The organism is Enterococcus sp. M190262, from assembly GCF_005843965.1.
Taxonomy (GTDB): domain Bacteria; phylum Bacillota; class Bacilli; order Lactobacillales; family Enterococcaceae; genus Enterococcus_D; species Enterococcus_D gallinarum.
The window spans coordinates 1,851,029-1,966,371 of the sequence record NZ_CP040461.1 but is presented as its reverse complement, the minus strand read 5'-3'; the positions used below and the strand labels follow the sequence as shown (position 1 = coordinate 1,966,371).

At 36.6% G+C, this 115,343-nt stretch carries 100 protein-coding genes and 1 pseudogene (2 of these 101 running past the window's edge); 13 read left to right on the top strand and 88 right to left on the bottom strand.

The window, feature by feature from the left end; genetic code table 11:
* On the bottom strand, positions 1-112 hold the 5' portion of the coding sequence (locus FE005_RS09170) for a choloylglycine hydrolase family protein (RefSeq protein ID WP_138371682.1). 866 nt of this gene lie to the left of the window's left edge; the window shows 112 of its 978 coding nt (coding positions 1-112); its start codon is at positions 110-112; the stop codon falls past the left edge of the window.
* A gap of 254 nt (positions 113-366) precedes the next feature.
* On the opposite strand from FE005_RS09170, the gene FE005_RS09165 reads away from it, so the two are divergent.
* Entirely contained in the window at positions 367-1,467 is a 1,101-nt protein-coding gene (locus FE005_RS09165; protein WP_138371681.1) for a mandelate racemase/muconate lactonizing enzyme family protein, read from the top strand.
* Positions 1,468-1,532: 65 nt separating this feature from the next.
* Here the strand turns inward: FE005_RS09165 and FE005_RS09160 are convergent, their stop codons facing one another.
* Both FE005_RS09160 and FE005_RS09155 read right to left on the bottom strand, forming a co-directional pair.
* Complete coding sequence (locus FE005_RS09160) at positions 1,533-2,951, bottom strand: glycoside hydrolase family 1 protein (RefSeq protein ID WP_138371680.1); 1,419 nt, start codon at positions 2,949-2,951, stop codon at positions 1,533-1,535.
* 13 nt (positions 2,952-2,964) lie between these two features.
* Positions 2,965-4,269 carry a PTS sugar transporter subunit IIC gene (locus FE005_RS09155; protein ID WP_003127739.1) on the bottom strand — a complete coding sequence of 435 codons (1,305 nt, stop codon included), beginning with the start codon at positions 4,267-4,269 and terminating at the stop codon, positions 2,965-2,967.
* 187 nt (positions 4,270-4,456) lie between these two features.
* On the opposite strand from FE005_RS09155, the gene FE005_RS09150 reads away from it, so the two are divergent.
* The gene (locus FE005_RS09150; RefSeq protein ID WP_005471968.1) at positions 4,457-5,158 is read left to right on the top strand and encodes a GntR family transcriptional regulator; all 702 of its coding nucleotides are present in this window, start codon (positions 4,457-4,459) and stop codon (positions 5,156-5,158) included.
* A gap of 138 nt (positions 5,159-5,296) precedes the next feature.
* Here FE005_RS09150 and FE005_RS09145 read toward each other — a convergent pair whose 3' ends face one another.
* Together FE005_RS09145 and FE005_RS09140 are read right to left on the bottom strand one after the other, a co-directional pair.
* Entirely contained in the window at positions 5,297-6,181 is an 885-nt protein-coding gene (locus tag FE005_RS09145) for a C40 family peptidase (protein ID WP_138371679.1), read from the bottom strand.
* 93 nt (positions 6,182-6,274) lie between these two features.
* On the bottom strand, positions 6,275-7,930 hold the full coding sequence (locus FE005_RS09140; protein ID WP_138371678.1) for a peptide ABC transporter substrate-binding protein: 1,656 nt from the start codon (positions 7,928-7,930) through the stop codon (positions 6,275-6,277).
* A gap of 310 nt (positions 7,931-8,240) precedes the next feature.
* Between FE005_RS09140 and FE005_RS09135 the strand changes: the two genes are divergently transcribed.
* A complete protein-coding gene (locus tag FE005_RS09135) occupies positions 8,241-8,585 on the top strand; it encodes an antibiotic biosynthesis monooxygenase (RefSeq protein WP_081131300.1) in 345 nt (114 codons plus the stop codon).
* A gap of 114 nt (positions 8,586-8,699) precedes the next feature.
* Here the strand turns inward: FE005_RS09135 and FE005_RS09130 are convergent, their stop codons facing one another.
* The 21 genes from FE005_RS09130 to FE005_RS09030 form a co-directional block, all read right to left on the bottom strand.
* On the bottom strand, positions 8,700-9,464 hold the full coding sequence (locus FE005_RS09130) for a hypothetical protein (RefSeq protein ID WP_138371677.1): 765 nt from the start codon (positions 9,462-9,464) through the stop codon (positions 8,700-8,702).
* A gap of 296 nt (positions 9,465-9,760) precedes the next feature.
* Entirely contained in the window at positions 9,761-9,988 is a 228-nt protein-coding gene (locus FE005_RS09125; protein WP_021149510.1) for a hypothetical protein, read from the bottom strand.
* A 245-nt stretch (positions 9,989-10,233) separates the two neighbouring features.
* Positions 10,234-10,692 (bottom strand): GAF domain-containing protein, encoded by a 459-nt coding sequence (locus FE005_RS09120; RefSeq protein ID WP_175413542.1) that lies wholly within the window; start codon positions 10,690-10,692, stop codon positions 10,234-10,236.
* A gap of 184 nt (positions 10,693-10,876) precedes the next feature.
* Entirely contained in the window at positions 10,877-11,515 is a 639-nt protein-coding gene (locus tag FE005_RS09115) for an NAD(P)H-binding protein (protein ID WP_003127726.1), read from the bottom strand.
* A 130-nt stretch (positions 11,516-11,645) separates the two neighbouring features.
* Complete coding sequence (locus FE005_RS09110) at positions 11,646-12,071, bottom strand: Rrf2 family transcriptional regulator (protein ID WP_138371676.1); 426 nt, start codon at positions 12,069-12,071, stop codon at positions 11,646-11,648.
* A gap of 182 nt (positions 12,072-12,253) precedes the next feature.
* On the bottom strand, positions 12,254-12,658 hold the full coding sequence (locus FE005_RS09105) for a PTS sugar transporter subunit IIA (protein ID WP_003127723.1): 405 nt from the start codon (positions 12,656-12,658) through the stop codon (positions 12,254-12,256).
* A gap of 22 nt (positions 12,659-12,680) precedes the next feature.
* Positions 12,681-13,487, bottom strand: coding sequence for a PTS system mannose/fructose/sorbose family transporter subunit IID (locus FE005_RS09100; protein ID WP_138371675.1), 807 nt, complete (start codon positions 13,485-13,487; stop codon positions 12,681-12,683).
* The gene (locus tag FE005_RS09095; RefSeq protein WP_138371674.1) at positions 13,477-14,364 is read right to left on the bottom strand and encodes a PTS sugar transporter subunit IIC; all 888 of its coding nucleotides are present in this window, start codon (positions 14,362-14,364) and stop codon (positions 13,477-13,479) included. The genes FE005_RS09100 and FE005_RS09095 overlap by 11 nt, the downstream gene beginning before the upstream one ends.
* Before the next feature lie 10 nt (positions 14,365-14,374).
* Complete coding sequence (locus FE005_RS09090) at positions 14,375-14,854, bottom strand: PTS sugar transporter subunit IIB (protein WP_138371673.1); 480 nt, start codon at positions 14,852-14,854, stop codon at positions 14,375-14,377.
* Positions 14,851-16,632, bottom strand: a complete 1,782-nt coding sequence (locus tag FE005_RS09085; protein WP_138371672.1) for a beta-galactosidase family protein — start codon at positions 16,630-16,632, stop codon at positions 14,851-14,853. The genes FE005_RS09090 and FE005_RS09085 overlap by 4 nt, the downstream gene beginning before the upstream one ends.
* A gap of 46 nt (positions 16,633-16,678) precedes the next feature.
* On the bottom strand, positions 16,679-17,674 hold the full coding sequence (lacD, locus tag FE005_RS09080) for a tagatose-bisphosphate aldolase (RefSeq protein WP_005471951.1): 996 nt from the start codon (positions 17,672-17,674) through the stop codon (positions 16,679-16,681).
* A gap of 15 nt (positions 17,675-17,689) precedes the next feature.
* Complete coding sequence (locus FE005_RS09075; protein WP_138371671.1) at positions 17,690-18,859, bottom strand: SIS domain-containing protein; 1,170 nt, start codon at positions 18,857-18,859, stop codon at positions 17,690-17,692.
* 15 nt (positions 18,860-18,874) lie between these two features.
* The gene (locus FE005_RS09070) at positions 18,875-19,609 is read right to left on the bottom strand and encodes a GntR family transcriptional regulator (protein ID WP_060814969.1); all 735 of its coding nucleotides are present in this window, start codon (positions 19,607-19,609) and stop codon (positions 18,875-18,877) included.
* 651 nt (positions 19,610-20,260) lie between these two features.
* Positions 20,261-20,962: a hypothetical protein gene (locus tag FE005_RS09065; protein ID WP_081131259.1), complete on the bottom strand. Its 702-nt coding sequence runs from the start codon at positions 20,960-20,962 to the stop codon at positions 20,261-20,263.
* Between the two features lie 157 nt (positions 20,963-21,119).
* Positions 21,120-21,959, bottom strand: a complete 840-nt coding sequence (locus FE005_RS09060) for an MBL fold metallo-hydrolase (protein WP_138371670.1) — start codon at positions 21,957-21,959, stop codon at positions 21,120-21,122.
* 425 nt (positions 21,960-22,384) lie between these two features.
* Positions 22,385-23,563: a tyrosine-type recombinase/integrase gene (locus tag FE005_RS09055; protein ID WP_103301290.1), complete on the bottom strand. Its 1,179-nt coding sequence runs from the start codon at positions 23,561-23,563 to the stop codon at positions 22,385-22,387.
* Between the two features lie 102 nt (positions 23,564-23,665).
* Positions 23,666-23,977, bottom strand: coding sequence for an AlpA family transcriptional regulator (locus FE005_RS09050; RefSeq protein ID WP_099098440.1), 312 nt, complete (start codon positions 23,975-23,977; stop codon positions 23,666-23,668).
* Between the two features lie 348 nt (positions 23,978-24,325).
* Positions 24,326-24,571 carry a helix-turn-helix domain-containing protein gene (locus tag FE005_RS09045; protein WP_002360096.1) on the bottom strand — a complete coding sequence of 82 codons (246 nt, stop codon included), beginning with the start codon at positions 24,569-24,571 and terminating at the stop codon, positions 24,326-24,328.
* Entirely contained in the window at positions 24,565-24,966 is a 402-nt protein-coding gene (locus tag FE005_RS09040) for an RNA polymerase sigma factor (protein ID WP_099098469.1), read from the bottom strand. The genes FE005_RS09045 and FE005_RS09040 overlap by 7 nt, the downstream gene beginning before the upstream one ends.
* A gap of 709 nt (positions 24,967-25,675) precedes the next feature.
* Positions 25,676-27,511, bottom strand: coding sequence for a beta-galactosidase family protein (locus tag FE005_RS09035; protein WP_138371669.1), 1,836 nt, complete (start codon positions 27,509-27,511; stop codon positions 25,676-25,678).
* Between the two features lie 77 nt (positions 27,512-27,588).
* Positions 27,589-28,944: a PTS sugar transporter subunit IIC gene (locus FE005_RS09030; RefSeq protein ID WP_103301360.1), complete on the bottom strand. Its 1,356-nt coding sequence runs from the start codon at positions 28,942-28,944 to the stop codon at positions 27,589-27,591.
* Positions 28,945-29,086: 142 nt separating this feature from the next.
* Here FE005_RS09030 and FE005_RS09025 point away from each other — a divergent pair, with 142 nt between their 5' ends.
* Complete coding sequence (locus tag FE005_RS09025; RefSeq protein WP_103021693.1) at positions 29,087-29,944, top strand: AraC family transcriptional regulator; 858 nt, start codon at positions 29,087-29,089, stop codon at positions 29,942-29,944.
* A 139-nt stretch (positions 29,945-30,083) separates the two neighbouring features.
* Here the strand turns inward: FE005_RS09025 and FE005_RS09020 are convergent, their stop codons facing one another.
* From FE005_RS09020 to celB, 3 genes are all read right to left on the bottom strand, one after another.
* The gene (locus FE005_RS09020) at positions 30,084-30,512 is read right to left on the bottom strand and encodes a GNAT family N-acetyltransferase (RefSeq protein WP_086338632.1); all 429 of its coding nucleotides are present in this window, start codon (positions 30,510-30,512) and stop codon (positions 30,084-30,086) included.
* An 843-nt stretch (positions 30,513-31,355) separates the two neighbouring features.
* Positions 31,356-33,245 carry a DUF4838 domain-containing protein gene (locus FE005_RS09015; protein ID WP_138371668.1) on the bottom strand — a complete coding sequence of 630 codons (1,890 nt, stop codon included), beginning with the start codon at positions 33,243-33,245 and terminating at the stop codon, positions 31,356-31,358.
* Positions 33,246-33,254: 9 nt separating this feature from the next.
* Entirely contained in the window at positions 33,255-34,529 is a 1,275-nt protein-coding gene (gene celB / locus FE005_RS09010) for a PTS cellobiose transporter subunit IIC (protein ID WP_103301362.1), read from the bottom strand.
* A gap of 134 nt (positions 34,530-34,663) precedes the next feature.
* Between celB and FE005_RS09005 the strand changes: the two genes are divergently transcribed.
* Positions 34,664-35,872, top strand: a complete 1,209-nt coding sequence (locus FE005_RS09005; protein ID WP_103301363.1) for an ROK family transcriptional regulator — start codon at positions 34,664-34,666, stop codon at positions 35,870-35,872.
* Between the two features lie 816 nt (positions 35,873-36,688).
* Here the strand turns inward: FE005_RS09005 and FE005_RS17200 are convergent.
* The 10 genes and pseudogenes from FE005_RS17200 to FE005_RS08960 all read right to left on the bottom strand — a co-directional run bounded on the left by FE005_RS17200 (position 36,689) and on the right by FE005_RS08960 (position 56,991).
* Positions 36,689-37,222: a transposase gene (locus FE005_RS17200; protein ID WP_255200738.1), complete on the bottom strand. Its 534-nt coding sequence runs from the start codon at positions 37,220-37,222 to the stop codon at positions 36,689-36,691.
* A 232-nt stretch (positions 37,223-37,454) separates the two neighbouring features.
* Complete coding sequence (locus tag FE005_RS17195; protein ID WP_255200737.1) at positions 37,455-37,847, bottom strand: transposase; 393 nt, start codon at positions 37,845-37,847, stop codon at positions 37,455-37,457.
* Between the two features lie 252 nt (positions 37,848-38,099).
* A complete protein-coding gene (locus tag FE005_RS08995; RefSeq protein ID WP_138371667.1) occupies positions 38,100-40,535 on the bottom strand; it encodes a thioester-forming surface-anchored protein in 2,436 nt (811 codons plus the stop codon).
* 334 nt (positions 40,536-40,869) lie between these two features.
* Positions 40,870-41,270 (bottom strand): annotated as a pseudogene (tnpA, locus tag FE005_RS08990) (IS200/IS605 family transposase).
* Positions 41,271-41,831: 561 nt separating this feature from the next.
* The gene (locus tag FE005_RS08985) at positions 41,832-49,136 is read right to left on the bottom strand and encodes a GDSL-type esterase/lipase family protein (protein WP_138371666.1); all 7,305 of its coding nucleotides are present in this window, start codon (positions 49,134-49,136) and stop codon (positions 41,832-41,834) included.
* Positions 49,137-49,329: 193 nt separating this feature from the next.
* On the bottom strand, positions 49,330-53,919 hold the full coding sequence (locus FE005_RS08980) for a family 16 glycosylhydrolase (RefSeq protein WP_138371665.1): 4,590 nt from the start codon (positions 53,917-53,919) through the stop codon (positions 49,330-49,332).
* Between the two features lie 203 nt (positions 53,920-54,122).
* Entirely contained in the window at positions 54,123-55,439 is a 1,317-nt protein-coding gene (locus FE005_RS08975) for a PTS sugar transporter subunit IIC (RefSeq protein WP_103301389.1), read from the bottom strand.
* A 43-nt stretch (positions 55,440-55,482) separates the two neighbouring features.
* Entirely contained in the window at positions 55,483-55,800 is a 318-nt protein-coding gene (locus FE005_RS08970; RefSeq protein ID WP_103301390.1) for a PTS lactose/cellobiose transporter subunit IIA, read from the bottom strand.
* An 11-nt stretch (positions 55,801-55,811) separates the two neighbouring features.
* Positions 55,812-56,129: a PTS sugar transporter subunit IIB gene (locus FE005_RS08965; RefSeq protein WP_103301391.1), complete on the bottom strand. Its 318-nt coding sequence runs from the start codon at positions 56,127-56,129 to the stop codon at positions 55,812-55,814.
* A 7-nt stretch (positions 56,130-56,136) separates the two neighbouring features.
* Positions 56,137-56,991 (bottom strand): haloacid dehalogenase-like hydrolase, encoded by an 855-nt coding sequence (locus FE005_RS08960; protein WP_175413572.1) that lies wholly within the window; start codon positions 56,989-56,991, stop codon positions 56,137-56,139.
* Between the two features lie 497 nt (positions 56,992-57,488).
* Here FE005_RS08960 and FE005_RS08955 point away from each other — a divergent pair, with 497 nt between their 5' ends.
* Positions 57,489-58,685 carry an ROK family transcriptional regulator gene (locus FE005_RS08955; protein ID WP_209308831.1) on the top strand — a complete coding sequence of 399 codons (1,197 nt, stop codon included), beginning with the start codon at positions 57,489-57,491 and terminating at the stop codon, positions 58,683-58,685.
* A 371-nt stretch (positions 58,686-59,056) separates the two neighbouring features.
* On the opposite strand, the gene FE005_RS08950 is transcribed toward FE005_RS08955, so the two are convergent.
* The 35 genes from FE005_RS08950 to rpsP all read right to left on the bottom strand — a co-directional run bounded on the left by FE005_RS08950 (position 59,057) and on the right by rpsP (position 95,059).
* Complete coding sequence (locus tag FE005_RS08950; RefSeq protein ID WP_103301393.1) at positions 59,057-59,590, bottom strand: ParB/RepB/Spo0J family partition protein; 534 nt, start codon at positions 59,588-59,590, stop codon at positions 59,057-59,059.
* Between the two features lie 61 nt (positions 59,591-59,651).
* Entirely contained in the window at positions 59,652-60,971 is a 1,320-nt protein-coding gene (locus tag FE005_RS08945; RefSeq protein WP_103301394.1) for a DUF3440 domain-containing protein, read from the bottom strand.
* A 114-nt stretch (positions 60,972-61,085) separates the two neighbouring features.
* On the bottom strand, positions 61,086-62,273 hold the full coding sequence (locus FE005_RS08940) for a YSIRK-targeted surface antigen transcriptional regulator (RefSeq protein ID WP_103301395.1): 1,188 nt from the start codon (positions 62,271-62,273) through the stop codon (positions 61,086-61,088).
* Positions 62,274-62,331: 58 nt separating this feature from the next.
* Positions 62,332-62,793: a hypothetical protein gene (locus tag FE005_RS08935; RefSeq protein WP_103301396.1), complete on the bottom strand. Its 462-nt coding sequence runs from the start codon at positions 62,791-62,793 to the stop codon at positions 62,332-62,334.
* Between the two features lie 18 nt (positions 62,794-62,811).
* The gene (locus FE005_RS08930) at positions 62,812-64,143 is read right to left on the bottom strand and encodes an FAD/NAD(P)-binding oxidoreductase (RefSeq protein ID WP_103301397.1); all 1,332 of its coding nucleotides are present in this window, start codon (positions 64,141-64,143) and stop codon (positions 62,812-62,814) included.
* Positions 64,115-64,540, bottom strand: a complete 426-nt coding sequence (locus FE005_RS08925) for a hypothetical protein (protein WP_103301398.1) — start codon at positions 64,538-64,540, stop codon at positions 64,115-64,117. Before FE005_RS08925 ends, FE005_RS08930 begins: the two co-directional genes overlap by 29 nt.
* A gap of 76 nt (positions 64,541-64,616) precedes the next feature.
* Complete coding sequence (locus FE005_RS08920; RefSeq protein WP_138371664.1) at positions 64,617-68,282, bottom strand: Rib/alpha-like domain-containing protein; 3,666 nt, start codon at positions 68,280-68,282, stop codon at positions 64,617-64,619.
* An 831-nt stretch (positions 68,283-69,113) separates the two neighbouring features.
* The gene (gene bsh / locus FE005_RS08915) at positions 69,114-70,091 is read right to left on the bottom strand and encodes a choloylglycine hydrolase (RefSeq protein WP_138371663.1); all 978 of its coding nucleotides are present in this window, start codon (positions 70,089-70,091) and stop codon (positions 69,114-69,116) included.
* Between the two features lie 420 nt (positions 70,092-70,511).
* Positions 70,512-71,423: a conjugal transfer protein gene (locus FE005_RS08910; RefSeq protein ID WP_103300898.1), complete on the bottom strand. Its 912-nt coding sequence runs from the start codon at positions 71,421-71,423 to the stop codon at positions 70,512-70,514.
* A gap of 18 nt (positions 71,424-71,441) precedes the next feature.
* On the bottom strand, positions 71,442-72,446 hold the full coding sequence (locus tag FE005_RS08905) for a lysozyme family protein (RefSeq protein ID WP_138371662.1): 1,005 nt from the start codon (positions 72,444-72,446) through the stop codon (positions 71,442-71,444).
* Positions 72,443-74,566 (bottom strand): CD3337/EF1877 family mobilome membrane protein, encoded by a 2,124-nt coding sequence (locus tag FE005_RS08900; RefSeq protein ID WP_103300900.1) that lies wholly within the window; start codon positions 74,564-74,566, stop codon positions 72,443-72,445. Before FE005_RS08900 ends, FE005_RS08905 begins: the two co-directional genes overlap by 4 nt.
* Before the next feature lie 4 nt (positions 74,567-74,570).
* Entirely contained in the window at positions 74,571-77,018 is a 2,448-nt protein-coding gene (locus tag FE005_RS08895; RefSeq protein ID WP_138371661.1) for an ATP-binding protein, read from the bottom strand.
* A complete protein-coding gene (locus FE005_RS08890; RefSeq protein ID WP_103300902.1) occupies positions 77,005-77,394 on the bottom strand; it encodes a conjugal transfer protein in 390 nt (129 codons plus the stop codon). Before FE005_RS08890 ends, FE005_RS08895 begins: the two co-directional genes overlap by 14 nt.
* Positions 77,395-77,453: 59 nt before the next feature.
* Positions 77,454-78,935, bottom strand: a complete 1,482-nt coding sequence (locus FE005_RS08885; protein WP_103300903.1) for a hypothetical protein — start codon at positions 78,933-78,935, stop codon at positions 77,454-77,456.
* A gap of 18 nt (positions 78,936-78,953) precedes the next feature.
* Positions 78,954-80,018, bottom strand: coding sequence for a nucleoid-associated protein (locus tag FE005_RS08880; RefSeq protein ID WP_103300904.1), 1,065 nt, complete (start codon positions 80,016-80,018; stop codon positions 78,954-78,956).
* A gap of 100 nt (positions 80,019-80,118) precedes the next feature.
* Positions 80,119-80,622, bottom strand: coding sequence for an antirestriction protein ArdA (locus FE005_RS08875; RefSeq protein WP_103300905.1), 504 nt, complete (start codon positions 80,620-80,622; stop codon positions 80,119-80,121).
* Between the two features lie 12 nt (positions 80,623-80,634).
* Positions 80,635-80,856: a hypothetical protein gene (locus tag FE005_RS08870; protein WP_002298822.1), complete on the bottom strand. Its 222-nt coding sequence runs from the start codon at positions 80,854-80,856 to the stop codon at positions 80,635-80,637.
* Positions 80,857-80,860: 4 nt separating this feature from the next.
* Positions 80,861-80,998: a DUF3789 domain-containing protein gene (locus FE005_RS08865; RefSeq protein ID WP_103300906.1), complete on the bottom strand. Its 138-nt coding sequence runs from the start codon at positions 80,996-80,998 to the stop codon at positions 80,861-80,863.
* Entirely contained in the window at positions 80,995-82,179 is a 1,185-nt protein-coding gene (mobT, locus tag FE005_RS08860; protein WP_103300907.1) for a MobT family relaxase, read from the bottom strand. Before mobT ends, FE005_RS08865 begins: the two co-directional genes overlap by 4 nt.
* A gap of 256 nt (positions 82,180-82,435) precedes the next feature.
* On the bottom strand, positions 82,436-82,690 hold the full coding sequence (locus tag FE005_RS08855) for a hypothetical protein (protein ID WP_103300908.1): 255 nt from the start codon (positions 82,688-82,690) through the stop codon (positions 82,436-82,438).
* Between the two features lie 25 nt (positions 82,691-82,715).
* Positions 82,716-83,858, bottom strand: a complete 1,143-nt coding sequence (locus FE005_RS08850) for a DNA cytosine methyltransferase (protein ID WP_138371660.1) — start codon at positions 83,856-83,858, stop codon at positions 82,716-82,718.
* A 45-nt stretch (positions 83,859-83,903) separates the two neighbouring features.
* A complete protein-coding gene (locus FE005_RS08845) occupies positions 83,904-85,271 on the bottom strand; it encodes an FtsK/SpoIIIE domain-containing protein (RefSeq protein WP_103300909.1) in 1,368 nt (455 codons plus the stop codon).
* Between the two features lie 68 nt (positions 85,272-85,339).
* A complete protein-coding gene (locus FE005_RS08840) occupies positions 85,340-85,684 on the bottom strand; it encodes a damage-inducible protein J (RefSeq protein ID WP_167757165.1) in 345 nt (114 codons plus the stop codon).
* Between the two features lie 9 nt (positions 85,685-85,693).
* Positions 85,694-86,068, bottom strand: coding sequence for a YdcP family protein (locus tag FE005_RS08835; RefSeq protein WP_029487158.1), 375 nt, complete (start codon positions 86,066-86,068; stop codon positions 85,694-85,696).
* Between the two features lie 12 nt (positions 86,069-86,080).
* Positions 86,081-86,395 (bottom strand): YdcP family protein, encoded by a 315-nt coding sequence (locus FE005_RS08830; RefSeq protein ID WP_103300911.1) that lies wholly within the window; start codon positions 86,393-86,395, stop codon positions 86,081-86,083.
* Positions 86,396-86,507: 112 nt separating this feature from the next.
* Positions 86,508-89,735 carry a fibrinogen-binding MSCRAMM adhesin Fss3 gene (gene fss3 / locus FE005_RS08825; protein ID WP_138371659.1) on the bottom strand — a complete coding sequence of 1,076 codons (3,228 nt, stop codon included), beginning with the start codon at positions 89,733-89,735 and terminating at the stop codon, positions 86,508-86,510.
* 80 nt (positions 89,736-89,815) lie between these two features.
* Positions 89,816-90,478, bottom strand: coding sequence for a hypothetical protein (locus tag FE005_RS08820; RefSeq protein WP_103300913.1), 663 nt, complete (start codon positions 90,476-90,478; stop codon positions 89,816-89,818).
* 369 nt (positions 90,479-90,847) lie between these two features.
* A complete protein-coding gene (rplS, locus tag FE005_RS08815) occupies positions 90,848-91,195 on the bottom strand; it encodes a 50S ribosomal protein L19 (RefSeq protein WP_002357176.1) in 348 nt (115 codons plus the stop codon).
* 257 nt (positions 91,196-91,452) lie between these two features.
* Positions 91,453-92,208 carry a tRNA (guanosine(37)-N1)-methyltransferase TrmD gene (gene trmD / locus FE005_RS08810; protein ID WP_138372202.1) on the bottom strand — a complete coding sequence of 252 codons (756 nt, stop codon included), beginning with the start codon at positions 92,206-92,208 and terminating at the stop codon, positions 91,453-91,455.
* Positions 92,198-92,722, bottom strand: a complete 525-nt coding sequence (gene rimM, locus FE005_RS08805) for a ribosome maturation factor RimM (protein ID WP_003127690.1) — start codon at positions 92,720-92,722, stop codon at positions 92,198-92,200. The genes trmD and rimM overlap by 11 nt, the downstream gene beginning before the upstream one ends.
* A gap of 48 nt (positions 92,723-92,770) precedes the next feature.
* Positions 92,771-93,247 (bottom strand): N-acetyltransferase, encoded by a 477-nt coding sequence (locus FE005_RS08800; RefSeq protein WP_081131251.1) that lies wholly within the window; start codon positions 93,245-93,247, stop codon positions 92,771-92,773.
* A gap of 30 nt (positions 93,248-93,277) precedes the next feature.
* Positions 93,278-94,078 carry a hypothetical protein gene (locus FE005_RS08795; protein WP_138371658.1) on the bottom strand — a complete coding sequence of 267 codons (801 nt, stop codon included), beginning with the start codon at positions 94,076-94,078 and terminating at the stop codon, positions 93,278-93,280.
* Between the two features lie 74 nt (positions 94,079-94,152).
* Positions 94,153-94,416, bottom strand: a complete 264-nt coding sequence (locus FE005_RS08790; protein WP_081131250.1) for a hypothetical protein — start codon at positions 94,414-94,416, stop codon at positions 94,153-94,155.
* A 110-nt stretch (positions 94,417-94,526) separates the two neighbouring features.
* Positions 94,527-94,772, bottom strand: a complete 246-nt coding sequence (locus FE005_RS08785; RefSeq protein WP_003127686.1) for a KH domain-containing protein — start codon at positions 94,770-94,772, stop codon at positions 94,527-94,529.
* Positions 94,773-94,783: 11 nt separating this feature from the next.
* Positions 94,784-95,059 carry a 30S ribosomal protein S16 gene (rpsP, locus tag FE005_RS08780; protein WP_003127685.1) on the bottom strand — a complete coding sequence of 92 codons (276 nt, stop codon included), beginning with the start codon at positions 95,057-95,059 and terminating at the stop codon, positions 94,784-94,786.
* A 278-nt stretch (positions 95,060-95,337) separates the two neighbouring features.
* Between rpsP and FE005_RS08770 the strand changes: the two genes are divergently transcribed.
* A complete protein-coding gene (locus FE005_RS08770; RefSeq protein WP_138371656.1) occupies positions 95,338-95,889 on the top strand; it encodes an NADPH-dependent FMN reductase in 552 nt (183 codons plus the stop codon).
* A gap of 173 nt (positions 95,890-96,062) precedes the next feature.
* Here the strand turns inward: FE005_RS08770 and FE005_RS08765 are convergent, their stop codons facing one another.
* Both FE005_RS08765 and FE005_RS08760 read right to left on the bottom strand, forming a co-directional pair.
* Positions 96,063-96,578: a dihydrofolate reductase family protein gene (locus tag FE005_RS08765; protein ID WP_138371655.1), complete on the bottom strand. Its 516-nt coding sequence runs from the start codon at positions 96,576-96,578 to the stop codon at positions 96,063-96,065.
* 34 nt (positions 96,579-96,612) lie between these two features.
* Positions 96,613-97,170 carry a DNA-3-methyladenine glycosylase I gene (locus FE005_RS08760; RefSeq protein WP_005471934.1) on the bottom strand — a complete coding sequence of 186 codons (558 nt, stop codon included), beginning with the start codon at positions 97,168-97,170 and terminating at the stop codon, positions 96,613-96,615.
* 96 nt (positions 97,171-97,266) lie between these two features.
* Here FE005_RS08760 and FE005_RS08755 point away from each other — a divergent pair, with 96 nt between their 5' ends.
* Genes FE005_RS08755 through FE005_RS08745 form a run of 3 tightly spaced genes read left to right on the top strand, consistent with a single transcriptional unit; the run spans position 97,267 to position 99,701 of the window.
* A complete protein-coding gene (locus FE005_RS08755) occupies positions 97,267-97,653 on the top strand; it encodes a GntR family transcriptional regulator (protein WP_003127681.1) in 387 nt (128 codons plus the stop codon).
* Positions 97,650-98,531 (top strand): ATP-binding cassette domain-containing protein, encoded by an 882-nt coding sequence (locus tag FE005_RS08750; protein ID WP_005471930.1) that lies wholly within the window; start codon positions 97,650-97,652, stop codon positions 98,529-98,531. Before FE005_RS08755 ends, FE005_RS08750 begins: the two co-directional genes overlap by 4 nt.
* A 12-nt stretch (positions 98,532-98,543) precedes the next feature.
* Positions 98,544-99,701: an ABC-2 transporter permease gene (locus FE005_RS08745; protein WP_138371654.1), complete on the top strand. Its 1,158-nt coding sequence runs from the start codon at positions 98,544-98,546 to the stop codon at positions 99,699-99,701.
* Between the two features lie 76 nt (positions 99,702-99,777).
* On the opposite strand, the gene FE005_RS08740 is transcribed toward FE005_RS08745, so the two are convergent.
* The 4 genes from FE005_RS08740 to FE005_RS08725 all read right to left on the bottom strand — a co-directional run bounded on the left by FE005_RS08740 (position 99,778) and on the right by FE005_RS08725 (position 102,571).
* Complete coding sequence (locus tag FE005_RS08740) at positions 99,778-99,981, bottom strand: CsbD family protein (RefSeq protein ID WP_138371653.1); 204 nt, start codon at positions 99,979-99,981, stop codon at positions 99,778-99,780.
* A gap of 355 nt (positions 99,982-100,336) precedes the next feature.
* The gene (gene ffh, locus FE005_RS08735; RefSeq protein WP_003127677.1) at positions 100,337-101,755 is read right to left on the bottom strand and encodes a signal recognition particle protein; all 1,419 of its coding nucleotides are present in this window, start codon (positions 101,753-101,755) and stop codon (positions 100,337-100,339) included.
* Positions 101,756-101,769: 14 nt separating this feature from the next.
* Complete coding sequence (locus tag FE005_RS08730; protein WP_003127676.1) at positions 101,770-102,108, bottom strand: putative DNA-binding protein; 339 nt, start codon at positions 102,106-102,108, stop codon at positions 101,770-101,772.
* Complete coding sequence (locus FE005_RS08725) at positions 102,098-102,571, bottom strand: DUF523 domain-containing protein (RefSeq protein WP_081131248.1); 474 nt, start codon at positions 102,569-102,571, stop codon at positions 102,098-102,100. Before FE005_RS08725 ends, FE005_RS08730 begins: the two co-directional genes overlap by 11 nt.
* A gap of 143 nt (positions 102,572-102,714) precedes the next feature.
* On the opposite strand from FE005_RS08725, the gene FE005_RS08720 reads away from it, so the two are divergent.
* Both FE005_RS08720 and pnpS read left to right on the top strand, forming a co-directional pair.
* Positions 102,715-103,422 carry a response regulator transcription factor gene (locus FE005_RS08720; protein WP_003127674.1) on the top strand — a complete coding sequence of 236 codons (708 nt, stop codon included), beginning with the start codon at positions 102,715-102,717 and terminating at the stop codon, positions 103,420-103,422.
* Positions 103,419-105,161, top strand: coding sequence for a two-component system histidine kinase PnpS (gene pnpS / locus FE005_RS08715; RefSeq protein ID WP_003127673.1), 1,743 nt, complete (start codon positions 103,419-103,421; stop codon positions 105,159-105,161). The genes FE005_RS08720 and pnpS overlap by 4 nt, the downstream gene beginning before the upstream one ends.
* 197 nt (positions 105,162-105,358) lie before the next feature.
* Here pnpS and FE005_RS08710 read toward each other — a convergent pair whose 3' ends face one another.
* The 3 genes from FE005_RS08710 to FE005_RS08700 all read right to left on the bottom strand — a co-directional run bounded on the left by FE005_RS08710 (position 105,359) and on the right by FE005_RS08700 (position 110,381).
* Positions 105,359-107,809, bottom strand: coding sequence for a GH25 family lysozyme (locus tag FE005_RS08710; RefSeq protein WP_230321093.1), 2,451 nt, complete (start codon positions 107,807-107,809; stop codon positions 105,359-105,361).
* A 120-nt stretch (positions 107,810-107,929) separates the two neighbouring features.
* The gene (locus FE005_RS08705; protein WP_005471921.1) at positions 107,930-108,841 is read right to left on the bottom strand and encodes a phosphate ABC transporter substrate-binding protein PstS family protein; all 912 of its coding nucleotides are present in this window, start codon (positions 108,839-108,841) and stop codon (positions 107,930-107,932) included.
* A gap of 361 nt (positions 108,842-109,202) precedes the next feature.
* Positions 109,203-110,381, bottom strand: a complete 1,179-nt coding sequence (locus tag FE005_RS08700; protein WP_029487166.1) for a pyridoxal phosphate-dependent aminotransferase — start codon at positions 110,379-110,381, stop codon at positions 109,203-109,205.
* A 176-nt stretch (positions 110,382-110,557) separates the two neighbouring features.
* Here FE005_RS08700 and FE005_RS08695 point away from each other — a divergent pair, with 176 nt between their 5' ends.
* A complete protein-coding gene (locus FE005_RS08695) occupies positions 110,558-111,283 on the top strand; it encodes a DUF2087 domain-containing protein (RefSeq protein WP_231293198.1) in 726 nt (241 codons plus the stop codon).
* A gap of 168 nt (positions 111,284-111,451) precedes the next feature.
* On the opposite strand, the gene FE005_RS08690 is transcribed toward FE005_RS08695, so the two are convergent.
* The 5 genes from FE005_RS08690 to FE005_RS08670 all read right to left on the bottom strand — a co-directional run.
* A complete protein-coding gene (locus tag FE005_RS08690) occupies positions 111,452-111,970 on the bottom strand; it encodes a prevent-host-death protein (protein ID WP_029487167.1) in 519 nt (172 codons plus the stop codon).
* Between the two features lie 196 nt (positions 111,971-112,166).
* Positions 112,167-114,323: a heavy metal translocating P-type ATPase gene (locus tag FE005_RS08685; RefSeq protein ID WP_138371652.1), complete on the bottom strand. Its 2,157-nt coding sequence runs from the start codon at positions 114,321-114,323 to the stop codon at positions 112,167-112,169.
* Between the two features lie 141 nt (positions 114,324-114,464).
* The gene (gene copZ, locus FE005_RS08680) at positions 114,465-114,674 is read right to left on the bottom strand and encodes a copper chaperone CopZ (protein WP_003127666.1); all 210 of its coding nucleotides are present in this window, start codon (positions 114,672-114,674) and stop codon (positions 114,465-114,467) included.
* Between the two features lie 3 nt (positions 114,675-114,677).
* Positions 114,678-115,124 (bottom strand): CopY/TcrY family copper transport repressor, encoded by a 447-nt coding sequence (locus FE005_RS08675; RefSeq protein ID WP_003127665.1) that lies wholly within the window; start codon positions 115,122-115,124, stop codon positions 114,678-114,680.
* Between the two features lie 114 nt (positions 115,125-115,238).
* Positions 115,239-115,343, bottom strand: partial view of an aldose epimerase family protein gene (locus FE005_RS08670; RefSeq protein WP_005471910.1) — the 3' end only. The gene runs 882 nt beyond the window's last position; the window shows 105 of its 987 coding nt (coding positions 883-987); its start codon lies beyond the right edge, outside the window; its stop codon occupies positions 115,239-115,241.

Sequence of the window (115,343 nt, the reverse complement as noted above, 5' to 3'; positions counted from 1 at the left end):
ATTGATACCCCCGTGGCATGACGATTGGTTCGCCGTCTAGCAAAAATGCAAAGTCCATCGTCCGAGCAAAAAAAGTCTGTCCATGAGCAGTCAGCGTGAAACTTGTACACATATGTGTGATCTCCTTTTTGTTCATCATAGCTTGGGTTGCGCAGAAGTTCAACTATTTCAGCGTGTTCCCACCAAGAAATTTGACTCCTTTTCAGATCGGAATCACTTGGTTAAAGGTCGCTGGAAAAACAGGATTATTACAATAATAGAAAGAGATTGACAACTCAAACTACAAATGAAACCGCTTGAATTCTTACCACGTGGATGTTAAGATAATAATGCACACGTTAACATTATTGGAAAAGGAGGAATTTTATGTCCACGATCACAGAAATCCAAACTTCCTACTATCGGATTCCCTTACCAGAATTAATGGAAGATGCCAAACACGGATTACACACTCACTTTGAGGTGCCAATCGTCAAAGTGCGCACGGATGATGGTAGAGAAGGTATCGGTTATACGTATACGGGTGGTTTCGGAGGAGAGTCGATCGCTAAATTGATCGACAAAGAACTGAAACATATCCTGCTAGGAAAAGATCCTGCTTGTTTGGAAGCTCTTTGGGAACAGATGAATTGGGGCATCCATTACATTGCCCGAGGTGGTCTAGCAAGCTTTGCCATTGCCGCCTGTGATATTGCCCTTTGGGATCTGCGCGCAAAAAAAGCACGAGAACCATTATATAAACTTTTGGGAGGACACAGCAATAAAGTAAACTGCTATGGCGGTGCCATTGACTTGAATTTTCCGTTAGAAAAATTATTAGCCAACAATCAAAAATATTTGGATATGGGATTACGGGCTGTCAAAATCAAGTTAGGGCAAGCAACACTGGCGGAAGATATCGCCCGCATCAAAGCCGTTCGTAAATTGATCGGTCCCGATATTACCTTTATGGTGGATGCCAATATGAGCTGGTCCGTTGAACAAGCCGTCAAAGCCGCTAAATTGATGGCGCCTTTTGATATTCTCTTTTTGGAAGAGCCAACGATTCCCGAAGACTACGAAGGATATGCTCGAATCGCTAAAGAAGGACAAATAGCAGTTGCTGGCGGAGAAAATTTACGAACACCAATTGAATTTGCTCATATGCTATCTTATGGTCAAATCGATTTTCCTCAACCGGATGCCTCGAATTGTGGAGGGATCACTGGCTGGCTGAAAATTGCGGCATTGACACAGTTGCATAATGTCAGTATCTCGACTCACGGCATGCAAGAGCTTCATGTCAGTCTGCTGGCTGCCATGCCTAATGCCGGATACCTAGAGATGCATAGTTTCCCGATCGATCAATACACCACTCGCCCTCTGATGATTGATCCAGAGGATGGAATGGCTATCGCGCCAGAAGAACCGGGAATTGGTGTGACCTTTGACTGGGACAAATTAGCCCCTCATCAATTGGATTTTTAAGCAATATACACAAAGAGCTGTGACAAAAGATTTGTCACAGCTTCTCTAATCTTAATGTACTTAGTTTAAAGAATAAGCGGCAATTCCTCATAGGACAAGCGACGTTCATCAATTAATTCTCGATACCAATAGGCTGATTTTTTCAAAGAACGGGTACGGGCAGCATTTCTTTCGATCCGCACCAGCCCATAACGGTTTTTAAAGGCATTCATCGGTGAGATACAGTCGGTAAAAGCCCAGAGCATATAACCCTCGCAATTCGCCCCTTCTTCCACTGCTTTTAAAAGCCAATAAAGATGTTGGGAAATGAATTGGATCCGATAGTCATCTACTACCTGACCATTCTCATCCATGAACGTCTCTTCATTCTCCCGACCCATGCCATTTTCTGTGATCAGCCAAGGAATGTTGCCGTAATTTTCTTTGAGGTAGTTTGCCATGTCATACATGACTTTCGGATAGATTTCCCACCCTCTAGAACGATTCATTTGTTTGCCGGGAAGATCAAAGTTCTCATAGAATCGCTCCGGATGAAACGGTGTTTCAGCATTCCACTGATAATAAGGTGCCCGCACACGCTTTGGATAGTATTGATTGATTCCTAAAAAATCAACCGTATGTTGTTGGATCACTTCTAAGTCTTCTTTTGCAGGATCAAAATAAATATCATGCTCTTTACATAATGCAATCAGTTCTTCGGGATAAATGCCTTTAATCATCGGATCAAAAAAGACTCGGTTGAAGAAAAGATCGTACATTTTTTTCGCTTGCTGATCTTCTTTCGAAGAAGAACGAGCATACACCATTTCAGGATTCAATACGCAGCCGATTCTGCCTTGATAGCCTTTTTCATGATATGTTTTTATCGCTAATGCAGAAGCTAATGTTTTATGATAATTCCATTGCATCCATTTCTTCGTATTTTGTTCATGGGGCCAGCGAATCGCATCAAGATAGCAACGGGTCTGGATCACGATAGGTTCATTGAAAGTGAACCAGTGCTTGACCCGATCACCATAACGTTCAAAGGCGATTGCTGCATACTTGCTATACAATTCGACAACATACCGAGAACTCCAGCCATCATACGTGTCTAATAAGTAAGCAGGCAATTCATAGTGTTCCAGACACAACATGGGTTCTACTCCTGCAGCAATCAATGCATTGATCACCGCATCGATATGGGCTGCATATTCTTCATCGACGATCAACTTCTCATAGTCGGTAAAAAAGCGTGCCCAATTGATGGATGTGCGATAATGTGTCAAATGTATCTCTTTCATCAGCTCAATGTCTTCACCATACTGTTCCATGAAGTTCGTTGCAACGGCCGGTCCATAGCCTTCATGCCAGACAAAACGCTCTTGTTGATACCATTGATCCAAGAAAGAATCCTGACCCGCTTTTTTTCCTTGCCAGCCTTCTGTCTGCCAAGCAGAAGAAGCGGCCCCTAAGATAAATGTTTCTGGTATTTCAATTAACATAAGCCTCTCCTTTTTATGCCACTTCGTTCGTTGAACGATTCATTACGATAACGAATGGCAAATAAATAATGATCGATAATAAAATACAGATGATTTGTGTGACCACTGCACCGATGTCTCCTGCTGTAGCTAAGTAGGCATTGACGATTGGCGGCATTGGCCACGGTACCATCACAACCGCTTTTGCTGCAAAACCGATGGATGTAGCAATATAACCCACCGTGCCGGTAATAATCGGGGTCAGAATAAATGGAATCGCCAAGATCGGGTTCAGCATGATCGGCATACCGAAAATAACAGGTTCATTGATATTGAAAATGCCTGGTGCTAAGGACAGCTTCGTGATTTGACGCATATCTTCACGCTTGCCTGCAATCAAGATAGCAATCAGCAAGCCAATGGTGACACCTGATCCTCCCATACTCATATACATATCCCAGAATGGCATCGTAATGATGTTAGGCACTTCTTTTCCTGCCTCAAAGGCTTCTGTATTCACGGCGATAGCCGCTAGCAGTAATGGTTCACGAATTGGTTTGACCATCTGATTGCCGTGGATACCAATGACCCAGAAAACTTGTGCAATAAACATCAACAACAAGATACCAGGCAGACCTTGTACTATCCCTTCTAATGGTTTTTGCACAATATTATAAATGATATCGTAAGCATACATTCCTGTGATGGCTTTGATAGCAAAGCCAACTGTCGCGATGATCGTTACTGTTAATATTGTAGGGAAAAGCGCCGAGAAACTTGCTGAGACATTGGCAGGAACACTTTCCGGCATCTTGATTTGCAATCTTTTTTGGCGGCAAAGCCAGGCATAAAGTTCAATTGATAGGATTGCCACGAACATGCCCAAGAATAAACCTTTCGTATCTGTATATTGTTTCGCTAAAACATTCTCGGCAATAACAGTAGCATCTTCATGTAAGAATTCAAAAACCATCGGATTGACCGATAAGTAAGACATCACTGCAATGATCCCAGGGAAAACACCATCGATTTTGTTCAGTTTTGCCAGTTCGATCCCAATTAAAAAAACAGCATAAATCGTTAGAAAACTAAGTGTTACATAACTGACTGCCGAAGAGATCGGCTTTAGATTTTCTAAAAAGCTGAGCGCATCAATTTTTGCTAAGCCGTTCTCCGAATCAAAAACCATTGCTGAAAATAAGGTCCCAAAGGCACCTGTGATAATGACTGGTATCAAAGCGGCAAAAGCGTTCTTAATTACCATGATGTACCGCCAACTATTGATTCTCGTAGCAACTTTACCTAAGCCATTTGCCAATCGATCCATAAACCCTTCCATTTTTACTCCTCCTAACTCCTCTTTGATTAACCAAAATAAACAAACCAAATGCAACCGATTACAATCTCAATTTACTGGATTTTTTTCATTCTGTAAATCGTCGAAAGAAGCAAAAAGCTGAGTATGTAAACGTCGAGGTTTACATACTCAGCAAAATCGATTATGCTTCAAAAAAGGAGGAAATGATTTGGCTTACTATCATGATATTGCAGCAGATATTCGTACACAAATCAGTCATGGAAAGTATGAGAAGAATCAGAAGCTGCCTAAACAAACTGAATTAGCCATTACGTATAAAACTAGCCGAGTAACCATTCAAAAGGCGTTGAATTTGTTGCAAGTAGAGGGAATCATCTATGCCAAAAAAGGCACTGGCACTTTTGTCAGTGAAGCCTATTCTACCTTCGATTATAACGCCCGAGTGAACCGCGGATTAACCAAGCGCTTAGGAAAGACTGGCAAACTCACAAGCAGAATCATTTCCTTTGATACGCTTTTGGCTGATGAGCAAGAACAATCAAAATTGAGACTTGGTAAAGAAGATCGAATTTATGATATTGTTCGTTTGCGATTATTGGATGACGTCCCGGTCGCACTGGAATATACCATTATGCCAGTCGCAGTGATTCCCGGCATCACCGAAGAGGTTCTCAAAGCTTCCGTTTATGAATATATTTCCAATACACTGCACTTACCGATTGGCACATCGATTCGAAGGATCAAAGCCGACCGTCCAGATATCTATGACCAGCAGCATTTGATTTGTTCCCCCAATGACCCCATTTTAGAAGTCGAGCAAACGGTTTACTTAGAAAATGGGATACCTTTTGAATTTTCACAATCCCGGCATCGATACGATATGGGTGACTTTATTGTCGCTAATAACTGATCTCTTTTTTTGATCGGTCAAAAAGCCCGCCATTTCTTGCTGCATTCTGCAAAAATGGTGGGCTTTCCTCGGTTACTGCTATTTTTTTGTTTCTATCACTTGCGATTTCTACCTGATTCTTTCTTATTGCGGCTGTTTCTAGTCGATATACCGAGTGACAACTGCCAATTCCGGCTCATAAGCAGAACCAGTGATCTTTGTTTTCATGACTTTGGAGCCTGGGGTCTGTGAGTGGATCATCTCGTCTGCACCTAAATAAAGACCGACGTGATGGACTTTTCCTTTTCCCTCTTCATATGCGAACAACAATAGATCACCTGGCTGCGCCTGTTCATAGGATCGCTGCACACCCGCTTGCGCTTGTTCAATGGTATCCCGAGGAATCAAAATACCATTGACCCGATGCAAACTATACATAAACCCTGAGCAGTCAAAGCCACTGCTGCTGATCCCTGCCCATACATAAGGCAAATCCAGAAATTGTTCTGCCATCTCGATCAATTGTCGGGGAGTTGTTGAGTTTCCTTGATCGATTCGTTGGGCTTGTGTTTTAGAAATTTCAGCTGGTCCTTCAGGTGTCATCACATGATACCACTCAGCGTCCTCAAAAAGCCAATCCAGCAGTGTTCCGAAAGAAAGGATTTTTTGATGATCTTTGAATTGCAGGACAGCAGTTGGTTTGATTACTGCTACCTTCTGATTTTTCCCCAATCCATATTTCTCGTCTATGACAGTCAATACGTTGCTAGGAACATACCCTGGGTAGCCTCGGGGATTTTTATTACTTGCTTGGTCTAAGACAATGATTTCTGCCCATTCTTCTTTTTCTTGAACGACTTCGACAACGGTCCCATAAAGAATCTCTGAATCAACCAAGTCCTCTTCATAGAGAGTCATTGCATCTGCTGCTGATAAAAACGAATGGACTGCTTCTAAAGGTTGCGCATTGATTTTTGTTAAAACTGCATTTTGCTGCGGCTGTTTCCATAAAAAAGTCATAGCTGCTTGGACTGCTTTTTTCACTAGGTTCTCCTTTGCTGATTTATTGATCATTTTTGCTTGTGCAATCTGGGGAAAGATGAAAGATCCATCTCTTCTAACTTACTGCTTGTTTCTTTACTCTAGGGAAACATTCTTGTAGTCATAGGCTGCACCGACACTATGGACCACTAAGCCTTTGATTTTTGGGGAACGTAAATGAGCCTCTGCGCTTTGAAATAATGGAATCACGCCCAATTTTTCATTCAAAATCTGCTCAGCTTCCACCATATTTTGCCAACGTGCTTGAGGATCGTTGGCATATGCATCGGATGCTTCTGAAATCAAGTTATCATAGGTATCATCCAGCCATTTTCCGCGATTGTATGAACTATCTTTTTTGAAAAGTTCCAAGAAATTGATCGGATCTGCATAATCACCGATCCAATTGTTCATGACCATTTCGAAATCTCCGCTGTTGGAACGATCTAATCGCACAGAAAAAGGAACATTGGTCACTTCTACAGTCAATCCTTCAAGGGTCTGTTGAAGCGTTCCTTGAATGTATTCGGCTAATTTCTTTGATTGATCGGTATCTGAGGTGAGTAATTCAAAGGTGAGGGTATCTTTTCCTAGTTCGGATTTTGCTTGCTCCCACAATTTCTTGGCTTGTTCTTCATCATAAGGCAGCGAAGTCCCTGCATCTTTAACAAAATCTGTTTTCGTTTCAGGATTAAAGGCTAGATCAGAAGGAACAAATCCAACAGCTGGAAGTGACCCATTACCTAAAATCTGATCAACGATTTGCTGACGATTAAGGCTATAGGAAATCCCTTGCCGCAACTTTTCATTCCGAAACGGTGAGTCCTCCGCTGCTTGATTCATTTCTAAATACTGGGTCGTCGCGCTCGGTTGAACAACATAATCCTTGTGATTTACATTTTGCATCGCCAATTCCCCACTCAATGTGATGTCATCTGCTTGCCCACTTTCATACAAATTATAGCTAGTTGAAGATTCTTTGACGACATCAAACTGAACTCCGGATAACTTCACTGACTCTGCATCCCAATACTCAGGATTTTTCTTGAGTGTCCATTGAATATCTGTACCTGGACCGTCATAATCCTCCAATGTGAAAGGACCATTGTAGACTGCATTCGCACTTGTTAAGGCATATTGATCCCCATGTTCTTGAACAACCGCTTCACTCTGCGGGAAAAAAGTAGGAAAAGCGAGTAAAGATTTAAAATAAGGCGTTGCTTTTTCCAATGTAATCTTCAATTCATGACTCGTGACGGCTTCGATCCCTAGTTCACTTTTATCCTTCGTTCCATCGGAAATAGCTGCAGCATTTTTGACTGGTGCTAGCATGTAGGCATAGTTGGAGGCGGTAGCAGGATCAACCGTTCGTTGCCAGCTAAAGACATAATCCTCTGCTGTGACAGGTTCCCCATTGGACCATTTGGCATCTTCTCGTAATTTGATCGTGTACACCACCCCATCTTCACTGACCATTGCGTCTTCACTCGCACCGGCAATCACGGGTTCATTGTTTTCATCGAGCCGATAAAGTCCTTCATAGGCATTGTTCAAGGTAATAAAACTGTAAGAATCGGTTGCTAACGACAAATCGGCGCTCCCCATTTCAGCAGAAAACTGAACATTCAGCATTGGCTGATTGGCATTTGCTGACTTGGTTGAATCTGTGGTTTTCGATGACGGCTGTTGACAGGCTGCTAGAAAAAAACTACAAACGATGAGTGATCCGATAACTCTTGCTTTGGTTGTCATTCTTGACGCCTCCTATTTTTCAGATAATTCTAAAAATTCCGTTTTGTTAAGTGAAGTTTACCGTGATTCGAATCTTTCTGTCAAATTCCCTTACTTGAAAGAATCTTCTAAGATACCTAGAGAAAGGTCCTATGGAGAGATCTTTCCTAGCTGTTCTTAGGTAGGAAAGAAACATCTTTTTTCACTAAGCAAGTATTTTCTAAGAAAAATACCGACCTAATTGACAATCATTCTCAATTACAGCTATACTAATTGGAAAATGATGATGCAAAGTCAAATCGTGCATTTACCACAAAAAGGAGTGTTGGTCATGTATATCAAAACTGTGACATTTGAAGTTTTAGCAGAAGCAAAAGAAACATTTTCAGAAAAGATCCGCAAAGATATCGCCTCGATGAAAACGTTTGAAGGCTGTCTCCAATCTGAATGTTGGATCAACGAAAAAAAAGCATCAGTCGATTTTCAACTCGTCTCAAAATGGCAAGAAAAGAAACATTTCCAAGCCTGGCTAAAGCGGCCCGAACACTTGCAAAAACACCGTGAAGCTTATCGTGCAGAAAAAGAAGGAAACGGAAAACCTTCCGTAGTAATAAACAAGAGTGGACAAGATTATTCCTTATTTGACGACTCACTTGTATCTTTCAGCAAGAACTGAGTTGAAACTTATTTCAAGAAAGTTCAGCTAAAAAAGAAGGGCAGCGCCTGCCGATGAGAATCCATTTCATCTGACAAGCGTTGTCCTTCGACTGCGTATCGCGTATTTGTCGTGTCAGCCCACCACGGTTAGTTCGTGGAGTGTCTGCCCGGATGGGTCTTTTAACTGCAACCAACCATTGGTCCCTCCGTAGTAAAGAAACAGACCAACCTCATTGACACTTTTTAAAATAACTTCTTCTATCGTGCAATGAGCCTTAATCGCTGCTTGATGATCTTGGCGGATTTTTTCTCCTAAGCGAGCAGAAAATCCCAAGGAACCGTCTTTATTATATGGAATTTCTTCGGCTAATTTTGCCCCTTTTTCGATTCGCATTTCATTGCGCTTTTGCCAATAAACAGTTGCCTGACTTCCTTGATAGTCAATATAGAAAGGTCGATCCTGCAATTCTTTTTTCCATTGATGCCTTGCTTTTGTTTTTTTCACTGGATCAAGGGAAGTGGTATTTTGGTAATAGCCAAGTTTATCTAACAATAAGTCAAAATTTTTTGCGCAAGTTGCAATGAGCTCACTTTGCTCACCTGGGATCGCTTCACTTTTTTTCTTCAACAAACCATACTTCTCCTGATAATAATGTGCAAGGTAAGGTGCCTGGATTTCCCAGCTAGGAGTAATACTAATGATTCGATCATGGGGCTGAGTCAAGTCCAGCAATGTATCCGTTGTAATAGCTGTTACCGCATGATTCTTAACAAGAAAAAACACAGTATTATCAAGCTGTGTCACACGATCATGATCTGCAATTTGTAATAAACCTTGTTCATTGGGAAGCTTAAACAGTAACTCCTCTTCTTCTAAGATCACTAATTTGGCTCTCATAACATTCTCCTCCAGGCGTACGATTTTAATTTATTGTACCATCATTAAGTCTTTATTGAAATTTATTGGCCGCCTAACAGTTTATCGCAGCATACAAAAAACGATGATAGCAGAAAATAGGAGCCGTAACTATTAGGCAAGTATTCTGCCCTTGAAAGTTACTGTCCCAGACAGCAAAGGATACTCTTTGCTGAAAAAAATTTGGCTAACATCGTAAATATTATTGATTAAATTGTTATTTTTAATTGTTGAGCTCATTATTTTCCTGTTTTTAAACAATAAGCTTCTGTCTTTTTTTAACTAAAAAAACATTCGACTAAAGCTGGTCCATAGATTTCATTATACCGAGCAACGACTCTTCCACATCGTTCCTCGATTTCGTCATGATCAATGCCATCATATCTTACGACACTCATCACCACACAATTTTCCATTTTGCGGATTACCTCACCGATGATCCTCCTTTGCATACCTACCGGTTTACATTCATACGCTTTTCCTAAAACAATGTTATCACAATTCATAATTTCCACCTTCAAATTTAATTTTTTTCTAATTATGTTATCACAATATCATCGTTTTTTTAATAATTTAAAGTAATACGCATTGATTCGCACAAAAAACCAGTACAGACAAAAAAACCAAACGAATAGAAGTTGCCTCAGAAACAAGCCGGCAATTCAGCAACTTCAAGAACTAAAGTTGCGCTTTCTATCGTTTGGGTATTTCTTTTGTACCAGCGAACACGATTCGCTGCTCGTTTTATCAATTACGCCCGTGCAGCTACTAGCGAAGCGGCAAATTTTTCTAAGAAAAGTTGATCGATCTCGTCATAACTACTTGTTTTCGAACTATCGATATCTAATACTCCGATCAGTTGGTCATTGTCCAGCATTGGCACAACGATTTCTGACATTGCTGCCGAGTCACAAGATATGTAGTTCTCATGTTCTTTGACATTATCGACGATCATAGTCTTTTTCTCAGCAGCGGACTCCCCGCAGACCCCTTTTCCTAACTGGATGCGGGTACAAGACACGCGGCCTTGGAAAGGACCTAGAATCAATTCGCCTTCTTGAAACAGATAATAGCCGGCAAAGACCGTATCTGGTAACGTTTCATTCAGCAATGCGGAAGAATTAGCCAGATTCGCTAACCAGTTACTCTCCGCTTCTAACAATCCTTTTAACTGAAGGAGCATCAGCTCGTATGCTTCTTTTTTCTCCATATCCATCACCTCTGCTATTGATTATAAGCAACTCGCAGAGTTTTGTCTTGGTAGAATTCTTGAATTTCGAAAACTCTTTCTTCTAAAATGTTTTCTTTCCTGTTTTCTTGGAAGAAACATTATGAAAACATTACTGTTCTTTCCGCTACTTTGCTCCTCAAGACCATCCCGATCGTCAAAAAAATCAGGCATCAATAACTGTAAATCTTGTTTGTTGATATTGAGGGACTTCTAACTCATCCAAAATAGCTTTTGCCAATGTTCCGCTAGATGTGACAGATTGTCCGGCATCATTTTGAAGCAAGTGATCTTTTCCTAAAATAGCCGGTTTAGCTTCCCCAGCTTGGAAAAGGTTCCCTGGAGAAATTCCTACCCAATCAACATTTTTAACAGTTAATAAGAAATTGTACTCGTCTAATTGATTTTCTGGAATCGCGATCCAGCTTTCACTATCAGGTGCTTTTTTCAAGTCATTAACATTCAAGTCGCCAGCATCATTCAGTAAACTACCCGCCCCTAAAATGAAGAACAATCTAGTTTTCTTTCCACGGAAAAGATGGATCAAACGGGCTGCTAAGTCGACATGTAGATAGGCTTGATCAGGGCTAGTAGCAAACGCATCAATGATAGCATCAAAACCTTCCAACTCGCCTCTTTTCAATTCAAACGCGTCTTTGGTTATTGTTTTGACAGAATTCCCAAACATTTCCTTTGCTTTTTCTTCATTGCGTACGATAGCTACGACTTCATGTCCTCGTGCGCTTGCTTCCCGATAAATCGCTGAACCAGCATTTCCTGTTGCACCAATAATTCCAATTTTCATTGCTCTCTTCCTTTCATCTTTAAACTTGTACATGTAGAAAAATACATGTAACTTTTAAGGTTACATGTTGATTATAAAAAGAAAGCTCCTTTTCGTCAAGCATTTGCTTTTGAAACGGAGCTGTCTCTCTTCATTTTTCAGCAGCCACATTGAGTTTATCTATGATATCTGCTAGTGTGATCTGTTGCATCTCTAACTCAATTTTTTTTTGCAGACGCTCATAGGTCCCATCTAGAACTTCCTGAATGCTACCGCCAATCAAACAATTAGGATTGGTTTTTTTGTCAATATGCAACAATCGTTGGTCCTTTTCAACACTTGAATAAATGTCTAGCAAAGTGATCTCTTCGGGTTTTTTTAGTAATTTAGGTTCAGCTTTTCCCCGTTGACTCTCAATCAAGCCAGCTGTTCGCAAATCACTCATGATTCGGCGGACATAGGCTGGATTGGTCTCGACACTTTGAGCAATTCGATCACTGGATAGATCGGTTCCCTTCAACATTTCAATATAGGCCAGAATATGAATGGCATCGCTGTATTTCGTTGAGTACTTCATCCCTTTGATGTCCCTTCAAAAATATACTTTTAGTTATCATACCTTTTTTTAGGGAATTGTTCAAAGAGTTGGGGCTTTTCAGCGCTTTTTGTCGTTTGGTTAAGGTAAATAGGTGATAGCTAAGAAGTACAGCTAATGCCGTTTTTTCTTTGCTGATCAACTTCTAATGTCTTTGCCTCTGCTTAATCTTCTTCAAAATCTGCTACTGCAGTGAGAAGCGTGTTGACATGTTGGATATTCTCTTTACCAAATTGTTCATAATCCAATGGATCTCCTGTCAATGTGCGGTTGAGGAAGCCAATCACCATCGGCATATTCATTCCTGCATACAGCTCAAATGTCGCACCTTCCATGATTAACCGAGAAGCCGCATTGCATGGGGTTCCTCCTAGCAGATCAGCAAAGACCACAGGGTTTTGACTGTCAGCGATGACAGCTGCTAGTTTTTGGCGAAAATCATCGGCACCTTCTTCTGGTAATAATGGGACTGTCTGGATCTCTGACTGAGGCCCCATGATCATTTCTGTACTTTTTTTCAATTCTTCACAAAACCGGCCATGACTAATCAAGACTAATTGCTTTTCCATCAACTTCCTACCTACTTTCCATCTACTTCGAAATAACTCCTAACGCCGACAGTGCCACACTGACGATCAATACGACGAAAATTGCTTTGGTTGATGTCATGTTTTTCTTTCCTAACATCCAATAGACAATCCCGACAATAGCTGCTGGTAAGATCCGCGGCAAAATCATATCAATATTGTTTTGCATATTCAATGTGACCTCACCAATACTTGGTGCCCAAGCAAATTTTACATTGACCATTGTTGCCACTAATGCTCCTACCATAAAAACACCCAGTAATGTCGCTGCATCTGTTAATGCTGTTAAGCGGCTTTGCATGGTTGTCACAAGGGAAATACCTTCTTTATAAGCAAATTCCAGTTGTTTCCAACGAAAGATCATGACTACGATTTGTGCAGCGATCCAGATAAAGATGCCGATCGGATTTCCATTGATGGCCATATTCGCAGCCAATGCACCAAAAATCGTTGGCACTAGGGCTGCGAAAATCGAATCACCGATCGCTGCGAAAGGTCCCATCAACCCGGCTTTCAACCCTGAAATGGTATCTTTTGCCTGAAATCCCTCTTTTTCTTCGATCGCTAGATCAATCCCCGTGATAATGGTATTGAAGAAATTTGATGTATTAAAAAACTGTGTATGCGTTTTCATCATTTCTTTTAATTCAGGGGTGTTGTCCCCATAGATTTTACGTAGTTGCGGCAAAATGGTGTACAAGTAACCTGAGCCTTGCATCCGTTCATAGTTCCATCCTAGTTGGAAACCAAATAGGCTGCGCCGATTGATTTGTTGGAAGTCTTTTTTCGTTAATTTAACATTAGATTTCATCGTCTTCAATCTCTCCTTCCGAATGCTGCTCGTTTTGTGCGGTATTAGTTGCTGGACGTGCTTGTCCATTTTTGTAGCTGATAGCGGCAAGTGCGAAACCAATTAGTGCGATTGCCAACATTGGTAATGCGTTGAAGGTACCGCTGAAATCTTTTACAACACTTGCTACACTGCTGCCCAATAGTTGGATATTGCTAAATACCGTTGTTAATAATGCTGTCAAAACAAAGCCTAAAATAAGATAAGGAAAATGTTTTTTTACTGGTAAATAACGAAGTAAAATTGCAAAACCTACAGCTGGTAAGACTGCTCCGGCAACGGATAATCCATCGCCTAACCACTTTAAATCACCATTCAAATAACCAACAACGTTTTCGACTAATCCGCCACCGAAAGCCAACGCGAGAAATACAGGAACAAGTCGTGATAGCGCCCACGGTGCTGCGCCCAACAAAAAGTTTCGTTCGATGGCTTTGAAATTCATATTTTCCACGTGGGTATCGATTCTATGAGCAAAATACGTATTCGCAAAACGAGCTAAAATATCTAATTGAATCATCAAACTAGCTACCGGTACAGCAATTGCAGCAATTGCCTGTTCTGGATCCATTCCTAATGCAACAGAGAATGCCGTGGCCAAAACCGTTCCCGAATTGGCGTCGATCCGCGAAGCACCGCCAAAAGTCCCTACACCAAGGACTGTCAGTTGCATACTACCACCAATCAATAAACCGGTTGTGATATCTCCCATCACTAACCCTGAAAAAAGACCAGCAAAAACGGGCGCACTCATTGAAGAATAGATCTGTAATTCATCTAGAATCTGATAACCTGCATATAATGATAATAATAAAATTTGCCACCAATGAATTTCCATATTGATTCTCCTATCTTTCTAAAAGGCTCATAAAGTTTTCAGCTTTATCGCTAGGGACCATTTGTGCAAAAAGTTTCACATCTTTGCTAGCAAGTTCTTTGAAATCAGCAATATCTGCGGGAACAACATTGATTGACTTGGTAATAGACTTTGTTTCAGCCGTTTGGGACATGTTTCCAACATTTATTTCAGTGATCGGCACACCTAATTCCACTAGTTTGAGCAAACGGTCAGGTTTTTTAGCAACAATCAACAACCGTTGAGAATCATATCTTCCAGCCAAAATATTGGCAGCTGCTTTCTCAATCGGCAAGACACTTAACTTGACCCCTGCAGGCGTTGCTAATTTCAAGCCACTCTTTTCGATTGGATTTTCTGCTACATCGTCGTCCACAACCATAATTCGGCTAATATTCAGCTTGGTCGTCCATAAGTTTGCCACTTGTCCATGAATCAATCGTCCATCAATACGTACACCAATAATACTCATACTTTTTTCGCCTCCATCGTTTTATAAACCGGTTCTTTTCTCAAATGTACTTCTTTTGCAAAGCAGCCCTCCGTTTCAAAAATAATGATTGTATTTTCCCCGTGATTCAAAAATCCGCTTGGTACGTACAATGATAAAATGGGGCCCACTTCCCAAAAGCGTCCAACAGTGACATTGTTGACCAGAACAACTCCTTTGCCGAATCCTGTCAAATCAATAAAAGTATCTCTTTTTTCCTCTAGCACAAAGGAATAACGATAAAACCCGGGTTGTTCTGGATGCCAGTCCCGCGTAAAATCAATTGCTGGTGACTTACTGAAGTCTAGCCAGTAATGAGTCCAGTTGGTCACAAAGTGCAGATCAGCCATCACACCTCTACTAATCCCTTTTCGCTGGGTCTCTGCTGTCAGCTTATGTCCATAGTTGACTCGTCCCATATTTTCTACTAGAATATCCAATTGATTTTCTTCTGCCGCTTGCTTAATCAATAAGTCTTCACCAATTTCTCCTTGATATTGCGTTGCAAGGAATGTTTCATTCAAGAAAATCTGGGCACGATCATTTCCATCAATGATCCGGAGCTTTTCTGTTTCCGCGTCTCGCCGTTTCTTCGTGCGGTACAACAAATAGCCATAAGGATGGTCCAATTGTTCCATCGTTTGCGGATAAACCGTCTTGACCGGCTGACTGATTTGATCGATAACAGAAAACAAACTGACTTTATCTTGTAGTTGAAGTTCCATTGATAGAGATGTTTTGCTGCGCGGTTCGTGCTGTTCATATTCTGGAAAATGTTCTTTTAGCATTTTCTGCAATGCGTAATACTTTGCTGTCGGATTCCCTTGCTCATCCAATGGTGCATCGTAGTCATAGGAAGTGACCTGCGGTAAATCGACTGCGCCTCTAGCCGAACAACCATTCATAAATCCAAAATTGGTTCCCCCGTGAAACATATATAAATTGACACTACCGATTTCCAAAGCTTCTTTGACTGATTCAGCGAGATCATCTGGGTCTCTCCGAATAATTGGTTCATTCCAGCGATTGAACCAGCCATCCCAGAATTCCATACACATCAAAGGCCATTTTTTGTTGTGCTGATCAAAAAAATTCTGCATCGCTGCAAAGTTTTCTTTTGCCCGGGAACCAAAATTCCCTGTGACCAATACATCGTCTTCAATCAAGCTGCCAGCTCGTAAAGCGGCTTGCCAAGGACCATCCGAAGTAAATAAAGGCATATCAATGCCACGGTTTGTCAGCATTTCTTTGATAGCTCTCAAATAAGCTTTTTCTTCACCATATGACCCATATTCGTTTTCCACTTGGATCATTAGAATGTTCCCTCCATGACTCAACTGGTAGGGAATGATTTTTGGAAGTAATACATCGTAGTATTCCGCCACATGCGCTAAATAGCTCGGATCACATGCTCTTAATCGTCCAGACTCCTTTAGTAGCCAAGCAGGTAACCCGCCGAATTCCCATTCGGCGCATATATATGGAGAAGGTCGCAGGATGACATACAGACCAAGCTCTTGTGCCAAGGACAAAAAACGCTCTAAATCAAGAATGCCTTCAAACTGAAATAACCCTTTATGCGGTTCGTGCAAATTCCAAGGCACATAGGTTTCGACGGTATTAAATCCAAGCGCTTTCAAATTATAAAGAGAGTGCTCCCAATCATCCGGATGGACCCGAAAATAATGAATCGCACCAGATAGTAGTTTAAAAGGAGAACCATTCATTAAAAACTCTTCTTTTATTTCAAACGTAGCCATGTTCTGCTCCCATTCATTAGTAGTCAGCTTTGCAAGGTGAATTGCTCTATTGGACTGGCTGTACTACTTTCTCATGCCACGAAACGGCAGTTTCTCTTATCACTTCATTCAATTGACGAATGTTTTGTGTCCCTTGTTCTGTCAGCCATTCTAAAGTTGCCGCTTCTCCTTTTTCAACAAAAGGAGCGACTGCATCTTTCCAAGTTGCTCTGCCACAGAGTACACCGTTGAATCGTGCCCCAGCATCTTTGGCAAAACGCAATGTTTCCATGAATAATGCCGCTGAGACCCCAGCACTTAAGAAGATATATGGCAAATCTGTTGCGTCGCTTTGTTCTTTAAAATAAGCGGCAGCTTCTTGACGTGTATAGGCGATCTCCCCTGTTGCACCCCCTTCAACAAATGACATGTTTACTGGTACTTCAACCTTTAAGACATCTACTTTATACTGGGTTTTCGAGAATTCTTTCATCATTTCGATCACTTTGCGCGGCTTTGCTTTGGCATAGGAAAGCGATTTCGTATCTACATTTTTAGCATCATATGACAATAACTCTAAATAAAATGGCAGTCCTTCAGCCATGCATTCGCTTCCAATTCGTTCAACAAAAACTTGCTTGTGAAAATTGATTTCCTCTTCTTCATCGCAATCGTAATACAGCAAAAATTTCACCGCATCAGCACCTGATTCTTTAAACCGAATAACTGAACAATCCGGAAGCAAATCAGGAAAGCGACCAGGAACGGTTTGATCGTAACCGGTTTTCTCATATGCTAGCAAAAGACCGCTCTCTGCTGCACGTTTTTGTGCAGCAGGCAACCCATATTCTGGATCCAATAAAATGGCTGAGGCATAGGGCGTCAATTCTTGTGAAATCAGGGTTTTAAACCGCTCAATCGTTTCTTTCGTCGCTTCCATCCCTAAAGCTGACATCATTTTCTTCAGTGCACCACGCTGATCAATCGCCAGGGCGGTAATAATGCCTTCCGGCGTCGATAAACGTTCCATTGCTTGTCTTTTATTTTCGGACCATTCTAACATGCTTCACACTCTTTCCTAATTTTCATATGGATAAATCGTTACACCTTTGACCACACGATTGACTGTTCCACTTGGCGATGGTGTATCTGGTGTATTACCAACCTTCACCGAACAAAGTAATGCGATCGTTTGGGCTACCATGATATCTGCTAAAGCAAGATAGCCATCCGGCAGTAACGAATCTGCAGCTAACTCAAAGGAATCACCACTAAACAATGAACCCTTTTGACCAATTCCAACAACGCGTTGGGCAATACCGTCATTTTTGATTTCGTCCAGCATATCTACATCGTATTTCTGCGTATATGAGTCATTGCTGACAAACAGGAAAACCAATGTTTGCTCATTGACAAAAGATTTGGGACCATGTCTGAATCCTAAAGATGTATCAAAAACGGTTGCGATTTTTCCAGCAGTTAACTCGAGAACTTTTAATTGCGCTTCTCTAGTCAATCCGCCTAAGCTTCCCGAACCTAAGTAAATGATGCGATGAAAGTCTGATGCCAGATACCCTTGGATCTCTGATTCTCGTTGGATGACTTCTTCTCCTAGTCGGCTTAATTGATGAACATATCTTTCTTTTTGCTGATTGCTTGCTTGATCAAAAATAAGTAGCGCAGTCAGCGTCATACAGCTGAAACTGCTTGTCATAGCAAAACCAGCGTCATTGGCTTTGTTTGGCATTAGTAAAACTAGATTTTCTTTTTTTGTAGGCATTTGTGTAGCCAATAATCCGTCTGGTGCACAGGTGATCACGATATGATAGATCTTGTTGACCAGCTGATTGGCCATCTTAACTGCGGCTAGACTTTCTGGACTATTTCCACTGCGGGCAAATGAGACCAAGATCGTTGTCTCATCAGGAATCAGGTATTCTTTTGGCGTAGCAACGATATCGGTCGAACCAATACTTTGAAAAATGAACTGGTTCGTATTTCCTTGACTAGTAAGAAACGGAATTAGTGTATCCCCCACATATTGAGAGGTTCCGGCCCCTGTAAAAATGACGCGGATCGGTCGCTCTCCAGCATGTTGTTTCGCATCCGTAAACAAACGATCTAGATCTGCGACTATTTCTTGATAACGGTCAAACGTCTCATGCCACAGTTCCGGTTGTTGTCGAATTTCTCGGGTAGTATTTTCTGCTCCTAGCTTTTGCAGTTCTTCTTTTGACAACATAAACATTTTCTTTCCTCCAATTCAGTTAGTGGAACGCAGATGCCTGATCTTATAATGAAACTTATCGGCCCGTGCCACACTTAATGTAAATTCAATCACTTCGTTCTCGAGATTATAGGTTGAGCGAACTAAATGGAGCACTGGTGATCCTTCTGGAATATTTAGCAGCTCACTATCTTCTTTCTGGGCAATACTGGCATAAAATTCTTCGTCAGCCGATCGTACCATTTGATTGAAATCTTCAGAAAACAAATCGTATAACGGTTTTATCGATAGCAGTTCCCGAGATAGTGTCATAAATAGCTTCACTGGCAAATAGGATTTCTCGATCATCATTGGCAGATCGTCGGCTAAACGCAAACGGTCTAACTGAAACAAAGGTTCACCTAATTGAACATTCATATGCCCCGCTAAATACTTGGTTGCTTCAATCTTCTTGAAGGCCAATATCTTGGTTTCAGGATGTTTGCCCATTGCCCGCATTTGTTCGGTAAAACTATATGCGCCAGCTAGATCAGTCGCATTTGTCCTTAATTCCGAAACAAAGGTTCCTTTTCCATGTTGTCGATAAATGTAGCCCATTTTTTCCAGTTCTTGCAATGCTAGTCGCACCGTCGTGCGACTAACGCCATAAAAACTGGTCAACTCTCTTTCTGATGGCAGCTTATCATGAGCGACCATACTGTTTTCGATTCGTTGTTTCAATATTTCTACCAGCTGATAATAAAGTGATTTTGATTGAAATGTATTTTGCATCGATGTCTCTCCTAACTGGTTATAACCACAATACAAGTATAGTAGTGGTATTTTTTATGAGTCAATACTAAGAACAGTTTTTTTTGTATTTTCATTTTTGGTCTTGTTAATATGATTGGTATCATTGACTTTAACAGGCATAAAAGAAAATGAAAAATGATTTTCCAACTATTTTCATTCAAGAACAACTTCTATTTTTTTCTTTTTCGCACTTCAACTGGTATCTTTTCTTATTAGCTACACTCCTTCATCAGCAAGCGGTTTATCTCAAACTATCAAAAAAAGCGAATCGAGGAGATCAAATATAGGTCCTCAACTCGCTTATTAAACTGACGATAGCGTTATACGTGCTAGACGATTTCCAAGTGGCTCAAAGATAGCTCTCCACCCCTGTCATATGCGGTAATAATCATTTCTGAAGCTGAGAGATCCATTATTTGCTGATAAGTTCACCCATTGTGAGAAGTAATTGGCAACAGAGATCCCTTTTTCAGTCAATCACTTGAGATCCATCCATTCTTGCTTCATTCGACTATTGTGATATGATTGACCATTGAATCAGCATGTTTCTGCCCCCTGCAATCCATTGAGCCGCAAGTAAAACAACCTGATTCATTTCTAAAAGATGATTATTCTTCCACAATAGCATCTTTATCCTTCCCAGTTAATCGAATATAAGCTATTTAGAAATTCTTCCCATACTTCTTTTTTTATATCACTCTCTAAGACAAACTCAAAAACTTTTTCAATCTTTAAATTATCGTCATCTAGTCCTGCATACCATTTGTAATCAGGGGCCTCATTTTTCATACGATCCTCAAATAACTTTTCTATACATTTGTCAGTAAGAAAGTTATCTGTTTCTTGACTTGTTCGTTTGTAGAATTTCCATATATTGCCATTTGTATACAAAACTTTTTTAAACCATAGTATTTGTCCTAAGAGTTGGCCTAAATCTTGATTCAATTCATTTCCTGGTTTTTTTGCTTTCTCAAATTCTGATATTAGATCGATTGATTCTAGATCTAATAGCTTCTCATCGACATTTTTTACTTCAACGCAGCCATAAATCAAATTTTTATTCGCTATATTTACACTTCCCCCGGCAAGATTATCTGAATTATCAAACCGTTCATCCAAGATGACAAAATCAGGAAATGAAGATAAGCCATAGAATATCTGACCTTTTGGACTCCTACTTCGCAAGCTTACATCTCTTAAAGATAGCCTAGACATATTTTTGCCAGCCTTAATCATTTCCGCAACTAGATGATATAGGTCATTTTCAATCCAGTTTTGTCTTTTAATCAGGTTTAATTCTCGCATATAGTATTCAAATTTCTGATTTCTCATGAAAAATCATTCCTCTTTATTTACTCATTTCTCTAGCACCTAAATCTCGCTGGACATCGTTTCCCACTTAACACGCTATTTTCATGATCTATTTTTATTGTTTGCCTCCCTTATGAGTTGTTGACATTCAGTATTCAGGAATTAATCGTCAGACGGATTAAAGATGGATCTCCAACCCGTCATATGCGGTAATGATCATTTCTGAATCTGAGAGATCTGCCATCTCTTGATAGGTTCTCCCTCCATTGTGAGAGAAATGATTGGCGACAAAGATCGTCTTTTCAGTCGCTAACTTGCGATCCATCAGCTCCTGTTTCATTTGAATATTTTGCGACCAATTCATATGATTGGCCATCTGGTCAGCATTGGTCTGCCCCGTGCAATCCATTGATACACAATCAAAAATAAACTTATTTGCTTCTAAAAAAGCAAACATCTCTTCCGTCAAGTAGCCTGTATCGTGTCCATAGAGAAGTGTTTTGCCTGTTGGATCTTTGATGACATAGATAAAACAATCTTCGGCAAAATGACCATGTTGTGCCGGTAAAGAATACACTTCATAGCCATTGATCCATGTTTTTTGATACGCTTCCAAAAGATGATACGTCAGGCGTTGTTCATCGTAACGTCCTTCCAATTGGAACGCTCGGTCATAAAAACCTTTCACATAGGCATTGCCATAGACAGCCAATTGAGTCGTGATCCCATTGGCATATCCGGACATTCGATAAGCTAAATCTTCTCCGTAAAAATGATCTGAGTGCCAGTGGGTCAGCAATAATGCTTCGACGCGATTATAATCCACTCGACCACTCAATCGGTGCAGGTAACTGTCCCCAGGAAAATCGATCAAAAGCTTGCCATCATCCAACAACGCTTGCGTTTGGGTCCGAATCTCCCGGCCTTTTTTCTCCATCGCATGACGGCAGATCCTACAATTACAAAATATGGCTGGAACACGTTCTGCCGCAGCAGTACCCAAATAAGTGACTTTCATCCTCATCCCTCATTTCAATTTTTATCTTTGTTTAGGTATAGCATAATTTTTATCGACTTTCATGACTTTTTCGAGATTCTAATCAAACTTTTCTTCGGATTCAATCGAATCCTCAGTCAGAACAAAAGACAATTTTCGGGATACTGTTAAAAAATATGCAGCTACATGATCAGCCTTATTTACTTGCGCATAAGGTATTAAAGCAAATGATAGACCCCTCCTGACCAAAAGAAAAAAGCCCTTGAAAACAAGGGCTTTTGCTTCATCTGATAATAAATGATTAACGACGAATTTCTTTGATACTTGTGAAAAGTCTTTACAGTATTGATATAAAAGAATTTTTATTGCCTCTGACTACACTTTGACTAACCTATTAAAAAATTGTTTTTCAAGAATCCTGTAATACCAGTACTTTCACCATCTTTTTAACCTTCTAAAGAATTAAAAGCAGTCAGAGGCTTTAACTTTTCAGTTGATGTTAAATGGCGATATATTTTTGAGGTTGTACTGTCTGTATGACCTAAACGATCCTTTAAAACATCCCAACTGCAATACTCTGCCACTAAACTAGCCATAGTATGACGAGCCAAATGGGTGTGAAAATCTTTGTTAATTCCACATCGCTCTACACAACGTTTAACATGATCGTTTACATATTCACGACGATAAGGAACTCCACGCTTTCCAGGATCGAGATAAACAAATAAATAAGTTTCATCTACAACAAAATTACTATTTCTTTTTGTTTTATTTAATACATCAATTAATTCTTGTAATTTCTCCATCACTAATAGTGTGACGGGTACTCTTCTTGCAGAACTAACAGTTTTTGTAGTTTCTATTCGAAAATCTTTACTTTTTCCTTTTACTGCTGTCTGTTTATAAAACAAAATTTCATTTCGTTCAAAATCTATATCTTGAGGCTGTAAAGCAAGCGCTTCACTCACACGACACCCAGTATAAAACAAAACATGAAAAAGAACAGACATGGGTAACTCTTCATAAACTATCCCATAGTTTAAAAAAGCTCGTAATTCATCCACTGTTAAAAACTTATCTTCTAAACTGTTGATAGACTCTTTTAAATCTTTAACAGATAACTGATATTTAGGCATTTTAACAAACTTCATTGGATTCTCATTTATCAAATTCTTTTTCTTACAATAATTAAAAACCATATTTAGAACCTGAACAAGAGATTGTAAACTATTTTTAGCATAACCAACATTAACGCCATCAATTCCCTTTTCTTTTAAAATGAAAAGGAATTTTTGTAGTTCTTCTGATGATAAACTACTTAATTTTTTATCACCAATCCATCGATTAAGTATTTTCACCTGTTCTTCTCGTTTATCATACGTTGCCACCTTTTGTTCGTTTAGTGATCGATAATATTCAAACCACTTTTGACTAACAACACTAAATTTATCATTACTAGCAAGCCTTTTTTGCTTATTTCTGTGTTGTTTTTCCATTTCAAGATAAGCAAGCTGAGCTTCACGTTTAGAATTAAAACCTCGTCTCGTAGTTCGAAAAGCCTGAAAGTACCAAGTAATTTTTCCCGTTGCAGTAATATGTTTTTTAAAACGACTCATATTTTCCATTTATTCTTACCTCCAATTACGAAGGAACCCAACAATCGGAAGTGCTTGAAAATCTTTCTATCTATGAAATAATTATACAACATGCAGACGAAAAGATAAATTCTACAATAATCGTAATAAATGAAACTGATCGCAAAAATATTCTTCATTTCCTTTTTTTACCCATTCTAAAATGTCATCTCTAAGGTAATGTCCTCTAATGCCAAACCAGCAGCTTGGAAAATCACCTAATTTTATAAGACGGTTTAAAGTACTATCACTTATTTGAAATTGTTCTTTTAAATCTTTATTCGTTAAAACTAATGGTAGTTGATTTATCCTCTTCATTTTATTATTAGAATCCTCTATCTTTTCTGGATGAAACAAATATTTTTCTAACTCTGATGAATTACTTTTATTGTTATTCTTTGACATGATTGTCTCTTCCTTTCTATTAACAATAATTAATCTATCAGCCACTTTTGTCAAAAGTACATAGGAATTTCACCTCTCCCCAAGTTTACGGCGAGCCTTACGGAAGTATCATTATACCAACTTCAAATCATCGCTTTTTATTGACTATAAAAATTATTTCAGAATTTTAATCGCTCCTTCTTTACAATAAGAGATCATGGCGCAACTAAAATATGCTCCTTGAAGTGTTAACGTACTGATAGAATTTATTTAATTTTCAATGATCAATAGATTTTCTAACTAAAAAACTTATCTCTCAAATATTAGAAGATTCTTTTAGATAGAAAAAGTGGAAAGGGGACTTTTTAATTAGTTAACTTTAAATTTCAATATAGCCTCTATCAATTTAATTTCTAGCTGTCTTAGCATATATTCATCTACATAGGTAATAAATTGCCCCACCTCATTAAATCCATTTTTTAAACATAACTTAGTTATATAACCGTGGTAATGTTTAAGTATCATTTTGATTGAAATTGGGTCTTCTTTCAAAGCAGATAAGATAATAGATATAGGAACTAATGGGTAATGTTGGTTCCTTTGTTTGTCTACCATAAGCCATATTCCATTTTCAATTGTTCAACCGCTTTCGTTCGTTGATACCAGATACCACTTGTACTCATGTTGAAAATTTTACCGATCTCAGTATCATTAAAACCCGCAAAATAATAAAGTAAAACAATCTTTTTCCTTGTATCCGATAACTGATCAATTGCTGCTGATAACTTCTGATCTGAAATTAATATCTCCATTCCAAATAAGAAATAAACATCTTGCTCATCTAAATGATTTTGTGAATACTTACCTTCATTTAAATCATTTAATGGTTCCTCATTTTCTTTTATTTTATCGTTTCGTTTTCGAATAGACTTAGCTTCATTGCGTAATACTTTTTTACAGTAGGCATCAAATTGGTGTTGTGTAGATATCTCATTGTTGTTTTGTTGCACGATCAATATGCTCCTTTATCCCCTTTCCACTAATACAACAATCAGAGAATACCTATTTTTCGAAAAACTAGAAGAAAATAAAAACGAACTTCATTTTTTGAATCTACATATCCTGTTCCACTAACATCGTATATTTCACAATAGAATAAATAGGCTTTTGAAATTATGCTTTACTTACAAGAAATCACAGTTATTTTTTGGAGGAAAATAAAATTACTATTCAGAAGATAATTAAAAATATCAATATAACAAAAAAATCAGCATTCAATCCTAATTGTCTGATTGAATGCTGATTTTCTATGCTATACATGTAGCTTGAGTATTCCTTTTTAATTACTCACCAATAATCAATTAGGAATATTACTAAATTTGGAGTTATTTGTACTTGCTCAATTGATATTCTCAAATAACCTAGACTCTCATTTTTTATAGTTTCTTCGAAAAAATCAATGTATCTGTGATGAATCTATAATTATACCTTTTATCAACGATCAAATGCTTAAATTATCTACTATCATTTAGGATAGTTATCGCGAATATAAGTCAATCTCAAAAGAAAGTGTAAACTATTCACTGCTTGAACCATAAATGAAAAGTAAAAATCATTCGAGACTTGTTTAGATAAATATTTGTGATGCGTTAGAATAAGTATTGAGATTTGGAAAAATCGCGACACATACAATGATTGGTTTGCTGCAATAAATTTAAACTAGCTGTCTATATGGTTATGGATATTTGAACCTATTTCAGAAAAATCATTAGTCAAAAGTTTCTTGACTATCGGTTGTCCACAAAAGATGAGCTCATTAATTTCTATCCCTTCCGTTTCAAAAATCACGATCTCATTTGTGCCTTTCTTCAAAAACTCTTTCGGACAATACAAGGAATGAATCGGTCCTCTTTGCCAGTAACGACCTAAGTTGATACCGTTGACGATGACCACCCCTTTGCCATAGCTGCGGCAATCGATAAATGTATCCGCAAGTTCAGTCAACGTGAATTCAGCTTGATAAAAAGAAGGCTGGGCCGGATTTTTACCGGCAGTATAATCGATATTTTTGAGTTGATCTGCTGACAATGTCAATGCATATTGCCGATAGCCTTGATGAAAATGGATGTCTTGCATGATTCCCCCGCGAATGCCTTTCACTTGTGTCGGCCCATTCAATTTAAAGCCATAGTTCACTCGACCTAAGTTCTCTACTAAAACATCTACTTCAATTGATTCTTTCTCTGGCGTACCCTTGATCATCACTTCTTCCCCAAGGTTTTCTTGATATTGAATTGTCTGCAGGTTACCGTCTGCAAAAAGATGCAATCGATCACTGGCCTCCACAACTTTGAGCTTATTTTCGTGATGATAATTTTTTAAGTTTACTGAATAAAGCATATACCCATAACCAGATCCTGCTTCTTCCATCGTTATTGGATACATCGTTTCTTGGGCCGTCATCATCTGGTCTTTTACCGCCAACAGTGAGACGCTGTTTTGCACAGGGAATGTTCCTAAAGAACCAAATGTTTTCCTGCGGGGCTCGGCTTGCCACACTTCAGGACATACTTCTTTAATGGCTCTTTGTACATGGAAGTATTTCTCAGTCGGCTCGCCAGCTTCCGTCAATAACGCATCGTAGTCATAGCTAGTCACTTGTGGCAAATCCAACACACCACGAGCAGAACAACCATTATAAAAACCAAAATTGGTTCCGCCATGGAACATATAGAGATTCAATGAACCCAAGTCTAGCATATCCTTGACTTCATTAGCTAAATCTTGGCCATCACGCTTGATAATCGGTTCTCCCCAACGATTGAACCAACCGTCCCAGTATTCCATGCACATAATCGGCCACTTTTTGTCGTGTTTTGCCATAAATGCCTTCATCACTGCAGCGTTCTCTTTGGAATGACTCCCGAAATTTCCTGTTACGAAAACATCCTCTTCAATCAGTGTGCCCGCATCCAGCACTTCTTCCCAAGCACCATCTGACGTAAATAACGGAACATCGATGCCGAATTCTTCCATCAACTGTTTCGTTTGCCGCAAATACTCTTTCTCCATACCATAAGAACCATATTCATTTTCAACTTGCATCATGATGACTGGTCCGCCATGTGTCACTTGCAAAGGAACTAATTTTGGTAAAAGCGCACTGAAATAAGAACGGACTTTTGCCATAAATCGTGGATCAGTTGAACGCAATCGCAGATTCTCTTTCAGCAGCCAAGCGGGTAGCCCGCCGAATTCCCATTCCGCACAAATATAGACAGATGGCCGCAAAATCACCATCAAGCCAAGTTCTTGCGCCAATGACACAAAAGCAACGATGTCTTTCATTCCCTCAAAGTCATAGACGCCTTCCACTGGCTCATGCAGATTCCAAGGAATATAAGTCTCTACGGTATTCGCACCCAGTGCTTTCAAATTGTATAAACTATCTTCCCATTGTGCCGGTGTCATGCGAAAATAATGGATCGCGCCACTAATCAATTTAGTTGGTTTTCCATCTACCAAAAATTCTTCTTTTATCTCAAACGTTTGCATGTCTTCTACTTCCTTAATATATCAAAAATGAGGCTTATCATACTTCTAATACACACTAACTACGACTTACTAAAAAATTATCCAATTTTCTTATTTGCCATTCTAACAAATGGCAAATAAATTAACGTGGCTAAAAATAAATTAATAATTGATAAAATAATTGATCTCCAATCAAATCCTGTCGAAAAGAATCCATATAAGACCGGTGGCATTACCCAAGTTACATTTTGTGTTACTGGAGAAACCCAACCTAAATCTGTTACTAAATAAGCCACACTAGACATTACAGCAGGACATAACAAAAATGGAATAAATAAAATAGGATTTAATACAGTAGGTAATCCATACATTACTGGTTCACCAATATTAAACAAAACAGGCATAATTCCAAGTTTTGCAACTTCTTTATAATGACTATTTTTTGATACCCAAAAAATCGCAATTAATAAACCTAAAGTTGCATACCAGACAAACGATCCGTATGATACGCTTGTCCAAACATAAGGAATAGTTTCATTGTTTTGATAAGCTTCTAAATTAGCTAATAGAGCCACTCCAAATACACCTTCCATAATAGGCGCCATAACATTTCCACCATGAATACCGAAAAACCAGAAAAATTGTGTTAAGACTGCCACTAATACCACTGCAAGAAAACTTTGAGATAAGCCTAACATCGGTGTTTGTAATACTTTGTATATCCAATCTATAATTAATAAATCCGTAATTTTAGTGAATGAAAAAGTAAAAATAGCTACTATATACAATGAAACTAGAGCTGGAATTATTGATAAAAATGGTTTAGCAATAGCTGGAGGAACTGTATCAGGTAACTTAATTGTCCAATTTTTATTCATGAGTTTACAAAAAATAATTGAAGATAAAAAACCTATGATTATTGCAGTAAAATAACCATTTGAATTAATTTGAGTACCAGGCAACAATCCTGATATAGTCACATTTAAACTGCTACCTGTAACTTTTATTCCCTCAACCCCAGTAAATAGTGTTGTTAAGTCAATATTATTATTATTCGATAAATTGTAAGTTGAAGTCATAGAATTACCTATGGAAATAATAAATGAAGACAGTGCGACTAGTCCTGAAGACAAAGTATCTGTTTTATATATTTTGGCAATATTTACTCCTAAACAATAAATAAAAAGCAAAGCTACTATCGAAATGCTACCTTTAAAAACCAAGTTATTAATATCCACCCACCATTGGAAGAACGACGTAATCTTTTGTAAATTAAACTGATCAGGAATATCAACCAAAAAAGCATTGATTAACAACGCAATTGAACCTGTCATTACTATAGGCATTGTCCCTATAAATGAATCTCTTAAAGCTACCAAAAATCGTTGATTCCCAATCTTAGTAGCTATAGGTAAAACTTTATTCTGAATTGTATTCATTATTTTATCAATCATCACATTCACTCCTTCAAAAAGAAAATAATTAGAAAGCGCTATCCAGTTATAGTATATAAATTTTTTTGACCATTTGAACATGATAATTTATACTTAAAACATGGTATTTTCTTCATAATTAGTTCTATAGAGGAGGATAATAATGGAGGATTTTTGGTATCATAATAAGTCAGTTTCTGCTCCAATTTCCCTTTCCCAATGCGGATATGAATCTTATCATCCCAATTCTTCTATTCGTAATTATATAGTTCAACAAAAATGGATATTTCATTATGTTTTATCTGGTAAGGGATTCTTAGAAGTAGAAACTCAACATTTTGAACTTAAAGAACACGATATTTTCTTTTTTTTTCAAGGTCAAAAAGTGAAGTATTATACAGATAAAAAGGAACCTTGGACACTGATTTGGTTAGGTATACAAGGTGATAAGACTTCTGAATTTTTGAAAGAAACAACTTTACTAAATACTCATACAGTTAGCTTGACTAAGAATATGAATAAAAAAATAAAAAACATACTATTGAAAATAGTATGTGAAAATAGAGAACTAATTGATGAACCGGAAACTTTAAAAGAATTAAGAAATATAGCAAGTATATATGATTTTTTATATCATATTAAAAAAACTTTTTTAGCACCTTCTTTAATCACAAATAAACCAACTCAAGTTAACATTATTGACTATATTAATAACCATTATATGAACGATATTTCTCCTAAAAAAATAGCTCAATATTTTAACATAAGTTACAGTCAGCTATATAAACTATGTATATCTAAATTTAACTCTAGTCCTAAAAAAATAATAACCAATCATAGAATTAGAGTCGCTGTAGATCTACTAATTGATTCCGATAATACAATTAAAGAAATAGCTCAAAAAGTTGGATACAAAGATGAATTTTTATTTTCTAAAACTTTTTCCAAAACTCTAGGTTATTGCCCTTCTAAATTTAGAAAGCTTAATAAAGATCAGTTAAAAAACATAAGATTTAAATAAACAATACACGTTTAAAAAAATAGTTGAAACTAGTTATTTCCCTACTTAACTAGCTTCAACTATTATTACGCTTAATGATATTTCTGCTTTCAACTAATTTTTAAAGGTAACAAGTTAATGTTATAGCTCATATATAGTACTAGATTATCTTAATCAAAAAAAATTTTGTTGTATTCTTAAAAGGAACATCAGGTAATTCTCCAAATACCTTACATCCAAAATGTAAATAAAATTCCAAAGCCTGATAATCTTGAGTTGTTAAATAAATATATTTAACACTATTTATTCGACAATAATTTTCAACTGTATTAAATAATTCTCTTCCAATACCTTTACTCCTATATTTCTTTTTTACAGCGAATAAATCGATATAACAAGTAGAGAATATTACTTTCCCAACAATTCCTCCTGCATAATCATTTTCAATAAAATATGAGAATGATATTTCTTTTTCTTCTCTTTTATAAATTGATTTTTTCTCAGCTAACTCCTCTAGCAATATTTGATTAATTCTTTTTTTATTTTCTAGAATATCAAAACTTTTAATCACATTATAACCTTCAATCATATAATAAATACTTCAATAACTTAGATTTAACTTTAGAAATATAGAAAGTGATTATTTAAACATTTTACCTATCAAACGCGCATAACTCTTAATTTTATTCCTATAGAAATCTTGGTAATAAGTCACCCATTTATTTTAGGGTAATCTATTGTTATAGATTCAATATTTTGTTCCCTAGCCATTTTTTTGTACGAATAGAATGGTTAATTAATACTCTCTATTATATATCTATACATACTAATCTTCTCCATTTTTAAACTCCTCTTTAAAGTCTAATTCTTTTATTAAAAAAGAATCAGGCAACTTGTAACCTAATAATTCATCAGGTTAACACTTATTTGTTCTAGGTTTATTATTGCCAATATTTTTCTGGACCTGTTCCTATATCCCTTAATATCTCCCGATTTAGTTCATTCATTTCTTCATCCGGCTTATCTAATCCTCCCAAATAGCAGTTTAGTTTCTATCTAAATGAAAGTTCGATTTATTTCTTGGAGCTTCACTCTTTAACACATATAAATTTTTATGAATCCGGATAAAAATATATTTTAAATAGATAAACTTACTTTATAAAGCAATTGATCTGTTTCATCAGTAAATACTTTATTTAATCTAATGCAATAAACTAAAGAAAATAGCATTAACATACTGAAATTTTTTTATTACAAGCATTCCTTCTGTTTATCTAAACATAATCCATTCCTATTAATTCTTTATATAAATATCTTTATTCCTATCAAAAGTAAAGTCTTCTAATAATCAACATCCAGAAGATATTAGAAGACTTTTTAATCATCAACAGAATTAACATTGTTACTAGGATTTATTTAATCATCTATATTACTATAAACTAAAACCTGCATAGTTTTTAGCAACTTCAATTACTCTATACACATCAAGATTATTTTGAATTTTTTCTTCATTTCTACGAATAAAATCCATAAAATCACGCCAAAAAATTTGAGAAAGCTCATAGCTTCCTTCACTTAAAAGTGCCAAAGATGTAGCTAATTTAATAACGTATTCTCTATGGTAGCCAAGCTGTATCCATTGTTCTTTTATGAAGCCATCATGCTCACTAATATTTTTTTCAATCAAAGAAAGACTAGACTGAGCTAAATGAACAACTGTTTTATAGTTTAAACTCAGTTTTGGATTTATCCGATTACCTATAGCATTAAAATGATCACATGATGAATACGTTGATAATTGTTCTAGATATTGAACTATCGTATGCCAATCGGATCCATATAAATTAGAGAAATAATCAGCCAACAGTTCTTCATAGTTAATATTTTTATCCCAAAGTACTTCTCCCATTACATAGTTTGGGAAATTGTGTGGAAAACCTGCACGTAGTTCTTGACAACTAATGTATCCACCTAAATTAATCCTATCTAAATACTTAATATCTCGACTAATTACTCGACTAATCTTCATATAACCTAAATCACCATAATGTGCACGCCCTAATGGGTAATCATATACAAAACTATCTCCGCCAAAACATTTTTGCCAACTAAAAAGATAAGAAAGATTTTCTTCTAATGAATTTGGTAAAATAATTTTATTTCGAATATATTGATTAGGTGTAGGAATTCCTTGATCGTAATCTACATCAGCATAGCTTTTCTCAAAAGTTCTTGTAATTGGCGCAAACATCATTGTAAAACGATCTGGATTTTTTATTTCCTCTTTTTGAGGAGCAAATAACAATTCATGATATAATAAAAAACAGATTTTTGTTTCCAATTTCTCCCTTGTTAAAGCTGAATCTAATTGATTCAAAATCCGAACATATTGATCTGAAGGTAAATCTTTTTGACATTTTGAACATTCACAAATATTATTGCGCGCGTCAGATAACCAAACATGAAGATAGTCTACATCTTTTCTTTCTTTAGCATAAGCAACTATCAATTCTACCATTTTATTACCAACTTCAGGATTAGAAAAATCTAAACTAGTAAGTATTGGAGCTGTATCATATAATTCACGTTCGCCATTAAGTTCTGCAACTAACGGTTTCTTCTCTTCTGGTAATTTTATTCCTGATTCCCATCCAAATTTTGAAGAATAACCTAAAACTTCACCTGTCCATCCATGGCCTACTCTATGTTGTCTTAAGCTACGTTTTTGGATTTCAATATCAATTTTATTACTCATTCCCTCAGCAATTTCATTAGAGAACTCTTCTTTCTGTATATAAGGATTAAATTCATGATCATACCAACGTTTTAAAAATGAATATGGATTTTCAAATTGAATAAAGAATGAATTCATCCCTATCTTAGGTAACCAATCAATAAAATTGCATACATTTTCAAAGGAATCTGCACCTTCTATGCAAACACCTCTGTGCTTAAAACTTGCTTTTTCATCTATATTAATATCCGCTTCTATAAAATGAGCAAAATTAAGATCAGGTAAAATTTCATTTTTTTTGCCAGGTCTTAAATAACGCACTCCAAAAACTTTAAACAATTTATAAAAAGCTATAACAAGTCCTATCTCACTATTGGAAACAACTTGACCTTCTCCTCTTTTTAAATTAATTGATACCTTTTCTACTGATAATTTATCTGGGATAATATCAAAAACTAAAGTCGCTTGTTTTTTTTCATTAATAAAATCTGGGTTAATTTTAAATACTTTTGAAAAATAGTATTCACATTCTTTTTTTAAAAAAAGATCATTCTTTACACAATCACTAAAATAGATACTTAAATTCATCTCTTCACCTCATTTTTTACTTTCATCTAATAAATTGTTTCGATCGGCAGCCTTAAAAAAAGGAAAATAGATCATAAAGGATATCAAAACTAGAATTACTTGTAATACTGCCCCTTGCCAACTTCCTGTTGCCAAAAATCCACCAATGATTGGAGGAGTCGTCCATGGCAAAGTAACTCCTGTAGTATATGGTACTAATCCCATAGCCATTGAAAAATAGGTTATAATCGCATTCACTATTGGAGTAAATACAAATGGAATCAACATAATCGGATTTAATACCGTAGGAAATGTAAATAGAATAGCTGTATTTATATTGAATAACGCTGGTATTCCTGACACCTTTCCAAGAGTTTTATATTCTTTACTTTTGCTAAAAAATAGCAAACATAAAGCTAAACCGATGGTTGCACCACCACCACCAATATATACAAATAAATCCATAAACGGAGCAGTTACAATGTGAGGTAGTACCTCTCCAGCCGCTTGAGCAATTCTATTATCATCAGCATATTGAATCCACAATGGATTCATCACCGAACCAACAACTTGTCCTCCATTTACACCACAAAACCAAAAAATAGAATTTAATAACACTGCGACAAATGTTCCAGGCAAAGTACTTGCAATATACCCTAATGGAGTACCAATAATAACTGATAAAATATTATTCAAACTTCCTAAACCAGATACTTCAATTAATTTAAGTGTTCCAGCAAATAAAATTAAAATAACTACACCTGGTATCAATGCTGAAAATGATTTACTTACTACATCAGGCACACTTTCAGGCATTTTTATAGTAATCTTTTTTTGAATAAACCATCTATATATTTCAGCCGAAATCATTCCTACAACAATAGCAGCAAAAATACCTTTACCACCTAGCATGCCATATGGAATTCCTAAATTATCAGCTTTATCAACAATCGATGGAGTCATTAAAAGAAAAGCTCCTAAGGCTAATACTCCCGAAGAGGGTCCGTCTGTATCATAAGATTCTGCCAGACGATAAGCAATCCCAAAAACTGTAACTAATGCCATTAACCCAAAAGAATTATTAGCCATAGTATTTAATAAAGAAGCTAAATCCCAATGTGATTTAAGCCAGTCATTCCACGCGGTAATCGGAAAATCTTTTATTAAAACAAAAAAAGAACCGATTAAAACTAATGGCATTGCCATCATAATTCCTTCTCTTAGTGCCCGTAAATGCCGCTGTGTTCCAATTTTCTCTCCCAATGGAGCTAATTTATTCTCAAGAAAACTTAAGAATTTATTCATTTTTACCCCTCTTTTCTTTATTTTTTATAAACAAAGAATATCAAGTAAGCGTTTCAAAGTCAATATTTATTTTTATAAAAAAATAAAAGAATATGGTATACTGTTTTTAAACTAATGAAGGGAATTGGCTGATTATGACCAAAAAAAGTATAACTGAAGTATTTTCAAAGAATAGATCTACAGTTATTCAGCATTTATATAGGCATCCAAAAACTTCTAGAATTGAAATTTCTAAACTAACTGGTTTGACACCAGCAACTATTACAAAAATAACAGGAGAACTTATAGATGAAAACATTATTATAGAAACAGGAGATGAAGTTAATAAGAATACAGGCTCCGGTAGAAAGCAAAAAATCATCAAATTAAATGAAAATAAAGCTGTTGTTATAGGAGTTGAGGTAAATGTTAAGGGAATATTTGCTGTAGCAACCAATCTAATTGGTAAAGTTTTAGTTGAAGAAAGAATTACTTATTCTTATGATAAAAGGAATATCAACATTGAGATAACTAATTTAATAGAAAAAATTGTCAGCAAAATTAAAAAAAATGAGATATGGGGAGTAGGTATAGCTGTTCCCGGTCATTATGATACTAAAAATAATTCTATTATTTCAAATAACCAGAGCTGGGCCTATTTTAATTTACTAGAAATAAGTAATAGGTTTAAATTCCCATTCATAGCAGAAAATAACATAAAATGTATGGCTATTGGTGAATACTTATTTAACGTTCAATCCACTCCTGAAAATTTTTTATTTTTCCATATAGGCGCTGGGATGTTCTGCTCTTTTTTTCAATCAAAAAGTTTAGGGTTTAATTCGAATTATTATCTTGGTGAAATTGGACATACAGTGGTAGATATAAATGGTCCTAAATGTGAGTGTGGCAAACAAGGTTGCTTGCAAACTTACATATCTGATTCATGGCTACTAAAACGTGCTCGATTTTTATTTGATTATTCACAAAATACTACACTTAAAAGTTTAGTTAATCAATCTAAAAATATAGATTTAACCACAATTATACATGCATATGAATTAGGTGATATATATATAAATAATCAAATAGATTTAGGATTGAAATTACTAGCTACTTCTATTGCTAATAGTTTGATATTCCAAGATGCCCATAAAATTTATATAAATAGTGAACTTTTAAACTATAATAGCTTTAGGACTCAACTAGTTAACTCTGTAAAAAAACAATTATCATTTATACCAACTCAAGAAAATACCTTTATCGAAGTGTTAAACTATAATATATATAGAGGAGCAAAAGGGGCTTCTTCCCTAGCTGTCTTGGGTATCTTTATTAGACACACTGGATATAGCATTTACTGATAGGAAAGTCAGCTTCTACTCTTCTAAAAGAATACAATATACCAGAAAAAGGAACTATATGTATTTGAAAAAAATGTTATTTAGGTAGTGAATTTCATCCTTTAAAAGCTTCTTCAGGACGCTCCTTAGAACAAGTACTCTCTCTTTCCAAATTTTTATAGGAAAAAGAGAATACAGTTTTTTAATACCTAACCAATTAGTATTAGACAATACAATTTGTTTATTCTTTCTATAGCCTTTCATTTGATAGAATTCCCCGCTTATTTTGACAATTTCAAATGATGGATTAATCAATAATCGCACTGTTTAATTTTTTATCTTTGAAGTCAGTGGTCTATTGAGAAAATAGAATATTTGGAGTAATAATTGTGACTTTTTTATATCTTCGATTGATCAGTTGAAATAATAGATTCAGTTCATATTGTGAAAAAGAGAGATAGTCAACCTTATATCATATCCAATATATTTCTTTAGAGTCGATTCGATAGTATTGCATAGCGGTTTTCTCCTATAAGTCATTGTATACTTCTGAATTTTCATCAATGAATCGTTTAGCTTTCTTCATCTTCGAAATTCTTAAAATCATCTGATTGAAGAATTTCGAAGATGATTGTTTATATAATAGTTTAATAGCTTAGCAGTGAAACGAGTAAACTTCTAAATTTAGAAATTTGCATAAAAATGATAATCAAAGGGTTTGTCAACTAAACTGTGAAAGTTAAATAGTTAAGAGTTTTTAACAACCATAATTCTCTTGGCTATTTTTTAAGTCAGGTAAATTTTGATTGGAGACCTAGTTGAGTAAACCTACCGTCATTACGGAAGATAAATCGCATACTTTGCAATTCTAGAGGTGAAGGCCTCGTTAATCATTAACTGATTAAGCACCATAGACCAGTTTTGAATTCGACCACCTGACCACTTCGCATGTAATTCTTTCGTGCGTAAATAAAGTAGTTTTAGGAGTGCATTCTCATTAGATAACTCTCCGTTTTTTGTGACTTTTCTGAAGCTGGAGTGAACACTTTCAATCACATTGGTAGTGTACATAATTTTTCGTATGGCACTACCATAATCAAATAGTTGTTCAACATGTGCAAAGTTCTGTTTCCAGACATCTACTACACAGAATAATGAGACCACCGATTTTGAAAACTGTGAAAAACAGCATGAACAGCGTTTAGAGAAGGAGCACCGTAGAACTTTTTTCATATCTCGGCAGACTTCCTTATAGTCCTTACTCGGAATATAGCGCAATGCATTTCGAATAAGATGAACAATATAACGCTGAACAATTACCAATGGAAAGATCGCCTTTGTGCCTTCTTCAAGACCAGAAACCCTGTCCATCGAAATGAAAAGACATCTTCGACACCACGTGCTTTCAATTAATCGAACACTTGCATCCAGCGATTTTTAGATTCTGTTTGATTTAACCATAAGCCTAAAATCTCCTTATTTCTTTTGAGACCATAGCCAAGAATGGTGTATACATCTCTTTGGCTTCATAGTTTTCTTGTAAAGTAACACACATACAATCAGAAAATAGAAAAGCATAGCACTCGGCCAATTGACGGGCTTGCTATTCTTCCAATTCAAGAAGAACAGCATCAGTGATGTCTGAAATCATTTCATGAGAAATATCAAATCCATAAATATCTTCGACGATTGCTGAGATATCTCGTTGACTTATTCCTCGTGCATAAATGGAAGGAACTTCCCCTTTGATGTCGGAGATATCTCGTTTTCTCTTGAGAATTAACTCTGGTTTAAAGGATGCTTCCCGATCTTTAGGAAAATCAATAGATATTTCACCAAAACTGTTTTTAAGTGTTTTATTTCCATAGCCATTTCGACGATTATCGTGTTCCTTATGTTCTTTAGAATAGGCATAATAACCTAATTGGTTATTCAATTCTCCTTGAAGTATCTTTTCAAAAAGTGGACCAAACACATCTTTTAAAGCATCTTGCATGTCAGCGACGGATTCAGGTTGATAAACATTCAGAATGGGTTCAGCTAACTTTTCGGCATCAGGATTTTTTTCTTTCTAACCATCGTGTACTCACCTCTTGATCTTATTTTAAAAAAAGAAAAACCGCGAAGTAACTATCTGAAATCGATGGTTACTTACACGGATTTTCTTACACTCCCACTTCAACTAAAATCTATATTTTATTTTTTTATCTATAGTTTTTAGCTTAGACCTCTCGTAAAAAGTTATTATCTATAATTTTTTCTTTTTATAAGTCAAGATAACAAACATACCTAATAAAACAAGAATACCAATAGTAATCAATGTATCATTATTTTTTTCTCCCGTTTTAGGTAAACTAGTATTTGAATTTGATGAACTTGTATCACTCGAAGAACGAACTCGATTAGCAAGTTCACTCATATCTTTTTCTTTCGGCACCTCCGGTGTCACTACAACCGTCTGTGCTTTATCTCCAGGATTTTTATGTTCTACCACATGTTTTTCTTCTGGAGTATTATCTTTATTCGTGTCAACCAAATTATCTTTCGAAGTTGCTGTTTCATACACTACATACGTTTTACCTGCTTCTAAACCAGTTACTTGACCAAATGCTAACTGCCATTCCCCTTTGCCTTCTTTTGACACAGTGAATTCTTTTGTTGCTGTTGCTTTGGCAGTTCCTACTACTTGACCATCTTTCACTTCATAAAGCTCACCAGTTACACTATATACTTTTTCTGGGACTAAACCTTCATAGGTAAGTGTATCGGTTACTTCTACTCCAGTAGCCGCTTTCTCTGCAGTCACTTCTGCTGCTTTTGTTGCATTAGCAACTGTGCTGTCTGCTTTAACAGTTGTACGTAACGTTCCTGTCGGATTAACATATTCTGTTTCATCCGTTACTGTTAATTGATTATTAGCTGCTACTACTTTATTTCCATTTGCATCTTTTACTGTTACTGTTCCATCTGTATTTACTGTAAATGTAATATCCGTTACTACTACGTAGCCTTTTGGCGCAGCTTCTTCATGGAATACATAATCTCCTGGTAATAGACTTAACTCATGATTTTTCCCTGCCTCTGATGTCCAACTTGCTACTTCTTTGTTACCTTGATTGATTTGGATCTTAGCACCAGCAATCTCTTCTCCCCCAAGATTTACTTTACTGATTACTATATCTTTTTCTTTCGGCACCTCCGGTGTCACTACAACCGTCTGTGCTTTATCTCCAGGATTTTTATGTTCTACCACATGTTTTTCTTCTGGAGTATTATCTTTATTCGTGTCAACCAAATTATCTTTCGAAGTTGCTGTTTCATACACTACATACGTTTTACCTGCTTCTAAACCAGTTACTTGACCAAATGCTAACTGCCATTCCCCTTTGCCTTCTTTTGACACAGTGAATTCTTTTGTTGCTGTTGCTTTGGCAGTTCCTACTACTTGACCATCTTTCACTTCATAAAGCTCACCAGTTACACTATATACTTTTTCTGGGACTAAACCTTCATAGGTAAGTGTATCGGTTACTTCTACTCCAGTAGCCGCTTTCTCTGCAGTCACTTCTGCTGCTTTTGTTGCATTAGCAACTGTGCTGTCTGCTTTAACAGTTGTACGTAACGTTCCTGTCGGATTAACATATTCTGTTTCATCCGTTACTGTTAATTGATTATTAGCTGCTACTACTTTATTTCCATTTGCATCTTTTACTGTTACTGTTCCATCTGTATTTACTGTAAATGTAATATCCGTTACTACTACGTAGCCTTTTGGCGCAGCTTCTTCATGGAATACATAATCTCCTGGTAATAGACTTAACTCATGATTTTTCCCTGCCTCTGATGTCCAACTTGCTACTTCTTTGTTACCTTGATTGATTTGGATCTTAGCACCAGCAATCTCTTCTCCCCCAAGATTTACTTTACTGATTACTATATCTTTTTCTTTCGGCACCTCCGGTGTCGAAGAATCTATTCTACCAGTTACAATATTTTGCATCCCTTGAGTATCAGCTCTATAAAAATCTACCACAAAATTATTCGGCACATCATTTGTAGCTTCTAATAATCTTCTCAACATATTTTTTTCATTCTGCGGGAACTGAAAATGATCAACAACATTATCAATATTCATATCTGCTCCGCCATCAGTATAAGCCCAAATAGCTTTTTGTGTAGCTCTTCTAAAAGCTGATAAACTTATACTATCTGTACCACTATTAAAATTGGAACCATTAGTTGGATAGCCATTATAAAGTATTTGCTTTATTTTTTTATTAAATTCTTCTTTATTAAGGGCAGGACTATCTGAATACTCATATAAAGATGATACATTACTTTCCCTATCATATTTTGTATTTACAATTACACTATCAAATCCTGCATCAAGAACTGTAATTTCCGGTGGCATTGTTCTTCCCGCATTGAAACAAAAGGCTGTAATAGAATTTTGACCAGTGTCTCTACTTCCTAGTTCCCTTAGAAATAAAGCTCCAGAATAAACATCATAGTTATTAGAACTATGTCTATATCCACCATTAGTAAATGCTTGATATTTTACGGTATTCGTAGAGCTAATATCAGCAGCATAAACTAGTTGAGAGCTTAAAAAAGGGGATACTATATTTATAAAAGTTATTAAAAATACAAATATTTTTTTTAGCCCACTAAATTTTTTTCTCATTATCTTTTCTCATCTCCTATTTATTGGTTATAAATGAAAAGAACTAACTACACATAGTAATATCTCCTTCCCATATAAATTATATTTGTACTCGTATCTACTCCTTTCTAAATTTATTATTTGCTATTACAAAAGGATATTAAATTAAAAACCCTTTTGTAAGCTTAAATAAATATCCAAACCTTTTCATTTAAATTACATCTTAAATAATACTATTCCGAATAATAACGATAGTATTATTTTTAAATAACATCATTTTATTTACATTACGCCATAATATTTAATATCTATAAAATGGATCTACATACTCTTATTTACTTATACTATCTCTAATTCAATCTTCTGATTCTTGTTCTCAAATATATTTTTCAATTGTTTTTTTGATTTAATCCTACTCACATAGTATCCTTTGGACCAAAAGCTTTTATTCCCATACTTATATTTCAAATCCGCATGTTTTTTATGGTTTAAGGTTGCACTTCGTCCTTTTAAGTAGCCCATAAATCTAGAAATACGAATCTTTGTCGGTATTCTTACTAACGTATGAATATACTCAGGCATTGCATGAGCTTCAATGATTTCAACGTCTTTCATCTCACACAATTTTCTTAATATCTGACCAATACTTACTCTTAACTTTCCATAAATCACTTTTCATCGATACTTCGGGGTAAAGGCTATGGGATACTTACAATTCCATCTCGTATGTGCTAAACTTTTATCGTCGTTAGACATAAAAAAACTCATTTAGATCTGATATTTGGTTGGTAGCCATCATTAGTATATCGAAATGATTTTTTTATCGCTAAAGCCATCTCATCCATGATTACAAACGCGAGTTTTTTGTTTCGTACGCTACACAAACGAAACTGACTAAAGTCAATAATAAAACGAGTAGCTTACGGATATCGAAATTTCACAACTTTCGAGCAAGAATTTATCTTATTCATGGCTTAATCCTTCCGGCTCTATAATTTATGGGACTGATGAATCAGAATTGATTCTTCAGCCCCATTTTCATTTTAGGTGTTAAAAAACATATCGTTCTCTAGGTTGATTAAATCCCCACAAAAATAAACAACTGAGAAGATGATATGCTATATGAACGATTCTATCAAAAAATACTGAGATTAATAGATATTGACGAAGAGCCAAAAACCAGCTAAGCACTCTGCCTAACTGGTTATGACTAAATTTTCAGTTGTATCTTTCTCTACCAACACTAAATACCGAAGAGCCAATATATTATACAATCCATCATTCCTAACTCTTTTCCCTATAACCCCCTGTTAATATTTAATCTTTTATTATCCTAGGGTGCAAAGTAGTACCAGCTATCTCTAAATTTAAATCATTATTTAGGGACGAATATTCTTTTTCAAAAATAGTTTTCCACCACTCAGATGCAATACCTGTACATTCTTCAATTTTAATTTGAATATTTTGAGCTTTTGATGAAATACCAATATTTGAAACATTCCCCAATAAAATATCTTTGCCATTTCCGATCCATTCTTTTTTTTCGTTGATAATCTCTCCTGAACTTGATTCATGTGCTTCTTCCCAAGTAATCGTATACCGACTCACATAACCTCCATTATGTTTAAGGGATAGATTTCTTGTAACATTTCCAACTATCAAATCATGTTTTGCCCAATTATATATAACTGGTTTTGTACTACTTTTAGCAGAAAGGTAAATCTCATACTCTTTATTTACATCTAATCCTCCTAATAAAAGTATTCTTTTATCATCACAAATGGAATTCTCCTTATTTGTATTTTTTTCCTTAGCAACTAGCATTACGTCACTCAATTCATCATTTACTAATTCTCTCAATTTATCTTTATCTAACGAAACGACATTATTATCTATATCAAGGGATATCGGTGCTTCTATTTCAAGATTTTGTTTTTCATATCCCAATTTATATTCTAATGATTCAATATAGCCTCCATACTGTTTGAGTCCGAGTGACTCAATAAAAAGTTTAGTTAGCATCACTTGCCCATTCGCGCCTGGATGAAGAGGAATACCATCTGTAATAAAATGATAGTCTGGGTTCCATAAATAAGGATATTTATCTAACAACTCTTTAAATGGTGTATACTGATCTACAAAAATCAGCTCTTCATTTTCTTTAGAAATTTGTTGTATTACTTCAATAAACTCAGGTATTCTTTTTATTCTACTTGGTTGAGTAGATGGAGTTGGAGTTCTTAAAATAACAATCGCATTTTTAGCTCGAGCTCTTTCTACTAATTGCTGTAATTGATCTTTAAACTGTAATGGCGTTAAGTTCATATTAGCAACATCATTGGTCCCTAACATGATAGAAATTACATCCGGATTATACTTTTCTAACCTTTGATCAATCTGCGCTAAAGTACTGGCAACAGTAGCACCAGAAACAGCCGTATTAATTACCACATCTTTTTCTCGATGTAAATCATCTACTAAAAACTTCTCAAATAGCTGTGTAATTCCATCATAACCAAAAGTCCACGCTGCTGCATGCGTAATAGAGTCTCCCATAAATAGCCAATTGATAGTTTCTTTATTTTCAAGCAATTCTTTTAGCCTGATTTGATTTTTATTTAGCTCTTGACTTTTAATCTGTGATTTGACATTTTTACTTAGAATACCCGTAATCACTTTTAATTGTGATAAACCATCTTTACTTTTAATAATCAAATCATAATTAGAATTTTCAGATCCTCTTGTTAAATTAATAGAAAATGAATTTCCTTTTACAATATCCGATATAGTTTCATTATTAATGATTAACTCATATTTCCATTCCGTTTCCCCATCATTTTTCAATGGTATTTTCACAAAAAGTTGATGATCATCATAATAAGCCTCTGGAACTATGTTTAAATAGGTCTTAGGAGCATCTTTTTCATTCAAATTTAACTGAACATTATTTCCAGGATATCCTTGTGAAGTTCCTATAGTTGCTTCAGATAAAAGTTTTCCCAGCTCAAAATGACCTCTTGCATTTATAGTTCCATCTTTCTCTAGACAATGATTTTTAAATTCATCAGTATTAGTTAACTCAAAATAATTTACAAATACAATACGGTTTATTCTATTATTGGTAGAATAAGAATCCACTACTTGTTTCATCAATAAAACGTATTTTCGAATCAATTCATTAGTAGACTCACTATTTGAGACATACGGTGTTTGTAATACTACAAAGCCTTGATCATTATGCAATTTTAAAGATTTATCAATAAAACGTATCAAACTATTTTTATAATCATTAAGATGTTGATCACCTAAAGCGTAGTCTTCCTTATCTAACATATACCCTACCGCTTTAGGAGAATAATTTGAGACTAGCTCTTCATAGTCACTCACTATCTCATGTAAGTTTAAACCGCTCCTTGCTGTATTGATAACATAGCGTTGTCTTCCCATCTCATTTCCAGATTTGGTCCATCTAATATACTCTTCAAATTGTCCCACGAAATTTCTAATCCCTTTAGTTTGATTAAAATCACCTTGAACTGCTTCCCCTCCAATAAATACCCATGTGTTGTCATTGTACTTATTATTAAACATCTCAGTAATGTCTGCCCCCGACACTATTTCTCCAATAAAACCAATAGTATAAATAGAATCCTCTAGCAAACTTATTCCATATTTATTTTCTACTATAGAGCTAGCAAAAGTAGGTCTGACTGTTATTCTTCCATTATCATTTTCTTGTAAAGAATAGGCGAAGATAAGGTTGTTCGTTCCATCACCCAATAAATATTCCGCAACTGTTTGTCTATTTCCAATTGAGATATCTAATTGCCTACTACCTGCAATAAAAACAGGTTGGTTAAACTGTACCTGAACATATTTTTTATTTGCCGAAGGGATGATATTAAACTCATCATAGGATTTTAATTCAGCTATTTCTGTGATAACAACTTTATCTTCCCTTGTAGCTTCGCTAACCATATCCTTTACATTAAAAGTGGAATATTTTAGATGTCCGTTGTATTCGTACACAACTCCAACATGTTCCTTATCTAATTGAACTAAGCTCGAATATGCAAAACGTTTAGGCTCATATACTTTAGAAGAGAGCCATTTTATTGAATCATCTGATAATATCTCCCCTATACGAAGAACACCTTTGATTCTCTGATTTCTCACTTGAATTGCTTCTCCAGTCGGATTTCCTAAAGGATTAGATAACACAACATATTCTTTCCCATCTAACTCAAAATGTATCGCTGAAAGATTTACATATGGCTCTGGAAGATCACTTACAAATACATTGTCATCCCAAGTTTCTCCATAATCTGTACTTCTACCAATAACAATCGTTTTACCTGTATTTCTCATAAACTGTAGTAAATGACCATTATTCAATTGAATTATTTGATTTTCTGTAAGCTCAGTTACTGACGTATTGAAATCTTTTGAATTAGTGTGCTGGTTATTGCCAAAAATTCTACCATCATTAGGAGATTCTCCCCTATGCCACGTAACCCCTCCGTCATCACTATAAATGTTGGCACTACTTTGTCGCCCCAAAACACCATTACCTTGTTGATTGGTGTAATAAATAGGAAAAACCAATCTTTTAGCTTTAGAACCGTCTACATTAGTTACCTTAACTTCAATACCCGCTGCAGCACCTGTTCCTATGAACCCCATCCATTCTTCTTTAACTTGCGGAGTTAAATCTGTAGGAGCAGACCATGTTCTCCCTTGGTCTTCACTAGTAAATAGCCATAAGAAACTGGCCATATGCGTGAATAATGGAGCAGTTTTAGATCCATTTTTTGTTATTCCATTAATATGTCTACCACTTCTAAGATAAATATTTCCAAGCAAAGTATTTTCTTGATTATTTTTACCCAGTCTATATAGGTTTCCTCTAGTACTAAAAGCTGTAGAAAATTCTCCTTCATCAACAAACATATCTGTAGCCGTTCCTTGATTGTCGTAAACAACCCCATTTTCTCGAACAGTATACTTATTGTTATCAAAATCATACAAATTCAAATAATATTTATCATTTATTTTTTCATAACCAGATCCACTCTTAACGCTTACAGCTCCTTGTGACTCAGGAAAAACATCAACTAATAAATACAACTTTCCATCAGAATCAGTTAGTAACGTAGGATCAATTGAAAAAGCAGATTGCGTCATGTTGGTGTTCCAATCAGCTTTACTATACTTATCAGTATAATATGGTTGAGTTGGCATATCCAAAACGGTTATGTTTTCACTCCATGTTTTTCCATTGTCATGGCTAATTCTAACGACTGTGGAAATATCTCCCCAATCATTATAATGCTTTTTCCTAGCATCTGAAGCCGCTATAAGGGTTCCCTGAGGAGTCTTAACTATCGAAGGAATACGATACTCAAATACTCCTTCATCATACTTGTCCCATAAACTCGTCTTCTCTCCTACAGACTCTCTATTTGTAGGCTGATGTAATTTAGTTATTTCTGAAGAATTTAAAGGTACTCCAATAATAGAAGCTTGATCAACAATTCCTTCAAACATCCACTGGAATGCAGGTTTGCCTTCATACTTTCTTTCAATCCCACCCATAGTAACCGTATCAGCTTGATTCTTCCATAATAAATCTTTTAAAAATCCTGTAAATTCGGACTCTCCATACATCTCTCCATTTAAATATACTTTCAATGTTTTTCCATTAAAAACATAACTAATGGTTTGCCAATCAGAATTACTTAGAAAATTAAATCCTGATCCAACTTTCACAATGGGTTTTCCTTTAAACTCAATACCTATTTTATTATTTTTAGTATCAATGAAAAAAGTAGCATATTCTTTTTCTGCATTTTTATTCGAAATAGATAATAAAGACATAACAGAAGAATTTCTAACAACTGAGTCTTTTGTATCTAATCGATATCTAATTGTAACCGTTCCATTTCCTAAATCCATAACAGCAGGAAGAGAACTTTGTAAATCTTTACTATTATTTATAGCAGTTTCTTTTGTACCATCAAAAACTTTATTTTCTGTATTAATAATTGGAGTTAAATTACGTTCTTCTTTTTCCTTTTTTATAAAACTTGCATCAATTACACTGTAAATTGTTCTCCCAGATTTTTTATATTTAATTTTATAACTATCTACTGATCCAATCTTTTGATTGCCATCTTCCCATTCCCAACCAGCGGGTAAAGAAACCGTAGATAATTTTTCTCCAATTTTTCCCACTAATCCTTCTTTTGGTAGAATAGTCAATAAAGCTAATTTACGACCTATTTTATTAGTTGGCGTTACTAATAATCCCAAAGTATTACCAGAAGGTATTGCACTATAATAGATATTATAAATACCTGGTTCTAATTGAGATAATCCAATTTTATCTTTAGAGTCCTTGACTCTTAATGTAACATTCGTATTTCCACCAGTATTCTTATACATATATTCGTCATCTACAGAAAATTCAACAGTATATCCCTCTTTGTCAGTATTTACTCCTTCTAATAAATTAGGTGTAGTTCCTTCAATCATTGTAATATCTTTGGTTCCTGTTATTTGAGGTTGAGAAGAATAATATGCTTCTGCAGCGAGTTTCTGTTCTTCATTTTGATAATATCTAACATAGTCAATGACAAACTCTGTATTATCTTTTCCCAAATAAAATCCAGCATTCTTTGCCCAATTTCCTCCTGTAGCTAAATTCAACTGAATATATTGAGGTTTGTTAAAGCAAGCTGCTGCTGCTTCCAAACGTTCATCTCCTGATAAATTCATAGTATTATAGACAATACCATCAACATACCATTCTATTTTATCTGGAGTCCAATTAATTCCAAAAACATGGAAATTGTTGTAAAAATCTTCATTCAAACTTAAGCTTCCACCTAAAGCGTAAGGAGCATAACTACCATCTTTATCTCCATCACCATCTTTATAATAAAAATGAGGAGTCCCATAAATTTTCCTATTACTTTGATCTCCTTCAGCTTGCTCATTATCTCTTTTTTCTGTAGGTGCACCAATCAGCTCCATAATATCTATCTCGCCTGTACTAGGCCAGCCATATCCTTGATTCGAGGAAATATCACCATCTAGTGTAAAATCCGATCCTAACGTCCAAAATGCAGGAAATGCTCCTTTTCCCTTAGGTAATTTGGCTCTCATTTCAATTCGTCCATACAAAAACTCCCGTTTCCCGGCAGTTCTGACACTTCCTGAATCATAAATTACTTCTCTAGCATTACTCCCTCCTCTAGGATTTGTGTACTGATCCTCTCCTTTCCTATTTGTTACTTTTAATACTAAATTACCATCTTTGATAAAAACATTGTCCTTACTATCGGTATAATGTTCTTGCTCATTTCCTCGTATACTACCTAGCTCGTATCCCCAATCTTTTTGGTTTAATTCTTCATCAGAAAAATTATCTTCCCAAACCAAATGATATTTATCATTCTCTTTAACTGTTACATTATCTATAGAAGCCGATGCAGAAACTACATTGTTAACTATTTTATCTGACCATTTAACTAAGCCGATATATGTTTCCGAAGTAGTTGCAGTAAAATCAAATGATTTATGTGCCCATTCTCCTTGTACTCCTATAATTTTTATTTGTTTTATAACAGGCCCCTGCTTTCCATTTACTACTGACTTAGCAACTAAATACATGCCATCTTCAATTTTATCTGAATTGATTTTAACATCTGCATGCAGTGAATATGTTTTTCCTGAAACTGTAGAGATCTTTTGGAGAATATGTTCATCTATAGTTCCCGGATCGATTTTGGCATATTTATTATCTTGTTCAGAGATAATATAAGAATTATTTCCTTCCTTAAATTCCCAATTATTTTTACTTGATTTATATTCTTCATCAAATTTACCATTAGATACCTTATCAAGAGAAATAGGAGTATTATTTTCAATCTTCTCTGGTGTCTCCAATGCTTCACTTGCTCGTATATCTACACCAGACCCAGTACTCGCTGATGTCTCCACTACGTCTGCAATTCTCTCTGATCTACTAACTACTTCACTTACCTGTGTATCTGTTTCTTTCCCTGTATTCGCTGATCCACCAACTGTATCTTCAGTTTTCTCTGATCTACTAGCTACTTCACTTACCTGTGTATCTGTTTCTTTCCCTGTATTCGCTGATTCATCAACTGTGTTTTCAGTTTTCTCTGATCTACTAACTACTTCACTTACCTGTGTATCTGTTTCTTTCCCTATATTCGCTGATCCATCAACTGTATCTTCAGTTTTCTCTGATCTACTAACTACTTCACTTATCTGTGTATCTGTTTCTTTCCCTGTATTCGTTGATCCACCAACTGTATCTTCAGTTTTCTCTGCTACTGATGTAGCAACAGACTCATTTACTTGCGATTCTTTATTACTTTCATTCTCCTTTAAACTCATTTTATTCGTAATCCCCACAATCAATTCAGAAGTGGAGATTTCATCTGCTTGAGCTTGTCCACCCGTTCCTAAGTAAAAAATGGAGCCAATTAATACAGAAGCAACCCCAATACCTAATTTTTTGATCGAATATTTCCTAACTTTCTCAGTGCATTTCTCTTGTTTTAAAAGCTCATTTCTTTTCGAAAAACTCATCTAAAATTCTCTCCTCTAATTTATTAAATATACAACCTCAATTGAATATTTAATCCCCATGTTCTTATATCACTCTATCAGTCCTATTTGACAAAGAGCCTTATTAACTACTAAAGTGTTAAGGAATTTGGTAATACAATCACGATCCAAACTCCTTAACCTTTTATTATGCTAAATACTAATTACATATTTGTTACTTAATGTTTTTCCTTCTTATTACTAACCCCAAACCACTTAAAGCTATAAAAATCGAGCCTAAAAATCCTGAGAAATAGAAATCTCTTTCTCCAGTTTTAGGTAAAAATTTATTATAAGAAACTAGATTACTACTATTCTGTTGACTTGCTTCAACGTCATTTTCTCCTTTTGTAATACTTGTGGCGCCAATACCCACACTATGATTATCTAATATTTCATTTCCTTTTTTAGAGAAATTTAAATTTTTGCGATAATTCAATCCTTCTTTTTCCAGACTAGCCTTTTTCAATGAAACATACTCCAAATCTTCTGTTTCTAATGATAAATCTGCCTTAATAGATGATTGAGCCTTGCTAGAATCATCCACCTTAATAAATTTTGAAGGGATTGAAATAAATATTTTTCTTTCTTTTCCATCACTAACTCCAGAATTTACTTTCTGTTTAAATGTAGCTACATAAGATGTGTTAGAATCAATAGTCAAGTCTCCATCGTTCCAATTCCAACCATCAGGCAACGAAACACTAGATAATTTATCTCCAACAGCTCCACCTAATCCTTCTTTTGGTAATACAGTAAGAAAAACAGTTTTTCTTGCAAGTTTATAACTAGGAGTGGTCCAACCATTTAAATTTTGACCATCAGGTAATGCAGTATAGTGAAGATTGTATACTCCTGGTTCTAAACGTTTCAAAGCATCAATATCATTTTTATCTTTAACTACTGTCATAACTTCATTTCTGCCACCAACAGCTCCTGTGTTTTCAAACATGAATTCATTATCAATAGAAAAATCAACTACATAACCATTCTTATCTGTCGAAACATTTTGCAACAAATCTACTTCACTTCCAGATAGAATAGTAATATTTTCAACGCCATACAATTTTGGTGCATCTTCATAATACTTTTCCATTGCAACCTTTTGTTCATCTGTTTGCAACCATCTAACCCAGTCCACTTTTAATTCAGTACCATCCTTGGCTAAATAATCTCCAGCATCTCCAGCCCAGTTACCCCCAGTTGCTAAATTAAATTGGATATATTGTGGCCGATTCAAACTTGCTGCTGCAGCTTTTAATCGTTTATCATTAGCTGAATTTGTAGGATCACTAAAATTGAGTGTGTTATAGACAACACCATCCACATACCATTCAATCTTATATGGTGTCCAATTGATCCCAAAAACATGATACTTATCATAAAAATCCTCTGTCATCTTCAAATTACCACCCAGACTTGAAGCAATGTATTGACCATCCTCATCGTAATAGCCATAACTTCCGTCCCTATCACCATCCTGTGTATTTGCATAATAAAAGTGTGGTGTACCTACTGCATTTTTATTACTATTACTTGTTCCACCTTTTTCCCCTTCAGCTAACCGTTCGTCTGTTGGAGCTCCAATTAATTCCATAATATCTATTTCACCTACTGAAGGCCAATCATACCCCTGTTTAGGATTAATTCGACCATCCATATGAAAATCAGAACCTAACGTCCAAAAAGCAGGGAAAACTCCTTTACCTTTTGGCAACTTAATTTTAGCTTCAATTCTTCCATATAAAAATTCTTGTTTCCCTTGAGTTCGAACACTTCCAGAATTATATTTTACTAACCTAGCATTATCTTTCCATCGGGTCGTATTTTTATATTGATCTTCTCTAGGACGATCTGTAACTTTTAAAACTAAGTTACCATCTTCAATAGCAACATTATCTTTACTACTACTATAATGTTGCTGTTCATTTCCTCGAATATTTCCTAACTCATATCCCCATATAGTTTGATCTAGTTCTTCAGTCTTAAATTGATCTTCCCATACTAAATTATACGTTTCTAACTCTTTAACTGAAACATTATCTAAACAAATCGAGCTATTTTGTATATCTTGATTTCTTGCTTCAGACCATTTTACAACTCCTACATAAGTTTCATTAGATTCAGCAACAAATTCAATTCTGTATCTTTCTTTTTTACCTTTAGCAAAATCAGAAGACTGTAACTGTTTAATAACTTTCCCTTGTTTTCCATTATTAACTTCCTTAACAGTTAGATAAACTCCGTCTAAAGTGGTAGAGGAATCAGCTAAAACATCTGCTTCCAATACATATTTTTTGCCAGGAGTTGTTGGTATTTTTTGTAAAACGTATTCATCAGTCGAATTAGTAGTAATCATTCCTACAGAGTTTCCTGTCTTAGGATCCAATTGAACAATCGAATTTCCGCCTTCTTTAAATTCCCACTCTCGTTTAGATGAAACGTAATCGTTCTCAAATTTACCATTCACTACTTTATTTAGATAACCAATAGTAGATTCGTCTCCTTGATTGGTTACAGAAACAGGAACATTTACAAAAATCGAGCGTGAATCTTCGCTTGTGCTAAATTTTACTTTATAAAACTCTTGCTCTCCTATTATTAACTGATCATCCTCCCAAGCCCAACCTTCTGGAAGCTTAATTGTAGATAACTTAGCTCCTGATTGACCTGAAAGACCTGATTCAGGAAGAATAATTAGTGAGGCAGTTTTCAAAAGTGTTTTATATATATCCCCTGTAGCTAATCCATCATTATTTAATTTTTTATTTTTGGGAACAACGCTATAATGAACATTGTAAATGCCTGGTTTAAGATTAGAAATATCATTTTTATCAATAGTGTTCACTAGTTTTAACTCTCCAGTGTCAGTATACATATATTCATCATCTATGCTAGCATTAACCACATAATCGTCTCTATCTACTTGTACATTAGACAAAACATCATAATTTGTTCCTTCTTTAATTACAATGTCTGTTATACCTGTAAGTTTTGGAGCATCAGCATACCAAGCTTCTGCAGCCTTCTTTTGCTCTTCATTTTGTGACCAGCGAATCCAATCAACAGTCATAGAAGTATTGTCATCAGCTAAATAATCACCTGCATCGCCAGCCCAATCGCCACCCGTTGCTAGATTTAATTTCAGGATTTGTGGACGATTAATGCTTCTAGCGGCAGCTTCTAATCTTTCATTACCAACAAGATTCATAGAATTATAAATAACCCCGTCAAGATACCAATCAATCCTTTCTGGAGACCAATCAATCCCAAAAATATGGTATTCATTCCAAAAATCATCTTCTATCTTAGCATTACCGCCCAACTCATATGGATCATAACTACCATCTTTATCTACATCGCCATTGATATAGTAAAAATGAGGAGTTCCATAAATAATTTGATTACTTTGTCTTGCGTTGTCTGTTGGATCTGTTTCACCATTCTCAGCTCTTTCTGTAGTCGGAGCCCCGATTAATTCCATAATATCTATTTCTCCGCCACCAGGCCAACCATATGATGTTCCCATTAACCAAAATGCAGGGAATGCCCCTTTACCTTTAGGTAGCTTAGCCTTCATTTCAATGCGACCATATAAAAAGTCCTTTTTGCCAGATGTGTTAATAAAACCTGAATCATACTTAATAGTTCTACCATTAGGTTTTCTTGGATTGCTTTCTTCTTTTTCACGTTTAGTGACTGACAAAACTAAATTTCCATTTTCAACATTAACGTTACTCTTACTTGTAGTATAATTTTGTTGTTCACTTCGTCCCACAGTACCCGGCATGTAACTCCAAGTATCTTTATCTAACTCTGACTTATCAAAATCTTCTTGCCAAATAATTTCATAATTGCTTTCTGATTTCTCCACGACAACTAAATTGTCAATACTGATTTCTGTTTTTTCGGTATTAATAGTCGGATCATTGGGATTCCATTTAACAATACCAACAAGTGTTTCTGCTCCTTCTGCAGTAAATTCAAATGTTTGCTTCGTCCAATCTTTTAGCGTTTGATCTAAATATAGTTGGCTGTATACTTTTCCCTGTTGTCTATTCTCTGTGAATTCCTTTGCAGTAAAATATGCTCCCGTAGGTGTAGCATTTCGAGCAACTACTTTCAAATCAGCTGTAACTAAATATTTTTTCCCTGGTGTTGTTGGTATTTTCTGCAAAATATATTCATCTTTTGTTTCACCATTAATTTTTCCAAACGTATTATTTCCCTCAGTTACAATAGTAGAAACTCCCCAAGGCTTCATCGTCCATTTTGATTTATTGGAAACAATGCTTCCTTCAAAATCACCATCTGCTACACGATTTAATTCACTATTTACCTTTTCTGCTGTTACTTCTTCACTTACTGTTGATTCCTTCTCAATTTCTGCCGTTGCAACTCCACTTGGCTCTTCTTCTCCATTTTCGACTGTTGTACCATCACTTACTGTTGATTCCTTCTCAATTTCTGCCGTTGCAACTCTACTTGGCTCTTCCGCTCCATTTTCGACTGTTGTACCATCACTTACTGTTGATTCCTTCTCAATTTCTGCCGTTGCAACTCTACTTGGCTCTTCTGTTAATGCAATATTATTGTCACTGTTTACCTCTGTATTAGTAACCTCTGCAGCTGATACTGAATTACCTAAATATAAAGCTGTTCCTACTAAAACAGAAGCAACCCCAATACTTAATTTCTTAATAGAATATTTTTGAACTTTGCAAGCATATTTTCGTTTTCTTAGAAGTACATTTCTTTTAGACACCGCTTTTTCCACCCCTCGTATACGTAATTAAAAAGACTGGTAGTGTAACCTTTTTAGCCCTTAACTTTTTATACTTTCTTCACCATTAAAGAAAACGCTTTCTAGTTTAAATATACAACTTATGAAATCGCTTATATTCATATCAGAGCAATCAGACAGTAACGATTGCTCTGATACAGATTGCCATACTATAAAAGCAGCAACTAAATATTATCTTCATGTTTCTCGCTAGCTTTCCATCTTCGTTCAATATTAAAGATAAACGGTAAATAAAGAAGAATATCCAATACAATTAGAATGACTTGTAAAACAGAAGCTTGCCAGCTACCAGTTGCTAAAAAACCTGAAACAACTGGTGGCATTGTCCAACCGGGATCTGTATATGTTCCAGGAACTATACCTGAGCTGAACGCTAAATAAGCAACAATGAGATTTACTGCTGGAGCTAAAACAAACGGAATGACCGTTAAGACATTCAAAACGACTGGAAGCCCGAACATTGTAGGTTCATTAATATTAAAAAGACCTGGTAATAACGTTAAAGGTGAAAGAACCTTCGCCTGTTGACTGGCTTTGCGACGTTTTGCTAACCACGCTAACGCAATGACTAAACCAATTGTCGCACCCGAGCCACCAATAAAAACAAAATTATCCATGAATACAGATGTGAAAACATGCGGAAGTTCTTGTCCGGCTTTATGGGCTACAGCATTTTCTGTCAAATTAGCTAACCAAATAGGCTTCATAATTGGATTATTTAACACATTCCCCCCATGAACACCACAAAACCACAATAAACCATTTAACAAAACAACAATAAAATTACCAAACAACGTACTTCCTAGCATACTAAATGGAACACCTAAAACTGTTTTTACTATATCATGTACATTAGGTAATTTTAGACTATCTAACAGTCCATAAATAATAAGCCAAAAAATTAGAATTACTGCTCCAGGAATAATGGCACTAAAACTTTTTGATACTGCTGGAGGAACTCCATCAGGCATTTTTATACGAATATCTTTTTTCATGAACCATTGATACACATAACCATTAAGTAATCCTAAAACAATTGCTACAAATAATCCGCCGGATGATAAATATGATGGTGCAATCCCCCCCACAGAACCCAATGTTTTACCCGATTCATCTAAAAAAGGGATTGTAAACGGAGTAACCATTAAAAACGCTGATATATTAATGACACCAGCTGAAATTCCGTCTTCTCTATATTGTTTGACCAGACTATAAGGAATGGCAAAAGCAGCAATTAAAGCAATCAAATTAAAACTAGAATCGACTCCTTTCCAAAGATACGTTGAAATACCTACTTTCCCGAGCCAATTTTCCCAACCTGGAACTGGAAAACTTGCAATCACCATCAAAAATGAGCCAATAAGAATTAATGGCATTGAATAAGTAATACCATCCCGAATAGCTATTAAAAACTTATTATTTCCAAAACGTCCGGCAATGGGTACTAGTTTCGTCTGAACGATTTCTTCAAATTTATTCATTGTTTTTCTCCTTTAAGATTCTTTCTTACTATTTTTTAAAACTTCATTTTGATTCCATTACTTTATACAAATCTATGATTTCTTTAGCCAAATCAGTGAATGTAATACTTGTCATTAAATGATCTTGACTATGCACCATTAACAATGTAATAGTATTTTCTTCTCCTTGTGCTTCGGCTATTAGCATGTCTGTTTGAGCATTATGCGCAAGGGTTAATGATTCATTAGCAGCTTTCAACTTTTCTTCTGCTTGGTCAAAATCAAATTGCTTTGCAAACTGAATAGCTTCCATAGCACTACTTTTTGCATCTCCACCATACATAATTAATCCCATTACAGCCTGCATTATTTTATCATTCATAAACAATTCCTCTATTCCATTAAATTTTCCGCCAATGAAAGAACCTTCATTCCATCCATCATTCCATAATCAGTCATTGGAATCACATCCACAGGAATGGATTTTGATTCTAAATCTTGTTCAAATTGATGTAACATATATCTAACTTGTGGTCCTAATAGCACTACATCCACATTTTTCTCTTCTGCATTTTGAATTGCCTCTGAAACCGGAACCGCAAAAATATCTACATTCAATCCCTTTTCTTCAGCAGCTTTTTGCATTTTTGTTACTAACAAACTAGTACTCATTCCAGCAGCACATGCTAACATAATCTTTTTTGACATCATTATTCTCCTATCTATTTATTGATCTTGCGATAACAGACACTGTATGTCTAACTCCTCTAATCGCTTTACTTAGTTCAAAAATATTTTCTACTGGTGCTACACCACCATATCCTGCATCACCAATGTGCTGAATATCAACACCACAAATCTTATTACGAATTGCAATATCTCTAATTGTTGAAACATCAGAACTTTCTTGACTGGTACCAATAGCTGAAAGAACTAAGCCGTTTCTTTTATGAACTTCTTTTACAATTTCAACTAAATCTTCTTCTTTAAATCCTGGAACTGTTCCAACAGCTGGAACTAAAATAATATCTGCACCAGCATTTAATAGTTTTTGTGTAATTCCCACATCTACAATTGCTTCATCTACTCCAGCCCCATGCATCTTCCCCGCAATAATCAACCCAGAAAAAGTTCTCTTTGCTTCTTCAATAGCTTTAATAATCTGTTTATTTGATACACCAGTTCCTGGATTACCTGTTAAACAAATAAAATCAATCCCTAAATCTTCTGCACGTTTAAAAGTTTGTAAATTTGCTTGTCTCCCAATTTCTAATTCTAGACGTTCTTCTTGTAACTCGGCACTTAAATCAACAGGTTCTAAATTTACACCTATAGGACATCCAACTAAAGAATGCAACTCTTCAATAATATTATCTTCTTTGCTATCTAATCCAAAAATTTTGGGATGCAATAGATCTAAACCATTTAATAAAACTAAATCTGCGCCAAATGCACGCGCAATTTCAGCATTGGTAATATCACCTATAAAACTTTCTCTCGGTGCAACATTTTCTGACAGGACAACTCTTCCTTCACTGGCTTTAATACTTTGCTTTAATTCTTGAGCATTCATCTTCAAAATTTCTGAAGAGTTTGTACTAATAAGCCTTTTAACCACAGAAATCTCTCCATTCTTGTCTACAGTTCTATTAGATAATTATTTTTTATTAACAATGAATAACCATTTTTATACTTTTTTCTTAATAATTTTTGACTACATTTAAAGCTTTAATCCTTTTGACAACAAAAAAATCATTCCTTGAAAAACACATAAACTATATCAAATATGCTATTAAACTTCCCCCTTCATTAATTCAATTTCAAGTCAACCATCCAAAATATTTTGATTTGTTTTTAAAACTATAAAACCCCTTTCAATACGTTTTTTAATAATAATATATTATCAATTCTATCTTACAACTAGTAATTATTTTTTGTCAATACTAAGTATAAAAAACCTTAAAATATCTACAGGTAACTATATAGAATTAGAAGCATTAATGTTTTTTTGAAATTGTAGGTCAACTATTATACTAATTTCTATGCTATAATTTCCAATAGATTCTGGAGGTGTTTAAAATAGAACTCACAAAAAAGCAAAAAGAATTGTGTTCTGAAATACTGAATGTAATTTTTCCTGAAGGACCGATTTCTAGAATTGACATTGCAAATAAAACCGGTATTACACCAGCTACAGTTAGTTTTCTTACAGGAATAATGATAGAGAAAAACCTTTTATACGAATTGGGTGAATCCTATAACGAAACAATTAAGGCTGGACGAAGAAAAATATTATTGGATGTTTCCCAAGAGCATAGTTTTTTTATTGGAGCTGAAATAACCGAATCATTTTACTCTTACGTTTTAACAGATAATACCGGGAAAATTTTTTCAAAAAAAATTTATTCTATAAATACATCAGAAATATTTATTACTAGCGATGTATTTATTAAAAATCTTCTATCTTTTTATAGATCATTAACTGTCCCTGTCTCTGCAATTGGAATTGCATTGCCTGGTCATTATAATTATTCTAGTAAAATACTTACCAATAACTACACATGGAAACATTTTGATCTAAAAAAAATTATAGACTCCGTAGAGATTCCAATTTTTTTTGAAAACAACGTAAATTGTATGGCATTGGCAGAACATTTCTTCTATAGTCAAAGAAATGAGAATTTTTTATTTTTTCATATTGGTCGAGGAATTCATTGTTCTTATTTCTATAAGGGAGATATTTTTAGCAAGGAAAATTTTTTAATAGGTGAAGTAGGACATACTGTAGTAAATTTAGATGGACAGTACTGTGAGTGTGGGAAAAGAGGGTGTTTGCAAACATACACTAGTGAAACATGGTTATTAAAGTATTCACAATCAATCTATAGAAACTCCACTTCTACTTTTTTACATCAACTAGTTGATACTGAATCAGAAATTTCTATGGAAACACTTCTTACTGCATATGATCTTGGAGATCCTGCTATTCTAAAAATATTCGACAATGCGCTCAATTATATTGCTTTAACTCTAAATAATTTAAATATGATTCTTGATTCTGCTAAAATATTTTTACATGGACAAATATTTGATAATAAAAATATTTTCAATTTTTTAACACAATTATTAAATGTAGAACCCAAATTACTAGTTTTTCCTAAACAAGAAGAAATTATAAAAAAGCCCTATCAAAAAATTAACGGAGCTATTGGAGCATCTGCTTTATGCATATATAAAAAGCTAGAAAATTATGATTTTGTAGTTTAATATTTCTATACAAAATCTATGCTTTCTATTTTTTGTAAATAAGAATTATTGCTCGAGATAATTTATTATAAAAAAAGAAAACCATTCAAACGATTATTTAAAACACTTATTAAGTTCGCTATCTAAAATATGAAAAGTATAATACTATATTCACTTTTCATTAAAATTCTCAAAAAACATTCCTATTATTCAATAGGTACGATTATTATGAGTAGAAAATAAATTTGTATTCAATTTTGTAACACTCCTAACGCAAATTTGCCTATAATTATATAAGTAATTTGACGTTGTGTTGTATGGATTCATTGACAATAATTATTACTAATAAGAAAACTATTGTCAATGAATCATTCAACTGAATGCAATAGAGGTTACTCAAGTAATTCTTCATCTGGTTCCCAAGCATCGCTAAACTCATGATCCTTAAATAATGAAGCTAATCCGGTGATTTGCTTTAAACGCAATATCTCATCACTATCCATTCCAAGATGCTTAGCTATCCAAGCATCTGAACGTCCAAGCTCATGCAATTCTTTAACTATATTACTCATTAAATCTACATCATGGCTTCCTCGTGCACGATTATGCCGTATAGTACTAGCCATCCTTTGGTCTATTGGCTTATCAATAACCGAAACAGGAAGCATACCATTCTCTCTATCATATATATCTTGATGCTCAATCATTACTCGATAACGATGGAAACCATCAACAATAATATACTTATCTTCAACTTCGTCGTAAACACATACAATAGGCATCGTATAACCATCATTCTTAATACTTTCATACAATAACTTCATTTCTGGAGTTGCTACCGAATTAGGATTATAATCATTCGGAGATACTTTCTTTATATCTACTGATTTAACATTATAAACAGGGCTTTTTTTCTCGGATTTCATTTACATTCACTTCCTGTAACTAACTATCATTTCTACAATAAATTAAAGATACTTAATATTATTATATATCATCAATACTTTTGTATTTACTTTTAAGAAAGTCTAACTTTCTTTGTTGGATACGGGTTAAGCCGAACCCCATAAAACGACAAATATGATCATTTTTTAATATACAAAAGCACATTCTCTTCCAGCTAGGTATATCCTTTGTACTTTTTATATCATCAGTATCATCCGGAATATTTTGCAAAAAAATAATTCTAGAATTTTTAAATATAGTATAGTTTGATATACCATTTCTTTTTATACGATAACCATTTTTCAGCAATTCTTCAATTGTTTCTTCTTCTAATCCTCCCCCTACATGATGCCAAAAATTTATAGATTTATTAAATTTTTTTATATAGTTATTTCGTAAGTCATTTGGTAAAGTAGATAATAAAAATTGTGTATATGATTTCCATGTATGCCCCTCAGGCAAACTTATTGTTCGATATCCCATCGCCTTAGACTTTCCATAAATACTAGCAAAATTTACCCCTTGAACTCTTCCAACAAGCTTTACCCATACTCTAGAGTCTATTACCCTGTATAAATTTAAAGACTCCTTGGCGTAATCTTGAAATGGAGAAGCGACACGCATTTGAGATGCACTTAATCCTGCTTTATAAAATAGATTATATAGATTATTGTATGTATAGCTAAATTTATAATATGCATGCCAAACATCATCAACTGTCCAATCATATAACGGAGAACCTGACCATACTCCTTTAAAATTTTGAGTGATCCAGCATCTATTTTTATACCTATATTTCTTATTTATAAATCCACTATATCTTTGTAAAGATTCATCTGCTCGTATACCTAACAAACAAATTGTCTTTCTATTTTTATTAATCTGTCTATACCACCTACCAAATTGCTTTGCCAGATCCTCCTGATGCATTTTATATCTATATGTTGTTATAGTATTATTAGCTAAATTTATTACGTAATCATGTTTTGGCATCTCTCTCACCCAAGAATCTTCTTTTTCATTATCCCAGGGATACCAGTACATTTCGTAGCTACTCAAAGCTGTACGTGTGGCCATAGGTAAACATACCCAATATCTTTCTACATTATGAGTCAAAGATGCAAATACTTCTTCAACATAGTCTGTTGTAGCACTATATTGTGCTTCAAAATCCTGATGGAAGACTCCTATCTTTTTTTGAGGATAATATTTATCTCTAAAATCCAATAATAACTGTAGTAACAAGCCACTATCTTTTCCTCCTGAAAAAGAAACATAAATATTTTCAAATTCCTCAAAAATAAATTTAAATCTTTTTTGAGTAGCCTCATAAACATTATCAGTCAATTTTTTTTTATTCATTAGCAACCCTCTTCATAAAAAGTGTTAAAAAGAAAATGAACTATTTTATATTAACAAAGTTAATTGAACACATGGTCTTTTGTAATAGTACAATAATTGTAGAGAATTTTATCTTTAATTAATCTTCTGCTGGAATTGTTTTGGCGAAATTCCTGTATATTTCTTAAATACTTTTGATAAATGTGAGGAATCAGAAAAACCAAGTGTAAAAGCAACTTCACTAATTGTATTATTAGATTTTAACATTACCTTAGCTGCTGAAATTTTACGTTTCATAATATAGTTATACAAAGTAGTGTTCATTTCCTCTTTGAAATTTGTCCTTAATTTGGTTTCACTTATTGAAAAGTACTCTGAAATTTCTTTTACAGTTATCTTTTTATAAATGTTTAACCCTACATATTGGACAACTGAAGAAATTAGCGGTGACAGCTTTTTAGTTTTTTCTTTCCCAATTTCTTTTGTATAAAAAACAATTGAAGCATCTCTTATTTGTAGAACTTCATTTAAAGATACTGCTAGCTCATTCTTACGCACAAATTTATCTCTATTTTGATAAGCATCTATGATATCCATTCCCAAAGATATTGAAGTCTGAGCTAATTTTTCAAAAACAATAATGGAATAGTTTTTTTCTGTTCTAATTGTATCTCCACTAATTGCTGGAACTATACCGTTACTAAGCTGAAAAACCATATCTCTAAGTTTTTCAACATCACCAGTCTTAACATATTCTAATATTTTATTTTCATATAAAAATAAATATATCTCTGGATCATAATTCTGTGATACTAAATCATCAATTCTCTCGTTTAATTCAGTATATTCTGAGAATTCTTTTACATAATTGTGCAATTGAATATGTAGTACATCTTCAATTTTTCCTGTAAAAAAATAATGAACTAAAATTAATATATCTCTAACATCCCCAAGAGAAAAAAGTGGTAGCTCACTCAATATCTCATATAGAGTTTTTTGATTACTTAAACTGATATGTTGTTGATCCATTTTGAGCTGAAAAAATTCTTTATCTATAATGTTGCATTTAAATGGTCCAAACAAATAATTTCTTTCTCCATTTACATACAATAAGAACATTTCGTTAAAATTACCATTAATATAGTAAAAGAAATCTCGGTCGTTAACTATTCTCTTTAGTAATAGCTTATAATTATAAAAGAACGAAATCGTTCTATTCGAACGATATTCTTCAACAAGATTAAATTCTTTATCAAAAATCAGAATTGGCAATCTCAAACAAACATGTAACGACTTTAATAACACCTCTTTATTTTGAGGCATAGATATCTTCCTCTCATTTTTAATTAGAATAGATAACTATATTCTATCAAAGCAAACTTTATTTTTCCTTTAAATCACATACTACCTTAACATTTTTTAATTTTTTAATATGATTGAGCATTGGCTTATTACCCATTAGTTTTACATGTACAATTCCTTCTTTTTTTTTCAGAATTATACCTTTTTTTACTTCTAAAGGGTTCCCATCAGGATCCACAAATTGTCCAGCTTCTCCTTTGAGTGATATAGAGATTATATATGTGTGCTTCGGATTTGCATTTTCAAAATCTATATTTCCTTGATATAGTACGTTTACTGATTTCTCGTCTTCAATCACTGAACCTCTATCTAAAACACTTGTTTCCACACTTAATTCGGGGACAATCTTCTTTTCAACACTAATCGATGTCTCTGAATCCATCTTATTTTTTTTATTAACCCCCAAAAAATTTTGTCCAAGCAATAAAACACCACTAACTAACATGAATAAAATAACTGCTAACACTAGTATCTTTTTCAAATATTTCACCTCATACTTTTATTTTGCTTTCTTAACAGCATTGATAAGAAAATTATATGGCTTACTAAACATTGGATAAAATAAATAATCCAGAGTTTTTAACTTATCGACAGTTATTCCTTCTTGTATAGTTAAAGAAAACAGCATTAACAAACTAGACAATTCCTCTTTACTAACAAATTGTGCTCCCATAATTTTTCTTGATTTACCATGATAAAAAATTCTAAGTCTTATCGAATTGTTATTTTTTATGAAATCTGGTCTAATATTTTCTTCAACATCTACAAATTTCAATGTTGTATCCATCAAATTTGCCCATTTTGAATTTAAACCGATCGAATAAAAGTTATAGCCAAAAATAGAGAATCCATTTGCAAATTGCGTTCCCTGTGAATTACAACTTTGTCCTTCGAGATGTTGACTTACAATATATCCTGTTCTTAAAGCATTGGACACAGAAAAATCTACATCACTTCGATTTAACACAGTTGAAAATGTTGTTGCACAATCACCTATTGCATAGATATCTTTTACATTTGTTTGCTGGTATTCATCTGTCAAGTATGCTCCATTTAAATGTCTTAATAATTTTTTATTACCCAATTTACTATTAGGAGTGAAACCAATAGCTTGAACAACCATATCAATCTTGTATTCTTTCAAATTGGTCACTATTTTTTCTATTCTCCTATCTCCTAGATACTGTATTGGAGTCTCTCTCAAACAGACTTTAATATTATTTTCTATGAGAATTTGTTCGATAATATTTGAAAACGGTTCATCATAGTGCATTGATAACATTCGATTAGCAGCATCAAATAAATATACATTTTTTCCACATCTGGAAATTGCTTCTGCCAACTCAACACCTATGTATCCAGCTCCTACAACAGCAATACTTTTTACTGCTGGATCATTCAAATTTTTGATGATTTTTGATACATCAGAAATATCCTTTAACATAAAGTTCTGTACTAATTCATTTCCTGGTATATCCAATGTAAATTGACTAGAACCAGTAGCCAACACCAATTTATCATAATTTTGATAAAATAAATTGTCATATTTATCTTTACAAAGAACTTTCTTCTCAACAGTATCAATATCTAAAACTTCTGTTTCCATGTAAAGATTAGAAACTTTAGATTTTAATTGTTGCATATCTACATAAAATAAAGAACTCATATCTGACACTTCTTTTTTTAGAAGTAAAGATAAGCCACATCCTAAATAACTAACTACTGATTTTTTATCTATAAGAATTATTTCATATTTCGTTTCACTTTCAAGTAAGCACTTAGTTAATGATAATCCTGCGTGATTAGAACCTACAATTACTATTTTTTTCAACGTACCTTCCATCCCCTATATTTCTGTAATTAATAAGCTTATAATCATTTAAAATATCTGAGAAAAAAAAGCTATCATAATAATCTTCTATACACTCTTGATCCACAACCTGTTGAATTTCTGAATAATCTAGATATTGACTGTTAATTAAGAAAAATAGATATAAACAAATCTTAGCGTCTACCTTTACAAGATTACCCATTGTTAATTTAAAATTTTCTTCTGAGATTCCTTTTATCAAATTTCGAGCTTCCTTACATAATCCCTCTATTATCTTCAATACATAATAGTCATTATTTGTTAAGCCAACCTTTTCATGAGAGTTTTTTTTTCGTTCATATTCTACAAAAGAAGCTAGACTTTGGATTTCCCAAAAATAAATTTTTTTTAAATACATTTTATTTCACCTCATTAATTAAAAAGAGGAAGAAAATACTCTTCCTCTTCTTCGAGAAGAATTAAGCTTCTAACTTCTATTCGTTCTCTTTTCTTTTTTTATACCCAAGTAGTCCCAACATACTCAAGAAAACAACTCCCCCACTAATAGTAATCATGTCATTACTTGATTCACCGGTTTTGGGTAATTCTTTAAATCCTACTTGCGAAGGTAACCCAATACCGCTCTCTAATTTTCGTTGAGGGCTTGTAATAATCTTGTTATTTTCTCCTGATGTCACATATTCTGTATTACTAGGAGAAACAATGGCAGTCGTTGGTTCACTTGTATTACCTGATTTATCAGTTGCTGTAACAATAACTTTATCACCTGCTTCTAGACTAGGAACTTTTACTTTGAAAATTCCTTTATCATCAGAAGAACCATAATATTCACTCCCATTCGGTAGTTTAACTGTTACATCAATATTTGGTTCAGTTTTACCTGTTACCTCATTATCTCCTGGTTTAATAGGATCAACTTTAGGTTTATCAGGAGCAATTGTATCTACAACTTCTACAGGTATTTTAATTTGATCTTTCGATCCATCTGGATACGTTACTTCAATTGTCCCTTGATATTTTCCTGGTGTTGTAGTATCAATTTCCCCATCAGGAGTAATATCAGTCACTTTCGTTCCTTTAGGTAGTTCTGGTAAATTTGTAACATTATCCGTTAAATCTACTTTTTCTCCAACTTCTACTTTTTCTCCAACTGCTTTTGGCTCGTATTTATCTGCATCTGTTGTTTGAGCCTTGAACTGAGCAGTATATGTTCCCGCTTTATCATAGTTCGCAGGTAATTCCGGATTCCACCCACTTTGTACTTTACCCGTTGGTGCAGTCACCGTTGGTGTTGGAACTTCAGTTGCTGCGGTTCCAGCTTTTACATCAAACACCGTCTTCGCATCCGTTGCGAAACTTCCTTCCCCAGCTTCAAACGTTACTCGTACATACCCTGCTGGTGTCGGTTGACTCGGATCATCTGTACGATCAATCACTTTTTCTAGTGTAGTTACTGGTACTTTAATTTGATCTTTCGATCCATCCGGATACGTTACTGTCACAGGTACTTCTACTGTGCCAGGTGTTGTCCCATCTGGTAATGTTGCTCCCGGATCGACCGTAACTTCTGGTTGATCTCCACCTGTAGGATAACCTGGTACCGTTACTGCATCTGTTACATCCTTTTCTGTTGTTGCTTCCCCATACGGTTTCTCAACCGGCTCTGCTTTTGGCTCGTATTTATCTGCATCTGTTGTTTGAGCCTTGAACTGAGCAGTATATGTTCCCGCTTTATCATAGTTCGCAGGTAATTCCGGATTCCACCCACTTTGTACTTTACCCGTTGGTGCAGTCACCGTTGGTGTTGGAACTTCAGTTGCTGCGGTTCCAGCTTTTACATCAAACACCGTCTTCGCATCCGTTGCGAAACTTCCTTCCCCAGCTTCAAACGTTACTCGTACATACCCTGCTGGTGTCGGTTGACTCGGATCATCTGTACGATCAATCACTTTTTCTAGTGTAGTTACTGGTACTTTAATTTGATCTTTCGATCCATCCGGATACGTTACTGTCACAGGTACTTCTACTGTGCCAGGTGTTGTCCCATCTGGTAATGTTGCTCCCGGATCGACCGTAACTTCTGGTTGATCTCCACCTGTAGGATAACCTGGTACCGTTACTGCATCTGTTACATCCTTTTCTGTTGTTGCTTCCCCATACGGTTTCTCAACCGGCTCTGCTTTTGGCTCGTATTTATCTGCGTCTTCAGCTAATCTTGCAAGGAAACTATCTGCATCAACCGTAACACCATTTACCACTAACTCTACAGTATAAATTGTATTTTCCTTTATATCTGATGGAACAGTAAATATTGCTGCTTTTTTAGCATCATCTATTGTAGAAACAGATGTTCTACTAATCTCCCCATCTTTATTTGACCACACAATTTCTACTGTCGAACCAACATTAAAGATAGTTTGAACATCACTGACTGCAGTGTTTCCTGGAAGAGCAATATTTTTCGTTGTATCATAGTTAGTTATGTCAATGTTAAACTCATCTAAGTTAGGAACTAATGCAAAATGAGAGTTATATACTTGTTGTCGACCTGCTGTAATAAATGGATTTGAATGTGTATATTCTCTTGGTGACCCATAAGCAAGAATCGGGAAATTGCTATATGCTAGTTGAATTTCTCCCTCCCCATTTATTACAAATTGATACATTGCCTCAACATCAATATCATTAGTAAAATGAGCAGTATATTCTCCATCTACAATTGGAGCCACTACAGTTTCTTGTACATACTCAGGATGAGCTTTTAATATGGCTAATTGTTCCTTAACCTTATCATACGCATTATTAGCGTTTTGTGTAGATTCTATTGCTGCTTTTCCCTCTGGGGTAAGGACACTAGTAACAACTCTGAATCCTGTTTTTGCTTCATCTGCTGTTTGAGTTACAAAGTTTTCGCTTGTACTAGTTGGGAAAGTAGTACCATTTTTTGATGTTTCCCACCAAACTTTTCCAGAAACTCTATTAGTTCCTCCCACGATATTAGACGGATTACTATCTGGTCCTTTATCGTCATAAATCCAAGTATCTTCTTTTCCTACAAATGCTTCTAAATTCTCTTTACTCGGCAGTTCAACTACATAAATACTTGCACGCTGTAAATTTGCTCCTGCTAAATAAAAAGCCCCCGCTGTTGTTGGTGTTGAAAAACCAGGTGTATTTCCAACTACTGGACGAAATGTAATTAACTCATTTCCATCTGGTGATAATTGTTTAGGTGCCAGCCATAATTTCAATCTTTGTTTTGAAGTTGGTAAGTAAGTAAATTTATGTTCTACCCCAGTTTCATCTATCCATGTAGGTAGCTCAAATGCAAAAACTCCATCTCCTCCACCATTAGAAGCAGCTCCTGCTAAGTTATGCGTGACAGCTGAATAAATAGGGCTTACTGCTCCATCTGTATCAATCCACTGAGCATTTACCGTATAGCCATTCAACTTGGTACTTGCTCCTGTACCTGGTGTATATCCTACAGCTGACTGAGGTGCAAGCTCTAACCACCCACTTATGATATTACCTGCATTCGTCAATTGTCCGCCTGTCTTAACTTTTCCAGATTCAATTGCATCAATATTTATCGGAGCTTCAGTAGCATTGCGAGTTGCTATACTTGGCTCTGTTGGTACGGTTGTATTGCTTGCTTCATTTGTGACTGGTTCCTCTACTGGTACAGTTTCATCGCTTGCTAAGTTTGAGTCTGGAACCTCCGTTGCTGCATCTTCATCACTTACTAAGTTTGAGTCTGGGGCCTCTGTTGCCGCACCTTCATCACTTACTAAGTTTGAGTCTGGAGCCTCTGTTGCTGCACCTTCATCACTTACTAAGCTTGAGTCTGAAACCTCTGTTGCCGCACCTTCATCACTTACTAAGTTTGAGTCTGGGACCTCTGTTGCTGCATCCAGAATAACTGGTTTTTCCATTGATTCATTCATAACTTCAGAAGAACCCAAAAGGTTTCCAGAATTATTTACTACTTGAGCATTTCCACTCTCAGCTCCACCGAAACCAATGTAAATTCCAACTAAAACAGATGCAACACCTATACTTAGTTTCTTAATAGAATAGCTAAGTTTTCTTTTTTCTGTTCTTTTTAAAAGCATTTGCCGATTGTTTTTAGAAAACATATAACTTCCTCCTTTCTTATAAAATATATTATAGTTACCGATTACTAATCATTTCATTTATATATCGTTCATTTCAGTTTAATATAATCACTATGTTTAAATAATTTATTGATAATATATCTTTTTTTTTACATATCATCATTGCATACTTCCATACTCCTTGCCTATTGAATTAAAAAGAGATGCCAATAATGAATAATACATATAAAGATTAAATTAAATAAAAAGATGACTTCAAATTCCTTGTTCAGGATCTAAAGTCATCTCTTTTATACTTATAAAATATCGGTTTTGCAGCGTTCCAGAATAATTCATAGAATCTTAAACAAACAATTGTAATTATAAACATTTTTTAATTCGCTTTTAGCTTAACAAAAATGACTTTTGTCGCAGCCTCTTCAATTTAATCTGGTAATCACTTATCAATATATTAAAAGAAATTTGTTATTGCTGAAGCTATTTCGTCTACATTTAGAATTGAGCAACTATTGTTTCACTCGATAACGCTAGAAAAACTGGAACAATCCTAAACAGAGCTTAACAGAACTACACAACCATAAATACTATACCTGTGTGCTTATATTAAATTCCTATATAATAATACTAGAACTGTTTTCTTAGCTTCACAAACATACGGGGCTTTTAAGCTTGCATTATCCTCATTTAGTCATTATTTCTTATCCAAAAAGTAAGTAGCATATCAAGTAATATTCTTATTTAGTCAATAAAAGTCTTTTTCAGATCTTGAGTACTAGTACTAAGAACTAACAGGAAGTAATTTGAAATAAAATATTGTATTATCTAAAATACATTTGTTCGATTTTTGTGCTATTAACGATTCACGTAATGAATTTTTTGTTCCTCTAACAAGGGATAGCTTACTGTTTGTTTACCCTCTAAATCTTCCTTATTCATATCTATCGCACTTATTTGACTGTTTTCATATGTTCTATAATAATAGATCCCTTTATCGACATTGCAGCAAGAAGAATAGATGGTATATTCATATTTCCCATCCCCCACATCACATAATCCTTTTTGCTGTTCGACAGACCCTAAAATGTGGAAAAATTGACTGATGCTTTCTGATTCTGACTCACCAGATACAGAATTCAGTTTCGTGAATGCAGCCTTCACAAATCGAGACATCGAGGACAAATCCCCAGGCAACCCAATTCCGCCCATTCCTCGACTATACTCATTCAATTCAATTGCTTCGGAGAAGGTATTGACTGGAGTTTTACTAGATAAAGCACGATAGTTATTTAAATTAAACAAATGATAGTCAAAAGAAGGATTGTTCGTTAGGACACCAACAGGATTATCATAGATATGAAGGCCATCTTTCATACTTTCTACAACGATCGAAGATTCTTTATCAGCTATTAACCAGTGTAAAGGCGACAGCGGAAGATTCTCACTAAAGTTGATATTGACCAAATTGATTTTATTCAACAATTCTTTTGCTTCCGCTATTGTACTGCATTGCCCTAAAATCCAAGGAATAAATTCAAAGGGGGTGACATTGTCTTTATTACCAACTGGTTCTTTGTAATCTGCAAAACCAGCAAAATTCAAACCAGCCATGCTTAATCCTTTTTCATTAGTAGCATCATAATACAGCGGATAATCTGCTATACCAGCAGCAATCCCGATCATTGCATAATGGGTACCTAAATCACTTACTTTACGAAAAGTCAGCTTATAATTTCTTGGTGTTACAGTAACTACTTCTTTATAAGATAATTCATAATCAAAATTCCTCCCAAAATAATGATCTTGTGTTGAATAAATAACTGATGTACACATATTTTACCTCCTAAAAAAATGATTTTATTCTTCTCTTAAATAAAATGATTATACTGGATTAAGAGTACTTCATCTTTAATAAAACTGTTAAAAATTTCTCTAATTTTAAATAATGCATTTGCTTTTCTTACTTAACATTTTGTATAGATAGCATCTTTTTTACACTTGACACATTTATTTTAACTCTAAAAAAAATTATTCTCAAATCGTTAAATCCATTAAAGTGATAAAATAACAGAGTTAACAATTATGAATAGAATCATTATATCAACACTAAATTTTTAGTAATACCTCTTCAAATTAGAAGGTTACATAAAAACTATTGATAAGAAAATAAACACCTCTAAAAATAGTTATATTTTTGGTCATCCTTTATGAGAGTATTTCATTTTAATTAAAACTCAAAGATTTGCTCTATCTCTATTTAATATAAATAACTTTCCAGTTTTCTACCTTTTCAAGAGTAAAAGAATACTGAAAGGTACTATTTATTTTGGTTGTATTATTAAGGTACTTAACACAGACTTCTCCTTGAATTTCTTTTCCTTTTTGCTGAAAAACAGGATTAACTAATTCTATAAATATCAAATTACTATTAATCGGCTGAAATGCTTTATTTTCAACATAGTATTCAAGTTCCTTTTCAGAAGCAGTTGGATAAATTTTAAAGAAAGTCTCTAAAAACTCGGTTATTTCTTCTGTTGTTTTGGCATCAATTTCTGAATCACTTTCTACTTGTTTTGTCTCATATTGTGCCTTATCTGGTTTTGCAATTGTGGTAGGCAAACTCGTCACAATATGATTCCCTTTTTCATCTTCAAAAACAATCACTCGATAGGCAGAAGAAATTTGTTGAGATTTTTTCCCCTCTGTAATCTTTTGATCTAATAAAAATGAAACGACAAAATCATCTGACCTTTTTTCAACATCAAGAATTTTTACTGATTGAACTTCTGAACTAGTAGGAATATCCGCTCGAACCATATCTTGACTTAAAGTGAGACCTTCTTCTGTAAGGTACTGTCCCAGAGTATTCATTCTCTTTTCAATTACCTCTTTGTTATTCCTCCATGAAAAATATTCTTTCGCAAAATCCTTCGTGAAACTTTCAACACCAGAAGTATTCACTACTTTCTCTTTTACTACCACTTTTTCATGAGTTGTATGTTGATCAACGGCCGTGAAATTTTTATAGATACCAAAAATGAGACTACAAATCAACAAAAACCAGAGGGCAAGCACCCTTTTCCGATGTTTGCCCACGGATACGACTCGATCTTTCTTCTTTTTCGATATCTTTTCCTTTTGATTCCGTTCAATTTTTATCTTCATGTTTTTTCCTCTTTTCTCTTATTTGTATCGGCCAGCTCCGATAAGATGCTGCTGCCAATAGTTTTCCGTTAGATTCGTCCATCCCACTGGATCTCCCGCGTGATACATGCGATTCTCTCCTGCATAAATACCGACATGGGTCACATAAGTACCGGCATCATAAGTCGAATGAAAGAAAACCAAATCGCCTGGTTTGGCATCTTTTAGGTCAATGTGGGTCATGACATCATATTGATCTTGAGCTACCCGAGGAAGTTTCAGACCAACTTTGGCATAACACCATTGAGTTAAACCACTACAATCAAACCCAGTTTCAGGACTTGAGCCACCAAATACATAGGCAGTACCTTCATACTTAAACGCCTCGTCAAAAATCCCTTGTACCGTCTTATTATCAAACTGTGTTGTAGTTAGGTATTGCTTCACCAATAGGCAATAAAACATATTGCCATAGTTATACCGCCATCCACCATTTTCCTTAACCGCGATGGGATTGGGATAATCTACTTTCTGACCACCTGATTTTTCCTTTAAAAATGATTCTGCTAAAGCAAAACTATGTTTCTTCCCGTTTTTCTCGACATGATCCAGATACCCGCCACCATAGTTATACGCCTGAATAATACTGTCCTGATCACAACCTAATTCTTTGGAACGCTTAACCAAGGACGCAAAATAGAGACACCCTTGTTTAATGGATGCCTCGGTACTTAATGAATTCGGTGGCAACCCGGCTGACTCAGAACTCTGCATAACATCTTCCATTTTCCCACCAGATTCCACTTGAATAATCGCCAAAAGAATCGGAACATACTCTGTTATATCCGATTCTTCGGCATACTTTTCCACCATTGGGCGGTGTTTCAAAACTTCTTCTGCGACACTACTACCTCTAGGAGAAGTTCCGGTACTCCCACTTCCTTCACTGTCTTCCCCAAACAACAAACCCACACACATCAAAATTCCCATAAAAAAGATTGTCAGGAAGGTTAATGAAATGACACCCAATTTCTTCAAGTTCATTTTTTCTCACCTGACCTTGGTTTTGAACGAGGGTTCATTCTTTTTTGTATTTTTTGATTGGTTCGCTTTGGAAGAGTAGACCTCTGTTTCACTTGTTGAAAAGAATTTTTCTTTCCAGAGGATTGGTTTATTCCTTTTGAAATGATTTCTTGACCAGCTAGTTTTCGTTTTATTTCAGGATTCAGATTTGCTCTCACAATCCGCTTTGGTGCTTCTTTTTTCAGCATTCTATCTTTTTGAGATTGAGCCTCTGCTTTTATCGGAACATTTTCCCTTCTTTTCCCATGACGATTTCCTGCTTCGTTTAATACTTTGCGCTTTTCAGCCATTTTTTCGTCTCTACGTTGTCGTTGTTTTTCTCGCAACTCCGCTCGATTTTCTTTTTCTTGGACAAGTCCACGCTTGAATTCTTCTGGTGATTTTTTCGTCTTTTCGATTCCTTTATGGAGATTGTATTTTAAATTCGTTGGCGTATTCCGTACTTGATCCTTTACTTGTTTGGTCTTATCTTTCACCAAAGCTTGGGTATCCAAAACTTTGCCTATTTTTCTCCCAGCTAAATTCATTCGAGACTGTTTCTTATTTTTTGAGATTGGATTTTCCTTAGTCGAGTCAGGTGATGCCTCGTTATTGTTAGGTAGCGACGGATTCTTTCGTGGAGAAAAACCAGAAGAATACAATCTGGACTTTTGTTGATCCTTTGACAACTTATTTCCAACTACTGCACCTCCACCAAAGGCCAGAGTTCGGCCCACATTTCGATTGAGTTGCCGTAATTTACGATTCATTAACATTTGTGGTCTTCGCATCACCCGTCTGCCCATTGACTGACTGTCATTACTCTGGAGGTTGAACATACTCATAATGTCACCCAATTTGAAATAGATACCGGCAAAGGTCACAATTTGTAGAAAAGCTACCATAAAGAAGGGATAGGTCGTCGAAATATTGTAAAACATCGTGGAGATACTAAAAGCAGTTGTAATCACCAAGGTCACTCCCGCTCGCATCATAATCGTATTGAATAAACGAATAATCGCCTTCTTTCCCAAACTCTCATAAGTCGGCAACATGGACAATAAAAAACTAATCGGCAAAAACATCGCAAAGATAATGAAGAGAATTTGGGAGAACAACATAATCCCGGTTAAGAGGAAAACAAAGAAGGAAATCCCAATATTGAACAACACCAAAAAGACCACGGTTCCTAAGCGGTTCATGGTCTTGGTAATACTTAAATTCGCATTGTCATTGTCTTCAATCTCGGCCTTGACGACTTCTTCCCGATCTTTGCCTTTATTTTCATCTGGACTCACGGATAAGATTTTATCGACTCGGTCTTCGCCAATTTCTTCTATATTGGAATCATCAAATTGCAAGAGTAACCAAGGTTGTTGGACTTGAATGGAAAATAAGCTATCCCGAATCAAATCGACACTATCTTTCCCTTGGTTTTCAGAATTCGGTACAACGATCTCGGTCCCAAGGCTAAGAGCCGCTTCACTAACATCTGAGCTAAAGTCATTGATTTTTGTGATATAAGTAGGCGCATAAGCAATGAACGAACCCGAAAATAGAAAAATCATTACAAAATTAATCACGGCTCGGACTGCCTTTGTAGTTTCTCGTTTGAGTAGACCGGTATACGCCACATAAACTCCTAGAGCTAAAATCATCAATAGTAGAAATCCAAAGTAGAAGCCCGAGGTCTGTAATCCATTTTCGGTAATGCCGGCTAAGGTTTGGATATTCTTCCCAATACTTTCAGCTGTATCCGAAATGAAATCCAATTTATAGGCTTCTTGAACTACATAGCCCGTGGCATTTGATAAATAGAGACTAACCGTCCAAATAAAATTGGTAATGGCATAAAGACCATACATCACGCTCTTCCCTAGACCATCGCCCCAATTCCAAGGCAGCCAATCCCAAGAGCTATCCACAAAGAAATCTAGTTGATAGTTGTTCAGTGAATATTGGGAATATAGATTTCCCGCTTCAACTGTATCGTCAACCAGACTTGTTGCCACGGCTATCGTACCGACTAAACTCAATACAACTGTCAGATTGATGATGCTAATAAAAACGATTCCTGCAATCCGAAAAAGTTTCTTTTTCATCTCCTCACTCCATTCTCTCTTGAACAGGCGGACGAGTATCAAAGGCATGGAAGAGTTCTTCAAAGACTGGGTGAACTTGGACCACACCTACCCGACCATACAAATCTTGCATCAAGCATTGGCCATTTTCCAAATCTCGCAGACATTTTTGATTACTTTCATCCTCTTGATCCAATCCAAAAAATTCCAAAGTCTTCTTGATTTCATGAATATCGGTACTTCGAAAAGCAAACTTCAATCCAATATTATTCTTCAAGCGTTCATCCAGTAAATCGTCACTATTTTGCGTGACAAAATAAACCCCTGCATTCATGGCTCGACCTGCACGAACGAGCTTATTCGATAATGTTTTCCCTTGTGCCACTTGAAGAAAACTCCACGCTTCATCCAAGTCCACAATCTTGAAAATTTCTCTGTTGCTATGAATAAAATCTAAGGCAAAAGTTGAAATGACAATTAGCATGGAAACACTCAGCAACTCCATCGTGGTATATTCTTCAAAAGTAGTTTCTGCATCTGGTAAAACCAAATCCGCTACTTGAATGATATTCAACTGTTTATCTAAACTAATCGATTGGGTAATTGAGCCGTCTGAGAAAAGCAAATGGGCAAAATCATAATCGGTAAAGGACTCGATATGATTGGCGATATTTTCCGCGACTGGAGAGTTCTCCTTTCGAAGCTCTTTAATGACTTGCATCAATCCTCGTTGCTCACTTTGGGTAACCGTCCGAATGGCTTTACGCAACACTGGAAACTTCTCCCCATTCCGACTGGAAATTCCTGTTAAAAAAGTCAGGATATCAATCGCTAAACTTTCTGAATCTTTCTTTTTCTTCATAATCACATAAGGATCAAGTAAGCCTTGATTTTCTGGTTTACTAGTCAAGTTGAGAATATTGATTTCATCCGCAATTTCTGGCAAGTTTTCTTTCCAACCACCTCGTTCTCCTTTTGGATCGACAATCACAGCTTGCCCACCAAAAAGAACAGCATAGTAGACCAAGAGATTGTTACTAAAGGACTTTCCGCCACCGAGTGAACCAAGAAACGCAGCTGCCAAAGCATTGGTAACTGAACCCTTGATCCCTTGTGAAGCTAATGCCGGTTTCAGGTAAACATTCCGCCCCGTATCTACATTGTAGCCAAAGTAGATACCTTCTAATTCCCCTAGCTTTTGAGTAGCCCCAAAACCAAGTCCCGCTAAAAAGTCAGAAGTAACATATTGAATATAGTCATTCATATAGCGTTTGCATGAGGGCAAGAATTCTTCATGTAGCCCCATCATATCGCCAAAGGGTCGGACTAGTTTTACATTAGTATCATCATAAAAATCGAACACTTCATCACAACGGCGCTTTAATTCATCCACGGATTCGGCACTCACTCGAACCACATAGCTTAGTTTGTACATGGATTCTTTTGACTGATCCAAAGTGGTTTCCAATTCATCTACGGAATCCAACGCATCTAAAACATTGGCATTCGTTTCATTGTCGGATTGGTAGGCGTGGTTGTCTAAATCTTTTAGCTCCTTTTTCTTATTGCGAACAGTAGCAAGTGCCTTTTTATTAGTTACAATCTCTATATTCATACTCGTGTCGATTGGAAATGTAAATTGTTGTTGCTGGTAATAGAAAAGTTCCGAGGAAGGAAACTCCATTTCCCCCACAATTGTATTGATTGTTAAGTACGCTACATACGATTCATGATTTTCATGTTCAATCCGTAAGTAACGGGGCTTTTCTTCAATCAAGCAACAACTAGGACGTAATAAATCATAGCGTTTCACCAGCGTTTCTGATTTTAACTTTTTCTTTGGTAGCTGAAATTCATATTCTTCAAACGGTGTGCCTTTTTCGCCATAAATATGTTCAATTAAATACGTCAGATCACTCGGTGTGACCCGTCTGACTTTGAATCTTCTAGCTAATTTACTTTCCATTAGTTTTTCAAGCTTGGTATATCGACGAATTTCTTCATTGGATAAGGAAACGAAATCACCCATCAAATGATGATTGACCCCATAGATAAATTCTTGAAGCCCAGAAAAGAAAGATTTCTTGAGACTCTTTAAATTGACCTCTTCATCAGTCGCAATTAGTTTGAAGCCAATAAAAAAGCGATAATCAATCTGACTATCGCCAATCATGGATACTAATGCATCTGTTTGAAGGTCAATTCGTTGTTTTGCGACTTCTTGGAGTCTACCGATAATTTCCTTTTTCGATCGTTCTTGCGTGGCACGAATACTACTTTCTGTGGCAATTTGTAACGCATGGATCTTGCCTTCACTATTTTGCGCAATCAACTGGCGAAAGTTATCATGTACTTGATACTTCTGTTCAGGTGATAAAAAGGAATAGTTATAAGGCACTAATTCATAGTAGGCAAAACACTCGCCGTCTTGGTTAAACACAAGATTGTTTTCAATATACTTAATCGGATACATAATTCACACTCCTTACAAGAGTAATGGGTTCATCCCATCGTTTTTTCTGTTCTTTAACTTTTTTTCCTGCAAAAGTGCTCTTAACCCGTAAGTGATAGCTGATAAAGGATCGTAAGAATCCCAGTGGTTTCTTACCGTCAAAGGTCTTTTGCGACATGAACCAAGTGACCGCCATCGGAATTCCTAAGTATTTTAAAAACGCCCCCTCTATCATAGATAGTGGAGGCACATGGGTAAATACAATGACAAATAGCAAGGACAAAACAAACCAAGCCATCTGGTTAAAAGTCACAGGAAAAGGCAGCTGAAAGTCATTGATTGCGTAAATAACTTTCTCAACTGCCCAAATACTGGTGTAGCTTTTTATTTTTTTCATGATTTCTCCTTTCAAAAAGAGTCTAGCAAATGCTAGACTCAAGTAATACATATTTATTATTAATAGTATCCGATGATAAACTTAATCATCTCTTTCAGTTCGGGAAAATAATTGAACCTTAACGAAAGATAGAATAAAAGAAACAACAAAGTCAGCAAAACTAAAATAAAGAGGATTAGGCACCAATAAAAAGTGTATATATTTACTGATTTCTTTAAATATTTGACTTTTAATGATGAGTATGACAAATTATTATCATTTTGCTCGCCAATCACTCCTAGTTCCTTAGTATAATTTTCAAGACTTGAGAGCAAAGCATTTTTCTGAAACATTTGAATTCCTATTAATACAATATTAATAACGAAGTATAGGGCATAGCTTATCAACGCAAGATTTAAAATCGCATAAGACTTACTTTTTGCAATATCGCCCAATAAAGAAATAAAGATAGTTCCTAAGAGACTAAGAGCGACAGTCCTCATTTGGGCTACTAACCCCGAAGTCATATCTTCAATTTTTTTTGTTGTACTAATGTATTCCTGGAGCAGTTTATTTTTTTGATCCAAAAACATTCGTACTTTTTCTTGTATATACAGTTCAAAATTGTACTTGAGTGACTTGATTATTTCAGGTGACTCGCTGATAAAGTTTTTAGTATCAGAATAACTATTAAGATAAACGGTTAACGTGTTCCGCAACAAACTAAGCTTATCATGATGCTTATCAACATCAAGTAAAAAATCAAAAAGCTCACAAATAATTTGGATGCTTTTAAACGGTATTATCTCATCGTTAATCTCAATCGTAACAGTTTTCTGACCCCGTATTAAATATCTATTACTACCAAGTATTTTGTTACAAATAATTGTAAAAAAACACTCAACCATCCTTTTCTTTATAATGTTGGGAAATCCCTCATCGACCTTTCCTGCCCACGTTAGAGGATACTCAAAGTAGTCTTTAAGTTTTTTTTCATCATATATTGAGCTGTAAATACTATTAAACTCTTCAAACCGATTTTTTACATTAGATGAAATAGCCTCGCTTTGGTTATTAGCATTAGGATCATAGTTTATTATTTTAATGAAATCAGTATTAAAGTTAACTACGTCACTCTTAAGAATAAAAACTGTTAATTTCTTATTTGCATCTTGCCAACTCAACCTGCTAACCTGATTTACAAAGACTTTTAAACTAAAATAGAATAAAAAATTTTCATCAAAAGAACTATTCTTAAATAAATTCTTATCGATGGTGATAATCGAATAAATAGGAGTTTCCCTATCTTTATATATTCCTTTGTTCAATTGACGTATATCTTCGGTTAAATGAGCACCTAATATTTGATCATCCGTTTCTACGTGAAAAAACTTCATACTAATATACTCTATATTAGGCAATTCGTTCGTAAAACTATCATCAATATCACAAATATTGAACTGCTCTTGAAATGTGATATTATTTTTTGTTTCATTAAGAAAAAAATTTTCATTTTTGGATAGAATTTCTTGAATCCTTCTAAGTTCACTGTTTTCTACCATGAGTTTACTCCCAGTATACTATTTTATTTGTTTTGGATTCGCTTCTGGATAAATGGTTAGTCTCAGCGTACCATCCTCGTCAAGTTCTATATTATAGACATCTTCATCAGCATCTTTATTAATGGTAATTTCTATACTTTTATCTATTGTACGGAAAACTCGGCTATTAATCTTCTCTACGACAGGCATAAAACCTGTTACATCACCAGGATTTTTACGCATAAGTTCCTGCTGAATGCTGTTCATATACATTGCTAAATCAGCATCTATCTGATTTGGAGGTAGCAAATCACGAATCAACGGTGGGAAATCATCCTCTAATGTAAAGTATCGTGGTTCAGTAAGCCTTCTTTGGAAATTCTGACTAAATGCCATATACATACCTGGAGGCAATACTTCCTGAATAACATTAGCAACTGTTTTTTGATATGCCGCTGTTAATACTTCATCATCAGGAATTATCTTTGCGTTCAAAAAGCTATCTAAAAAATATTTAGCTGGTTCATCAGTAGATTTTTGTCTATCTAGAGCATATAAATGTATTTCTCCTTCAGTATATAAGTCAAGACATTTTATGAATGCTGCCTTATGCAATCTCTCTCGTTTTGAAGGTAGCATATCTTTCCTCACTTGAATAGTAAGACTATTTTCTTGTTCAATAACTTCTACTCCCGTATCAGGATCCATTTTCATAATACCAATGTAATTATCCCCATCAACAGAATAGAACAATACAAATAGAGATCCCTCACTTCGAGAAGCAGTACCTCTCATTAATCTGGCAAATTTTATAGCCATCTGCTTTGATTCTTCTATAAAGGACTGTTCTAATTCATCAGAATTATCAATATTAGTAATTATTGTTTCAACATTTCTTTTTACAGTATTTGAATTTAAATCCCAAAATTGACATTTTTTTACATATCCTTGACTTCTTGATTGTTCTATATGTGTAACAAAAAAATTTAACGCTTCATCGGTATCCTCTAAAGAATTCAAGTCAATACAATGATCACTTAAAACAGGTAAAGGATTTCCAACATTTAATTTATGAACAATCATCTTAGAAATAACAATAGCCACGGCAAACCCCTCAATCTAATCCAGTTTATAATATTATTTAACCAGATTGAACGATTAATAACAAGCGACATTTGTTAATCCATTTATTGAAAGAATAATACTACGTTAAATATTCAAAGACCCCACGACTAGTAACCAAATAATTCCCGCCAATCTCCAAATCTCGTCCATACGCTTTATAATCAATATAATTTTGCAGGTGAATCGGCACTTCACTCAAATCTCCAATTTCGTCAATCAAATAATACGCCACATCACTCATATCATTACAATCTGGATAATAAATAATATCATCCACATGCTCCACCATTTCTTCAAAAGAATTGAAGAAGGCATGTTGAATCTCTGAAGCAACCTCACCAATTGGTGTTCCTTCTAATTTCTCTGCTAAACCACACAAACGATTAATTTCCTCAATTGGTGTATACTCATCAATTTCAAAGGGCAACTCATAATCATGGATCGCATACTCTTCATATTCATCATTTAATCCAATCCGTTCTTTCACTTCATCAAAATCCACTGGTGGAGTAAACCATGCCCCCACCAACTCACCTTCATTGTATTTACCAAGGTTCGCAATATATACACGCATCTGTTCCATCGTGATTCCCCCTTAAGCACCAACAATTCGGTTAAACAAATTGAGTAAAACATCTTTCACACCAGAAGCGTTGAAGACCAGCCCGACCGCAATCAAGGCAATCACCAAAAAGCCAATCAATTTTGAAAACTCCCGCTTAAATCCTAAAAATAAACCAATGACCACAATTGCCAGTAAGACTAAGGATTGGGCATTGGTTAAAAACCATTGATATAAATTTTGTCCGAAATTCATCTTTTCACTTTCCTTTCTTTTCCATTGCTCGGTCTGCTGACGCACTTGCATGCATCAAGCACATCACAGTAATACCAAGCATACTGCAACCAATTACCAATAAAACATCTTTTGCAATTTCCATAACAATTCCTCTCTTCATATAATCAAGTTTTCGATTGCCAAACTTTGTTGCTCCAAAATCTTTTTATGCCGACCTGATAAGCGCGCATTCTGTACCATATCTTGTATATAAGTTGTCTGATTCAACCGATCCAATTCCTTGGCCATCTTCCACGTAGGAGCGACTTGACATCCAAGCCAATTCAACGTTCGTTCAATGGTATACGGTTTCGGTTCGGAAGTAAGTTGAATCTCTTTGCGATTCTGTCCAATAAAGCGACCCCATTGTTCATTCAAGGGCCAGTTGGTTCGCCTTTTTCCTTCCACCTTATCCGCAAATCGCAAATAACGATTGATAATGGAAAATGTGGTACTTTCAATACTACGACCTTTTAACAAATCTTGAATCGCATAATAAGCACGATCATTTTTCAACCGAATTTCAAAACGATTTTTCGTTTCAGTTTGGTCTAATGGAATCCCTAGCTTGATATATTGTTCATAATCTTTTTCGTACAAACAAAAATAGATCTCACTTTTGAGGCTTCCGATGTATAAGGTATTGCCCATACTGTCCTTTTCATCAGCTTTCAATAACTCTCCGGAACGATAACTTTTAAAGGTACGAAACAAGGAGATACATTCTTCCTTCTGACATTTTTTCGTTAAATCAGGAATATTCAATAGCCCCACTCGATCATTGATTGCCAAATCCAAGCGTTTCATCACGCCACTAGCTTTTAGACAATCTTCGAAAAAGTCGTACCAGCTACGTTTTTGAGCGAGTAAAAAAGTTTCAAACTGCCGACAGCCACGACCCTTTAATTCCAGAAGGACACCTTTATCTTCTTCATGAGATAACATCACCACAATATCTCCCATGACGTATTGTTCTTGATAGGAGTAAAAGGCGTAATCTTCATGAAGCATATACTCAAATTTCAAATGGAGAATTTCTTGAATAATTTTCCGCACATCCGTTGTGGGAAAGCGAATCCTTACATAGTCAAACAGTAACGTTAAAGGTAAATCGGGATTGAAACTTTCCAGTTGATCAAAAATTTTTCTCATGGTCTTTGTAGAGGCGGTTACGCCACCATTTTCTATCTGATTTAGATATGGGCGGCTAAGTCCGCAAGCAGTAGCTAATTTATTTTGCGAAACGCCATATTCGTTGCGTCGGTCTTTTAATAGCCGATAATCTAAATTCCGTTGTGCCAAGTTCTCACCTCCAAATTCAAAGTGTTAACTTTTTCAAATGAGTTAACAACTATGCAAATCACTTAATATCCTTGCTACAACAAGCATTCTTAGTGGCTACTTGCTTATTTTTTGTGTTTTTGTACCCCCCTGTTAGATACGGGGGGGTGAGACATCATGGCCGACTGGCGCCGTCCATGAACAGGCACAGCACCACGGAGGATTTCTGCTTCGCAAATCCCCCGCGGTCAGCACCTATCAGTGGTTTATTTGGTTGTTACTCTGAGGTAATACCCTCTATTTCCAATTCTGCTTTTATCTCAAACAAGTATTGGCGGATATCCGGTTCTTTGGCAAGGTCTGCAATCCGTTCGAATTCACTGATAACCTGATTCAACTCAATTCGAGCATCGGTTTCTTCGTCCATTACATATGAATCACCAGGGACCTTCACCCCATTTTTTCGAATATCAAAATTGAGTCGGTACAGTTCTTTTTCCAATTCCGGATCTGACTGAATCTTGCCAATCACCTAGTAGATTTCCCCAATCAACTCATCATAAATCATGTGCTTTTACCTCCTTTAATCTTCTGGCAATATCAAAAATGACCGGAACAGTTACAGAGTTTCCGGCCTGCTTATACAACTGACTATCTGAATTGACTTGAGAAGCTCGGTCAAAAGCCCAATCGGGAAAGCCCTGAAGACGCCAGCACTCTCTAGGTGTCAGCTTTCGAATCTGGTACTGATCCGTGACGACCGCTTGTTGGTCTCCTGTTAGTAAGGTATGCACACTTTGTTTTCCCAGACGACCTCGACGACTTGTGGAATTAGGAAAAGCCAGGTTCACACTGTCCCCTGGCTCCACCTCTTGATATTCTGTTCCATTTTTCCGAATCATGATCTTCGTTCCCCCTTGTTTCGTTGACAAAGTGGGAGCTGTACCGGTTACTTCGTAAACTCGATTGCTTTGTTCAAAATTTCCCGGTAACATACCCGCTATGGAAATCCCATCATTTGTGGGTAAGGCAATTTTAATTCCTTCATCTCCCGTTAAAGTTGGCGCCACGCCATCTGAACCATAGACTTGTCCCCCCATGCCTCGATTGGAGGGATTGATATTTACCAAGTTTCGGATGTTTTGATCAGATGTTGAAGACGATCCAATGATAGGAAATACTTGTTCGGTACATGCGTCTCGAGAATGTCCGATAAGGAAGACCCGCTCGCGGCTTTGGGGAACGTAGGCCTTTGAGTTAAGCACCTGCCATTCCACATCATACCCCAATCCATCCAGCGTTCGGAGGATCGTCTCGAACGTAGCCCCTCCTTCGTGATTGAGCAATCCCCGGACGTTCTCAAGGAATAAAAACTTAGGTTGGAGAAGAGTGGCGAACCGAGCGATTTCAAAGAATAAAGTACCTCGAGTATCGGAAAATCCTTGCCGCTTTCCCGCAATTGAGAAAGCTTGGCACGGAAATCCGCCGCAAAGGATGTCCACTGGTCCGAGGGATTGAACAAACTCATCTGATACACTTGTGATGTCATGCATTTCCACCTCCTTCCTTGTATCATGAATTGCCTTATAACTCCACCGGGCAAATTCATCAATTTCACAAAAGCCGATACACTGGTGACCGGCTTGTTCCATGCCTAAGCGAAAGCCACCGATCCCGGCGAATAAATCTAAAAATGTCATAAATCTCCTCAATGAAAAAAGCCTAGGATTATTGATATTCCCAGGCTACATGCTATTACTTTCTCTTTCCGTACGAACATTTAATCCAGCAACGTTACTAATTTCCCTTAAAAAATCATACCCTTTTGGCACAAGTGGCGTATAAAACTCACTAATCACACTCCCTCCAGTATCCACATAGCCTCGACCTTTGATGCGTTTCATAAAGAAATTTTTATCAACTTCTCCAAACATCATGGAATACCCGAGTTCACTCATGCGACCCAAAGCTACTCGAAAGTTAAATTGATCGCGAATCCCGTCTCCTAAATATTTTGCATCGGGTCTTTGACAAGCCAGAATTAGAAAGAAACCAGACTGACGACCCAACATTACGATTTGTTTGAGCTTATTTAAAATCACCGCACTTTCTTTCGTCGTTAACATTTCCATATAAGCCACGTATTCATCAAAGATTAAAAAGTTTGGTGGAAGTCCAAGAAACGCATAATTCTCTCCAGTTTTGTAGTTGGACATTTCTTTCATTGCCTTGCTACGAGCCACCATGCGTTCGTAAAAATCTTCCACACATGCAGAAATTTCTTCTTTTTGGGAGTATACGTGAGGCATCACCGTACCTAAATCGGCTAGGTCGGCATTTTTGGGATCGAGGATAAACAATTCTGCATCTGACTTCAATAGTGCTTGAATAATGGTGAGTAAGAAATAGGTCTTCCCACCACCTGTCCCACCTGCGATTAACATATGAGGCAAGGAATCATACACCCATACTTGATTTTTCATCAATCGCAACGCCCCATTTTCTGCCACTACTTCTTCTATCCCAATTCGATTGGCAATCATATCGTATAACAAGGTGTATTCCACATAAGAGTCTTTGAGTTCCTTTTCTACTAACTCACAATACAGCCCACTTTCTAGCTTCTTTTCCAACTTCAATAGCTGATCTTGATATTTTCCCAGTGAAATTTGAACACGAATTGAAAGTAATTCATCCGTCATTCGATAATAGATTTTGGGGAAGTAACTGATAGTGTCTTTGGTTCGACTACTATTTAAATCTTTGAAAAAACCTTCACTTTGAGTTTGTTTCACTTCATACCAATGGTTTTCTAGAATCATCCGAGCTAGTTTTTGTCTATGCCACAAGCTTCGCCAATGATCAGGAAAAAAGTGAATATAAAGCAACAGCATAACTCCTGAAAAAGCAAGACTTCCAAGTAAGCAGATTAACTCCTTCATAGACCAAACAGTTTCAATAGTAGAAAGTGATACCCTAGAAATATCAAATTTTCTAAGCTCTTGAAAATAAAAGACACCCATCCAACCGATGAACAAAGCGATTAGCCAGCCAAGAATAAAGTGATAAACCAAGTGCTGATCTCTTGCGCGTATGCGATGTCCTTTGTACATTTTGATGGTTTACACCTCCAATCAAAAAAAGCCCAATAGGATTTCATTGGCAATTTCAAATAGTTATGCTAGTCATTTACTGCGATCAGGAGTTGTTTCGTTTCAACCAATTGATTTAAAAAGCCTTCAATGGCATCCGGCATCCCCACACCGATTTCTTCCAAGACATATTCTGCCTGTCGACATAAGTTTGCATTTACTTCGACAACCACTAAGAAGGACTCTTCTTCTCCTAACCAGTCTAGTACATCAAATTCTTCTTCACTGTCGCTATTTTCTCCAAGTAAACCTTGATGCATAATCAGAAACATTTTTTCATCATAGGATAATGCTTTAACGAGTTGTTCCTCAGTTAGCTCACTTTTTCCATATTGATCGAAACAATCTAAAATATGTTCAACATTAATTTCCATACGTTTCACCTATTTCTTTCCTTCATTTTGGTTCGTAGGATTTCCTTGATTTGGCTGTCGTTTCAAGACTAAATCGTCTGCCTTAATAAACCAATTAACAGTAGTTCCTTCTCGAAAAACATAATTGGCGACTGTATCCACAATTGGATTGACCAACTCTACCTCTGCATCATAAGCAAACTCGCGTAAGGGTACATTTGCTGGAATACTAACTTGGATCATTCGACCTTGTGCAGAGGATTTCAAATTATAGGTTCGTTCTTTTACCTCGTTACTAATCGTTCCATCCTCATTTTGCTTCCGTACTTCTCGGCGTAATGCGGAAAATCGCAACTTGCCAAAGGTTAATCCTGAATCTACAACAATACCTTCTGTTAATCTCATCTTCTTTTCCTCCTATGCTTTCACTAAATCATCTACATGCAACACGTAATCAGTAAACCCACGATTCTCAATCTCATAGCCTTTGGCAACCAAATGGGGATTCACGGCTTTTAGCGGTTGGTCTTGATCAAAGTCCTTTTCACCGGCTTCCGCAGCTACTACCACCTCAATATCATCAGCCCGTTGCTTACTGGAATACAAATGATAACTGCGACCAATCACCGTAGCATTCCGTCCATATCCTTCTGTTAAAATTTCTCCTTCACCTGCATAACTCAACTTTCCAAAGGTTTCAGTCATATCTGGCACGACAAATTTCAATTCCATCTTCTTTTCCTCTTTTCATTGTTAGTTTTGGATACAAAAATAGCGCGACCACTTTGTTAGGAGGCGGTCGCGCACGTTGGTTCTTAGGATTTACTTGTATCATCTCATCACCTTATTTACGGCGATTCCAGAAATAATAGCCCGCCGTCGCAAAAATCAAAGTAAAATCAATGAACAGTAAAACATTGGAATTTTTCTCCCCAGTTTGAGGGAATGTTTTCACTATGGGACTAGATTCTTGATAGCCACTTGGAACAGTTGGTGTTTCCGGTTGTTTCGGCGTACGTGGTGTGGTTGGAACTTTTTTGGGAGTTAAGGTTTGATTTTTTTCTTTTAGATCCTCATTGTGTTTACCATTGATATTCTCATCTTTATCATAATTGATTTCTGCAAAAGTAAACTTGGTTCCTTCTGGATACTTTCCGGTATCTACTTTTTCCGCAAGCATAGTTTTGGTAAATTCTTTATCATTTACTTCATAATCAATCTTGCCTGATTTCCAAATTTCTTTGTTTGTACCATCCGGTAGTAGTGCATACAGAATTGTTTCGAAAGCTTCTTTTGATCCATCCAATACATCATGAGTAATAGATACATCATCAAACATATCAACCACATCACCATGAGTAAAGGTCTGAGAACCATCTTCTAGGTGGGCTTTTGTTTGGATGGAAACATGACGTTCCACCGTACAATTAACAGTTTGGGCTTGATTATTCAAGCTAGCATCCTTCGATACTGGCTCATCGCCTGCTTCAAAAGCTTCCTTATTTTCATACACATAGTTGAACAAGACGATGGTTTTATCCAAAACTTGTTCGGCGGTTAATTTATGCCGAATTATCCATGTTCCTGTTTTCTCTTTATTCGCCAAAGTGGCGGTTGTTTCGGCAATCACGACTGGTTTGGCTTTTTCATCTTTTTCTTGGGCAGCTTTTGTGGCTTCCACATCAATGGCTTGCGCTACCACATACCAGTCTTCTTTGATTTCATGTAGATTGTAACTCAATTTATCAACTAACTCGGTAGAATCAAGGGTAGTTAATTCTTTGTCTCCGTCTTTCCAAGTCGCAAGAGAAGTTAAACTATCTTCTTCCACAGGCAAATCATAAAGCATCAAACGGTTCAAACTAACAGAAAATACTTTGTTCGTCAGTTTCTCGTAAGGAACGGTCACCGTTTTAATTGGTTGTTTTTGGCCTTGTTCGGTAATAGTAAAGACATACTCACTCTTCACAAAGTCTTCTTTGTTTTCCTTAAAAGTAGAACGGATTTCTAATGGCGTAATCTTTTGAAATCCTTCTGGCGCTTCTACTTCTTCAAGTAAATAATCTCCATAAGGAAGATTTTCAAACTTCCCATAGCCATCAAACCCTAATTGCTCGTTATAAGCAGTGGTCGCTTCATCTTCAGCACCTGTGATTTCATTGGTTCCTTCTAATGGTGACACTTTAAAGGTCAGATCATTGAAGCCAGTTTCGGCAGTACCCGCAGCTGATCCAGCAAATTTAAAGAAATCAAAACCAAAGCGAATCACTTGTTCCTTTGCCGTAACATCTCGGGTAATCACCGCATTTTTTTCATTATCATCCACCTTTTTTATAGATACAGGATACTTCGCTTCATCCAAGGTATATCCTTCAGGCGCTTTGGTTTCTTGCCAGTAATACTCGTTGATAGATAAATGTTTAACGGCAACTTGGTTCTTTTCGTCTAAAGTCAAAGTGACGGTTTCATCAGAAGCTTTCGTTCCCTTCACTAATTCTGGTTTAAAAGCCTCACTCCATTTAACAGCTTTTCCATCCTTAGCAGTAAACAAGGTGTATTCAGCACCCTCAAAGACTGCTTTACCTTGTGTTTTATCCCCAGTATCTTTGTCTTCTTTCGTCAAAGTGGTTTCGCCAGTGATTTCTTGATTTTGCCCTTTTACGTTACTGGTAACAAGGGCTACGGTTTGATTGGCATACTTCAATTCGACTTTTACAGGTTTGAACGTATTCACGAACCCATGACTAGCTTTAGTTTCGGTGACATAATAGGTTCCCAATTCCAACGCATTAGCAATCTCTTTTGGTGTTTCCGCATGACCGTTTTCATCCGTGGTCATTTCTTGAACGATTTCACCGGTTGGACTGTCTTTGCGAATGGCAAACGTATTGCCAGCTATGGAATAATTGTCATTCCAAAGATCACTCCCTGTTTCAACTCCGGTTTTATCCAGAATGATTTGACCTTTTTCCCGTGTGTTTTTTGAAGTCACGTAAATGGTTTCGCCTGCTTTAATGGTGGTAGTCATGGGGGTGGTATCAATCGTATAAGGCGCCGGTACTGATTTTTCGGTAATGGTTACTTTTGTACCATGAGGAATCTCATCCAATGTAGCAATCCCTTCTTTATCGGTAGTCACGTCTTTTGCAGGTAAAGTTTTTCCAAAATCTAAATGGAAAACCGTTCCTGGTATAATATCACCCGATTCTTTATCAACTTTTTTAATCTTCAAAGAACCTTCCGTTTTTGTATCAATTTTGACCGTGTAAGTGTTCGGCTTATCAATCGCCCCGGCCATTAAAGTCTGTTGGCCAGCCTTTTTATAGGCGACAGGTGTTCCGGTACCAGCAGATTTCTTAAGCGTCAGCACACCATTTTCTTTTGAATTGGCAGTTGGGGTGATTATCAACTGACTGCCATTCACACGATAATCAATGTTTGCGGTATTTTCCACAACCTCATCGAACTCTGACAAATTAAGATTATTCGTATCCGTCACAGTAGTCGATTGCCCTAATACTGTTTTAGCCGTACTATTATGGAAGTTTGGTTTCTTCTGATAATCGGCAATGGCTTGATTTATTTTTGCCTCAATGGCTGCGATATTTACGGCACTACCATCTGATCGTTTGATTGAGTGAAGGGTATATCCATTAACTTCTTGCCAGATCATCTTCTGTGCCACAATATGAGTATCTGCATCTGTACCGGCTTTTTTCCATAAAACAGAAACTAGTTTCGCTTTCTCAGACATATCAGGCAATGGATTTTTCTCATAGCCAGGAGTGAACTCATTGTAAATCGGGACTCCTGGTTCAATACAGAAAATATCTTGTTTCACGCCATTATACACTGCATAATGCGGAACAGTGACTTCTGACATCGGACGACCGTCACTAAACGTTCCTTCGACAACATATTGATGTGCTAAATCTAGTTCTACGGTTACCGTTTGTGGATGGGTAATTTCATCGGCGAAGGCAATCGAAGGAACAATCGTTCCGCCAATTGTTAGACCTAATAGTGCCCAAGCCGCAAATAATCGCCAATTTTTAAATCTCGGCTTTATCATAAAACAAAATCCCCTTTCGTTTTTAGGTAATAAAAAAAGACGTTCAACTTTTTAGTTTGAACGTCTAGTCTAGAGTTTTACTATTTAGTTTTCTTCTTTTTAGATAAGTTATTTCTCTGCTTATTGATTTTGATTTTTCGATAGTCAAACCCTATTTCTGTCATCAACTCTTCCCAATTTTTATTTGTTCTTTTCATTATTGTATCAACTGATGGTAACTTTGGTGATTGAACTAGTTTTCGAAATTTCGTCATTGATAAATCATCCTGTAATTTTAATCGGACTATTTCATTTCTTAGTTCAAGCATTAGTTCAAAATCAGTAAAAGAAGACTTCTCTGTATTCTTTCTAAATAGATACCTTATATCTCCAAATCTCTTTTTCAATGTACTCAATGAAGGAACGTCTTTTCCTACTGATCTTTTTTCATACATACGCTGAGAAGTTATTTTCTCAACCGTAATAAAAGACTCTACTATTTTCAATAAATCTTTTTCTGATATTTTTGCCCATTTCCCATATTCTCCATTATCACACCCAAGACTAACTAATAAGTTTTTCCATGAACCATATTTTTGATTGATAAACCACATACTTGGTGCAGAATTGGGATTTTCTAATAATTTCCTCTGATATTGACGGCTAGATTTTATTTCGTGTTTTTCGATAAATTGATTGATTAACAAAATCAGTTTTAAATCACTTAGATTCTTCCATACGATTCGTCCATCATCTTGTTTCACGATAAAAACTCCTAAAATTATTTAGATAGAATCCTATCACATCAACTTTTTAGTAGAAAAGTGCATGTTTTGGCTTTTTCGAAAAAAGTCGACCCTTTTAGTAACTCGGGTTCAGAAGTTGCTAAATTCGGTAAATGTTTTGGTATTTTTCGTATTAAATTTGTCGTCAAATTGACTACTAAATTTTGCCCTATTTTGACGACACTGATAGTCAAAATCGGACAATCTAGGGCAATTTAATGGAATATGAATGAAAAATAATCCAAAATAGCCAATTGAGGCTTAAAACTGTGATAGTGAAAAAAGAAAAAGCCCTTGATATACAAGGACTTTTCACAGATTTCAGATTTCCAAGGAAGTTTCCCGTGTTTATCTTCTGATTTCTTTGATACGAGCTGCTTTTCCGTGTAATGCACGCAAGTAGTACAATTTTGCACGACGTACTTTACCGTAACGAACAACTTCGATTTGTGCAACACGTGGTGTGTGCAATGGGAAGGTACGTTCAACACCTACACCATTTGATACTTTACGAACGGTATAAGTTTCGCTAATACCAGCTCCGCGGCGTTTGATAACAACACCTTCAAATAACTGGATACGTTCGCGCGTTCCTTCAACAACTTTCGCATGAACGCGAACAGTGTCCCCAGGACGGAAAGCTGGGATGTCAGTACGTAATTGTTCTTGAGTTAATTCTTGAATCAATGGATTCATCTTTATCATTCTCCTTATTCCCAAACATTCTTAAAGCAATTTGCTCCAGCGGAATATCGTAATAGTTGAGTTTACACTCACTGAAATATCTTACCATAACTTTCCAGCTCATGTAAAGACAAATTTCTTGTCACCAGCTTTTTTTCCCGACATTTATTTTGTCTCTATAAAAAAGACAACGGACTAGACTGGTGCTTCTAGTATCCGTTGTGGTGGTTTCATTTGATTGCAGGTGCGATTCTAGATACTGAGATTTCTTACTTTGATTCATCCTCTGCCGAAGCTTCTTCGGCGATCTCTTGTAGCATTTTTTTCATTTCTGCTGTTAGGGGATAATCCGCCAACATATCAGGTCGCCGATGATAAGTTCGTCTCAAGGATTCTTTTAAGTGCCATTCTTCGATCAGTTTGTGGTTGCCGTTCATCAAGACTGGTGGGACCGTCATCCCTTGAAATTCTGCTGGTCGCGTGTACTGCGGGTGTTCAAGCAACCCTGTGGAGTGGGAATCAGTCTGCGCAGACGTCTCGTTTCCTAGCACTTCAGGCAGCAAACGAACGGTCGCATCGATCATCACCATCGCGCCTAATTCGCCACCAGTCAAAACATAATCCCCGAGAGAAACTTCATCCGTCACTAGCGAACGAATTCGTTCATCATACCCTTCATAATGTCCGCAGATAAATACCAGATGCTCTTCTTGCGAAAAAGATTCGGCCATTTTTTGATCGAATTTCTTACCGGCAGGGTCTAACAAGATAATACGTTTTTTGGTTTGCGGGGTGGCAGTTTCGATCGCTTTTAAATTATCATAGATCGGCTGAACTTTCAGCAGCATCCCTGCCCCTCCGCCATAAGGGTAGTCATCTACTGTTTGGTGTTTGTTGTCCGAAAATTCGCGAAAGTTTGAGACATTGATTTCTAGAAGCTCTTTTTCCCGAGCTTTTCCAATGATCGATTCCCCCATTGGGCCGTCAAACATTCTTGGGAATAAGGTTAAAACATCAATCCTCATCATCCAACAACCCTTCTGGGATCTCAATATGCACTTCGCCTTTATCCAAATCAATTTGCTTTACCACTGATTCGATGTAGGGAATCAACGCATCTTTTTTGCCTTTGCGTTGGACTACCCAAACATCATTGGCACCGGGAGATAGGATTTCTTTGATTTTTCCTAGTTCTCTGGCTTGCTCATCAATGACGGTCAAGCCGATGATTTCATGATAGTAATATTCATTTTCTGTTAGTTCGCTTAATTCGTCTTTTGAAACTTTTAAGATACCGTCTCGCAAAGGTTCCACATCATTGATCGTGGGGTACCCCTCGAATGTCAATAAATCAAAATTCTTGTGTTTACGATGACCAGCGACGGTTAATTCCAGCGGTGCTTTATTTTCTCGAAACAGTGTTAATCGTTGCCCTTTACGGTAGCGTTCTTCTGGGAAATCGGTTTGCGAGATTACTCGTACTTCTCCCCGGATTCCGTGGGTATTGACAATTTTTCCTACATTTAAAAATTCAGTCACGATTGGTCCTCATTTCCTTTATAATCCTTCTCATTTTAGCATGGGCAGTTAAGGAATTCTAGTGTTTTCCCGAGGAGGAACTGCTTGGATCATCAACAAGCATGGATTTTCCGCTCCCCAAAGGGTGGGAAAAGTTTCCACTGGCAAGAATCCCATAGATCGATAAAAGTTTCGTGTACGCTGATAATATTGGTCTGGATGCGTCTCTGCCAATGTCTTAACCTGTAAAAAGGCCATACTTTCTCGTTGGCACCAACGGATGGCTTCTTGGATCAATTGGCTGCCGATTCCTTGATGGTGATCGGCTTTCAATACGCCCATAACATAGATCTCAGCAGTCGCTGGACTTGTTTTTACAAGGGTCAAAAAACCTTTGTTTTCTACTACGATCATTTCTTGATAGGCACTTTTTTCAATATAATCGGCAGTGCTTTCAGGCAGACCGAACCATTCCGGCAAATCAGCCAGAATGGTTTGTGCGATCTGTTTCTTTTCTTGAGGATCAGATAAATACGTAATTTGCATGACTTCCTCCTACACGTTAGATTGGCTCTTTTATTGATTCATTGAGACAGCCATTTTCAATGCGGATAAAGGATCTTGATGTTGCAAGGTATAAGTGATCTTACCGTCTTGCCAAGAAACGCTGTTAGCCGTGTAATCTGATTTTCCCATATCAATGGTGATTTGACCAATTCCTGGAGCGGGCAGCATAGCTTCTTCTAAATAGGCCACGATTTTTTTTGCTACTGGCACGGGATCTTGATTTTCTTGATTGACTGCTCGTACCGTCAAGTTCCAATTGCCTTCTTGCCAACTTAGATAACTGGAACCAGCTGCACCTTGCATATGACCAGTGATGTTATGTCCTAGATCGACCGCCTGTCCGCCTTCATCAAGGTTCGCATGTACAGCCTCCGCCGCTTGGTCTTCATTTTCGTAAGCAGCATTTTTGTAGCTAGCGATTGGTGTCTCATTGTTCAATGATGGATCATTCAATTCTCGTTGATCATTTAACTGATAATAGAGGATAGAGAGTTGATCTGTCCCTTCGTCGGTTGCAGCATTCAAGGTCTTTTGCTCCGTCAGCGCCACCTCTGATGGCAAGCGATCCTGCGGAAAAGCAGCTGACAACTGATCCAGTGTTCCTGCTTGGGTAACTGTCTTACTTGAAGTTTGCGCGGCACTGCTGGAGGCTGCCTCACTACTACTGCTACTGCTTTCAGAAGAAATGGTTGTACTAGTATGAGTGCTTGAATGGGTTGACTCAGACTTATCCGTATTATTTTTCGTGTCGCATCCTGCTAATGCCCCAATGGCCAATACTGTCACTAGGAGACCTATTTCTTTTTTCATGATGATTTCCCCCTTTTTATAGAGCATACCTTTTCCAAAATAAAAAGACAAACAACTTTGCTTGTCTCCTGTTCCTAGCTAATCCTATTCGAAATCCAGCTTTGCAAGGCTTGCCAGCCGTCTTTTACCCATTGAATTCCTTGGTCCAAATAAGTTGGTAGTTGGTCCCAGCGGAAATCTCGTGTCCATTGACTAACTTGTGTAAAGATGACATCCCGATAGATCCATAGTAAAAATAGCAAAAACAATACGCCTAATGTGCGCCAGATAAATGACCCCACTTTATAAATAAAGATCAAAACAAAAATAAATAGGATCCATGCAATCACTTGTGACATACTCCCGCCTCCTTTTTTTTATTATCTCAAAAATCAGCCGATCTGTCATAGGTCTTGAGCATGAACTAACAGGATAGAAAAAAGCATCACTCAATGAGTGATGCGATCAATTACTTTCCATCAATGATATTTAAACGGACCTTTTTGGGGCCGTTGGTGCGAACCCCGTAAACGATCGTCCGGATTGCTTTAGCCACCCGACCTTGTTTACCAATGATTCGTCCGATATCTTCCGGAGCAACTGTAAGATTATATTCAAAGAAATCTTCTGATTCAACCACATCAAGCTGGATCTCCTCAGGTTTGGTCACTAATGGTGAAACGATCGTTAAGACTAATTCTTGCAAATCATTCATCCGTCGTCACCTTATTTCTTAGTGAATTTAGCTTCGTGGTGTTTTTTCATTACGCCTTCTTTTGAAAGAATATTGCGTACTGTATCAGAAGGTTGCGCACCTTTTGATAACCAATCAAGAATCAAATCTTCTTTGATTGTCACTTCAGCTGGGTCTTGCAAAGGATTGTAAGTACCTACTGTTTCGATGAAACGTCCGTCACGAGGAGAACGTGAATCTGCTACGACAATACGGTAAAAAGGTTTCTTTTTAGAACCCATGCGTTTTAAACGAATTTTTACTGCCATTATTTACACCTCCATTGTTTTAATCACAAGAGCTAGTTTAACAGGTTTTACTGACGGTGTAAAGAGTTTTTTCTTTACAGTCTCTTTTTTTCTGTTTCTTTCTTCTATAGGTTATCTTTTGCCAGATTTTCCTGCAACGCATATCATTAGAGAGAGACAGTCATTATAGCTGAGACATCGCTTTATGACTGGATTTTTTAGGCAAATGCTTTTTATTTGTCAGTTTTACTTACTTTTGGTAAGATAAAACATGTAAAAGATATGAGGAGGAATTCAACATGACAAAAAAAATTGGTTTTATCGTTGGTAGTTTACGCGAAGGCTCTTATAACAAGCTGGTAGCGAAGAAATTTGCAGAATTATTGCCAGAAGATTTCGAAGCTGTCTTTTTAGAAATCGGCAATCTCCCATTTTATAATGAAGACTTGGAAGTAGAAGGCAAAGTGCCTACAGAATGGACAACATTCCGTAATGAATTGCAAAGTGTGGACGGTGTATTCTTCTTTACACCAGAGTACAATCGTTCTGTACCAGCAGCATTGAAAAATGCCTTGGATGTCGGTTCACGTCCTTATGGAGCAAGCAGCTGGAGCGGGAAACCTGCTTTAGTCGTAAGTGTTTCACCAGGTGCGATCGCTGGTTTTGGTGCGAACCATCACCTACGTCAATCATTGGTATTCTTAGATATGCCGACTTTGCAACAACCAGAAGCTTATATCGGTGGAATCATGAACTTGATCGATGAAAACAATACGATCAAAGAAGATACCGTCAACTTCTTCCAAACAATCGTTGACAACTACATCGACTTGTTTAACCGTTACAACTAAAAACCGGTCACGATTTTGTGACAGTCAGATAAGAAACGCACACTCACTGATCTATCCCATAAGGGAAACCAGTGAGTGTGCGTTTTTTTGCTGGATGGTTCAATGTAAACTCTGAGTGAATCATAAGGAAGTATCTGCAACACAGAAAAAGAGAAACTCAGAAAGCAAGCCATCTATTTCCGTTGATAGTGGATCTCTACGAGTTCACCCATTTGCGTCATATCCACGAATTGTAAACGAGCAGTATACTCTCCTGGCTCAAACAAGCGCTTGCCTGTTCCTAATAACACAGGAGCGATCTGTACATACCATTCATCAATCAGATCTGCTTCCAATAAAGGGTGCAATAACTTTCCACCGCCAACCAACCAAACCGTTTTCTCTTTTTTCAATTGTGATAAAAAAGCAACCGGGTCTTGATCCACAACTACTGCGTCCGTTAAATCGGTCTGCATCTGACGGGAAAACACATAATTTTCTTTTTCTGGATAGAGCTTCTCCGTCGCCAACATTTTTTTGGCTTCTTCGTACGTCTTACGGCCCATCGCTGTTGCATCAATCGTTTCAAAAAATTTCTCATACGTAGTACTTGTCCCCGTATCGGTCTCCAACAACCAGTCCAATTGATCCTTTGCTCCAGCTAAATAGCCATCTAAACTGATAGCGCCATAAAAAACCAGTTTTCCCATATATGACTCCTCCTCGATTTTTCTCGTCTTCTTTCTAACGTTCCTCGTAACAGATACAGCTTGTCAGGTGATCGTTAACCATTCCTACAGCTTCCATGAATGCATAGATTGTCGTCGTTCCTACAAACTTAAAGCCACGGGCTTTCAAATCTTTCGCCAAGCGATCAGAAATTGGTGAATGGGTGGGTACTTCTGATTGTGTTTGAAAATGATTGATGACGGGTCGATGGTCGACATAACGCCATAAAAAATCAGAAAAACTGCCGATTTCTTGCTGAATCGCTAATACGAGTTGTGCATTATGAACTGCCGCTTCTATTTTTCTGCGATTACGAATAATACCGGGATCATCCATCAGTGCTAGAATTTTTTCCTCCGAATAATTGGCTACTGTCTCAATATCAAAGTGATCATATGCTTGATCAAAATTTGACATCTTGTTCAAAATCGTTTGCCAACTCAGCCCTGCTTGATTCATATCTAAAACCAACTTACGAAACAACTGCTGATCATCATACTCCGGTTTCCCCCAGACATGATCATGGTACTCTTGCATTGCGGGACTACTTGTTGCCCAACCACAACGAGTCATAGTCACTCCTCCTTTTTGTCTTATTTTAGCAAAAGTTCTTTACTTTTGATAGTGTACTACGTATACTAGTACACATAAATGAAAGGGGCTGAGTACATGGTCATGATCAACAAGACAAGCAGCAAACCTTATTACGAGCAGCTGATATTGAGCATCAAAGAAGACATCTTGCATGGTGTTTTGAGACCGGGTGATCAAATTCCTTCGGTTCGTGAGATGGCCAAACGCTTGTTGATGAATCCAAATACCGTCAGCAAGGCCTACAAAATATTAGAAAATGAGCAGGTCTTGATCACCATCAAAGGCAAAGGAACGTTTGTCAAAGCACTGGATAGTGTTCCACGCGACGAGCGGCGCATCCAACAATTAAAAGAACGATTGAAAGAATTAGTGATCGAGGCAGGACATTTGCAGATCAGCATCCAAGAAATCACTGCTTGGGTCACTGTTTTTGAAGAAGAACTGGGAGGGATCAATAAATGAACCTAGAAGGCGTTACAAAGAAAATTGAAGGGACTACTATTCTAGAAGATGTTACATTTTCATTGCGCAAAAATGAAATCGTTGGCTTGATTGGGCGCAACGGCTCTGGAAAAACCACGCTTTTCCGTACACTCTCAGGACAGTACGCTTTAGACGGCGGCGAAATCATGATTGATGGTCAATCATTGGCTCAGAAGCCACAACTAAAGGAAAACTTATTTTATATCGATGAAAAAGAGAACTTTTTAGCGGCGTATTCATTGAAAAAAATCAATGCCTTTTATCGTCTCGCTTATTCCCACTTTAATCAAAACCTTTATCTTGAGCTGATGCAGAGTAATGGATTGCCGCTTGGCCATTCGTATCGCCGAATGTCTAAAGGCATGCAAGGATTGTATAAAATGATCTTAGCCATTGCTTCAAATGCCGATTACTTGCTATTGGACGAACCTTTTGACGGTTTAGATATTATTGTACGCAAAAAGGTCATTGGCCTTTTGTTAGAAAACTTGAGTGAATCTAATCGCACAGCCATCATCGCTTCTCATAATCTAAATGAGCTTGAGAACATTATCGACCGAGCCCTTTTAATCAAAGGAAGAACAATCGCTAAAGATTATCGGTTAGAAACGATGCGGGAAAATGCCCGTAAAATTCAATTCGTCTTTCGTGGGAAACAGGTACCGCCAATGATCAAACAGCATTCGAAATTGATCAATCGTCAAGGGCGGGTGATTGTTGCTTTGTTCGAAGAATACGACGCGGCATTAGAAGAACAGATCCGGCAACTAGAGCCGTTGCTCTTTGAAGAACTCCCATTGACCTTGGAAGATTTATTTGAAGCCAATTTGAGTCAAGAATCCTTGTTGAAAGGTTAGAGGTGAAAGAAAATGTTAAAACAAATTTATTGCCAGCGATATGGCAAACTGTTGCTTGGCTTTTGTCTGGTCTTGGTTTTGATTTATGCAGGAATGGGCTGGGATACCCAACGTTCTTGGCACAATCAAAAGAACTATTTTGATTCAGAAGAATTCAAGAAAGATTTCCAAGAGCATCCTGATTACTATATTAAGGACTATAACGGAGAAAAACCAGTCTATTACTCATCGATCGATGAATACAAGGATGAAAACTTGCTCATTTATAATAGGCCGGTACCAGAAAGTAATGGACAGGATACGTATATTGCTAATTTCAATACCTCAGGCGCTTATTTTATTCTTCCATTATTGTTTGTTTTTGGTTTTCTTAGTTTTTTCATTGATCAAAAGACAAATTTCAATCGTTTTTTATTCTCATTGCCGTTTAAAAAACGACAGATTTTCCGTCAAAAAGCGGTTTTCTTATTTGCACCGGTCAGTTTCGCTTTAATCATTGGTATTTTGAGCAATATTTGCATTCGCTACTTGATGATTCCCTCCGAATATTTCCAAATTCCGCTATCAGATCTATTCGCATCTGGTGTTGGTACGTTTGTAGGAAATTTGGCAGTGACAGCCATCGGATCCTTATTAGGGGTGCTTTTGGGCAATCTCTTTTTCGGTCCATTAACGATCGTTTTGATTTTTTTCTTGATGAGCGGTTTTTACAGTTTTTACTATAATCTGCAAGAATTTCTGAGCTTTTTCTTCTATGGAAAAGGGGGGCACTTAGTATTGAACAATCTTTGGAATGACTGGCCCAATGGCTTACCAGTCAATTGGCGGGCAGTCTTCGCCACACTACTCCTATCCTTGTTGTTGATTGCTGCTGCTCAAGAAGTGTTTGCCCGCATCTCCTTAGAAAATGACGGCGACTATCTGACGGTTCCCGCCTTTCGATTGCCCGTCTTTTTAGTGATGGCCATTGGTACTTGGTTCTACTTGATCAATATGAATTGGTTGCTGGTCCAACTCTATTATGACGACTTCTCTCAAACGAGAACTATCGTTTCGATTTGTATTTACTTAGTGGTCTGTCTTGTAGTCAGCTTCCTATTGGTTTATCCGAAAGCAATCAAAAAATGGTGGCATGCTCGTCGCTTTATGAATAACCGGACTGTCAGCTAGCACTTCTTTGACAGTCTTCCTTTTTAAAAGAAAAAAACAACCGTTAACGAAATCGTTAACGGTTGTTTCAGTTAAATTAGCGGTTAGGCTTATCTTTATCGTCATGTTTATCAAAGAAATGATTCACTTTGCGAGAAACGTCATCTGAAAAGTCTTCTACTTTATCTTTCACTTTACCGTATTCGTTTTGGGTTTTCCCTTTTAATTCTTCGGAGTCATCGCCCGTAACTTTCCCTTTTGTTTCAGTAATTTTACCTTCAACTCGATCTTTGTTTGTCATCGTCACTTGCTCCTTTCAATTACTATAAATAAATAGTAGCATCTATCCGTCTAAAGCACGAATATTTTGCCTTGCAACGCGTTCAAGTACTTAATGAATCTACTTGGATCAGCTAGTTAAACCATCTATCCTTGCTCAGCCGATACATGTTCAAAGGTCGCTATATTACATTTCAGCTATCAATCCAACTGATAGGTATTCCCTTTCCAAACAAGCAACTGACGAACAGAAGACCGCAAACGAAAAAAGCAACCGTTGTCGACCAAACCATCTTCTAGTATCAGAAATGATCCTAGAATCTTTTCGATACTTTTCATGGTGATCAGCATAACGGCTGCTTGCTTATTTCAGTTAATTATTTACGTTTTTTCTTTTTCTTCTTTTGTTTTTTGACCATTCGGTTCATCGCCATTTTACCTAATTTTCCTTTAACACCGCCGCCAAACATTTGATCCATACCCGGGATATTCATATTCCCTTTGGTCATTTGTTGCATCATTTTTCGGGATTCTTTGAATTGTTTGATCATCCGATTGACTTCGACCACGCTATTTCCAGACCCCGCTGCGATCCGACGACGACGACTTGGATTCAGCAAATCAGGATTCTCCCGTTCTGCAGGCGTCATTGAATAGACCATCGCTTTTTGACGCGCGATTTGTTTCGGATCGACTTTGACGTTTTCGATACCTGGCATTTGACTCATTCCTGGAATCATCTTCAAAAGATCTTCGATAGGTCCCATGCCCATCACTTGGTCGATCTGCTCAACAAAGTCATTGAAGTCGAAGGAATTTTCTTTCATTTTTTGCGCTAATTCTTCTGCTTTTTTCTCGTCGTAATCTTGTTGGGCTTTTTCGATCAGCGTCAACATGTCTCCCATACCTAAAATACGGCTGGACATCCGATCAGGGTGAAAGACTTCTAAGTCTGTCAGTTTTTCCCCAGTACCGGTAAATTTGATTGGCGCACCAGTCACTTGTCGAATGGAAAGCGCAGCACCCCCACGAGTATCCCCATCTAGTTTCGTAATAACGACCCCAGTAATACCTAATTGTTGATTGAAGCTGTCGGCGACATTCACGGCATCTTGTCCAGTCATCGCATCAACGACTAAGAGGATTTCATTCGGCTGTGCTAACTCTTTGATCTGCTTCAATTCATCCATCAATGTTTCATCGATGTGTAAACGACCGGCAGTATCGATTAGGACATAATCATTTTTCTTTTCTCTTGCCAATGCCATCCCTTGACGAACGATCTCAACAGGACTGACATCGGTTCCCATATCAAAAACTGGTACATCTAATTGTTGGCCTAAAACTTTCAGCTGATCGATCGCTGCTGGACGGTACACGTCTCCTGCGATCATCAAAGGCCGCGCATTTTCTGTCTTGATCAAATGGTTGGCTAATTTCCCAGCAAATGTCGTTTTACCGGCCCCTTGCAGACCAGCCATCATAATAACAGTCGGGATTTTTGGTGATTTCTCAATACCAACTGTTTCAGAACCTAATGTTTTGGTCAGTTCCTCATCAACGATCTTGACGATTTGTTGCGCGGGAGATAAGCTGTCTAAGACTTCTGCTCCAACTGCACGTTCACGAACATTTTTGGTAAATTCCTTGACTACTTGTAAATTAACGTCGGCTTCTAATAAAGCCAAACGAATCTCCCGCATCATTTCTTTTACATCTGCTTCAGAAACTTTCCCTTTCTTACGCAGTTTGCTCATCGCCTGCTGTAGGCGTTCTGTTAAACTTTCAAATGCCATCTTTTTTCATTCCTTTATTCTTCGATTTCTTGGATCTCTTCGATCAACGAGCGCAATGTCTCATCTTTGGGATAGTGCGTCTTGGTGTACTCAGATAATTGCTCCAACAAGTCTTCCCGCATCATATAATCCGAAAACATGTGTAGTTTTTTTTCATAATCTTCAAGAATTTTTTCCGTTCGTTTGATATTATCATACACTGCTTGCCGACTTACATGGTATTCTTCTGCAATCTCACCTAATGAGAAGTCATCTGCATAATACAATTCCATATAATTCATCTGCTTCTCAGTTAACAGTGTAGAATAAAATTCAAACAACGCGTTCATTCGATTGGTTTTTTCAATCTCCATTATTTTCCTCCTGCTCAGCAAGCCAGTCGACATCCGACAGCACGGTCATTCCTTGTTGTTGAAAATAAGCACTGGCGACACCAACACCTTCTTTTTTGACTCCTGAAAAATTGCCGTCGTAAACAATCCGACTGCCGCAAGAAGGACTTTTTTCTTTTAAGATCAGTTGCGTGATCCCAAGATCGCGTAATTTTTGATAGGCAAGCTTTGCGCCGTTCATAAATTGTTCTGAGACATCTTCTCCAGTGACAGTAATGACTTTGGCTTTTTGTGACCAAACATCTCTACCGTCCCCACCAACAATTTCTGCTGGCTCACGAGGAATCGGCAACCCACCAAGGACTTCTGGACAGACCATCACTGCTTGACCAGTTTGAACGAGTTCAACCAGTTGAGCAACCGCTTGATGCTGCCCGTCATAGCGGCACATGACTCCACCTAAACATGCACTGATTCCAATCATCGAACACCCTCAGCTTTCTTCTCAAATCGTCCTTTATTATAGCATTTATTTGTGGTAGACAATAGTACCAATTCTTTATTCATGCTAAAATATAGCTAGAACAACGTAAAATGATTGTTCCTTTGTTAAGAAAGGAGTTCATGATGAAAAAAATTCTCGTGGTAGATGATGAACCATCTATCGTTACTTTACTTACATTCAATTTAGAAAAAGAAGGATACCAAGTCGTTTCGGCTGTCGACGGTAAAATGGGGGTTGATCTGGCACTATCTGAAGATTTTGACTTCATTATCTTAGATGTGATGTTGCCGCAAATGGACGGTATCGAAATCACCAAGAAACTACGACAAGAAAAAATCGAGACTCCTATTTTAGTTTTAACCGCTAAAGATGATCCGATTGATCGGATTCTTGGGCTTGAAATCGGAGCAGATGATTATTTGACCAAGCCCTTTAGCCCTAGAGAAGTGCTTGCTCGGATGAAAGCAATCTTTAGACGGTTGGAACCGCGAGGCACTGCAGATCTTTCGGATCAGCCAGCAGAAATGTTGCAAATTGGTGACATTTTAGCAGACTTGACCAATTACCAAGTAAGCGTCAAGGGAGAAAAGATTTTTCTGACTCCAAAAGAGTTTGAACTGCTAATATACTTCATGAAACGGAAAGGCCGTGTGATCGACCGCGATACGCTGCTGAATCGCATTTGGAATTTTGACTTTGATGGCCAAAGCCGAATCGTTGATGTGCATATCAGTCATTTACGCGAAAAGCTGGAACGTGACCCGAAACATCCCGAGTATTTAGTGACAGTTCGCGGATTTGGCTATAAATTTCAGGAGCCTCATTCATGAAACGCTTTGGCTATGGCCTATGGAGTCTGCTATTAGCCGTACTGTTTATCATCTGCTGGCAGTTTCTTAGCAGCTTCTATCGCCAGCAAGTGATTGCCCAACAAGTAGACTTCTTGGAAGAAAAAGCGGCGATTTTCTTGAACCTTTCTGATAATCAACCAGCGACATTGCAACAATTTGCTGATGCCTATGTACAGGATAGTTCCAGCCGGATCACTTTATTGGACAAGGATGGGCGGATCATCTACGATACTTACGATTCGTCTTTAAAAGAAAGCAGAGCCAACCGGCCTGAAGTGCAGGCAGTTTTAAAAGGTAGTAATCTGGGCCAGTCTTTGCGAAAAAGTGATACATTGAATGAAGAATTGCTGTATGTTGCGATCCCTGTCAAAGAAGATGGCAACTTGCAGCAAATTTTGCGGATCGCTGAACCAACGGCACCTTTTTTTGCTAAAAGCCAAACCATTCAGCGTTCGATCTTTTTCGTTTATCTCCTATTTTGTTTATTTGTCAGCTTTTTGACGTTTCATGCGTTACGTCAAAGAAATCGTCCTGTGCAGACTATTTTGCCTGTTCTAAAAAAAATGATTTCTTCTCCTGATCAACAGGCGATCATTATGCAAGAAACACCTGAGCATGATGACTTATACCAGACGATTAATCAATTGAGTGAACAAATGAGTCGAACCTATCAAGCTTATGCCGCTTCTGAGCAACAATTGTATGGCCTGTTGAATGAACTGATGATCGGGGTTTTTATCATTGATCAGGATGACCGATTGTTATTGCTGAACCCTACCATGCAAGAGCAGCTAGGGATCGAAGCATTGCCTCAGTTGCCACAACCATTCACTGAAGTGATTCATGATACACAGTTGATTCAATTAATTTATCACATGAACGAGCAGACCCCTTCTTTACAAGAAGAAATTGCTTTGAGTGATGATCATCCGCGAGTTCTTGATGTAACATTGCGTCTCTTTAATGAAAATGAGTTGTTAGGGATCTCTTATGATCTGACTCGGGTGCGTCAATTAGAAAAAATGCAAAAAGATTTCGTCGGTAATGTTTCTCATGAATTGAAAACGCCAGTCACTTCTTTGATTGGTTTTACGGAAACATTATTGGATGGTGCCTTAGAAGATCGAGAAACATTGGTTTCGTTCCTTAAAATCATCCAAAAAGATGCCTATCGTCTAGAAAATTTGATTCAAGAGATTATTCTCCTATCCAAAGATAGTCATTCATTTGATTACACCGCACAAGAAATCAACCTTCGAGCATTGATTGAGCAAATCATCCGTTCCTATGAACCAATTGCACGAGAAAAACAGTTGTCCTTTATCATCAATGGTCCTGAAGAATTGATTTTCATCTCAAAAAGAGAGCTACTGCAACCAATCTTAAAAAATTTGATTGAAAATGCAGTCAATTATTCCAAATCACAAGGGACCATCCAAGTTGACTATTCGTATCGAGCAAAACAATTACAGCTTTCAGTTCGTGACCAAGGGATCGGTATAGATCGAGAAGATCAAGTTCGGATCTTTGAACGTTTTTATCGCGTAGATAAAGCTCGTACGCGTAATTCAGGAGGAACCGGCTTAGGACTAGCCATCGTTAAAGATTATACGAAACTGTTAGGCGGCACTATCACAGTTGACAGCTTCCCAGGGGCTGGCTCAACATTTACGATCACACTTCCTCTTGAGACCAAAAAAAATTCAGGACCTGCGTAATCTATACGCAAGTCCTGAATTTTTTAGTTTACTTGGCGAGTGGCCGATTCATTAATATAACCTTGCCAAATGCCTTTGTTATCACATAATACATAAAAAATTTATTTGATCTTTTTAATAGCCAACCGGGAACTCTCTTTTATACTGATCGTGACATACTTATTCTTAAATGAGAGTATTACGCTAGCATTTGTTTTCTATTTTACTCCCGTACTATTTATATATCCCTGCCATACTCCACGATTATCATATAAAGAATAGTAAGTACTACCATTAAAATGATTGTAATAACACTTTACTTGATACGTTTTTCCATAAATCTCAGAGCTTTTCATCTTCTCTTTTCCAGAAAAATTTTGCCATATAGAATAATTTTTCGTATTGATCGTTACATACTTATTGCTGGGTATAGCCATCCCTGCAGCACTTGTTCCCTCTTTTACTCCTGTACTATTGATGTACCCTTGCCATACTCCATGGTTATCGTATAAGGAGTAATAGGTACTTCCATTAAAATGATTATAATAGCATTTTACTTGATACGTTTTTCCATACAATTCGGAACTTTTTCTTTTTTCTTTCCATAAAAAGTTCTGCCATATGGAATAATTTTTGCTATTAATTGTTACATATTTGTTGCTAGATATAGCCATTCCTGCAGCACTTGCTCCCTCTTTTACTCCTGTACTGTTAATGTAACCTTGCCATATTCCGTGATTATCGTATAAGGAGTAATAGGTACTTCCATTAAAATGATTATAGTAGCATTTTACTTGATACGTTTTCCCATAAATTTTAGAACTCTTCATCTTTTCTTTTCCAGAAAAATTCTGCCATATGGAATAATTTTTTGTATTGATTGTTACATATTTGTTGCTAGGTATAGCCATTCCTGAAATATTATTACTTATTTTGGTTCCGTTAGCATTAATATATCCTATCCATTTGTCTTTATTATCATAGAGAGATAAATACACACTACCATTCAAATGTTTATAATGACATTTTATTTTAAATGTTCGATTGTAAAGAACGTCAGTATTTGAAAGAAATTTCCAAGAAAAATTTTGCCATATTGAATGATTTGCCCCAGTTATTGTTGCATAACGATTGTCTGCAATCGCTGAACCTTGATCGCCTTGAATCGTCAGTTTACTCTCTTCAACATACCCGATCCAATTACCATTTATATCCTTAATAGAATCATATATTTTTCCATTAAAGTGGTGATACTTTCCCGTAACTTTATAAGTATTTTTCAACATAGCAGCTGTTATCGGTGCGGTCGAATTAAAAGTAAAATCACGATAAACATTTCCAATGGATTGAAATTTTACATATTTTTCTTTTGCTTGCCAAGCGCCTTGCGCGCCATCTACTGTTTTTGCACCTGTGGAATTAAGATACCCAACCCATGTACCTTTCCTGTCATACAATGAATAGTACGTACTACCGTTACTATGTTCGTAACGACATTTTATTTGTAACGTTTGACCCAAATAATCTTTTGAATCTGCTTTTTTCTTCCAAGAAAAATTCTGCCAAATCGTGTAGTTATCTTTCGTAATCGTAGCGTAGCGGTTGTCTGGTATTGCTCCTCCTTGCCCCTGACCAGTAAAGTATTTCTTATAGTCAGAAGACATATCGAAGGTCCCACTGACTCCTGGGAAAGAAAGATTATAGGTCCACTGCCATGCACTATATTCCGTGAATTTTTGTCCTGCAGGAACATACGGATAATTCGCGATCCAGACATTACTATAGCCAAGTGCAGCAGGATCGATCGCTTTTTGAGTGACCCAAAGTACCCCAGTGTAATGATGGGTATTACTATAGCCTAATTCTTTGATACGATTGGCAAATACTTTAGAAAGTGCAGTATGATCTGCTTTTCCCATTATTTGATTGTCCTCGATATCATTAACCATCAAAGCTGAGGTTGGCAGCTTCAATTCTTTGGCATATTTGACAAAATACTCGGCTTCTGCTTTAGCTTGCGCTTCTGTCGTGAACCAACTGTAATGATAAGCATGTACTACCAGTCCTGCCGCTTGAGCATTCGCAATTTGAGATGCTGCTAATGGATTGCGATAAGAAGTAGCTTCTGTCAATTTCACAACCACGGAAGAAATACCATAACTTTTGATAATCTTGTATTGTTCCACGCTAATGATGCCATTGTGAGAAGAGACATCAATAAAATCCTGACTAGGAGTCGATGGGTCTCCGGCTTCAATAAACGCGACGTCTGCTGAACGCAGAGAACGCCGCTGAATGCCCACCTGTTCTTTCAAATCGGAACGATTTCTGCTCGACGGATCAAGTCCACCTTGAACATCATAAATTTTTTCGGGTTCTTCTTGTGTTTCTTGCTGTGATTCATCTGAAGCTTGTGTTTCTTCTTTTGTACTTTCTTGACTACTCTTTTCTGAACTACTGGTATTCGAAGCTCCCTCTGCATCTGACGACACGGTACTTGTGCTATCCGTCGTTGAGGTGTTAGAGGCACTTGTTTCATTCATTGTTTCTGTAGTAAGTGTTTGACTGCTGCTTTCAATTTCTATAGCTAAAACAGTTCCTGTATTTCCTAAAAACAGTAGCGGCAAAAGTGCACAAATATATACAAAGTATTTTGTCTGTTTTGACATTTCTTTCCCCTTTCAATTTTACTCCTTTTCATTTTATAGGAAAAAAGCATAAAAATACAGAAAAAAAGGACATTTATTTGCCCTTTTCGTCTCTGACTATTCATTGATAACTATAGTTTCTTAGTTTATATTCGTAACTTCCCCTTCAACACTACGTTCAACTTTCATTTCTGTGATTGGTAAGTATCCTAATTCTTTCACCACACCTTGTTGAATATCGTCACTCAACATGTAATCAAGAAATGTTTTGACGTTTGCATCTGGTTCGCCATTTGTATACATATGCTCGTAAGACCAAATTTTCCAGTCATTTGTAGCAATATTTTCTGGAGTTGCTTCAACACCGTCAATCGTTAATGCTTGTAAAGAATCATCCAGATAAGATAGAGCAAGATAGCTGATTGCTCCTGGTGTTTCTGCAACGATTTTGCGAACCGTTCCAGAAGAGTCTTGTTCTTGGGTTTGAATTGTTTCGGCCCCGTCAAGTCCCCATTTTTCAAATGTTGCCCGTGTACCACTACCAGAGGCACGGTTGATCACTGCGATCTCTTGGTCTTTTCCACCAAGTTCAGACCAATTTTTGGTTTTACCAGTGAAGATATCAATCAAGTCCTGTTTGCTGATATCTTTAACACCAACTTCTTTATTCACTACAGGAGCCATCCCAACTACGGCGACTTTATGGTCTACCAATTTGCTAGCATCTACTCCGTCTTTTTCTTCAGCAAAAACATCAGAATTACCGATTGTTACAGCACCAGCTTCTACTTGGCTCAGTCCTGTGCCGCTACCGCCGCCTTGAACAGTAATCATATAGTTTGGATTTTCAGAGGTGAAACTTTCTTGTGCAGCTTGAACTAATGGTTGTAGTGCAGTTGATCCAACAGCCAAAATTTCTACATTTCCAGACGCTGCTCCTGAAGCACTTGATTCATTTGATGCTTGACCGCTATCAGCAGCATTTGATCCGCTATTTCCACAGCCAGCTAGTAATAGTCCTGTTGCTAAAATTAAGAATCCCAGTTTTTTCATTTGTTAAATCTCCTTTCGTTATATGCTTAGTTTAGCAACCCCTTGTAAACCCATGATTGATTTAAAGTAAAGAATAGATAAACCCATGTAAATCTTTTGTAAACATTAAAACGTATCGCTCGTCATTGTTCCTCTCTTTTCATTAAAGTGAAAAGAGCTTGCCTGGTTCCTTCTTAAAAAAGCAAAAGGTACAAGTGCCGCTGTGTGTTGTTCTTTATGACTCCATATTGGGGCTATACTTACTTTGCTTCGCACTGGCTTCTAGCGCGTTTGCGCTAAGACGAACTTACATGCCACTCTTCGAGTGTCAATCGCAGTGATTCGCAGCAAAAGAGCGTCCCATTGGGACGCTCTGATGTGTTTATTGATTTGGTTGTTTCTTCATATAATTACTTAGTCGCTTCATGGCTTCTTGCAGGTTCTCTTGGCTGGCTGCGTAGCTTAGGCGTACATATCCTTCGGCTTCGGGTCCGAATGCGATCCCTGGTATGATTGCTAATTGATTTTTTTCTGCTAAATCAACACAGAATGCCATCGAATCTTGTTCATAACCGGTTGGGATTTTTGCAAATAAATAGAAAGCTCCTGACGGCTTGGCGATTTCAAAACCTAATGCTGTCATTTTTTCATAGAGAAAATCACGTCGCTGACGGTACTCGGCTTTCATAACTGCAGCATCATTGATTCCTTCAACTAACGCTCTTACAGCTGCTTTTTGTGAAATCGTTGAGGCTGCCGTTACTAAATATTGATGAACTTTGATAATTTGGGCAGTTAAGGCAACGGGAGCAAAGATAAAACCAATCCGCCAGCCAGTCATTGCATGTGATTTTGATAACCCATTGATCAAAATGGTCTGTTCCGGTAAATATTCTGCGATCGATACATGGGGTGCGTCGTAAGAAAGTTCACTATAAATTTCATCACTAACGACAAACACAGGATATTTTTTCAGAACTTCCGCAAGTGCTTGAACTTCTTCACGAGAATAAACCACGCCGGTTGGATTACTAGGATAATTTAAGATAACCGCCTTGACCTGATCCCCATGCTCAATCAAAGCCGCTTCCAACATCTCCGGTGACAATACAAAATCGTTCGCTGTGGTATCTAAATAAATGGGGGTAGCGTGAGCTAGTTGAATCACGGGCTCATATCCGGGATAAATAGGTGCTGGCAAAAGGACTTTATCTCCTGGTTCCAGAATTGCTAATAAAGAAGCAGAGATTGCTTCAGTTGCACCGATAGTCACTAATACTTCTGATAACGGATCATAACTCAATTGATATTTTTCTTTTAAAAAAAGGCTTGCGGCTTCTCGAACATCCGTTAACCCGGCCATTCCTGAGTAATGGCTGTAATTTTGCTCAATTGCTTGAACACCAGCATTTTTGACATGATCCGGTGTATTGAAATCCGGTTCGCCTAATGTTAATTTCAAAATATCTGGTATACCAGATACCCGCTCATCAAATTTTCGAATCAAAGAAACAGCAATTTGATAGACTTCTTTGTTAAAACGTTGACTGACATCTGTCATCGTATCACTCCTATCCACACAAAGTTACCTTTTGTTATTGCTGTTAATCCTATCACATTTTGATCCGTAATTTAATACTTTCGCTAAAACAAAAAATAAAAAATCCATCTGTTTATATATTTGCAAACGATATTTATAAATGTTAGTATATAAACAAACGAAAGGAGATGATTAAAGTGAATACTATTCCCGCCACCTCTTTGTCTGACTATGAACATGGGTATCGTTCCACAAAAACACATTATCAATGCCTATTCTGCGATGTTAATTATGAAAAAGGACAAATTTATCCAACCTCTGATCGCTTTTATACCGCCAAAAAATGCATCTTATTACATCTAAATGAGGTCCATGGTGGTTTACTGAATGCATTGCTGTCATTAAGTCGCGAGCAGACAGGTTTGTCAGAAAGCCAACAAGAGATCTTATCATTATTTGCGCAAGGACTCAGCGATGCCGTCATCGCGCAACGTCTAGGTATCTCTAATTCGACAGTACGAAATCACCGCTTTAAATTAAAAGAAAAAGAACGGCAAGCGAAAGTCTTTTTAAGTATTATGGCACATTTAGAAGAACAAGATTTTGTTCTTCCCCATACAGGAGCAACCATGTTGGATGATCGTTATGCAATCACCAGCGAAGAAAGAGAAAAAATCATTGCGACTTACTTCGATCAAGATGGGGTGATTCATCAATTCCCAAGTAAGGAAAAACGCAAAATCGTGGTATTGAGTGTTTTGGCTCAAAAATTTGATTCTCAAAAAAATTATTCCGAAAGTGCCGTCAATGATATTTTGAAACAGTTTATTGCTGACTACGTCACTGTTCGCCGCTATTTGATCGAATACGGATTCATGCAGCGAACCAAAGATGGTAAAACCTATTGGTTGACGGTTGCTTAGTGGGTCGCTGAAAAAGGCTGAGACTTAGCTGTTATCTGATGGTACTTTTTGATCCTAATCAGGAGTATCCTTTTCACACCTTTTGTCTCAGCCATTATTTCTATCGGTATCGACTAAACTCACACTATTACACTTACGCAAAAAAACAGTTATGCTGCAGCATAACTGTTAGTTTTCTTTAAGGAATATTTTTTTGATGATCAATTTATCAAAAAGCTGCGTTTGATTGTCTTGCTCGCCGATGACTTCGGCACTGATAGATTTTCCATCGGGCTTTTTGCGCAATTGATAGACAATCTTTCCGGTTTCTTTTAATTCATTGATCATGTCAACTACACCGCCAAAGCCTGTTTTGCGGGTAATAAAGCCTAATGCGACCATTCGTTCGTCCAAATTTTTTGCAGAAATCGTTGCCCCTGTAATCAATGCTTGCCGCATAATCTGTAAGAATTCTTCCAATCCCGCCACAGCTGGTTGATCCGGCTCTTCTTCCGCTAATGGCCGTTGATCCAGTTCCTGTAAGAGTGTTTCATATTGCTCTTGTGTCAGCATGACCCCCGCCACTTTTTCACGATTGAATACATATACTGCTGTTCCCGCTTCTCTCGCTTGATTAAATACATCCATCGGAGATTTTTTTACTTCAGTGATCGAAGTAGTGGGAACCTCTAACTTCTTCAGTTCCATTCTCAACGTCCTCCTTGTCTCAACGAACACATTATAGCATAAAGTCACTGTTCGATTGTAGGTTTATTTCGACGGCTTTGCCGTTAAATCACCAAAGAATCTTCGATTCTCAACTGACTAAAAAACCGAATCAGTTTGTTTCGGTCGTTCTCCTGCTTACAAGAGAATCAATGGAAACAAACGATTCGGTTTTTTGTCACTCATCAATTTTGAGTGTCATAGCATTGATTGCTACTACGATTGTGCTTAGTGACATCAAAACGGCGCCGACAGCGGGATTTAAAATGATACCAATTGGTGCTAGGATTCCTGCAGCTAAGGGAATCGTCACAATATTGTACCCTGCTCCCCACCAAAGGTTTTGAATCATTTTTCGTCTAGTTTTATGAGCCAGCTCAAGAAAATGCAGAATATCATTAGGGTTACTATTGGTCAAAACAACATCTGCGGAATCAATCGCGACATCTGTTCCAGCGCCGATAGCAATACCGATCGTTGCCCGAGCCAAGCTTGGTGCATCATTGATACCATCACCAACCATCGCTACCCGTTGTTTCTTATTCAGATAATCAGCAACGATTCGTTCTTTATCTTCTGGCAATAATTCAGCAAAATACTCATCGATGCCTAGATAAGTTGCCACTGCCTTAGCAGCTGCTTGATTGTCTCCAGTTAACATCACTGGTGTAATCCCCTGTTTCTTCAATGTTTCGATGAATTTTACCGCCTCTGGTTTGATTTTGTCTCCCAAAGCTACGAGCCCTTCGACTTGATTGCCTTTCACCAAGTAGCTAATGGTGTTCCCTTGTTCTTGATATTTATTCAATTGGTCCGGATCAATGGTTGTCTGATACTTTTCGATCCCTTTTTGATTGACGATCTGCCATTTCTCCCCAGCAATCATCCCTTCGATCCCGATACCAGAATGCGCTTGGATTCCAGTCGCTTCCTTCGGCTGAACATTTTCCTTTTTTGCTTGCGCTAAGATGCCATCAGCAATAGGATGATTGGCCGATTGTTCCAGCCCTGCTAGATAGGCTAGTAGTTCATCTGCTGTATAGTCACCAAAGCTTTCAATTCCTGTGACCGAGAAAGTTCCTTGTGTTAAAGTACCGGTTTTATCAAGTAACAAATAGTCTAGATCATGGGCATTTTCCAGTGCATTACGATTTTTTAACAATAAGCCGTTTTTAGCAGCAATTGATGTCGAACGTGCGACAACCAACGGAATGGCTAATCCAAGTGCATGAGGACAGGCAATGACAAAAACAGTTACCATCCGATCCAGCGCTGTTGGCAAATCCGCTGCGAACACCCAAATTACAAATGCGGTAATTCCGACGACCAATGCAATATAGAACAACCATTTTGCCACTTTATCTGACAAAGCTTCCAATTTTGATTTATCCGCCTGCGCTTGACGAACCATTTCCATTACTTTTGAAAGATAGCTCTCATCACCGGTTCCTGTTACTTCAATAGTAATCGTTCCATTTCCATTTACGGAACCCCCGATTACCTTCGAACCGGACTCTTTCGCTACTCTACGGGACTCACCCGTAACTGCGGATTCATCAATCGTGGTTGCCCCTTCTTTGATGATACCGTCTGTAGGGATTTTGTCACCCGCTCGTACGATCAAACGATCATTTTTCTTCACTGTGTCCAGTGGTATCTTTTCTTCAGAACCATCTGCCTTTTTGCGAGTTACTTCATCAGGCAATAATTCAGCTAATTTTTGCAATGCATTCCCTGCATTGGACACAGCGTTCATCTCGATCCAATGTCCTAAAAGCATGATCACGATCAATGAAGCCAGTTCCCAAAAGAAGTCCATGACATGTGCGCCATGCATGAAATGATTCGCGATAAACGCGTAAATACTATAGACATAAGAGACTGTGATCCCCATAGCAATCAACGTCATCATTGCTGGACTCTTTTGCTGCAGTTCCATCTTCGCTCCGCTCAAGAAAGGCTGACCGCCATAGAAGAACAAAATCGTGGCTAAAATCATCACTAGCCAGTCAGACCCTGGAAAAGTGAACTGAAAAGGCAATTCAAGCCCCATCATAGGGGATAAAAGAATAATCGGGATTGCTAAAACCAAGGAAAGCCAAAACTTTTGCTTGAAATTCCCCATATGCATACTATGATCCATTCCACTCATGCCATGATCCATGTGGCTATGATCCATCTTACTATGATCCATCTTACTGTGATCCATCTTACTGTGATCCATCTTACTGTGATCCATCTTACTGTGATCCATCTTACTGTGATCCATCTTACTGTGATCCATCTTACTGTGATCCATTTCCGAATGTCCTCCGTCCATTTCGTTATGGCTCATCTCAAACTCCTCCTTTTTGCTGGAAAGTTTTGCGCCCTGCTGGAACGCGTTGGGGGGTGACAGAAGTTGCCTACCGTCTTTCCGCAAACAATTAAATGAACTTTTTTCATTCCATATCTTTCAAGAACAGCAGCGAGAGACTTATTCAACCGTGGCTGTGTACCCCACCTCCGTTACTTTAGCGATGATGTCTTCATCTGTAACAAGTTGTTCGTCATATTTGACTTTGGCATTGGCTTTCTTTAAATTTACCTTTGCTTTTTTGACACCTGGCACTTCAGACAATGCTTTTTCTACCCGAGCAACACAGTGGTCGCAGCTCATTCCTTCAATGTGATAGATTTTTTTCATGATTTATTCTCCTTCATTCATTGTACATTGACATTGTCCCGGTATACAGTTGCAAGCAATAGCGGCTACCGGTTCTTTTTGCGCCAGTGCCTCTTCCAACATTGTTAGATCTTCATTCGTTAGTTCCGATTCACGAATCATTTCTGCCAATGTTTGGCCGATTTTTTTTGCACAGATATGAGAGAATAAACTCTCTGTGGCACTTTGAATCGTAGCATCCTCGGAAACCAAAGGATAATAAACAAATTTTTTTCCTTGGGTTTCTGTCCGCAATACGCCTTTTTTCACTAGACGGCCTAGTAATGTTTTAACGGTTGCTGTTTTCCAGTCTTTGGATTCGCTAAGAAGTGCCGTGACTTCTTGGGCATCGGATTTTCCTAATGTCCAAATCACTCGCATGATCTCCCATTCGGAATCACTGATTTTTATAGGAGCACTTGATGATTGCATATTTTTTCCTCCTTGCTTGTTCACGATTTAAGTTTACATCTGTAATCGAAAATTGTCAAAAAAAACCTCTGCAGTGTTTGAGATCAACTGACAGAGGTCATATATTATCTATGATTAATAAAAAACACGATAACGAGTCACAGAATGGAAAGGTTTTTCTGGACGTAAGAGGATCTCCCCAAACTGAGGATATTTTTCTGTTCCAGGAACGCCTTGGGT

Bases quoted from the DNA above. Each gene is read 5' to 3' on its own strand.
- FE005_RS09050 (WP_099098440.1), bottom strand. From the start codon at position 23,977: ATGTCAAAGAATAACAATAAAAGTAATTCATCAGAGTTAGAAAAATAT.
- FE005_RS08760 (WP_005471934.1), bottom strand. From the start codon at position 97,170: ATGACTCGTTGTGGTTGGGCAACAAGTAGTCCCGCAATGCAAGAGTAC.
- FE005_RS08920 (WP_138371664.1), bottom strand. From the start codon at position 68,282: ATGTTTTCTAAAAACAATCGGCAAATGCTTTTAAAAAGAACAGAAAAA.
- FE005_RS08835 (WP_029487158.1), bottom strand. From the start codon at position 86,068: ATGAGATTAACAGAAGGTATTGTTGTAGATTCAGGATTAACCTTTGGC.
- FE005_RS08790 (WP_081131250.1), bottom strand. From the start codon at position 94,416: ATGTCACAAGTGATTGCATGGATCCTATTTATTTTTGTTTTGATCTTT.
- FE005_RS08875 (WP_103300905.1), bottom strand. From the start codon at position 80,622: ATGGAACAGATGCGTGTATATATTGCGAACCTTGGTAAATACAATGAA.
- FE005_RS08800 (WP_081131251.1), bottom strand. From the start codon at position 93,247: ATGCAAATTACGTATTTATCTGATCCTCAAGAAAAGAAACAGATCGCA.
- FE005_RS08905 (WP_138371662.1), bottom strand. From the start codon at position 72,446: ATGAACTTGAAGAAATTGGGTGTCATTTCATTAACCTTCCTGACAATC.
- FE005_RS08730 (WP_003127676.1), bottom strand. From the start codon at position 102,108: ATGGAGATTGAAAAAACCAATCGAATGAACGCGTTGTTTGAATTTTAT.
- FE005_RS08740 (WP_138371653.1), bottom strand. From the start codon at position 99,981: ATGACAAACAAAGATCGAGTTGAAGGTAAAATTACTGAAACAAAAGGG.
- FE005_RS08900 (WP_103300900.1), bottom strand. From the start codon at position 74,566: ATGAAAAAGAAACTTTTTCGGATTGCAGGAATCGTTTTTATTAGCATC.
- FE005_RS08945 (WP_103301394.1), bottom strand. From the start codon at position 60,971: ATGAATAAAAAAAAATTGACTGATAATGTTTATGAGGCTACTCAAAAA.
- FE005_RS08705 (WP_005471921.1), bottom strand. From the start codon at position 108,841: ATGAAAAAACTGGGATTCTTAATTTTAGCAACAGGACTATTACTAGCT.
- FE005_RS08965 (WP_103301391.1), bottom strand. From the start codon at position 56,129: ATGATGTCAAAAAAGATTATGTTAGCATGTGCTGCTGGAATGAGTACT.
- FE005_RS08725 (WP_081131248.1), bottom strand. From the start codon at position 102,571: ATGATTGGAATCAGTGCATGTTTAGGTGGAGTCATGTGCCGCTATGAC.
- FE005_RS17200 (WP_255200738.1), bottom strand. From the start codon at position 37,222: ATGGACAGGGTTTCTGGTCTTGAAGAAGGCACAAAGGCGATCTTTCCA.
- FE005_RS09105 (WP_003127723.1), bottom strand. From the start codon at position 12,658: ATGGAAAAGCAATTAGTCTTGATTAGTCATGGCCGGTTTTGTGAAGAA.
- rplS (WP_002357176.1), bottom strand. From the start codon at position 91,195: ATGAATCCATTGATTCAAGAATTAACTCAAGAACAATTACGTACTGAC.
- FE005_RS08870 (WP_002298822.1), bottom strand. From the start codon at position 80,856: ATGAATTTCGGACAAAATTTATATCAATGGTTTTTAACCAATGCCCAA.
- pnpS (WP_003127673.1), top strand. From the start codon at position 103,419: ATGAAACGCTTTGGCTATGGCCTATGGAGTCTGCTATTAGCCGTACTG.
- FE005_RS08895 (WP_138371661.1), bottom strand. From the start codon at position 77,018: ATGTATCCGATTAAGTATATTGAAAACAATCTTGTGTTTAACCAAGAC.
- lacD (WP_005471951.1), bottom strand. From the start codon at position 17,674: ATGTTAGAATGGTCCGAAAATAAAAGACAAGCAATGGAACGTTTATCG.
- bsh (WP_138371663.1), bottom strand. From the start codon at position 70,091: ATGTGTACATCAGTTATTTATTCAACACAAGATCATTATTTTGGGAGG.
- FE005_RS08840 (WP_167757165.1), bottom strand. From the start codon at position 85,684: ATGGAAATTAATGTTGAACATATTTTAGATTGTTTCGATCAATATGGA.
- FE005_RS08745 (WP_138371654.1), top strand. From the start codon at position 98,544: ATGTTAAAACAAATTTATTGCCAGCGATATGGCAAACTGTTGCTTGGC.
- FE005_RS08845 (WP_103300909.1), bottom strand. From the start codon at position 85,271: ATGTACAAAGGACATCGCATACGCGCAAGAGATCAGCACTTGGTTTAT.
- FE005_RS17195 (WP_255200737.1), bottom strand. From the start codon at position 37,847: ATGCAAGATGCTTTAAAAGATGTGTTTGGTCCACTTTTTGAAAAGATA.
- FE005_RS09110 (WP_138371676.1), bottom strand. From the start codon at position 12,071: ATGAAGTACTCAACGAAATACAGCGATGCCATTCATATTCTGGCCTAT.
- FE005_RS08785 (WP_003127686.1), bottom strand. From the start codon at position 94,772: ATGAATGATTTGCAAGAATTAGTCTTAACGATCGTTTCACCATTAGTG.
- FE005_RS09100 (WP_138371675.1), bottom strand. From the start codon at position 13,487: ATGAAATCTAATGTTAAATTAACGAAAAAAGACTTCCAACAAATCAAT.
- FE005_RS08970 (WP_103301390.1), bottom strand. From the start codon at position 55,800: ATGAATGATAAAATAATGCAGGCTGTAATGGGATTAATTATGTATGGT.
- FE005_RS08975 (WP_103301389.1), bottom strand. From the start codon at position 55,439: ATGAATAAATTTGAAGAAATCGTTCAGACGAAACTAGTACCCATTGCC.
- FE005_RS08830 (WP_103300911.1), bottom strand. From the start codon at position 86,395: ATGGAATTGAAATTTGTCGTGCCAGATATGACTGAAACCTTTGGAAAG.
- FE005_RS09030 (WP_103301360.1), bottom strand. From the start codon at position 28,944: ATGATTGATAAAATAATGAATACAATTCAGAATAAAGTTTTACCTATA.
- FE005_RS09025 (WP_103021693.1), top strand. From the start codon at position 29,087: ATGGAGGATTTTTGGTATCATAATAAGTCAGTTTCTGCTCCAATTTCC.
- FE005_RS09125 (WP_021149510.1), bottom strand. From the start codon at position 9,988: ATGAATTGTGATAACATTGTTTTAGGAAAAGCGTATGAATGTAAACCG.
- FE005_RS08700 (WP_029487166.1), bottom strand. From the start codon at position 110,381: ATGACAGATGTCAGTCAACGTTTTAACAAAGAAGTCTATCAAATTGCT.
- FE005_RS08675 (WP_003127665.1), bottom strand. From the start codon at position 115,124: ATGCAATCATCAAGTGCTCCTATAAAAATCAGTGATTCCGAATGGGAG.
- FE005_RS08685 (WP_138371652.1), bottom strand. From the start codon at position 114,323: ATGAGCCATAACGAAATGGACGGAGGACATTCGGAAATGGATCACAGT.
- FE005_RS09055 (WP_103301290.1), bottom strand. From the start codon at position 23,563: ATGGAAAATATGAGTCGTTTTAAAAAACATATTACTGCAACGGGAAAA.
- FE005_RS08885 (WP_103300903.1), bottom strand. From the start codon at position 78,935: ATGGTAGAAAACAGTGAACTTAGAAGGATTCAAGAAATTCTATCCAAA.
- FE005_RS09035 (WP_138371669.1), bottom strand. From the start codon at position 27,511: ATGCAAACGTTTGAGATAAAAGAAGAATTTTTGGTAGATGGAAAACCA.
- FE005_RS08720 (WP_003127674.1), top strand. From the start codon at position 102,715: ATGAAAAAAATTCTCGTGGTAGATGATGAACCATCTATCGTTACTTTA.
- FE005_RS09165 (WP_138371681.1), top strand. From the start codon at position 367: ATGTCCACGATCACAGAAATCCAAACTTCCTACTATCGGATTCCCTTA.
- FE005_RS09135 (WP_081131300.1), top strand. From the start codon at position 8,241: ATGTATATCAAAACTGTGACATTTGAAGTTTTAGCAGAAGCAAAAGAA.
- FE005_RS08710 (WP_230321093.1), bottom strand. From the start codon at position 107,809: ATGTCAAAACAGACAAAATACTTTGTATATATTTGTGCACTTTTGCCG.
- FE005_RS08765 (WP_138371655.1), bottom strand. From the start codon at position 96,578: ATGGGAAAACTGGTTTTTTATGGCGCTATCAGTTTAGATGGCTATTTA.
- rpsP (WP_003127685.1), bottom strand. From the start codon at position 95,059: ATGGCAGTAAAAATTCGTTTAAAACGCATGGGTTCTAAAAAGAAACCT.
- fss3 (WP_138371659.1), bottom strand. From the start codon at position 89,735: ATGATAAAGCCGAGATTTAAAAATTGGCGATTATTTGCGGCTTGGGCA.
- FE005_RS08865 (WP_103300906.1), bottom strand. From the start codon at position 80,998: ATGAAGAGAGGAATTGTTATGGAAATTGCAAAAGATGTTTTATTGGTA.
- FE005_RS09070 (WP_060814969.1), bottom strand. From the start codon at position 19,609: ATGCAAAATACATTTCAATCAAAATCACTTTATTATCAGCTGGTAGAA.
- FE005_RS08960 (WP_175413572.1), bottom strand. From the start codon at position 56,991: ATGAATGCTCAAGAATTAAAGCAAAGTATTAAAGCCAGTGAAGGAAGA.
- FE005_RS09160 (WP_138371680.1), bottom strand. From the start codon at position 2,951: ATGTTAATTGAAATACCAGAAACATTTATCTTAGGGGCCGCTTCTTCT.
- FE005_RS08925 (WP_103301398.1), bottom strand. From the start codon at position 64,540: ATGTATTTAAAAAAAATTTATTTTTGGGAAATCCAAAGTCTAGCTTCT.
- FE005_RS09060 (WP_138371670.1), bottom strand. From the start codon at position 21,959: ATGAAAGTCACTTATTTGGGTACTGCTGCGGCAGAACGTGTTCCAGCC.
- FE005_RS08910 (WP_103300898.1), bottom strand. From the start codon at position 71,423: ATGAAGATAAAAATTGAACGGAATCAAAAGGAAAAGATATCGAAAAAG.
- FE005_RS09005 (WP_103301363.1), top strand. From the start codon at position 34,664: ATGACCAAAAAAAGTATAACTGAAGTATTTTCAAAGAATAGATCTACA.
- FE005_RS08890 (WP_103300902.1), bottom strand. From the start codon at position 77,394: ATGAAAAAAATAAAAAGCTACACCAGTATTTGGGCAGTTGAGAAAGTT.
- FE005_RS09090 (WP_138371673.1), bottom strand. From the start codon at position 14,854: ATGAGTATTATTGGTGTACGTATTGATGGACGATTGATTCATGGACAA.
- ffh (WP_003127677.1), bottom strand. From the start codon at position 101,755: ATGGCATTTGAAAGTTTAACAGAACGCCTACAGCAGGCGATGAGCAAA.
- FE005_RS08940 (WP_103301395.1), bottom strand. From the start codon at position 62,273: ATGCCTCAAAATAAAGAGGTGTTATTAAAGTCGTTACATGTTTGTTTG.
- trmD (WP_138372202.1), bottom strand. From the start codon at position 92,208: ATGAGGATTGATGTTTTAACCTTATTCCCAAGAATGTTTGACGGCCCA.
- FE005_RS08950 (WP_103301393.1), bottom strand. From the start codon at position 59,590: ATGAAATCCGAGAAAAAAAGCCCTGTTTATAATGTTAAATCAGTAGAT.
- FE005_RS08795 (WP_138371658.1), bottom strand. From the start codon at position 94,078: ATGAAAAAAGAAATAGGTCTCCTAGTGACAGTATTGGCCATTGGGGCA.
- FE005_RS09085 (WP_138371672.1), bottom strand. From the start codon at position 16,632: ATGGCTACGTTTGAAATAAAAGAAGAGTTTTTAATGAATGGTTCTCCT.
- FE005_RS09095 (WP_138371674.1), bottom strand. From the start codon at position 14,364: ATGGAAATTCATTGGTGGCAAATTTTATTATTATCATTATATGCAGGT.
- FE005_RS08850 (WP_138371660.1), bottom strand. From the start codon at position 83,858: ATGACATTTTTAGATTTATTCGCCGGGATCGGTGGCTTTCGCTTAGGC.
- FE005_RS08985 (WP_138371666.1), bottom strand. From the start codon at position 49,136: ATGAGTTTTTCGAAAAGAAATGAGCTTTTAAAACAAGAGAAATGCACT.
- copZ (WP_003127666.1), bottom strand. From the start codon at position 114,674: ATGAAAAAAATCTATCACATTGAAGGAATGAGCTGCGACCACTGTGTT.
- FE005_RS09075 (WP_138371671.1), bottom strand. From the start codon at position 18,859: ATGTTTATGTTGTCAAAAGAAGAACTGCAAAAGCTAGGAGCAGAAAAT.
- FE005_RS08755 (WP_003127681.1), top strand. From the start codon at position 97,267: ATGGTCATGATCAACAAGACAAGCAGCAAACCTTATTACGAGCAGCTG.
- celB (WP_103301362.1), bottom strand. From the start codon at position 34,529: ATGAATAAATTCTTAAGTTTTCTTGAGAATAAATTAGCTCCATTGGGA.
- FE005_RS09045 (WP_002360096.1), bottom strand. From the start codon at position 24,571: ATGGTAGACAAACAAAGGAACCAACATTACCCATTAGTTCCTATATCT.
- FE005_RS09140 (WP_138371678.1), bottom strand. From the start codon at position 7,930: ATGACAACCAAAGCAAGAGTTATCGGATCACTCATCGTTTGTAGTTTT.
- FE005_RS09130 (WP_138371677.1), bottom strand. From the start codon at position 9,464: ATGAGAGCCAAATTAGTGATCTTAGAAGAAGAGGAGTTACTGTTTAAG.
- FE005_RS08690 (WP_029487167.1), bottom strand. From the start codon at position 111,970: ATGGAACTGAAGAAGTTAGAGGTTCCCACTACTTCGATCACTGAAGTA.
- FE005_RS08770 (WP_138371656.1), top strand. From the start codon at position 95,338: ATGACAAAAAAAATTGGTTTTATCGTTGGTAGTTTACGCGAAGGCTCT.
- FE005_RS09155 (WP_003127739.1), bottom strand. From the start codon at position 4,269: ATGGAAGGGTTTATGGATCGATTGGCAAATGGCTTAGGTAAAGTTGCT.
- FE005_RS09115 (WP_003127726.1), bottom strand. From the start codon at position 11,515: ATGAAAATTGGAATTATTGGTGCAACAGGAAATGCTGGTTCAGCGATT.
- FE005_RS09020 (WP_086338632.1), bottom strand. From the start codon at position 30,512: ATGATTGAAGGTTATAATGTGATTAAAAGTTTTGATATTCTAGAAAAT.
- FE005_RS09120 (WP_175413542.1), bottom strand. From the start codon at position 10,692: ATGGAGAAAAAAGAAGCATACGAGCTGATGCTCCTTCAGTTAAAAGGA.
- FE005_RS09015 (WP_138371668.1), bottom strand. From the start codon at position 33,245: ATGAATTTAAGTATCTATTTTAGTGATTGTGTAAAGAATGATCTTTTT.
- FE005_RS08995 (WP_138371667.1), bottom strand. From the start codon at position 40,535: ATGAGAAAAAAATTTAGTGGGCTAAAAAAAATATTTGTATTTTTAATA.
- FE005_RS08750 (WP_005471930.1), top strand. From the start codon at position 97,650: ATGAACCTAGAAGGCGTTACAAAGAAAATTGAAGGGACTACTATTCTA.
- FE005_RS09065 (WP_081131259.1), bottom strand. From the start codon at position 20,962: ATGAGAAATCAGAAATTTGAATACTATATGCGAGAATTAAACCTGATT.